The organism is Pseudomonas sp. 22085 (genome assembly GCF_052045815.1).
Taxonomy (GTDB): Bacteria; Pseudomonadota; Gammaproteobacteria; order Pseudomonadales; family Pseudomonadaceae; genus Aquipseudomonas; species Aquipseudomonas glycinae.
Genome location: NZ_JBQEQA010000014.1, coordinates 55,836 through 170,905 on the forward strand (window position 1 = coordinate 55,836; position 115,070 = coordinate 170,905).

The window sequence follows — 115,070 nt, forward strand, 5'->3', positions numbered from 1 at the left end:
GCCGGGCAACTGGAAACCCGGGGCATCGAACCGGTGCCGGAAGGTGAGTGCAACGGTCATCCGCTGCAACTGTTCTGGGTCTGGTTCGCTGCCAACATTTCCATCCTCGGCCTGCCGCTGGGCGCCACGCTGGTTGCGTTTCGCGGCCTGGCGATCTGGCAGGCGATCATCGTCGCGATCCTCGGCGCTGCCGGTTCGTTCGCGGTGGTGGGGATCATCTCGATTGCCGGCCGTCGCGGTCGTGCGCCGAGCCTGACTTTATCGCGGGCAATCTTCGGTGTACGCGGCAATATCGGCCCGACGCTGGTGTCGCTGATGTCGCGCCTGGGCTGGGAAACCGTCAACACCACCACCGCCGCGTTCGTGCTGCTGTCGTTGTGCTCGATCCTGTTCGGCTCGCCGGTGGAAGCCAAAAGCGCGCCGGTGCTGACCCTGATTTTCATCGCGATTTTCGTGCTGCTGACCCTGTCGGTGTCCGGCCTCGGCCACGCCACCTTGCTGGTGATCCAGAAGTGGGCGACCTACGTGTTCGGTGCGCTGAACATTCTGGTCGGCGGCTTCCTCTGCGCGACCATCGACTGGAGCGCGGTGTTCAACGCCACGCCGGCGCCGATGAGCGCGATGATCATCGGTATCGGCACCATGGCGGCCGGCACCGGGATCGGCTGGGCCAACGCCGGCGCCGACATGTCGCGCTATCAGCATCGCAGCGTCAAAGCCGTGCGCCTGGTGGCTTCGGCGGCGTTCGGTGCGGGGATTCCGCTGGTGCTGCTGATCACCCTCGGCGGCTTGCTGTCGGTGGGCAACAATGACCTGGCGTCGGCGACTGATCCGATCGTGGCGATCCGCGACATGCTGCCGACCTGGATGGCCGTGCCGTACTTGATCACCGCATTCGGTGGCCTGCTGCTGTCGAACAACCTGTCGGTGTACTCCGCCGGTTTGACCACGCTGACCCTCGGCTTGAAGGTCAAGCGCGTGTACGCGGTGGTGGTCGACATCGTGGCGATCTTCGCCGGTTCGATCTACTTCATGCTGATCGCCGACAGCTTCTACGGGCCGTTCATTACCTTCATTTCCCTGCTGGCGGTGCCGATCACCGCGTGGGTCGGGATCTTCGTGGTCGACCTGATTCACCGTCACTACTACAGCCCCAAAGACCTGCTCGACGTCAGTCCGAGCAGCGCCTACTGGTACAGCGGCGGCATCGAGTGGCGCGCGTTCGGCGCGTGGGCGATTGCGATCGTGCTGGGCTTCAGTTTCAGCACCATCGGCACCACGGCTGAAAATGTCTGGTTCAAGGGCTTCCTGTCCGACTCGTGGCTGGGCCACAACGGCCTCGGCTGGATCGTGACGTTTGTGGTCGCTGGCGGCATTTACTTCGTACTCGGCGGGGCGAGAGATCGCCGCGCTGCGCAATCCGAGAATGCTCATGCCTAAGATGTTGCACACCGGCCAGGTCATCATTGACCTGGTCATGGCCGTGGATGCGCTGCCGCAAATTGGCGGTGACGTGCTGGCGCAGTCCGCCAGTTTCGAAGCCGGCGGCGGCTTCAATGTGATGGCTGCCGCCGCGCGCAATGGCTTACCGGTGGTCTATCTCGGCCGCCACGGCAACGGTCGGTTCGGCGATCTGGCGCGGCAGGCGATGAATGCCGAAGGCATCCGCATCGGCATCCAAAGGCCTGCAGAACGCGACACCGGGATCTGCGTGGCGCTGACCGATGCGTCGGCCGAGCGCAGCTTCATTTCCTACATCGGCGCCGAAGGCGAGGTCACGACGGCGGAGCTGAACAGCGTCACCGCCGAGGAGGGGGACTACGTCTACGTCAGCGGCTACAGCCTGCTGCACAGTGGCAAGGCCCAGGCGTTGCTGGACTGGACGCTGGCGTTGCCGAGGACGATTAACGTGGTGTTCGATCCGGGCCCGCTGGTGGAATCGCCGGACTCACCGATGATGCAGGCGTTGCTGCCGCGCATCGATGTGTGGACCAGCAACAGCGTCGAGGCGCTGCGTTTCACTGGCGCGGCGGATATCGAAACCGCGCTGGACCGCCTGGCCGTGCACCTGCCACAGGAGGTGCTGATGGTCGTGCGCGACGGTCCGCAGGGTTGCTGGATTCATCAGTGCGGCGAGCGCCAGCATGTGCCGGGTTTCAAGGTGCAGGCAGTGGACAGCAACGGCGCGGGCGATGCGCATGCCGGCGTATTCGTCGCCGGGCTGGCACAAGGACTGGCCGCTCACGAAGCCGCAAGGCGCGCCAACGCTGCGGCTGCGTTGGCAGTCACCCGCTGGGGCCCGGCGACCGCTCCTGGCTCTGCCGAGGTTGATGTGCTGATCAGCAAAAATTGCACTGACTGAACGATCGCAATCGCTGGCAAGCCAGCTCCCACAGGTTTCAGTAGGGGGCGCAGTTTTTGCCAGCCCTTTGATTTCCGTGGGAGCTGGCTTGCCAGCGATAAGGCCTTCAGCCGTTACATCCAGTCTGGACCTAGCCGGCTCTGCGCAACGCCGCAATCAACTCATCTTTTCGCATCGACGAACGCCCGGGGATTTTCCGCTCCCGGGCCTCCTTGCGCAGGCTATCGACCGTCTGCACTTCGCGTGAAGCCTTGCTATCGCGCGAATGTCCCTCACGGCTTACTGTCGCGCGCCGCGCCGACTCCTTGCGATCTGAAGCTTTGGCGCTGGCCGGTTTCCGGCGCCCGGAACCTCCGGCCTTCTCGCCGCCGCCGGACTGTTTGTTCACTGTCGCCCAGGCGCGGGCTTCAGCTTCGTCCTTGGACATCCCTTTGTTCTGATAGCTGTCTTCGATGTGTTCGGCTTTGCGCTTCTGTTCTTCAGTGTATTTGGCTTTGCTTCCACGAGGCATGGCGAGTCTCCTGGTGGTTGGATGAATCTCGGTATGAACCGGCGCAGGCAATGCATTCGAACACTGCTTGCGCCAGTGACCGGAAGCGTCAGGTATCGAGCTTACGCGCCGCTTCCACACCCGCAGCGCTGAGCTTGATCGGCAGATTCAGCGAATGCTCTCCCGCTTCATTGCAAGTGATGTGTCCGTGGTGAATCAGTCCACGCTCCTGCAGGGCGGCGAGGGCACTGGCCACAACTTTCTCGCCGCGATAATTGTCCAGCACCTCTTTACCGAGGCCGCTTGGGTGGGCATGCAGCAGGCGGGTGAGGACTTCTTTTTCCAGGTTTTTATCGACGTTCATGGTTACCTCTTCAGGGAAGTGGATAAGACACGTTGCGTGGATGAAGCATGGATCACTGTCCTGCGCCTTCAGAGCCCGAACCACCCGTGGTGGTTTTCGAGCCGACGCCGGGACCGGCGTTGTCGGGGGCGGCCGGAGCGTCGGGGGTGTTCATGCCGCCCTGACGACCAGGATCGCTGCCCTGGGTGCGAGGATCGGTTCCTGTGGCGGGAGGCTGATTGATCAGCGGTACACCCGAACCGTCGGTATTCATACCGGGGGCACTGTTGATGGCAGGTGCTCTGGGCTGGGTGACCGGATCGGTCGGCCCGGTGCCGGCGGCGGTGGTCGAGGCAGCGAATACCGCCGGACTAAGGAGGGTTGCGAATACGAGCGCAGTCAACCTTGACGGGATCATAGGGGGTCTCCAGTGATTGAAATCCTTACCTCACGTTGGTCTGCCCTCGTGAAAGATTGGTGCCTGATGAGCGACGAACGGTTCAGACGGGCTGAGCGCTTTCGAGGCCGATCTCGTCCTTGAACTGCTCCATGAAGCCTTTCAGGCGTTGATGGCGGAGCTGTGCCAGACGTTGGCCTGCAGTGGTCTGGAACCCGTCGGCGAGGTGCAGCAGTTTGGTCTGGAAATGATCGAGGCAGAATCGCTTGTCGTCGTACTCCCTGTCCTGGGCCTCGGGATCGTGTGGGTCATACAGCGCGCTGCCCATCCGTCCGGCGGTGTAGAAGGTGCGGGCGACGCCGAGCATGCCGAGGGAATCGAGACGGTCGGCGTCCTGCATCAGCCGCGCTTCGAGGGTAAGCGGGGTGATGTTGGCGGAAAAGCTGTGGGCTTCGATGGCGTGGGTGACGGCGTCTATTTTGGCCTCGGGCCAGTTCAGTTTTGTCAGCACCTTTGAAGCTTTTTCCGCTGCCAGACGCGATGCCTGTGAGCGCAGTGGCGAGTTCTTTTCCACCGCCACGCAATCGTGCAGCAGCACGGCCGCGAGCAGTACTTCAAGGTCGCCACCTTCCTCGATCTGCAAGGTGCGCGCGTTGTGCCAGACCCGTTGCAGGTGCGACAGATCGTGGGCGCCGTCCTCCGACGGCTCCAGCGCGTGGGGCAGCAGTTGGGCGGCGAGTTCCGTGAGAGGCGAAAAAGCGAGATTGTTCATGGGAGTCCTTGTGATCGTCGGCCGCGCTAGCCTAATCCGCGGATTGCCATGTGACGAGCGCCGCGCGGCGCCTTAGTATGGCGTTTTCCTTTTTCCTACAAGGCCCGTCCATGACGATCGAAATCCGCCCGGCGACCCCCAGCGATGCACCGCAAATCCTCGCGTTCATCACTGAACTTGCAGACTTCGAAAAGGCCCGTCACGAAGTCATCGCCAGCGTCGCGGACATTGAACGCAGCCTGTTCAGCGAAGGCGCCACGGCACATGGCCTGATCTGCCTGCGCGACGGCTTGCCGATCGGTTTTGCGGTGTTCTTCTTCAGCTATTCAACCTGGCTGGGCAGCAACTGCCTGTACCTCGAAGACCTCTACATCACCCCGGAACAACGGGGCGGCGGCGCCGGAAAAACCCTGCTGCGCCACCTCGCAAAAATCGCCTGCGCCAACGACTGCGGCCGCTTCGAATGGAGCGTGCTGGACTGGAACACCCCGGCCATTGAATTCTACAAATCCCTCGGCGCCCAGCCGCAGGAAGAGTGGGTGAGGTATCGCATGGATGGCAAGGTGTTGCGCGAGTTTGCCGAGGGCTGAACAAATAGTGGCAATCTGACTGTTGATTCGATTGTCCAAACCGCTCTAGTCCGGCATCCTGTGCGCCATTTTTGCGCGCTCACGGACGACACCTGCAATGCTCTGGCACTCTTTCTCCACGCCCGTGGAGCCTGCGCTGCGTCAACGAGTGACCGGCGATGAGCGGACTTCGGGCGTCGATCCGCCTCTACGGTCTGGTCAAAAACCTCGGCTCCAGCGACAACCCGAACCACCAACCGGTAGACATCCTCTGCACCGTCAACCGCATGGGCTGCAAAGCTATCCGTGCGTTTGTCTCGCGGCTCGATGCCGAGCTGATGGCGCGTAGCGCGGGCTACGATGACTACCGGGTGATACCGCTGCGAACGTTTGATCCGAACGGATTCATCGATGTTCATCAAGGCTGGCTGAGCCTGCACGTGTGCTGCGGATTTGTCGCGCCGGCCGGGCAATCGATGTTCCACCAAGGCGTGCTGTCGCCGATGGGCTGGTACGTCTACTCGGAAACTGGCCGCTGGACGGCCGAGCGCTACGCGTCACCGACCCCATGCCAAATCACCCTTACGCGATTCAACGCGCTGATGGGAGCGTGGAGCACGGCGTAACCAATGACGCGGGGTTTACCCATACCGTGAGTTCGCATTTGCCTGAGTCGATCAAGCTGTTCGTGGAGTAGGAAGATATGACTACTGAAAATCCTGCTCTGAAAGGCTGTAAAAGACTGGTCGTGACCCACGACCTGACCTGCAAAACGGACGGAACAGTCAAGCAGGCCACGATCACTCCCAAAAAGATTGTTCTGTTTTTTGTGGGTGGTGCGGGTGATAAAGAAAGTTATTACGGCACAGGCCCCAATAATAACGTTGCTGACGTCATGAAGGTGTTCGTCAGGGATATGGAGGCTGAGGGTATTTGTTCTGATAATTATGATGTCCACCATATTGGTTATAACTATTTTATTAGTGAAGATGATCTGAAAAAGAATGTGCTGGAGAAGATTGCTGATGTGACCACGCCTGTATATATCATTGGGCATAGCTTGGGCGGATGGAATGGTGCGCACCTGTCAGCTGTATTGACTGATAAGGGATATCGAATTCCGTGTCTGGTTACACTCGATCCGGTTGGCGAAGGAAAAATTGTGTGGGGAGTTTCTAACATCTACCGTCAGGAGCCGAAGCCGAAGGCGGAATATTGGGTTAACGTCAGAGCCGATGCCAAAGACTGGAATTTTTCCGATCTCGTAGCCGATTTTGGAGAGCAATGGGATATGAAAAGTGGGCCCAATATGAACGGGCGAGTGAATGTGAATCACGCCGATGCCTGGGTTATCTACACATCAGTCCTGCAAAGTGGCATCTCGGCCAGAGACGCTTTGATGCAGGTTGTTGTTACTCATTTCAAAGGACGGAAATGTGCGTAATATAATTTTATGTATGGCTTTCTTGCTTTGCACTTCCTGTGCGATGAATCATGGTAAGCCCACTGCTCATTTACAATACGCTGGTGTTGAACGTTATTTGGATAGGAATATTTATCAGGTGCGTTTTTCGTCTGATGTTGATGTTGTCAATCTTTTCAAATCAAAAATAAGCCAGACGCTGCTGTGTTCTTTTGAGGACGATTTTGATTTTTCGGCACCTCACTCTGCGGGTAGATATGGAGAGGGTTTTGTCGAGGCTGAAATTTCAAGTGCCGGGCCGGTTTTCAGGGCGGATGTTTTATTTTTCAAAAGAAAAAACGATACCAGTGAAAAAATCATTGAAGGTGAGGCATTGAGGTCTTTATTAGTGGGCCGAGAGTCTATTGTCTGTAAGGTCAGAATTAATTCCTACTCCTATAAAATATATTTGTCGGAGGACATGAAAGTTCCAACGGCAGATCTGTTAAGAGAGATCGATAAGTTTTAAACGGGATGCGATCCGTGCGGACAGGCGGTGCTCGTTGCTCAATTCGCTGTCCGGGCTTTTAAGAAAGGCAAATCCCAAAATATGGGATGAAAAATTACATATTGAGATTTCCCGCCTGAGAGGTCTATAGTCCAGCTCACTCACTGCCAATAACAAAACAGGTGAAGCGATGCTGGCGCAATTGATCGCGCTCGATTGGGGGACGACCTCACTACGTGCTTACAAAATCGCGGCGGGCGGGCAGGTGCTGGCGCAGCGGTCGCTGTCGTTCGGGATCATGCAGTTGCCGAAGACGCCGAGGGTCATCAACGGTCGTGAATGCTCCGACGGTTTTGAACTGGCGTTCGACGAGGCGTGCGGCGACTGGCTCGACGCGCAGCCCGACTTGCCGGTGATTGCCTGCGGCATGGTCGGCAGCGCCCAGGGCTGGCGCGAAGCGTCCTACCGCGATACGCCGGCCAACGTGGCCGATCTCGGAAAATCCCTGCAAACCGTTCGCAGTCTTCGCGGTGTTGATGTGCACATCGTGCCGGGTGTGATTCAGCGCTCGACGCTGCCGAACGTGATGCGCGGCGAAGAAACCCAGGTACTCGGCGTCCTGCAGAATCTGCCGGTCGAGGCGGGCAATGATCTGCTGATTGGCCTGCCGGGCAGTCATTCGAAATGGGTGGAAGTGGCCGACGGCTGCATCACCCGTTTCGACACCTTCATGACCGGCGAAGTGTTCGCCGTGCTCAGCGAGCACAGCATTCTCGGCCGTACCCAACAGCACAGCGCGACGTTCGACGCCGAGGCATTTGATCGCGGCGTGCAGGTGGCGTTGTCGGCAGAGGGTGAGATCGGCGTGCTGTCGACCCTGTTCAGCGCCCGCAGCCTGGGGCTGACCGGTGAGCTCAGTGCCACCGCGCAACCGGACTATCTGTCCGGGCTGCTGATCGGCCACGAGCTGACAGCGTTGGCCGCCGTGCAACGGCGCCGACGCAACAGCACAGACCTTCCATCGATCATCCTCATCGGCAACGCGCAATTGTGCGCCCGCTACAGCCGGGCCCTCGACGCCTGCGGTTTCGCCCGGGTGACATTGGCCGAGCAGGCGACCGAGCGTGGTCTGTGGCAACTGGCGCTTGCCGCCGGACTGATTGATTCCTCATCCCGTTAACCCTGACTGGAGGCCTGACATGCTCAAGCAAGCACTGGCACAAAACGGTCTGATCGCGATCCTGCGCGGCCTGCATCCGCAGGAAGCCGCCGCTGTCGGAGAAGTCCTGTATGCGGCCGGATTTCGCGTTATTGAAGTACCGCTCAATTCCCCCTCGCCGTACGAAAGCATCCGTATTCTGCGTAAGGCCTTGCCCGCCGATTGTCTGATCGGTGCCGGCACGGTGCTGACCCCGGAACAAGTCGAATTGGTGAAGGAGGCCGGCGGCCAGGTGATCGTCATGCCCCACAGCGATGCCAAGGTGTTGCGGGCGGCAAAGGCAGCCGGGCTGTACCTGTCGCCGGGCGTCGCCACGCCGACCGAAGCCTTTGCGGCGCTTGAGGAGGGCGCGGACATTCTCAAGCTGTTCCCGGCCGAACAGATGGGCCCTGCGGTGGTGAAAGCCTGGCTGGCGGTGTTGCCGGCCGGGACGGTTCTGGCGCCGGTCGGTGGCATCACGCCGGACAACATGCAGGCGTTCATCGACGCTGGCGTCAAAGGCTTCGGCCTCGGTTCCGGGCTGTTCAAACCGGGCATGACGATTGAGCAAGTGGCGGCCAATGCCAAGGCCTACGTGGCGGCCTGGAAGGCCCTTCGCTAAGACTTTTCCGGCGCTGCGTGCGCTGCATCTAACAAGAGAGACAAGCAGATGAAAATCACCAAACTCACCACCTTCATCGTCCCGCCGCGCTGGTGCTTCCTGAAAGTCGAAACCGATGAGGGCGTGACCGGTTGGGGTGAGCCCGTGGTCGAGGGCCGCGCCCACACGGTTGCTGCTGCGGTCGAGGAATTGTCCGATTACCTGATCGGCAAAGACCCACGCAATATCGAAGACATCTGGACCGTGCTGTATCGCGGTGGCTTCTATCGAGGCGGCGCGATCCACATGAGCGCACTGGCCGGTATCGATCAGGCGCTGTGGGACATCAAGGGCAAGGCCCTCGGTGTATCGGTCAGCGATCTGCTCGGCGGTCAGGTGCGCGACAAGATCCGCGTGTATTCGTGGATCGGCGGTGACCGTCCGGCGGACACCGCGCGGGCCGCTAAAGAGGCGGTGGACCGGGGTTTTACGGCGGTGAAAATGAACGGCACCGAGGAGCTGCAATTTCTCGACACCTTCGAAAAAGTCGATCTGGCGCTGGCCAACGTTGCCGCCGTGCGCGATGCGGTGGGGCCGAACGTCGGTATCGGCGTCGACTTCCATGGCCGGGTGCACAAGCCGATGGCCAAGGTGCTGATGAAGGAGCTCGATCCTTACAAATTGATGTTCATCGAAGAGCCGGTGCTCAGCGAAAACTACGAAGCGCTGAAAGAACTGGCACCGCTGACCAGCACGCCGATTGCCCTCGGCGAGCGGCTGTTTTCGCGCTGGGACTTTAAACGGGTGTTGAGCGAAGGCTACGTCGACATCATCCAGCCGGATGCCTCCCACGCCGGCGGCATCACCGAGACCCGCAAGATCGCCAACATGGCCGAAGCCTACGACGTGGCGCTGGCACTGCATTGCCCGCTGGGGCCGATTGCACTGGCGGCGTGTCTGCAACTGGACGCCGCTTGTTACAACGCGTTTATCCAGGAGCAGAGCCTGGGCATCCATTACAACGAGAGCAATGACCTGCTCGATTATGTGAAGGATCCACGGGTGTTCGACTACGACAAGGGCTTCGTGAAAATCCCCAACGGCCCGGGCCTGGGAATCGAGATCAACGAGGAATACGTGATCGAACGCGCGGCGGTCGGCCACCGCTGGCGCAACCCGATCTGGCGGCATGCCGATGGCAGTTTTGCCGAGTGGTGAGTCGCTGATTCCCTTCTAAGCGATCGTTCCCACGCTCCGCGTGGGAATGCCTCAATGGACGCTCTGCGTCCGCTCTTGGGACGCAGAGCGTCCCGGGCTGCATTCCCACGCAGAGCGTGGGAACGATCTCGCCTGCTAAATCCGACCTCAATAAACATAAGAAGAGGCGCTCCCCATGCAACCGCAAACCCTTATTGGGCAAGCGACGTTAGTCGCGCCCAGCCGCAAGCGATTTTTCATCATGGTGTTGCTGTTCATCACCGTGGTCATCAACTACCTCGACCGCAGCAACCTGTCGATTGCCGCCCCGGCACTGACGACGGATCTGGGCATCGATCCGGTGCACGTCGGGCTGATCTTCTCGGCGTTCGGCTGGACCTACGCCGCCATGCAGATCCCCGGCGGCTGGCTGGTGGATCGGGTGCCACCGCGCATCCTTTACAGCGTCGCGCTGCTGTTGTGGTCGCTGGCCACGGTGATGCTCGGGTTCGCCGCCAGTTTCATCGCGCTGTTCGTGCTGCGCATGGCGGTCGGTGCGCTGGAAGCGCCGGCGTATCCGATCAACAGCCGCGTGGTGACGACCTGGTTCCCCGAGCGTGAGCGGGCCACGGCCATCGGCTTCTACACCTCCGGGCAATTTGTCGGGCTGGCGTTTCTGACCCCGGTGCTGGCGTGGCTGCAACATGAATTCGGCTGGCACATGGTGTTTGTTGTGACCGGCGCGGTAGGCATCATCTGGGCGGCGATCTGGTACGCGGTGTATCGCGAGCCGCGTGATTTCAAAGGCGCCAACCAAGGTGAAATCGACCTGATCCGCGAGGGCGGCGGGTTGGTGGACATCGCCGCCGAAACCGCCAAGGTGAAGGCGAAATTCAGCTGGACCGATCTCGGCATTGTCCTGAGCAAACGCAAGTTGTGGGGGATCTACCTCGGCCAGTTCTGCCTGAACTCGACGTTGTGGTTTTTCCTGACCTGGTTCCCGACCTACCTGGTGAAGTATCGCGGCATGGACTTCATCAAGTCCGGTCTGCTGGCGTCGCTGCCGTTTCTCGCCGCGTTCATCGGCGTGCTGTGCTCCGGGTTCTTTTCCGACTTCCTGATTCGCCGTGGTTGCACCGTCGGGTTTGCGCGCAAGTTGCCGATCATTGGCGGGCTGCTGATTTCCACCTCGATCATCGGGGCCAACTTCGTCGAATCGACGTCGTTGGTGATTGCCTTCCTGGCCCTGGCGTTTTTCGGCAACGGGCTGGCGTCGATCACCTGGTCGCTGGTCTCGACACTGGCGCCGGCGCGGTTGCTGGGCTTGACCGGTGGGGTATTCAACTTCATCGGCAACCTGTCGGCGATTGCCACGCCGATTGTCATCGGCTTCCTGGCTAGCGGCGATTCGTTCGCCCCGGCGATCACCTACATCGCGGTTCTGGCATTGATCGGTGCTTTGTCCTACGTGCTGCTGGTGGGCAAGGTCGAGCGCATCGAGTTGTAGTCGTCCCTGTCGGGCGACCATAATGCCGCCCGTTCCCTCGCTCAACGCTAAAGGCTGGATATGCAGGAAGACGCCCCGAAAACCGCCAAGGACGCCGCGCCGACCGGCACCCAGACCCTGCTTCGCGGGTTGGGTGTGGTGCAGGCCGTCGCCAGTGGCGCCCGCGATCTCAAAGAGATTGCCCGCCTGATCGGTACCACGCGCAGCACCACTCATCGTCTGGCCAGTTGTCTGGTGGACGAGCGCTACCTGCGCGTCGTGCCGCAAGTCGGTTATCTGTTGGGGCCGAAGCTGATCGAACTGGGTTTCCAGGCGCGTGAGGAATTGCCGCTGGTGACCCTGGCCGGGCCTTATCTGGACGAGTTGTCGGCGCTGACCGGCGACACCGTTCACCTGGGCATTCGTGAAGGCGACGAGGTGCTTTATTTGCTGAAGAATCCGGGACGCAACGGCCCGGAAATGCGCTCGCGGGTCGGCCATCGCATGCCGCTGGCGCGGACCGGGATCGGCAAGGCGCTGATGCTGGATGACGCGCCGCAGGACTGGCAGCGTCTGTACGACATCAGTCTGCCGGCGGGTGGGAAAAGTCAGTTCTGGCCGCAGCATCCCCAGCAGTCGTGGGAGCAGCTGGAGCAGCGGATGACCGAGTACGTGGCCGGTGGCTATGCGTTCGATCTGGAAGACAACGAGCCGTCGATCCGCTGCGTGGCGGCGCCGATCCGCGACGCGAGCAAGCGCATCGTCGCGGCCATCAGCATCGCCAGCACCGTGCCGTACATGCCGCTGGAAAAAATGGCCGAGCTGATTCCCCTGATCAAAGGGGTCACGGCCCGGCTCTCGGCGGAGCTTGGCTTGAAGGTCTGAGGAATCAGAGCTTCAGAGTCGCCATGTCGATCACGAAGCGGTACTTCACATCGCCGGCGATCATACGGGCGTAGGCTTCGTTGATCTGGCGGATGTCGAGCATTTCGATGTCGCAGCTGATGTTGTGTTCGGCGCAGAAATCCAGCACTTCCTGGGTTTCTGCGACGCCACCGATCAACGAACCGGCCAATATGCGACGACCCAGCACCAGTTTCGCGGCGTGGACCGGCGGATCGATCGGTTCGATCAGGCCCACTAGAATGTGCACGCCATCGAAGCGCAGGGTGTCGAGGTACGGGTTCAGATCGTGCTGCACCGGAATGGTGTCCAGCAGGAAGTCGAAACGGCCGGCAGCGGCTTTCATCTGCTCTTCGTCGGTGGAGACGATGACGTGATCGGCGCCCTGACGACGACCTTCCTCGGCCTTGCTTGCCGAACGGGTGAACAGCGTCACTTCGGCGCCCATGGCCTTGGCGAACTTGATGCCCATGTGGCCGAGGCCGCCCATGCCGAGAATCCCGACCTTGTCGCCGGCCTTAACGCCGTAATGCTTGAGCGGCGAGTAGGTGGTGATGCCGGCGCAGAGAATCGGCGCGGCGGCTGCCAGATCCAGCTTCTCGGGAATGCGCACCACGAAGTGTTCGCTGACCACAATGCTGTCCGAATAACCGCCCATGGTGTTGCTGCCATCGACCCGGTCTGGAGTGGCATAGGTCATGGTCGGGCCTTCGAGGCAGTATTGCTCGAGGTTCGACTGGCAGGCTTCGCAGGTGCGGCAGGAGTCGACCATGCAGCCGACGCCGACCAGATCGCCGACCTTGTGCTTGGTGACATTCGCACCGACGGCGGTGACTTTTCCGACGATCTCGTGGCCGGGCATCAACGGGTAAACGGCGATGCCCCATTCGTTGCGCGCCTGGTGGATGTCGGAGTGGCAGACGCCGCAGTACAGAATTTCGATGGCGACGTCGTCGGCCCGTGGGCTGCGGCGTTCGAACTTCATCGGGGCGAGGGGAGTGGTGGCCGTTTGAGCGGCATAGCCGATGGCGGTGTACATGTGAAACCTCGCAAAAGCAGTGACAAGTGAGGCGGCGCATTCTGGGCGCCGTCCGGTCGTCCGGCCATGGCGATTCCTCCGGGTGTCATGCCTAATCCTCCGGCATGCGGGGTTGATCGGTCGCATTGGCAAAAGGATCTGCGATGATGCTTTCATCCCTTTTTCCGTGATTTTTTCTGAAGAGCCACCCGATGCAATTGACCCGTCACCTTGATGCCAACGCCACCCTGGTTTCGCTGATCGAACCGCTGGCGCTGCGCGATGGTTACAGCCAGACCGGGCTGCCGGGCGTGCAGGTGTTGCGCGCCAGTTGCGACGTCGCCCGTGGCCCGCACATTTATGAACCGAGCCTGATGATCATCGCCCAGGGCAGCAAACTGGCGTATCTGGGGCCGCGCACTATGGAGTACGGCGCCGGGCATTACCTGATTCAGGCGTTGCCGGTGCCGTTCGAGTGTGAGACCTACGCGTTGCCGGACGCGCCGTTGCTCGGCGTGTCGGTGGCGATCGATCGGGTGCTGCTCGGTGAACTGGTGCTGGCCATGGGGCTGGCGCCGGGGCGACATATTCCGGCGCAGACACCGGAGTCGATGACGTCGGTGGTGCTCGACGATGACATGCGTGGTTGTGTCGAACGCTTGCTGCGTTGTCTGCACGATCCGCTGGAATGCCAGATTCTCGGACCGGCGCGGGTGCGGGAGTTGTTGTTCGTCGCGTTGCGCGGTCCCCAGGCCGATGTGCTGCGGGCGCTGGTCGAGCAGCAGGGGCAGTTCGCCCGGGTGGCGGCTTCGATCAGTCATCTGCATGCGCATTACACCGAGCCATTGAATGTCGAGACATTAGCCAGTTGCGCGAACATGAGTGTTTCGACCTTTCATGAGCATTTCAAACGCAGCACGTTGCTGTCGCCGGTGCAGTATCTGAAGCGTTTACGTTTGTTGAAGGCGCAGACGTTGTTGATCGCCGAGGGGTTAGGCGTGGCGCAGGTGGCGCATCGGGTGGGGTATCAGAGCACGTCGCAGTTCAGTCGCGAATACAAACGCTATTTCGAGCGTAGCCCCGGGGAGGAGCGCGCTGCCTGATCTGCCTCAATCCTGTGGGAGCTGGCTTGCCAGCGATCGCGGTGCTTCAGCCTGCAGCAATGTTGTCTGACACGGCCCCATCGCTGGCAAGCCAGCTCCCACCGGTATTGATGTGATGCACTGAATCGCGGGCAACAAAAAGGCCCCCATACAGGGAGCCTTGATGTTCAGCGGTTCGACTTATATGTTCCGTTTACATATTTGGATAGGTCGGGCCGCCGGCGCCTTCCGGCGTCACCCAGGTGATGTTCTGCGAAGGGTCCTTGATGTCACAGGTCTTGCAGTGCACGCAGTTCTGGGCGTTGATCTGGAAGCGCTTCTCGCCGTCTTCCTTGGTGATCACTTCATACACACCGGCCGGGCAGTAGCGCTGTGCCGGCTCGTCGTACAGCGGCAGGTTCTTGCTCAGCGGGATAGTCGGGTCGGTCAGTTTCAGGTGGCACGGCTGTTCTTCTTCATGGTTGGTACCGGAGATGAACACCGAGCTCAGCTTGTCGAAGCTGATCTTGCCGTCGGGTTTCGGGTAGTCGATCTTCTTGCAGTCGGCCGCGAGCTTGAGGCAGGCGTAGTCAGGCTTGGTGTCGTGCAGGGTGAACGGCAGTTTGCCGCCGAAGATGTTCTGATCCAGCCAGTTGAAACCGCCGCCGACGATGGCGCCGAACTTGTGGATCGCCGGGCCGAAGTTGCGGCTGGCGAACAGTTCTTCGTAGAGCCAGCTCTTCTTGAAGGCGTCAACGTAAGTGGTCAGCTCTTCGGTGCCGTCCTTTTCAGCGAACAGCGCATCAGCCACGGATTCAGCGGCGAGCATGCCGGACTTCATCGCGGTGTGGCTGCCCTTGATCTTGGCGAAGTTCAGGGTGCCGAGGTCGCAACCGATCAGCGCGCCGCCCTTGAACACCATCTTCGGCAGCGAGTTCAGGCCACCTTTGCAGATTGCACGTGCGCCGTAGCTGATGCGCTTGCCGCCTTCCAGGTACTGCTTGAGTACCGGGTGATGCTTGAGGCGCTGGAATTCGTCGAACGGCGACAGGTAGGTGTTGCTGTAGGAAAGATCGACGATCAGACCGACCACCACCTGGTTGTTTTCCAGGTGATAGAGGAAGGAACCGCCGGTGTTCTCGGTGCCCATGATGTCCATCGGCCAACCGGCGGTGTGCACCACCAGGCCTGGCTGGTGTTTGGCCGGGTCGATTTCCCAGATTTCCTTCAGGCCGATGCCGTAGTGCTGGGCGTCGGCGTCGCTGTCGAGGTTGTAGCGCTTGATCAGTTGCTTGCCGATGTGGCCACGGCAGCCTTCGGCGAACAGCGTGTACTTGCCACGCAGTTCCATGCCCGGGGTGTACAGGCCTTCTTTCGGATGGCCTTCGCGGTCGACGCCGAGGTCGCCGGTGATGATCCCGCGCACCACGCCGTTTTCATCGATCAGCGCTTCCTGAGCGGCGAAGCCCGGGTAGATTTCCACGCCCAGGTTCTCGGCCTGCTGAGCGAGCCAGCGGCACAGGTTGCCGAGGGAGATAATGTAGTTGCCTTCGTTGTGCATGGTCTTGGGCACAAAGAAGTCAGGAATTTTCTGCGCGCTTTCGGCGTTTTTCAGCACGAAGATGTCATCGCGGGTGACTGGCGTGTTCAGCGGGGCGCCGAGTTCTTTCCAGTCCGGGAACAGTTCGTTCAGGGCCCGTGGTTCGAATACGGCACCGGACAGGATGTGCGCGCCGACTTCGGAGCCTTTTTCGACCACGCAGACGCTGATTTCCTTACCGGCTTCGGCGGCCTTCTGCTTCAGACGGCAGGCGGCGGACAGGCCAGCGGGGCCGGCACCGACGATGACCACGTCGAATTCCATGTATTCGCGTTCCACAGGCTATCTCCTACTCAAGGCTCAACAGTTTTTTTTCTAATTTGGAGGTTCGGTGTCGTATCCGTTATTGCCTTTACGTTAACGTCAAGGGTAATAATGGGCAAACCACCTTTCTCTCTAGGCGGCGCATTATATCTACACCACTCCTAGCGTCCAATACAAACGTTTGTTTGAATCGGCTCCAGCCCAGAGAAATCAAAGAAGCGCGGCTTATGACAGGGCATTTTGGCGTATTGACCAGAATGGGCGTTCCGGTCAAGATACGGGCGGTTTTGCGCTCGCCGTAGGCTGAATGGTGGTTTCAAGAGCACCTCTAAAGACAGGGCGTAGGCGGTAACCGGTGATGCGCAGCGCAGGTTCGGCGCGCAGTTTACACACCGCGAAGCGGCATGACTCGTCGGTCACGACTGACGAACGGTCATCCCGTTCAGCCGGCGTTTTTAGAGGTGCCCTTGTGCCCGATGAGCATCAACCGCCAGGTTCGCCTAGGCGACTTTCTTTTCACCGGAGAGTAACGAGGAATCCATGAAGGTTCTTGTAGCTGTCAAACGCGTTGTGGATTACAACGTCAAGGTTCGCGTCAAGGCGGACAATTCCGGCGTAGACCTCGCCAACGTCAAGATGTCGATGAACCCGTTCTGCGAAATCGCAGTGGAAGAAGCCGTACGCCTGAAAGAAAAAGGCGTTGCGACTGAAATCGTCGTCGTCTCCATCGGCCCGTCCACCGCTCAGGAACAGCTGCGTACCGCACTGGCTCTGGGTGCCGATCGCGCCATCCTCGTCGAATCCGCTGAAGACCTGACTTCCCTGGCCGTGGCCAAGCTGCTCAAGGCCGTGGTCGACAAGGAACAGCCTCAGCTGGTGATCCTGGGCAAACAGGCCATCGACAGCGACAACAACCAGACCGGCCAGATGCTCGCTGCACTGAGCGGCTACGGTCAGGGCACTTTCGCGTCGAAAGTCGAAGTCTCCGGCGACAGCGTTGCCGTGACCCGCGAAATCGACGGCGGCGCGCAGACCGTTTCCCTGAAACTGCCAGCGATCGTCACCACCGACCTGCGTTTGAACGAGCCGCGCTACGCGTCCCTGCCAAACATCATGAAAGCCAAGAAGAAGCCTCTCGAGACGCTGACTCCGGACGCTTTGGGCGTTTCCACCGCCTCCACCAACAAGACCCTGAAAGTCGAAGCGCCGGCTGCACGCAGCGCGGGCATCAAGGTCAAGTCGGTGGCTGAACTGGTCGAGAAACTGAAAAACGAAGCGAAGGTAATCTGATCATGACTATCTTGGTAATCGCCGAACACGACAACAAGGTGCTGGCTCCGGCCACCCTGAACACCGTGGCTGCCGCTGCCAAAATCGGCGGCGACATCCACGTTCTGGTTGCCGGCCAGGGTGCTGGCGCCGTGGCTGAAGCCGCTGCGAAAATCGCTGGCGTGAGCAAAGTCCTGAACGCTGACAATGCTGCCTACGCGCATCAGCTGCCGGAAAACGTTGCTCCTCTGGTTGCAGAGCTGGGCGCTGGCTACAGCCACATCCTGGCTGCCGCCACTTCCAATGGCAAAAACATCCTGCCGCGCGTTGCCGCTCAGCTGGACGTTGACCAGATCTCCGAAATCATCTCGGTAGAAAGCGCTGACACCTTCAAGCGTCCGATCTACGCCGGTAACGCCATCGCTACCGTGCAATCGACCGCAGCGATCAAAGTGATCACCGTGCGTGCCACCGGTTTCAACCCGGTTGCTGCTGAAGGTGGTTCGGCTGCCGTTGAAGCGGTTGCGGCTGCTCACAACGCCGGTACTTCCAGCTTCGTCAGCGAAGAGCTGGCCAAGTCCGATCGTCCTGAGCTGACCGCTGCCAAAATCGTCGTTTCCGGCGGCCGCGGCATGCAGAACGGCGACAACTTCAAACACCTCTACGCTCTGGCCGACAAGCTGGGCGCGGCTGTTGGTGCTTCCCGCGCTGCGGTCGACGCAGGTTTCGTACCGAACGACATGCAGGTCGGTCAGACCGGCAAGATCGTTGCGCCACAGCTGTACATCGCCGTTGGTATCTCCGGCGCAATCCAGCATCTGGCCGGTATGAAAGACTCCAAAGTGATCGTCGCGATCAACAAGGACGAAGAAGCGCCGATCTTCCAGGTGGCCGATTACGGCCTGGTGGCGGACTTGTTCGAAGCCGTACCTGAGCTGGAGAAGCTGGTCTAATCCGGCTGCTTCACTTATAAAGAGCCCGACCTTTTGGTCGGGCTTTTTTTTGTCTCGGATTTGAGTGGGAGCGTTTCGCCATGGATCTGCATCATCGGTTGAGCTGCTCGTGGTTGCTGGCGCTGGCATTGTTGCCGGGCCTGTCGGTGGCGGCGGGCAAATGCGAGCGGCTGGTCGTCACCGGCAGCCCGGATGCGCCGCCGTACCTTTGGCAGGATCCGCAGAACCCCAAGCAACTGATCGGTGCCAGTGCGGACCTGTTGCGACAGGTGGCCAAGGAGCTGGGGATCAAAGTCGATCTGCTGTACGCCGGCAAGCGTTCCCAGGCCCTCGACGAAGTGCGCAGCGGGCGCATGGACATGCTGGCCGACGCGCCAATGAACCTCAATGAGCTGGAAAACCTTGACTACATTCACCCGCCGTTGCTGGAAAACGATTATCTGGTGTGGACGCGCAAGGGCTCGACCCTCGTTTATAGCGAAGCCAGGGACCTGCACGGGCATACCGGCGGTTTGTCGGAAAAGTCTCGAATGACCCCGGCATTTGGCACTTTTGCCGAGCAGCAATTGACCCTGACCCGTACGGCAAACCTGACCCAGGCGTTTCAGAAACTTCTGCTGGGCGAGGTGGAATATGTACTCGCCGGTCGCTACTCGGGCATGGCGGCCGCGCAGGCATTGGGCATGGCCAATGATCTGCTGGCCTTTGAACAACCCATCGACCGCCCCGGTCTGTTCCTCGCGGTTTCGCACAACTCGGCCTGCAACGATCCGTGGTTGCGCGGACAGCTGGCCAAAAAGATGACAGAATTGCCCGCGTCCGGCCTGACGGAAGCCGCGCTGCAACGCAACATCGAGCGCTGGAAGGCGCAGCAGCAACAGCCGCCGCAACCACCTGTCAGCGCCCCAAAACAGTAGGGATTCTTAGTGAGTAATCGACTTCTTTTCGCGGCCATGGCCGTCCTGGCCCTGGCCGGTTGCGCCAGCGATCCGGCACCCAACGAACAAATGCGTCTGACCGAGCAGGCCCTTGAGCAAGCCAAGGCCGTCGGCGCCACCGCCGAAGACGTGCCGGAAATGAAACTGGCCGAGGACAAGTTCAACCGGGCCAAAGGCAGCATGGCGGGTGAGTCTTACAAGAATGCGCGGATGCGCTTCGAACAGGCCGAACTCGACGCACGCCTGGCGGAGGCCAAAGTCCTGACCCAGAAGAGCGAGGAGCAAGTGAACGTGCTCAACACCCGCATCGTCCGACTGCGCAAGCAACTGGGGAATGCCCAATGAGCCTGAAGTCCAAAACTCTCGGCGCTCTGATCCTCGCCGGTTGCGCCAGCCTGTACGGCTGCGCCGGTCAGCACAGCGAAACCGCATTGCAGCAGGCCAGCAGCGACTTCCAGAAGGTCAAGGAAGATTCCAACGTGCTGCGTATCGCGCCGAAAGATGTGATCCGCGCCGGTGAGTCCCTGGCCCGCGCCGATCGTCTGTCGACGTACTGGGGCAGCGGCTCGGACGTGGTGCATTACGCCTACCTGAGTCAGCGCTACAGCGAAATCGCCCGTGAGCACACCAATCAGGTGCTCAACGAAGAACGTGTGGCGAAGCTGGAACTTGAACGCCAGCGCCTGCAACTGGCCCTGCGCGAGTCCAAACTGTTGAGCGTGCAACAGCAGGGCAAATGGCTGGAAGAGCAGATCGTTGCGCTGGCCACCACCCAGACCGATCGTGGTCTGGTGATGACCCTCGGTGACGTGCTGTTCGATACCGGCGAAGCTGAACTGAAAAACTCGGCCAACCGCGTGGTGCTGAAGATCGTGCAGTTTCTGCAACTGAACCCGAAACGCATCGTGCGCATCGAGGGCTACACCGACAGCACCGGCGGCAAGCAGGAAAACCTCAAGCTTTCCCGCGACCGCGCACAGTCGGTGGCCGACGTGTTGACGGACCTGGGCATCGACGAAAAACGCATTCAGGTCGAAGGCTACGGCGATGAATACCCGGTGGACGCGAACGCTTCCGAGCGTGGACGTGCGCAGAACCGTCGGGTGGAAATCGTGTTCTCCGACGAAAAAGGCCAGCTCGGCGCCGCCCGCTGAGGGGGGCGTTACTGGAAAGCCCGGGCTGTCAGGCAGCGCCGGGCTTTTTTACGTCTGTCGATTACCTCACAAAGCAGTACAGATTTAACCGACACAGCACTGTATGGTTGACTAATATGGCAACTGTCCCAGTACACTTCCAAACTGTTCCGGTATTGTTTCACACAAGAATAAAACGCCCGTGAAATCGAGTGCTGCGTCATGACCAATCTCTTGCTCTACCAACGTATTGCTCAACAGCTGGCCGAAGATATCCGCCGTGGCGTCTATCAACCGGGCGAGCGCGTACCTTCGGTGCGCAAGATGAGTTCGCAGCTCAACGTCAGCCATGCCACGGTGTTGCAGGCTTACGCCAATCTCGAGGATCAGGGCCTGATCCGTGCGCGGCCGCAGTCCGGTTACTATGTCCACCAGACTCCTGCACTGACGGCGCCCACGCCGGACATTGCCCGGGTCGAACGGCCAGGCCTGGTCACCCGCAGCAGCATCATTCAGCAAGTGCTGGTCGAATCCCGTCGTGAAGGCGTGTTCCCGCTGGGGGCGGCGGTGCCGAGTGTCGATTATTTGCCGGTGCGCGCCCTGCATCAGCAGTTGGCCAAGGTCACCCGGTTTCACAGCCCTCGGGCGTTCAGCTACATGTTCAGCCCGGGTTTCGAGCCGCTGCGCCGGCAGGTGGCGATCCGCATGCGCGATGCAGGCGTGGTCGTTGACCCTTCGGAAGTGGTGATCACCCACGGCTGCGTCGACGCATTGCAGATGTCATTGCGAGTGCTGACCCGCCCCGGCGACCTGATCGCCGCCGAATCCCCCACCTATTACGGCCTGTTGCAACTGGCGGATCTGCTGGGCCTGAAAGTCATCGAGATCCCCAGCGACCCCGCCACCGGCATGAGCCTCGAAGCCCTGCAACTGGCGGCCAATCAATGGTCGATCAAAGCGCTGGTACTGACCACTCGCCTGAGCAATCCACTCGGCGGCACCATGCCCGAAGAGCGGCAGAAACAGCTGCTGCGACTGGCCTCGGATTTCGATATCCAGATCGTCGAAGACGACATCTACGGCGAGTTGATGTTCGAGCAGGGGCGCACCAAGTCGCTCAAGGCTTACGACCGGCTAGACCGGGTGATTTATTGCTCGAGCTTTTCCAAGACCTTATCGCCCGGTGTGCGCATCGGCTGGATGATCGCCGGCAAGTACCAGCAGGAAATCCAGCGCTTGCAGACCTTCAGCACTCATTCGGCGTGCAGCGTCACGCAAATGGCCATCGCGGCGTACCTGGAAAACGGCGGCTATGACCGGCATTTAAGGTACATCCGCCAGGAATACCGAAAAAATCTCAGCGCATTCCAGCTGGCGGTTCAGCAGTATTTTCCCGAAGGCACGCAGATGACCCGGCCCACCGGCGGATTCATTCTGTGGGTCAGTCTGCCGGGGCGGGTCAACACCCAGGAGTTGCACGTGCGGGCGCTGCAACAGGGCATCAGCATTGCGCCGGGTCTGATCTTCAGCAACACCGAGCAGTTCAACCACTGCATCCGGTTGAACTGCGGCATCCCGTGGAATCGCGAGGCGGAACGGGCGCTGATGACCCTCGGCATGTTGGCGACACAGCTCTGCCAGGAGATGGTCGGCGGATTCTGAAACAATGGCGGAGCTTGTCATGTGGCGTCCAACAGGCGAGCATATGGCCCTCTGCCGTCAGCTTCGTTGGGTTCATGAAAGCGAAATTTTCTGCCGCCTGGGTTGTGCTATGCCTGCTGTTGATGGGTCATGTACCCGGTGTTTTGGCGGCTGCAGCGCAGGAAAAGGCGCCGGCCACTGCCAACGCGAAGAAACCGGCGACGACCAAAAAAATCGCTCCAGCGAAAACCACGCAGCAGAAAAAGGCTGCTCCGGTCAAGAAGCGCGCACCAGTGGCTACCAAGTCAAAGTCGGCGAAAGAAGTGGCCAAGACGCCATTGCCGTCTGCGAAGCTCGACTTGAGTCTGCCCAGAGACATGGTTCAGGAATTGAAACCCCCCGGCTCCGTGACGCTGCCCAAGCGCGAAGCGATCCTGCCGCAGATGTTCGGTGACAAGAACAGCGGGTTCCAGCTCAATGGACGCTTGCTCAGCAACGAAATGCAGCTGCAACTGCGCAATGAAGAGCGCCGTGAAGTCGAAGGCGCGGCGCTGGATTTCGAGTTCAAGCAATAAATCGTCCCCGTCGGTGACCCGCAGACCAGACGCTTTGTCGGAGACTGGTCAGTCATTTTCGTTTCTGCGTAAAAACCCCGGCTCAGGGAATTTAAAACAGCCGTTTAAGCGGTTACCCTGTCCCGCGTCCCTTTAACACATTGCCCGCTGCGAGGAACGCGTCGTCATGAAATGCCGTGAAGGCTGTGGCGCCTGCTGTATTGCCCCTTCCATCAGTTCGCCGATTCCAGGCATGCCCGATGGCAAACCTGCCGGTGAACGCTGCGTTCAGTTGTCGGTCGATAACCTGTGCAACATTTTCGGCCGACCGGAGCGTCCGGCGGTCTGTTCAGGATTCAAGGCCGATCCGGAAGTCTGCGGCAGCAGCCAGGAAGATGCGATCAGACTGCTCGGCTGGTGGGAGCAGATGACGGCGGCGTGATGTGTCAAACGAACGGAACTTCAACAATAAGGAATAAGACTATGGGTTCGCTGCATCGTATCGCTGTGTTGTGTGGTTTGACTGCCGTGCTGGCCACCTCGGCCGCCCAGGCTGAAGACTGGAAAGTCGCCAAGAACGAAGACGGCATCAAAGTCTCCCTGAGCGAAGTGCCGGGTTCGGACTACAAGTCTTATCAGGGCGTGACCGTGATGAAGACCACCATCGCCAAATTGCGCGCCCTGCAGGAAGACGTCTCCGGTGCCTGCGCCTGGATTCACGAGTGCAAGACCCAGAAACTGCTCAAGCACGAAGGTGACCAGAGCTGGACCTACACTCAGTTCAACACGCCATGGCCAGTGACCCCGCGCGATTCCATCCTGCATGTCACCACCGTTGAAGGCGCCGATGGCAGCCTGACCCGTAATCTCGAAGGTGTGCCGAAGTATCTTCCTGAAGAAAAAGGCTTTGTGCGGGTTGCGCAGGTCAAAGGCTTCTGGAAGTTCGTGCCAAAAGGCGATCAGGTTGAAGTGACCTATCAGGTACACACCGAGCCAGGTGGCAGCGTGCCGTCGATGATCGCCAACAAGTTTGTGGTCGACGCACCGTTCAATACCCTGAAAGCCTTGAGAGAACGCGCCGAGAAGTAACTGTCGCGTTCATCTGTAAACGCCCCGAAGAACTCGGGGCGTTTTGTTTTCCAGGTTTATTGTGTTTCCGGATATGCGTTGAACGAAATTTTCACAAACGCTTCAAGACAATTCGCCCGCACTGTTCGCACCTGTATCGATGCGCCATGCCTTGAATGAAAGCGTCCGGCGGCGGGCACTAATCAATGGCAATGCCGTCGGTGATCGTGCAACATTTGCGCTCCGCGCAAGCCCCGGGGCCTGGAATGGCCAACAGAGGGCAGGGCGCAGCCGTATTTTTTGCAACTTCAACTTCCAATGGGTCCTAAAACGACATGGCAAACCCGGACGCCCTGAGTCAGCAGCGATCTTCCAGTCGCCTGCTGCAACCGACCGTCAAATCGCATCTGGCCTACACGCTTCTGTGCGCGCTGGTCATGATGGTGATGTTTTCCGTGCTGCGCCTCGCGCTGCTGGTCTACAACCGCGAGATGATCCTCGACACCCCGGCCTCGACTTTCCTCGAAGCCTTCGCCAACGGCCTGCGTTTCGATGTGCGCCTGGTGGTGTATGTCTGCATTCCGCTGGTGCTGGCGCTGTTCAGTGCCCGTGCCATGGCGGCGCGCGGGTTTTTCCGTTTGTGGCTGACCATCGCTTCGAGCATCGCGCTGTTCCTCGGCCTGATGGAGATGGACTTCTACCGCGAATTCCACCAGCGCCTCAACGGTCTGGTGTTCCAGTACGTGAAGGAAGACCCGAAAACCGTGATGAGCATGCTCTGGTACGGTTTCCCGGTGGTGCGTTACCTGCTGGCGTGGGCCGTGGGCACGCTGATCCTGACCCTGGCGTTCAAGGGCGCCGACCGTCTGACTCGGCCGCGTGGCCCGTTCAGCGGTGGCAATGTCGGCACCCGTCAGGTGGCACCGTGGTATGCGCGTCTGGCGGTATTCGTGGTGTGCCTGCTGATCTGCGTGGTGGCCGCTCGCGGCACTCTGCGCCAAGGCCCGCCGCTGCGTTGGGGTGACGTGTACACCACTGAATCGAACTTCGCCAATCAGCTCGGCCTCAACGGCACGCTGTCGCTGATCGCGGCGGCCAAGGACCGCATGGGCGAGGATCGCGATAACATCTGGAAAGCCACGCTGCCGCAGGATCAGGCACAGAAAGTGGTCCGCGACATGCTGGTGATGCCGGACGACAAACTGGTGGATACCGATATCGCCGCCGTGCGTCGCGAATACACACCGCCTGCCGACAAGACCCTGCCGATCAAGAACGTCGTCGTGATCCTGATGGAAAGCATGGCCGGTCACTCGGTGGGCGCACTGGGCGCGCCGGGCAACATCACGCCGTACCTCGACAAGCTGTCGAAGGAAGGCCTGCTGTTCGACCGTTTCTTCTCCAACGGCACCCACACCCACCAGGGGATGTTTGCCACCATGGCGTGCTTCCCGAACCTGCCGGGTTTCGAATACCTGATGCAGACCCCGGAAGGCAGCCACAAACTGTCCGGTCTGCCGCAGTTGCTCAGTGCTCGCAACTATGACGACGTCTACGTCTACAACGGTGATTTTGCCTGGGACAACCAGTCCGGTTTCTTCAGCAACCAGGGCATGACCAACTTCGTTGGCCGCAACGATTTCGTCAACCCGGTGTTCTCTGATCCGACCTGGGGCGTGTCCGATCAGGACATGTTCGACCGTGGTCTGGTGGAGCTCAAGGCGCGGGAAAACGGCAAGCCGTTTTATGCGCTGCTGCAGACCTTGTCCAACCACACGCCGTACGCCTTGCCGACGCCGTTGCCGGTCGAGCGTGTCACCGACCGTGGCCCGCTCAACGAGCACCTGACCGCCATGCGTTATGCGGACTGGGCGCTGGGTCAGTTCTTCGAGAAGGCCCGTAAAGAGCCGTACTTCAAGGAAACCCTGTTCGTCATCGTCGGCGACCACGGTTTCGGCAACGAGCGTCAGATCACCGAAATGGATCTGGGCCGCTTCAACGTACCGATGCTGATGATCGCACCGGGCATCCAGGAAAAATTCGGTACCCGTGACCACACCGTCGGCACTCAGATCGACATCGTGCCGACCATCATGGGTCGCCTCGGTGGCGAAGTGCGCCATCAGTGCTGGGGCCGCGATCTGCTGAATCTGCCGCAGGGTGACACTGGTTTCGGTGTGATCAAACCGTCGGGCAGCGAGCAGACCACCGCCATCGTCACTGCCGACCAGATCCTGGTACTGCCGAAAGACAAGGAAATGGCGCCGAAGATCTATCAATACGAGCTGGGCGCGAACCCGCACGCCGAAGTGGTGCCGGATGCACCGCGCACTGCCGAGCTGAAACTCAAGCTTGAAGCGTTCCTGCAAACAGCGACCAAGAGCCTGATCGACAACACCGCCGGTGTGGTTAACGGCAAGCCGGACTGATCAGTCGGCACAATAAAAAAGAGGCCCTTGCAAGGGCCTCTTTTTTTGTCGGTCAAACAGTCATATCCGACCGAGTAACAGCAGCACCAACAGGACTACCAGCACTACACCGATAATGCCCGAAGGGCCGTAACCCCAACTTCTGGAGTGCGGAAAGACCGGCAGACCACCGATCAGCAACAGGATCAGGATAATGATAAGAATTGTGCCCATGTCGAATTCCTTGTTGATAGTGTCTGAGAAGTCTTGATGTTCAAGGGCAGCTGAAAGTTGAACTAAATCCAGCCGGCTTACAAATTCCGACCGGTGCGCGTAAAAGAAAATTCAATGTTTTTTTAAGTTATTTGGCTCGCGCACTTATTTCGTTTGTTGCTGCGGTTTGCTCTCGCCATTCAGCAATCTGATGGAGCGTGGGTCGCCCGGTATCCTTCGCTACACTCCGCGCATCTTCCCCGGAACAACAAGGCTGTCTGCTATGCAAAATCGCATGATGATCACTGGCGCGGGCTCAGGCCTGGGTCGCGAAATCGCGCTGCGCTGGGCGCGTGAAGGCTGGCAACTGGCCTTGTCTGATGTCAGCGAGCCCGGTTTGCAAGAGACCCTCAAACTCGTTCGCGAGGCCGGCGGCGATGGCTTCATCCAGCGCTGCGACGTGCGCGATTACAGCCAGCTCACTGCGTTTGCCCAAGCCTGCGAAGTGAAACTTGGCGGCATCGACATCATCGTTAACAACGCCGGTGTGGCCTCGGGCGGTTTCTTCAGCGAGTTGTCGCTGGAAGACTGGGACTGGCAGATCGCGATCAATCTGATGGGCGTGGTCAAGGGCTGCAAGGCGTTCTTGCCGTTGCTGGAGCAGAGCAAGGGCAAGATCATCAACATCGCCTCTATGGCTGCGCTGATGCAGGGCCCGGCGATGAGCAACTACAACGTGGCCAAGGCCGGAGTGGTGGCGCTGTCGGAAAGCCTGTTGATCGAACTGGCCCAGCAGGAAGTCGGGGTTCATGTAGTTTGCCCGTCGTTCTTCCAGACCAACCTGCTGGATTCTTTCCGGGGCCCGACGCCGGCGATGAAAGCCCAGGTCGGCAAGTTGCTGGAAAGTTCGCCGATCACCGCCAGCGATATTGCCGACTACATCTACAAGCAGGTCGCGGCCGGCGAGTTCATGATCCTGCCCCACGAACAAGGGCGCATGGCCTGGGCGCTCAAACAGAAGAATCCGCAGCTGCTGTACAACGAAATGACCGCAATGGCCGAAAAGATGCGCGCCAAGGCCAAACAGAACAACGGCTGAACTTGCCCGGGGTTCGCCGCATCGTTAGGGTGGCCGCAACAGTCACCCTGACGAGATGTCTTGCATGCTCAATTACCTGTGGTTTTTCCTCGCCGCGCTGTTCGAAATCGCTGGCTGTTTCGCGTTCTGGATGTGGTTGCGCCAGGGCAAGAGCGCCTTGTGGGTGATTCCGGCACTGCTCAGCCTGACCCTGTTCGCGCTGCTGTTGACACGTGTCGAAGCGACCTACGCCGGTCGCGCCTACGCCGCTTATGGCGGCATCTACATCATTGCTTCGATTGGCTGGCTGGCGGTGGTCGAACGCATCCGCCCGTTGGGGTCGGACTGGATCGGTGTGGCGCTGTGTGTGATCGGGGCGAGTGTGATCCTGTTCGGTCCACGATTCACCGCGACTTGAATGGCTGGCTTGAAGGAAATGTCTGAAGGCTTGCGCGCCTTGCTGTGTAGGGAATGACTGAATTGCCCACAGCGCATTGTAGGGCGGTCGAAACCCGCGCATCTTCAAGGCTCGCAAACCTTGAAGGACAACCCCCATGCTTGTACTCAGCCGTGTTGTCGGTGAACTGATTTCCATCGGCGACAACATCACTCTGCGCGTTCTGGCGGTCAACGGCTCCAGCGTGCGGTTCGGCGTCGAAGCGCCGGAGCAGGTCGGCGTACACCGCGCCGAGGTCTACGAACGGATCCAGCGCAAACAGGCCAGCGGCAAGGGCCGCTGACCGTTTTCAGTCGAACAGGTGCTTGGGCACGTCGTGCTTGAGCATCAACTGGCATTGCTCGCTTTCGGGATCGAAGACAATCAGCGCCTGACCTTTGGTCAATGCCTGGCGAACCCGCAGTACGCGAGTTTCCAGCGGCGTATCGTCACCGTTATCGGTACCGTCGCGGGTGACGAAATCCTCGATCAGGCGGGTGAGGGTGTCGACTTCGAGCGCGTCGTGGGGAATCAGCATGGGCACCTCGGCTAAATCAATGTCGGGATGCTACGGCGAATGATCGCCGAGGGCCAGACTCAACTGTCCGCGCGTTGCCCCACCAGGCTGTCCACCGACGGCACGCGGGTGTCGCTCTCCATCTGCGTTTCGTGTTCGATCTGATGACTGAAGCGATCCAGTGACCCGGTGGCCGGTTGTGCGTCGCTGGCGAACACCGGCGGACTCAGAATGTACGCCCCCAGCAAGCGACTGAGCGCCGCGAGGCTGTCGATGTGCGTGCGCTCGTAGCCGTGAGTCGCGTCGCAGCCGAAGGCGAGCAGGGCGGTGCGGATGTCGTGACCGGCGGTGACCGCCGAATGGGCATCGCTGAAGTAATAGCGGAACAGATCTCGGCGCACCGGCAGTTCGTGCTCACCGGCCAGGCGCAACAGGTGTCGCGACAGATGATAGTCGTAAGGCCCGCCGGAATCCTGCATCGCCACGCTCACCGCATGTTCGCTGGAATGCTGGCCCGGCGCGACCGGAGCAATGTCGATGCCGACGAATTCGCTGACGTCCCACGGGAGGGCCGCCGCCGCGCCGCTGCCCGTTTCCTCGGTGATGGTGAACAGCGGATGGCAGTCGATCATCAGCTCCTGACCACTGTCGACGATGGCTTTCAACGCTGCCAGCAGTGCCGCAACACCGGCCTTGTCGTCCAGATGGCGGGCGCTGATGTGGCCGCTTTCGGTGAACTCCGGCAGGGGGTCGAAAGCCACGACATCGCCGACGCTGATGCCCAGCGAATCACAATCGGCGCGGGTCGCGCAGTAGGCGTCCAGTCGCAGCTCGACGTGATCCCAGCTGATCGGCATCTCATCCACAGCGGTATTGAAGGCATGCCCGGACGCCATCAACGGCAACACACTGCCGCGAATCACGCCGTTGTCGGTGAACAGGCTGACGCGGCTGCCCTCGGCGAACCGGCTCGACCAGCAGCCGACCGGCGCGAGGGTCAGGCGCCCGTTGTCTTTCACCGCGCGCACGGCAGCACCGATGGTGTCCAGGTGCGCCGAGACCGCACGGTCGGGGCTGTTTTTCTTGCCTTTAAGGGTGGCGCGGATTGTGCCGCGACGGGTCATCTCGAAGGGAATGCCGAGTTCTTCCAGACGCTCGGCGACGTAACGCACGATGGTGTCGGTGAACCCGGTCGGGCTGGGAATGGCGAGCATTTCCAGCAGGACTTTCTGCAGGTAGTTCAGATCCGGTTCGGGAATTTGGGTGGTCATGGAAACTCCTGTTGCGGGGCGTCATTCGCGCGTTGAACGCGGGAATGACGCTGAAGAGAGATCAAACGGCCGGCTGACTGTGCGGAAACAACAGATCGACAAACCGTTCCGCCGTCGGTTGCGGCTCATGGTTGGCGAGACCCGCTCGCTCGTTGGCTTCGATGAAGACGTACTCTGGTTGATCCGCCGCCGGCACCATCAGGTCGAGGCCGACCATCGGGATTTCCAGCGCCCGAGCCGCGCGCACGGCGGCCTCGGCCAAGGTCGGGTGCAGAATCGCCGTGACGTCTTCCAGCGTGCCGCCGGTGTGCAGGTTCGCCGTGCGCCGCACGAACAGATGCTCACCGGCCGGCAGGATGCTGCTGTAGTCGTAACCGGCGGCGTGCAAGGTGCGTTGGGTTTCGTGGTCCAGCGGGATTTTGCTCTCGCCGCTGGTAGCCGCTTGCCTGCGCCGGCTCTGCGCTTCGATCAGTGCGCCGATGGAATGATGGCCGTCGCCGACCACTTCCGCCGGCCGGCGGATCGCCGCTGCAACCACCTCGAAACCGATTACCAGAATCCGCAGGTCGAAACCTTCATGGAAGCTTTCGAGCAGCACGCGAGCATCAAACTGCCTGGCTGCTTCGATGGCCTGCTGCACTTCCTCAATGGTCTGCAGATCCACCGCCACGCCTTGACCCTGTTCGCCGTCCAGCGGTTTGACCACCACACGCTGGTGTTCATCAAGGAACGCCAGATTGTCGTCCGCATTCCCGGCCAATTGCTGCGACGGCACATTCAACCCGGCGGCTTTCAAAACCTTATGAGTCAGGCTCTTGTCCTGGCACAGGTTCATGCTGATAGCGCTGGTCAGGTCGCTCAGGGATTCGCGGCAACGCACCCGTCGCCCGCCATGACTGAGCGTGAACAGACCGGCGTCGGCGTCATCCACTTGCACGTCGATGCCGCGCCGATGCGCTTCCTCGACGATGATTCGCGCGTAAGGGTTGAACGGCGCCTCCGGGCCAGGGCCGAGAAACAGCGGCTGATTGATGCCGTTCTTGCGCTTGATGGCGAACGTCGGCAGGTTGCGAAAGCCGAGTTTGGCGTAGAGGTTTTTCGCCTGGCGGTTATCGTGCAGTACCGACAGATCGAGATAGCTCAGACCCCGGCTCATAAAGTGTTCGATCAGATGCCGTACCAGCACTTCGCCGACACCGGGACGCGAACATTGCGGATCGACCGCCAGGCACCACAGGCTGCTGCCGTTTTCCGGGTCGTTGTAGGCTTTCTGGTGATTGAGCCCCATGACGCTGCCGATCACCGCGCCGCTGTCATCGTCTTCCGCCAGCCAGTACACCGGGCCGCCCTGATGGTGCGGGGTGAGCAGGGTGGCGTCGATCGGCAGCATGCCGCGCGCCTGATACAGCTGATTGATCCCCTGCCAGTCCGCGTCACTTTGTGCGCGGCGAATGCGAAAGCCACGAAACACGCGGGTGGCCTGGCGGTAATCGCTGAACCACAAACGTAGAGTGTCGGACGGGTCGAGAAACAGTTGGGTCGGTTCCAGCCCGAGAATCTGCTGCGGCGCGGCGACGTACAAGGCGATATCGCGTTCGCCCGGCTGCTCGTTAAGCAGTTCCTGAGCAAGGCTGGCCGGATCGGGGAATGTGTGGCCGATCAGCAGCCGGCCCCAGCCGCAGTGCACTGCAATCGGCTCGGCAGCCGGCTCGCTGCCATCTTCGGCCAGACGCGCCTGCAAGCGTTCGTAGGACGGCGTCTGGCCGCGCAGCAGGCGTTGGCTGTAAGCCGTGGCGTGAGGTTTCATCAATCAGATTCCTTGTTCGCTGAGCCACAGGTTCAGGGCCGCCAGTTGCCACAGCTTGGAGCCGCGCAGCGGGGTCAACTGGCCTTGTGGATCGGTCAGCAATTGGTCGAGCATGGCCGGGTTGAACAGGCCGCGATCCTGACTCGGATCCAGCAGCAGTTCGCGGACCCAGCTCAGGGTATCGCCCTGTAAATGCTTGAGGCCCGGTACCGGGAAGTAACCTTTTTTGCGGTCGATCACTTCGCTCGGGATGACCAGTCGCGCAGCTTCTTTCAACACCTGCTTGCCGCCGTCCGGCAGTTTGAACCGGCCCGGAATTCGGGCCGACAACTCCACCAGCCGATAGTCGAGAAACGGCGTGCGCGCCTCCAGTCCCCAGGCCATGGTCATGTTGTCGACACGTTTGACCGGGTCATCCACCAGCATCACCGTGCTGTCCAGACGCAGGGCCTTGTCGACTGCCGCATCGGCGCCGGGCTGTGCGAAATGTTCCTTCACGAAGTCACCGGCAGCGTCATTGGCGGTCAGCCATTTCGGCTGCACCGTCGCCGCGTAATCGTCGTAGCTGCGGTCGAAAAACGCCTGGCGATAGGCCGCATACGGATCGGCCGCGCCGTCGACTTGCGGATACCAGTGATAACCGGCGAACAACTCGTCGGCGCCCTGGCCGCTCTGCACCACTTTGCAATGCTTGGCCACTTCGCGGGACAGCAGATAAAAGGCGATGCAATCGTGGCTGACCATCGGCTCGCTCATCGCGCGGAACGCGGCGGGCAGTTGTTCGATGATCTCTTTTTCGTCGATGCGCAGTTGATGGTGCTGGGTGCCGTAGTGCTTGGCGATCAGATCGGAGTACTGGAATTCGTCGCCGCGCTCGCCCCCGGCATCCTGGAAACCGATGGAGAAGGTCGACAGATTCTCCACGCCGACTTCGCGCAGCAGGCCGACGAGCATGCTCGAATCGACGCCGCCGGAAAGCAGTACGCCGACATCCACCGCCGCCCGTTGGCGGATGGCTACGGCTTCGCGGGTGCTGTCGAGTACGCGGTCACGCCAGTCTTCCAGGGTCAGGTTTTTCTCGTCGGCGTGTGGGCCGTAGGGCAGGGTCCACCAGGTTTTCTGCTCGGTGGTGCCGTCCGCTTCAATGCGCATCCAGCTTGCTGGCGGCAGTTTTTCGATACCGGCCAGCAAGGTGCGCGGCGCAGGCACCACGGCGTGGAAATTCAGGTAATGGTTGAGCGCCACCGGATCGAGGATCGGGTTGATGTCACCGCCCTTGAGCAGCGCCGGCAGCGCCGAGGCAAAGCGCAGGCGCTGGCCGGTGCGCGACAGGTACAGCGGCTTCACGCCGAGACGGTCGCGAGCAATGAACAGACGCTGGGCATCGCGCTCCCAGATGGCGAAGGCGAACATGCCGTTGAGTTTCGGCAGCAGCGCTTCGCCCCAGGCGTGATAACCCTTGAGCAGCACTTCGGTGTCGCCGCCGGAGTAAAACGCATAACCGAGCGCTTCGAGTTCGGCGCGCAGTTCCGGGAAGTTGTAGATCGCGCCATTGAAGGCCAGGGACAGCCCCAGTTGGCTGTCGATCATCGGCTGCGCCGAACCGTCCGACAGGTCCATGATTTTCAGGCGTCGATGGCCCAGGGCAATCGGCCCTTGGGCATGGAAGCCCCACGCATCAGGGCCGCGAGGCGCCAGGTGATGGGTGATTCGCTCGATGGCTGCAAGGTCTGCAGGTTGTTGATCAAAACGTAACTCGCCAGCTAATCCGCACATAAAGTCCTTACCGGTTTTTCCGTTGGGGAAGGTGTCGCTGTACCGCGCCGAAATGGCCGATACCCAGAAACTGACCCGGCTCGGATGTGGGAGTTTTAGAACGATCAGTTATAAGTACATCGATCTGACCGGTGGGCCGTTAACATCTGGGTTGAGGTTGCGGGTGGTAGATATGTATTCAAAACATACGGATTGCTGCTGGTTTTCCGCCTCGAACATGCAGGTTTTCGTGTTTTTTATTCGCCCTCGGGATCGCTAGGGTGGGGGTACTCAATAGCAATAAAGGAATATTGCCCATGACCACTCCACCGCTATCGGGGACACCGGCCACCCTCACGGAAGAACAGACACTGAGCATTTTGCTGGAGGCCACCGGCGATCTGGACACGGCCCAGGCCTTGCAGAAAAACCTGCCTCCCGCGCTGCTCAAAACCAGTGCCGACACACTGGCCGCGCTGGATAAGGCTGCGCGTGATCTGCAGGCCATTCAGTGGAAAGTCGAGACGCATCTTGACCGGCTGCAACCGCTGAACAGTTTTTGCATTGATGTGTTGAACCGCGCGCTGAGCGCCCGATGGCACGCAGTGTTCAATGTCGAGAAAGATCATCTGCAATTGCCCGGCAATTACTGTGGATGCGAGCCCGTGGTCCCGCCGGGGGGCGGTCCGGCGATCATTCCGTTCGCCACGCCCACGCTGCTCGAGGCCGCGATGCAGAACTTCACGGAGGACGAGGCGCAGCCCGATTATTTCCCCGAGGGCAGTGTGATACGGATCTCCAGCGCGCCTGCCGGGGTTCCGGGCCTGACGCCCACATCGTTCGCCGCCTTTTGTCGAGAGCTGAACCTGGGGCAGCGGTATCAGCAACACTTCCTGCAGGTGTTCGGTGTCAAGGAAGTGGATGGAAACCTGGCGGCCACCGGTCCCGTGGTTCTCGACATCACCGCTATGAAAAAACAACTGCTGCAACTGGACCTGCATCTGGCGATGTTGAGGGAACACGTCTCTCGGGAGGGGGGGCAGACGATACAGCGCTTGATTGATGCCGGTGGCGTCGCCACTGCCAGAAGCCTTCAGTTCAAGGGGCGTGCGCTGATCATGCAAGGGATCGAATTGCTCGGCAGTTGTATCTGGGGTGTGGTGGTGTTCTCTGAGTCTTCGGTCGAGCTGGACCCGGATCAATGGTGCCTGGTGTACATGCCGGGAGAGCCGGATCAACCCCTTTACGAGTACGCCCGTTTCACGGCGTTCATGGCGTATCTTGAGTTCAGGCTGAGGGTGGGCAGCTACAGAAGCTATTTCACGCATTGCATCGGCGAAGGCGACAGGCTCGACTTTTTCAAGACTTTCGCGGATACCGGCAGCCTGGGGCACGTCAGGCAATTGGAGATGCCTGGTCCTCTGTTCGAGTTCATGCTCAAGAGTCATGTCGGCAAGCTGCAACTCGATGCCCGTGTGCTCGCTGTACCGACTGAAGATGTCGACGAGGAGGCGCGCAGGACACGCCTGCTGCATTACCTGGACGCCGGCATGACGGTGGCTAACGTAGCGGGTTTTGTCGTACCGGTGCTGGGAGAGTTGATGATGGGCGTTGCCATCGGACAGATGCTCGCGCAGGTATATGAAGGCGTCGATGACTGGAGCCGGGGAGATCGTCAGGAAGCGTTTTCACACCTGCTGAGCGTCGCCGAGAACCTTGTCCTGATGGCCGTCGTGGGGGCCGGCATCAAAGGCTTGAAATCCCTGGCGATCAGAACAATTCGAAAACATCCTGATTTCTTCCAGCCATTCACTGCAATTCTCGATGGGAAGGGGCAGTCACGGTTGTGGAAGCCGGACCTGCAAGCATATGAACAATCCTTACCGGTGGGGGCTGCCCCCGATTCTGAAGTCATGGACTTGTACCGGGGCGACGACAGGTTTTTTGCCCGTGTCGACCAACGCTTCTATGAGGTGGTGCATGATCCGGCTTCCGATACCTGGAGTATCCGGCATCCTGTCCGTCCCGATGCTTACGCTCCGCCACTCAAGCCCCATCGACATGGAGGCTGGCGCCATGCCTGGGAGGAAAGCGAGCAGTGGAGCGGTGCCTACACCCTCAGGCGCATCGACCCGAGCCTGGGCAGGTTCGAGGACAGTCGCCTGGAGATGATCCGGCGGTTGACCGACACTCGATTCGATGAGTTGCATCGTCTGAGTGACGACAATCTGTCTTGGCCCCCGCGTTTGCGCGACATGATCGAGCGCTTTGGCATCGAACGCAGATTGCGTGATTTCGTTTCCGCCATGGAACGGGGCGAGGCAACCGATGCCCGTCATGTTCAGGAGCAATTGCACGCGTTGCCCGAACTCGCCAACTGGCCGACCGATCGCTACATCAAGGTCGTGGACGAAAAAGGCCGTCTCACCGCGACCTATCCTCCTGTGTCAATTGACGATGACACTCTGAGCATTGTCGTGAGCCATGAGCAACTGGAAAAAGGCGAGTTGCTGCAAACCGTTCTGGACGGCATCTACCCTAGGGAAGCCGAAGCATTGGTGGGTGCGAACATTGCCCCGGCTGATGCAAGCGTCAAGCTGGCGCAAGTGATCGGGGCGGCGGTCAAGGCTGATCGTCGCTCGGTTTTCGACCACCTGTACCGGCAGTTCGATCGTGGTCTCGCCGGTGAGTCGGTCAAGCTGCACAGCGCTTTTCCCGGGCTGCCGGTACGGTATGCGCGAGAATTGCTCAGGCGCACGCCGACTGTCGAGCGGATGCACCTGCGCAGCACCGGGCGAGTGCCCATGGGCCTGGCACAGAGGGCCCGTCAGGCCTTGAGCGATGTCCGTGTGGATCGGGCGCTGGCCGGCTTTTACCTGGCTGACATCGCCAGTGCCGATACCAGGAAACTGGCGCTGCGCCTGTTACCCCGGCTCGCTGGCTGGAATACCGAGTTCTACCTTGAACTGCGGGCCAACACACTCAACGGTGAGGTACTGGAGACGTCAGGCGAGAAACCGTTTTTGACTTCGAATTCATGCACGCTGGTCCGACTCGACAATGGTTACGAAGTGTTCGGCAGCGACAGGAAGTCGCTCGGCAAAGTGGTGCCCGGACCGGAGGACGTCTATCTCGCGATCCTCAAAGGCCTTCCAATGCGGCAGCGCAAGGCCATCGGATTTGCGCAGCCGAAGCCGGAAGATGGCTGGCGCCTGCGCCATAAACTGTTGGCAAGCGCTCTGGATGAGCGTGAAGGCTGTGCCCGGGTGTTGGCAGGCGGTCGGATGCCACCGGCCATTTCCGAGCCTGCGTGTACGCTCGCCAATTCGCCCGTCGGGCCGGCAAGGCATTCGCAGCGTCTGCTGCGCAAAGTGAAGAAACTCTATCCCTTGATGACTGACGTACAAGCCAATGAGTTTCTTGACCAGGCGGGTAGCGACCCAGTGACCAGGGCGATCCGGGTTCGGCAGTTGCAGGAGGATCTGCGCCGGCTGCAGGAAGTTCTGGACATCTGGAGCGAGGATGAAACGGCCATGAAGGCCTTGGGCGGCGATCTGAATGAGGTACACGAGTGTCGACAGATCGTGGCGTTCGAAATCGAAGACTGTTTTCGACGTCTGGTTTTCCTGCCCGATGACTTTCAGCGTCCCGTCTACGGTCTGAAACTCGACGGCATGCAATTCGGCAAGTTTCCGACCTTGCCGACCGGCCTGAATTTCGATCATGTCAGGCAATTGTCGCTGCGGGACATGCAGCTGGACAACGACGCCGCTTACTTTCTCAAGGCCTTCAGGCAAGTCGAATCGCTGGAACTGGACCGTAATCAACTGACCTTGTTGCCCGAGGTCATTTCGCATATGCCCAACCTCAAACGACTGAGCCTGGCCAACAACAGGATTCAATTGACCGAGCATTCGCTGGTGAAACTGGCCAGGTTGTACTCCCTGCAAAGCCTGAATCTGAGTGGCAATCCCCTGGGGGCGACAGTGGATGTCAGTCGTCTGTTCGAGTTGACTCACCTCTCCTTGCGCAATACCCGCACCACAGAACTGCCCGAAGGCCTGCAGTTTCTACCCAACCTGGATTGGGTGGACCTGCGTGACAATGAAATACGCGATCTGCCTGCCTGGCTTTTTGAAACGCCCCGCCGTTTCAGTGAAACCATCAATCTGCGTCACAACCCGATTTCCGCTGCCAGCAGAATTCACCTCGATGACTACCGGAAGACCTTCGGAGTCGGCATGGGCTACCTGGATAACGATATCGCGCGCCTGGACGAAAACCAGGCCCGCTCGATCTGGCTGACTGAAACGGGAGGGGAGGAGGGCTCCCGGCATCTGCAGACGTGGAACGCGATCAAGGATGATACGAGGGCCGAAGGGCTGTTCAGTCTGCTGGCGGAACTGGGCAATTCCGCCGAATCCGCCAGCGTACGCGAGGATATGACCCGGCGGGTCTGGACGGTGCTGGACGCGACACAGGCCGATACCGAACTGAGGGAGCAGATTTTCGATCTGGCGGCCAATCCGATCAATTGCACGGACAATGCGGCGTTGAACTTCAGCCACCTGGAAGTGGCGGTGCAAGTGCACCATGTGACCCGTGTCTCAAGGGGGCAACGGTCTTCTGCGGCGGCGCTCATGAAACTGGCGCGAGGGTTGTTCCGGCTTGAGCAGATTGACCGGATCGCAGCCGAACATACGCAGGCACATGGGGCCGCTGATCCTCTGGAAGTGACGCTGGCTTACCGCTCCGGTCTGGCGCAGGCACTTGAACTGCCCGGGCAACCTTCGCACATGCGTTATGCCTCGCTTGCGCAGGTGACAGGAGCGGATCTGGTGGCGGCGATCAATCGAGTCCAGACCGCGGAGCTGTCTTCCGAGTGGTTGGCGTTTCTGGTTCGCCAGCCCTTCTGGAGTGAATACGTGAAAAGCAGTTTTAGCCGGCAGTTCGACGATGCGCGCGCACCTCACCAACAGGAAGCACTGGCGTTATTCGAGAAGGCTGAAACACTCAGCTCGGCCGACTACCTGAGTGAGATGAACCTGTGTGCCGCCCGACAGGAGCGAACGGAAAGCGCCTTGCTCGAGCAACTGACCGACCAGGTGTTGCGGCTGCTGGAGGGCAACCTCTGCGTGTTGCCCGCTGGTTGATCATTCTCCCGATGATCCGCTCATTTGCCCCGGATCAGTCGCCGCAAGGCAAACCGGTTCGGATGACACGCCTCTGCGACACTTCTGGGCAGGGGCAGCGGTTCGTTGTCCAGCCAGGCCGCAAGCAGTTCACCGGACAATGGTGCGGTGATCAGACCTCGGGAGCCATGACCGCTGTTGACGTACAGTCCGTCGAGCCAGGGACAAGGCACGTCCGGCACCTGCCGTGCATCCTTGCTCAACGCGGTGTAGACCCGGGTAAACGCTTCGCGGTCGGCGAGCGGGCCGACCATCGGCAGGTAATCGGGGCTGGTGCAACGAAAGGCTGCCCGGCCCTGAAGACTTTCGGCGTCGAGCTCGCTGACGTGCAGGCGCGCGACCAGATCGGTGGAGATCTCTTCGAGCATCGCCAGATTGCCCAGGTGTTCGGCGGTGGTCGGGGTCAGGTCGTCGCTGTTGAAGTCGAAACTGGCGCCGAGGGTGTGCTCGCCCCACCGTGCCGGTGCGACATAACCTTCGGCACACACGACGGTGGCCAGCGCCTGACTTTGCGCAGTCTGCGTCAGGCGGGTGATCTGCCCGCGAATGCGCTTGAGGGGCAGCTCGCCGCTCTGGGCAAAACGCTTGATTTCGGCGGCACCGGCCAGCACCACGACGGGCGCTGTTGCAATCAATCGTTTACCGTCGAAGGCTTGCCATTGATCGCCCACTTTGCGCAGCTCGACGGCTTCCTGATGGGGGAGCAGTGTGACGCCCGGCTGTGCCGATTGCGCCTGACACAACGCCGGCGGATGTACCCAGCCACCCTCGGGGTAATACAAGCCGCCATGGGCCAGACCGATTCCGGCGCGGGCCTGTGCCTCGGGTTGATCGAGCCATTGCAGCAGGTCTTCGGGAAACGCGGCTGCCAGTTGTGCCTGACGCTCGCGCTCCTTCTCATTGAACGCCAGTTGCAGCACCCCGCAATCATCCCAGTCGGTGCCACGCTGCAAGGTTTCCAGCACGCGCCTTGTGTAGCCGAAACCGCTGACGATCAACTGCGAAAGTGCCGTGCCATGGGCGGACAGTTTCAGATACAGCACGCCCTGCGGATTGCCCGACGCTTCCTGTGCCACCGCGTCATGCCGTTCCAGCAGACTGACCTGCCAGCCCCGCGCCGCGAGGCTGGCCGCCGTGGCACAACCGGCCAGACCGGCGCCGATCACCAGGGCTCGACGGTCACCTGTCAACGGTGTCGGGCGGGCGAACCACGGTTTTGCCGCCGCAGGTGGCGCAACACCCTCGGGCCAGCCGAGATATTCGCCGCGCAGGATTTCCCATTTGTGGCCGATGCCCGGCGTGCGTTTCATCTTGAAGCCGGCGGCGTTGAGCAGGCGTCGCACCCAACCGGTGCTGGTAAACGTGCTGATGGTCGAGCCGGGGGCCGCCAGCCGGGCCAGCTCGGCGAACAGTTCTGCAGTCCACATCTCCGGGTTTTTCGCCGGGGCGAAACCGTCGAGAAACCACGCGTCGATCTGGCCATCCAGTTGCGGCAACTGCTCCAGCGCGTCACCGATCAACAGGGTCAGGGTTACGCGACCGTTATCCAGAACAATGCGCTGAAAGCCCTGATGGATTGCCACGTAATGCTTGAGCAACTGATCGGAGAATGGCTTCAGGTCGGGCCACAACGCCAGCGCCCGTTGCAGGTCGGCAGGGCTCAACGGAAATTTTTCGACGCTGACAAAATGCAGTCGCGCACCGGCCACCGCGTGCTGTTCGAACAACTGCCAGGCGCAGAGAAAATTCAGCCCGGTGCCGAAGCCGGTTTCACCGATCACCAGTCGCCCACCCGCCGACAACGCGGCAAAACGCTCGGCCAGACGGTTCTGTTCAAGGAACACGTAGCGGGTTTCATCCAGCCCCGACTGGTCGGAAAAATACACATCGTCGAACACTCGCGAACGCGGGCGTCCCTGGTCATCCCAGTCGAGTTGGGCGTGGGGCATTACAGGTTTCATGGCAGGCTCGGCAACGGCAAGGCGGCCATTCTAGCCGATCACGCGGGCGGCGCTTGATCCATGGCAAACCTTGCCGCAGATGACTCAAGGACAATCCGCCGCCGGCGGGAATTTCTGTGCCGCGTCAGAGCCCAATCCGCTAGTCTTGCTGAATCCTGGAAGGAGCCGTCCCATGTTCGAATCCGCTGAAATCGGTCACGCCATCGACAAAGACACCTACGAAGCCGCCGTGCCCGCCCTGCGTGAAGCCTTGCTTGAAGCCCAGTTCGAGTTGCAGCAGCAAAAGCGTTTCCCGGTGATCATTTTGATCAACGGCATCGAAGGCGCCGGCAAGGGCGAGACGGTGAAGTTGCTCAACGAGTGGATGGATCCGCGCCTGATCGAAGTACGCACCTTCGATCAACAGACCGATGAAGAGCTGGCGCGGCCACCGGCCTGGCGCTACTGGCGGATGCTGCCGGCCAAGGGGCGGATGGGGATTTTCTTCGGCAACTGGTACAGCCAGATGCTGCAGGGCAGGGTACACGGCCTGTTCAAGGATCCGCGTCTGGATCAGGCGATTGCCGGCGCCGAGCGCATGGAAAAGATGTTCTGCGATGAAGGCGCGCTGATCTTCAAGTTCTGGTTCCACCTGTCCAAGAAGCAGATGAAGGCGCGGCTCAAGGCGCTGGCCGACGATCCGCTGCACAGCTGGCGCATCAGTCCGCTGGACTGGCAGCAGTCGCAAACCTACGACAAGTTCGTCAAGTACGGCGAGCGCGTGTTGCGCCGCACCAGTCGCGATTACGCGCCGTGGCATGTCATCGAGGGTGTCGACCCGTATTACCGCAGCCTGACAGTCGGCAAGATCCTGCTCGAAGGTCTGCAAAATGCGCTGAAGCGTCCCGATGTGCATCCCCATGAGGTCAACGCTGCACCGCTGGGGACTTCCGTCGACCAGTTGAACCTGCTCGACAGCCTAGACCTGACCCAGCGTCTTGAGAAGAAAGACTACGAAGAACAACTGATCACCGAACAGGCGCGGCTGTCGGGTTTGATGCGTGACAAACGCATGCGTCGGCATGCACTGGTGGCGGTGTTCGAAGGTAACGATGCGGCGGGCAAGGGCGGTTCGATTCGTCGGGTGGCGGCGGCACTCGATCCGCGTCAGTACAACATCGTGCCGATTGCCGCGCCGACCGAAGAAGAGCGGGCGCAGCCTTATCTGTGGCGGTTCTGGCGGCACATTCCGGCGCGGGGCAAGTTCACCGTGTTTGATCGTTCCTGGTACGGACGGGTGCTGGTGGAGCGGGTCGAGGGCTTTTGCAGCACGGCGGACTGGATGCGCGCCTACGGCGAAATCAACGATTTCGAAGAGCAACTGGCTGACGCCGGAGTGATCGTGGTCAAGTTCTGGCTGGCGATCGACAAGGACACGCAGATGGAGCGTTTTCAGGAGCGTGAAGAAATCCCGTTCAAGCGCTTCAAGATCACCGAAGACGACTGGCGCAACCGTGACAAGTGGGACGCTTATCGCGCCGCCGTGGGCGACATGGTCGATCGCACCAGCACCGAAATTGCCCCGTGGACGCTGGTCGAGGCCAATGACAAGCGCTGGGCCCGGGTCAAGGTGTTGCGCACGATCAATCGTGCCCTGGAAGAGGCTTTCGAAAAATCCGACAAGCGAGCCAAGAAGCACAAGGACTGAACCGATGGGCCCGCATACGCGAGGTGAATGATTGTCGCGGTCGGCGATTGGGTGGACTTATGCTCGGTCCACTCTCAACCGACTGCAACAATGAGGTATGCCATGCGTGAAGTGGTGATCGTCGACAGCGTACGGACCGGCCTGGCCAAGTCCTTTCGCGGCAAGTTCAACCAGACCCGTCCCGATGACATGGCGGCCCATTGCGTCAATGCGTTGCTCTCGCGCAACGACATCGACCCGGCCAGCGTCGAGGATTGCATCGTCGGCGCCGGCTCTAACGAAGGCGCTCAGGGCTACAACATCGGCCGCAACGTGGCGGTGCTCTCGCAACTGGGCACCGGCACCGCCGGCATGACTCTCAATCGTTTCTGTTCGTCGGGCTTGCAGGCGATTGCGATTGCCGCCAACCAGATCGCGTCGGGTTGCAGCGACATCATCGTCGCCGGCGGCGTCGAGTCGATCAGCCTGACCCTGAAAAGCGTCAACACCGATCACCTGATCAACCCGTTGCTCAAGCAGCAGACGCCGGGCATCTACTACACCATGGGCCAGACTGCCGAAGTGGTGGCGCGCCGTTATGGCGTCAGCCGCGAGGCTCAGGATCGTTACTCGCTGCAAAGTCAGATCCGCACCGCCCAAGCGCAGGCAGCCGGCCTGTTCAACGATGAAATCGTGCCGATGGCGGTGAAGTACCGCGTTGAAGACAAGAACAGCGGTGACGTGCAGATCCTCGACGGCATGGTCGATCGCGACGACTGCAACCGCCCGGACACCACCTATGAAAGTCTCGCCGGGTTGAAACCGGTGTTCGCCGAGGACGGGTCGGTGACCGCCGGCAACTCGTCGCAGTTGTCCGACGGCGCCTCGATGACGCTGGTGATGAGCCTGGAAAAAGCCCTGCAACTGGGGCTCAAGCCGAAAGCGTTTTTCCGTGGGTTTACCGTGGCCGGGTGCGAGCCGGACGAAATGGGCATCGGCCCGGTGTTCTCGGTGCCGAAGTTGCTCAAGGCCAAGGGTTTGCAGGTAGCAGACATCGATCTGTGGGAATTGAACGAAGCGTTCGCCTCGCAGTGCCTGTACGCCCGTGACCGGCTGGAAATCGACAACGAGAAGTACAACGTCAACGGCGGCTCGATTTCCATCGGTCACCCGTTCGGCATGACCGGGTCACGGCAGGTCGGGCATCTGGTGCGCGAGTTGCAGCGGCGCAATCTGCGCTACGGAATCGTGACCATGTGTGTGGGCGGGGGGATGGGCGCGACCGGGTTGTTTGAGGCCGTACGCTAGGCCTTGAATGATACGTTGACCGGCAAATCGTAATCGCGGCTTACCTGCTGGCATCCATCAATTGCATCCGCGCGATGTACGCGCGGATTTCCTGCTCGGCTTTCTCGTGGCTGTCGAACGGCCCTTCGAGGGTGTTTTCCCGGGTGCTGAAATACAGTTCGCCGTTGACCCGGCACACGCGGTCGCTGCGAAAGTGCGTGGCGGGGGCGGTGTCCTGGGCGCGCATGCCTAACATGTCGGGGTCTCCTTGGTGAGTGATGTCCCGGGCTGGATCCAAGAAGCTTATGCCTGAACCACTTACCTCGCCCGGCTGGCCGATCAACGGCCCATCGTCAATTTTCTGCTGCGACCTGCACAGTTTCATTTGCGGCCGGAGCGCAACTGTCCCTGTGTCGCGCAGGGTCTGTGCGCCTAGAATGAGCGCTCCTGTCTCTGGCGCTTGGGGTTCTCATGCACGTTTCATCGGGTCGTTGGGTGTACGGCATGTTCCTGGCGTTATTGACGGCGTTTCTGTGGGGAATCCTGCCGATCAAGCTCAAACAGGTGCTGGTAGTGATGGATCCGGTCACGGTGACCTGGTTTCGTTTGCTGGTGTCCGGCGGCTGTCTGTTCGTTTATCTGGCGGCGACCAAACGCTTGCCGAGTCGCAAGGTGCTCGGGCCGAAGGGCGGCTGGCTGGTGCTGATGGCGGTGCTCGGGCTGGTGGGCAACTACGTGCTTTACCTGATGGGCCTGAACCGGCTCAGCCCCGGCACCGCGCAACTGGTGGTGCAGATGGGGCCGATCATGCTGCTGATCGCCAGCCTGTTCGTGTTCAAGGAACGCTTCAGTATTGGTCAGGGCATTGGCCTGGCAGTGCTGCTGATCGGTTTTGCGTTGTTCTTCAATCAGCGTCTGGCGGAATTGCTCACGTCGTTGTCTGACTACACCGCTGGCGTATTGCTGGTGCTGCTGGCGTCGACCGTCTGGACCTTTTACGCACTGGGCCAGAAGCAATTGCTGACGGTGTGGAATTCGCTGCAGGTGATGATGGTGATCTACCTGTTCTGCGCCCTGTTGCTGACGCCTTGGGTGCGTCCGCTCGAAGCGCTGTCGCTGAGCCCGTTGCAGGGCTGGCTGCTGCTGGCGTGCTGCATGAACACCCTGATCGCCTACGGCGCGTTTGCCGAAGCGCTGGCGCATTGGGAGGCTTCGCGGGTCAGTGCGACGCTGGCGATCACGCCGTTGGTGACGTTCGGTGCGGTGGCCGTGGCGGCCAGAGTGTGGCCTGAATATGTGCATGCCGAGCAAATCAATCTGCTGGGGTATGGCGGGGCGGTGCTGGTGGTGCTGGGTTCGGCGCTGGTGGCGCTCGGGCCTTCGTTGATTGCCGGGCTCAAGGCCCGGCGGATGCGCATGGCAGCAGGTTAACCGAGTCATCGTTCTTCGCGAGCAAGCCCGCTCCCACACTTGACCGCAATCCCATGTGAGGAATGCGGTTAAAAGTGGGAGCGCGCTTGCTCGCGAAGACTGACTTACAGACGCTGAAAATCTCAGCCCTTGGCGCCGGCTTCGATCATGTTCTCCGGCCGCACCCAGGCATCGAACTCCTCATCGGTCAGATAACCCAGCTCCAGCGCGGCTTCGCGCAGGGTCTTGCCTTCGCTGTAGGCTTTCTTGGCGATTTCCGCCGACTTGTCGTAGCCGATGTGCGGGTTGAGCGCCGTCACCAGCATCAGGCCGCGTTCCAGATGTTTCGCCATGACGTCGGCATCCGGCTCAAGACCGGCGATGCAATGCTGCTGGAAGTTGCTGCAGCCATCAGCCAGCAGGCGGATCGATTGCAGCAGGTTGTGGATGATCACCGGTTTGAACACGTTCAGTTGCAGGTGACCCTGGCTGGCGGCGAAACCGATCGCCACGTCGTTGCCCAGCACCTGACAGGCCAGCATCGACAACGCCTCGCACTGGGTCGGGTTGACCTTGCCGGGCATGATCGAGCTGCCCGGTTCGTTGGCCGGCAGGCGCACTTCGGCGAACCCGGCTCGTGGGCCGGAGCCCAGCAGGCGCAGATCGTTTGCAATTTTCATCAGCGCCACGGCGAGGGTTTTCAGGGCGCCGGAAAGGGTGGTCAATGGTTCATGACCGGCAAGGGCGGCAAACTTGTTCGGCGCGGTGACGAACGGCAGGCCGGACAACGCCGCCAGCTCGGCGGCAATCGCTTCGCCGAAGCCGTGGGGCGAGTTGAGTCCGGTGCCGACGGCAGTGCCGCCCTGCGCCAGTTCGCAGACCGCCGGCAACGCCGCGCGAATCGCCCGTTCGGCGTAATCCAGCTGCGCTATGAATCCGGAGAGCTCCTGACCAAAGGTGATCGGCGTGGCGTCCATCATGTGGGTGCGGCCGGTCTTCACCAGCTTCATGTGCCGCGCCGAAAGTTCGGCCAGTCCGCCCGACAGCTCGGCGATCGCTGGCAGCAGTTGGCCCTGCACCGCTTGCGCGGTGGCGATGCTCATGGCGGTGGGGAAGCAGTCGTTGGAGCTCTGCGAGCGGTTGACGTGATCGTTGGGGTGCACCGGCGTCTTGCCGCCGCGCGGGTTGCCGGCCAGTTCGTTGGCGCGCCCGGCAATCACTTCGTTGACGTTCATGTTGCTTTGGGTGCCGCTGCCGGTCTGCCAGACCACCAGCGGGAACTGGTCGTCGTGCTGGCCGTCGAGCACTTCGTCGGCGGCCTGTTCGATCAGGCGGGCAATGTCGGCGGGCAGGTCGCCGTTGCGGTCGTTGACCCGGGCCGCGGCTTTCTTGATCAGGGCCAGCGCGTGCAGTACCGGCAATGGCATGCGTTCCTGACCGATGGCGAAGTTGATCAGCGAGCGTTGCGTCTGAGCGCCCCAGTAAGCGTCGTCCGGGACCTCGATCTGGCCCAGGCTGTCGGTTTCGATACGGCTCATCGTGCACACTCCTGTTGGTCTGTTTGCGCAGTTTAGGCCCGGCTCACGCCGGGTGGTTCCATCCCTTCGATTGTTGACCCGCCGGCCCCCGCCAATCAAGCACGGCAAGGGCCAGGGGTTGAGCCGCAGCGTTATTCAGGCGCAGAATGGTCGCCCTTGGGGTTTTACCTCGCCTAGCTGAAAAGGAAACTCGATGACTCGTCTTCGTGCCATCTGCACCGCGGTTGCCCTGGTCTGCGCCAGCGGCCAGGTGCTTGCCGATACCGCCAGCCACAACGCCAGTGCCGAAACTTTCCTGACCCTGGCGCACGCTGACAAGCTGGGCACTCCGGTGTACATGCAGGTGCAGCAGATGTTCGCCCAGCGTTTTGAACAGACCAAGGCGCCGGAATCCAAGAAAGCCGTGCTGGATACCTACCAGGCCAAGGCCAACGCCGCTCTGGACCAGGCCATCGGCTGGAACAAGCTCAAACCGGACATGGTCAAGCTCTACACCAGCAACTTCAGCGAACAGGAACTGAAAGATCTGGTCGCGTTCTACCAGTCACCACTGGGCAAGAAAGTCCTGGAAAAAATGCCGCAACTGACCCAGCAGTCGGCCCAGATGACCCAGGCCAAACTGGAAAGCGCCGTACCGGTGGTCAACAAGTTGCTGGACGACATGACCAACGAGCTGGCACCGAAAGGCGCAGCTCCAGCCAAGAAGAAGTAAGCGGAGTTCGTGATGACCATGCAACAACGCATCGAATCGACGCTGGCGCTGCTTCAGCCTGAGCATCTGCAAGTGCTGGACGAAAGCCACATGCACAGTCGCGGGTTGCAGACCCACTTCAAGGCAGTGGTGGTCAGTGCGCAGTTCGAAGGCCTGAACCGGGTCAAGCGCCACCAGAAAGTCTACGGCACGCTCGGCGAGCTGATGGGCGAGTTCCATGCGTTGGCGCTGCACACCTACACCCCGCAGGAATGGGCAGAGACAGGCGTCGCTCCGGCGTCGCCGACCTGTGCCGGCGGCAGCAAGCATTGAGCCTTGCAGCAATGAACTGAGGTTTTTTGCTAGAATCCGCAACGCGCCGCTCACCCGGCGCGTTTTTTTTCGCATCCGGTTCACCCTTTACGAGGGTAGCCACCTGGAGAAATACCCATGACACAACCGATTGTCGTGGCGGCACTGTACAAGTTCGTCACCCTCGAAGATTACGTCAACCTGCGCGAGCCCCTGCTGCAAGCAATGGTCGATAACGGCATCAAAGGCACCTTGCTGATCGCCGAAGAAGGCATCAACGGCACGGTGTCCGGCAGCCGTGAAGGCATCGATGGCCTGCTGGCCTGGCTGCGCAACGATCCGCGCATGGTCGATATCGATCACAAGGAATCGTACTGCGACGAGCAGCCGTTCTATCGCACCAAGGTCAAGCTCAAGAAAGAGATCGTGACCCTGGGCGTCGAAGGCGTCGACCCGAACAAGAAGGTCGGCACCTACGTCGAGCCCAGGGACTGGAACGCACTGATCAGCGATCCGGAAGTGCTGCTGATCGACACCCGCAACGATTACGAGGTCTCGATCGGCACCTTCGAAGGCGCCATTGATCCGAAAACCACCAGTTTTCGCGAATTCCCCGACTACATCAAAGAACACTTCGATCCGGCCGTGCACAAGAAAGTCGCGATGTTCTGCACCGGCGGCATCCGCTGCGAGAAGGCCTCGAGCTACATGCTCGGCGAAGGCTTCGAAGAGGTTTATCACCTCAAGGGCGGCATCCTGAAGTACCTCGAAGAAGTACCGCAGGAAGAAACCAAATGGCAGGGCGACTGCTTTGTGTTCGACAACCGCGTGACCGTGCGCCATGACCTGAGCGAAGGCGACTACGATCAATGCCATGCCTGCCGTACCCCGGTCAGCGTTGAAGATCGCGCCTCCGAGCATTACGTGGCCGGCATCAGCTGCCCGCACTGCTGGAACTCCCTGAGCGAGAAGACCCGCCGCAGCGCCATCGACCGCCAGAAGCAGATCGAACTGGCAAAAGCGCGCAACATGCCGCACCCGATCGGCTACAACTATAAGCAAGCATCCACCGAGGCTTAATCATGTCTGCACGCCTGCTCTATGTGATGGATCCGATGTGTTCGTGGTGCTGGGGATTTGCCCCGGTGGCCAAGGCATTGGTGGAGCAGGCGCAGGCCGCCGGGGTGGAACTGCACCTGGTGGTCGGCGGGTTGCGCACCGGCAGCGGTTCGGCGCTGGAGCCAACCACCCGGCGCTACATTCTCGAACACTGGCAGGCGGTCACCGAGGCCACCGGCCAGCCGTTCAAGTTCGAAGGCGCGTTGCCCGACGGTTTTGTCTACGACACCGAGCCTGCCTGCCGGGCCATCGTTACGGCGCGCAGCCTGGCGCCGGATTGCGCGTGGAAACTGGTCGGGCTGATCCAGCACGCGTTTTACGCTGAAGGTCGCGATGTCACCCAGGCCAGCGTTCTGGTGGAGCTGGCAGAAAAGGCCGGCGTCCCGCGCATCGAATTTGCTGCCCTGTTCGATCATGCCGATCAACACAAGGCGACCCAGGCCGATTTTACTTGGGTCCAGGATCTGGGCATCGCCGGATTCCCGACCCTGCTCGCCGAACGCAACGGCCAACTGGCGTTGCTGACCAACGGCTACCAGCCGCTCAGTGAACTGTCACCGCTGCTCGGTCGATGGCTGGAGCGCGCGGCCTGTGTCTGACCCGGCCGATGACACGCCAGCCGTCAAGCGTGTCGACCGGCTGAGCTGGGCTGAAGTCCGGCGATTGGCACTTCATCACAAAAAATCCCTGTGGATCGCCAATGGCGTGGCCGTACTGGCGACGCTGTGCAGTGTGCCGATTCCGCTGCTGTTGCCGTTGCTGGTGGACGAAGTCCTGCTCGGCCATGGCGATGCTGCGCTGAAAGTCATGAACCACGTGCTGCCCTCAATGTGGCAGCAAGCGGCGGGCTACATCGGCCTGATGCTGGTGGTGACGCTGACCCTGCGCTGCAGCGCCCTGTGTTTTGGCGTGTTGCAGGCGCGGTTGTTTGCGCGGCTGGCCAAGGACATCGTTTATCGCATTCGCGTGCGTTTGATTGAACGACTCAAACGGATCTCCCTCGGCGAATACGAAAGCCTGGGCAGCGGCACGGTCACCACGCACCTGGTCACCGACCTCGACACCCTCGACAAGTTTGTCGGAGAAACCCTCAGTCGTTTTCTGGTGGCGATGCTGACGCTGGTCGGCACTGCCAGCATCCTGATGTGGATGCACTGGAAACTGGCGCTGCTGATCCTGCTGTTCAACCCCTTGGTGATTTACGCCACGGTGCAGTTGGGCAAACGGGTCAAACACCTGAAGAAACTGGAGAACGACAGCACCTCGCGTTTCACCCAGGCGCTGAGCGAAACCCTCGATGCGATCCAGGAAGTGCGGGCCGGCAACCGTCAGGGCTTCTTCCTGGGGCGCCTTGGCCTGCGGGCTCAGGAAGTGCGCAACTACGCGGTCAACTCGCAGTGGAAGACCGACGCTTCGAACCGCGCCAGCGGCCTGTTGTTTCAGTTCGGCATCGATATCTTTCGCGCGGCGGCCATGTTGACGGTGTTGTTCTCTGACCTGTCGATTGGCCAGATGCTCGCGGTGTTCAGCTACCTGTGGTTCATGATCGGCCCGGTCGAACAACTGCTGAACCTGCAATATGCCTACTACGCGGCGGGCGGTGCGCTGTCGCGGATCAACGAACTGCTGGCCCGCGCCGACGAGCCGCAATACCCCGGCGGCGTCGACCCGTTCAAGGGCCGCGATACCGTCGGGATTCAGGTGCAGGGTCTGAGCTTCGGTTACGGCGACGAACTGGTGCTGGATCAGTTGAACCTGTCCATCGCCCCCGGTGAAAAAGTGGCGATTGTCGGTGCCAGCGGTGGCGGCAAAAGTACCCTCGTGCAATTGCTGCTGGGCCTGTACACGCCACTGGCGGGGACGATCCGTTTCGGCGGCTCGAGCCAGCAGGAAATCGGCCTGGAAACGGTTCGGGAAAACGTCGCTGTGGTGTTGCAACATCCGGCGCTGTTCAACGACACCGTGCGCGCCAACCTGACCATGGGTCGTACCCGCAGCGATGAAGCCTGCTGGCAGGCACTGGAAATCGCCCAGCTCGAACCCACCATCCGCGCCTTGCCGGACGGCCTCGACAGCATCGTCGGCCGCTCCGGCGTGCGTCTGTCCGGGGGGCAGCGGCAACGGCTGGCTATCGCCCGGATGATCCTCGCCGAACCCAAAGTGGTGATCCTCGACGAAGCGACGTCAGCCCTCGATGCCGCCACCGAATACAACCTGCACCAGGCCATGGCGCGCTTCCTCCATGGCCGCACAACGCTGATCATCGCCCACCGCTTGTCGGCGGTGAAACAGGCAGACCGGGTGCTGGTGTTCGACGGCGGGCAAGTGGCCGAAGATGGCGACCATCAGCAACTGATTGCCGATGGTGGGTTGTACGCCAAGCTTTATGGGCATTTGCAGCGGTTGTAGGTCAGTTCCACAAGACCTTCAGTGCATCCGCACCACCGTTGTGGCCGAACTCCTTCATGACCACTGAACAGCTGGTGCATGGTGGCATGGTGGTCGCCACATCCACCGATGTGATCATCTTGTTGTCCGGGTACTTTTGCCGAAGCACACTGATCAGTTTGGATTCACTGTCCAGCGAGGTCGGTCGACTGGTCATCTCCGGTTTGTAGTTGTGTACATCCTTGATCGAATGGGGAATAGCCAATATTTTTCCCCGTGGGGAGACGTTCAAAGAAGTTCTGGCAAATGTCTGGCCGAAGTCGATGTTGAAGTAAGTCGTATCGCCGACGATGACCTTGTCCGGGGCGAATGGAGGTTTGAACAGTGGCAGTTCCCCTGTGTGTCCCTTTGCGCCGGAGACACTGACGTAAACCTCACGCTTGCCGGTCGAGGTTACGATGTCGGCGTAAGCGATGTTTCTCGCGTTCTCGGTTTGCAGGCGACGCGGGAGCAGATTCTGGAGTTTTTCCATCGTTTGATTGATCCGCAAGTCGGCGCCTGACTCAACCTTGATGGTTTTCTCAACAAACAGTGTGTCGAATATGTTCGCAGCCCTTTGGCGTAGGGGCTCTGGTGCGGTGCTGCTGCGAGACCAGGACGCTGTTCCGGTCGGGCGTTGGCTGACAATCATCCGCGTGGAGTGGTCGAACAGCACCGCCTCACCGGGACTGGTGTCGACCTTGAGCAGCTTGAGCGTATTGGGTGGATACCGGTGGCCACCAATCGGAATGGCAATCTGGTCCATACTTTTCAGTGCGCGCTCTACTGCCGGCACACCGTGGATTCTCGCCATGTTGTTGGCATTGAGTGAGCCGGTATAGACGGTCATCAGTTCTTTTCGCAAATCGGCGGGCAGAGTTTTGGCCTGGCGCAGTTTCAGGGGGCCGGAAATGTTTTGCCCCTTGGAAAGTTCGGCGACGTAGAAGGCACCGGCATCCAGCCGGGTAAATATATAGTGCTTCGATCCGTCCAGAGCCGGAACAATGGTGGCGCCGGCCTGGAAGGTGTCGAATTCACCTCGGGTTCCGTAGGGCGTTTTTACGTTGATTCTGCCGTATATCCCTTTCTGAAACTCCATCGTTGCGTCGAGCTGGTTTCTTCTTTTCAGGTGTTTGAGAAGCTTCGCTCGCCCATCAACAGCGGGCGTGTAGATGCTGTCTCCGAACCAGGGGGCCCAGCCTTTGCTTTCGTCGAAACTGCCGGTACCCGGGGTCGGCGCGGGATCACCGGTGACAAAGCGTGTTTTGCAGACATTGTTACCAGCGCGCCGTACCCGACAGGGCATCGCTTTGAACATCGACAGATCATCAATCAGATCGGCCCGACGCAATTGATCGCCATCCAGACGATAGGGGATGTCATCAATCAACAGCGTGGTTCGGCCATCGACCTCCAGCATTTCACGAACGTGGGCGTGTTCCGGGACTTCGGCCAGAGCGTGGGATTCGGTGGGCGGCAGCTTCCTGAAAGTGGATCTGCCCTGGATGAGATCCCGGCTGTTGTTGCGCAGGCGCGGGCCATAGGGCAGGGATGTCAACGGGTCGACCAGATGCAGTTGTTCCAGATCCAACGCATTTGTGTGACGCACAATGACGTCATCGATGCCGTTGACCGTTGCCAGCTCGTCAGTATTGGCCAGCGGCTTCCAGTTCCCCGGATCGATGGCCTGGGGCAGGTTATGAACCAGTCGGTAGCCGTCAGCATGTCCCGTGAGTTTTCTGATGCCGCCGATACTCGCCCGACCGATGAACAGCAGTCCTCTGCCGGCACCGCTTCCCAGACTTTTAAGCAGTGTGGGAATGCCATCGAGCGGGTTGAGATTTGCCAGTGAATTGGTCAGAAGCTTGCGAGTCAGCGTCGAGAAGGACGGCAGGCTCGCTTTGATAGCCATGCGACTGCTGCCGACAGTGGCACGAAGCAGGCGCACCGAGCCCGAGATGAATTTGCCGATAGGGCAAAGGAACGATGCGAGATCAAACAGGAGTCCGACCCCGCCCATGATTTTGCCTGAGGTGCTGTCCGACAGAAGATCATCGATGCTGCCCCAGAAAGGCACGAATCCCTTGACGATGGACACGAACGTTTCCAGGCGCTTCTCGGTTTTCGCCCGAGCGGCGTCGAAGGACGTCATGCCGCGGGCCTGTATGTGCAGTTGCTGTTCATCTACATAGAGAAAGTTCGTTGCGATATAACCCGCCAGTTCATTCAGTCGGGATGTCGTCAGGAGGGCTTCACCCTCGGCATCCGTCGAGCCGGATGATACCGCTGCCGGCATGAACCCCATGATATCGAGGTATCCCGGACACGATGCCCGCTCTGCCGGCACTCTGCCGTGGAAGTGGGCGGACCAGTCGAGCAGGAGGGAAGTGCTCAGATTGCGCTCGGGCGAATAGCTTTGTCCCGGGATCGAGGCGTGCAGTGGAAACTCTGTTCGAACGCCATCGATTGTGGAAAACCTCAAACCGGTTCGCTGACGAACGACGCCCGCGCTCGGGATGAGCTCGTAGTAAGTGATGTCTGTGTTGTAAATCACTTTCAGAACGAATCCCTTCCTTGCCCGGATCTGCTCCGACTTCTCGTTCGGCGCGGTTTTCTGCCGCAGGCTCAGCACCTGGACTTCACCTTGAGCCAGCGCCCGGCGATCTGCCGCTGGCAGTGATCTCAGCAAACTGGCAATCAGCGATTGATAAGCCTGTCTGATGGTTGTCAGGTAGTCGTTGAACGCAGTTTCGAACCGGGCGTTGATGTCAGGCAAGAAATTGCCGGCCCAACTGTAGACGCCGTCTTCGACCCGGTCATAACCGCCGCGCCAGTTTTCCCGCTCGGCATGGAGCACTCGCTGTCCATCGAGCCTCAGTGCGGTGGTCGAACGCGTTGTACCATCGGGCATGGAGACGATCCATCGCTTGCTGCCATCAAGCTGACCGTCTGCATAGACGTCGAGAAAGTCCTGGCCCTGCTGCTTGTTCAGATCCAGTGGTGCCCTGGAATGGCTGTGACTAGGATCCGCCGACAGCAATTTGCGCCCGTCCCGTGCGAACGTGACGCCTCTGAAAACGTTCGTCATGACCTGCCTGGCCATCTGCAGTCGCTCAGGTGGACGCAAGTCCAGTGTCTTCACGGCGTTGTTCAGGCGCTCGGTGTGTTCTTCCAGAGTCGACAGTGCGCGGTTGATATCTTCCTGGTCGTAAGCGGTTGTCGTTCGCTGCGCAATGGCGCCCGTGCAGACGGCCCATTCCAGGGCAGGAGCCATACGCAGTCGTGCAATCGCCTCGAGTTGTTCGGCCGATGCGCCGGCGCTGCGTTGCAGCGGCAGATCAACCAGTTGCTGGAAGGACAAGGGCGCTGATTGATCCAGACCGGTTTCCTCGGCCAGCAGTACGCCGTGCATGAAGTTCACCCAGACCACGGACGTCTTGTAACGAAGCTCCGGTGGTACATCGCGCACGCTGAAGTCTTTCGAAAGGCGGGTCTGGAATACCCGAGCCAGAAGGATCGCCTCTTTGGTGTTGGCAACCCGGCCGCTGCGCAGCAAATGCTGTTCGAATTCGTGGCGCAAGGTCTGGTAGCTCTTGCCCCAGTGGGCCGGGTCTTGCCAGTGAAAACCGGCGAGCGCTTGCGGCTCGTCAGCTGAGGGGGTGTGCAGATAGAGGCAGATGGCTTTGCAGATCAATTGATAACGCACCGACGCCGGCGTCTGTTCGCCTGGGGAAGCGCCGTACCATTTGAGCTTTTTCAGTAGCCGTTCTGTCAGATCCAGTGATTCCGGGGTATTGAGTATTCGCTGGAGGAAAACCGAAGGTGTTGCGCGCAGCGCTTCCGGGGCTGCGAGGCGCAGGATATCGCCGCTCAAATGACGAATCAGCGAGGGCTTGCCGATCAGAAAGGATTTGACCGTTTCGATCATTCGTTCATTGATGCTTTTCGCCGTGTACTGTTCAAGGGTCATGGAGGGCGCAGGGGCTGGTGTCGCAAGCTGCGCGGCCTTGAACTTTTTCCGGTCCCTGGCGGTCGGTCGGGGAACCAGGGATTCGATATCCGGGCCGGCATCCAGACCCAGCGTCTTGCGAGCGCTCGATTCTGCAATTGCCGATGGATCGATTGAAGCTGGAGACGTCGAGGTCATGTCACACTCCTTGTGAAAGCATTCCCGCCAAAAAGGGAGAATGCCTGGAGTGCCCAGTTAATCGGTCCCGCCTGCGAGTGTGGCCGTATATATGTCTATCCGGCTTCTGTCCTGAACTGAGGCGGATCCGTCGCTTGCCGGAACCGGGAAGGCCTCCTAGTCTTGGGGGGATGTTCGCAGGACGATCAGGCAGTGCTCATGCAAGGAATACCATGAAGCAAAAGCGGACTCTCGGAACGCCTCGGTTGTTGGGCATCGTCTGGCCATTCATCGCCGTCGTGTTGTTTCAGGCGTTGCTGGGGGGCGTGAGTCTTTATGTCCTGTCGGCCGTTCGCGGTTATGTGGCGGGCGAGAGCCTGTGGTCCAAGGGTCAGAAAGACGCCATCTATTACCTCAACCTGTACGCCGACAGCCGTGATGATGCGATCTACCTCAAGTACCAGAACGCCATTGCCGTGCCTCAGGGCGGTCATCAGTTGCGTCTGGCACTGGACAAGCAACCGCCCGACCTGCAGGCGGCACGCGAGGGCATTCTCAAGGGCGGCAACCACCCGGACGATGTCTCCAGCCTGATCTGGCTGTACCTGAATTTCCGTCACTTCAGTTATCTGGAAATTGCCATCGACCGCTGGACCCTGGGCGATGCCTATCTGGTAGAGCTCGACGGCGTGGCGCAGGAGATGCATCAGCGCATCACCGCCAATGCCGCCACCGAGGCCGATATCCGCCGCTGGAAGGACCGGATCTTTGCGATCAACGACGGCGTGACCCCGGCCGCCAAGGCGTTCAGCGATGCCCTGGGTGAAGGCTCGCGGATGATTCTGCGCCTGCTGTTGTTTACCAACCTGGCCACCGCACTGGGCCTGATCGTGCTGGCGCTGCTGCGCACCCGCAAACTGCTCAAGCAGCGTCATGCTTTCGCCGAAGCGTTGCAACTGGAAAAAGATCGCGCGCATGTCACCCTGCATTCGATTGGCGACGGTGTGATCACCACCGACGTGAGCGGGGCGATCGACTACATGAATCCGGCCGCCGAGGCGTTGACCCACTGGAAGGCCGAGCAGGCGTCCGGTCTGCCGCTGGCGGCGTTGTTCAATTTGCTGGATGACAACGCCCAGACGGAAGGGCTGACCCTGATCGAGCACATTCTCAGTGGCCAGCTGACCGGCGGCAGCGAACACTCGAAGCTGATCCAGCGACTGGACGGCAGCACCGTGTCGGTGACCCTGGTCGGCGCGCCGATCCGCAATGCCGGCAAGGTCAGTGGGGCGGTGCTGGTGCTGCATGACATGACCCAGGAGCGGCAATACATCGCCAATCTGTCATGGCAGGCCACCCACGATGCACTGACCGGGCTGGCCAACCGTCGCGAATTCGAATACCGGCTCGAACAGGCACTGCACAACCTGACGCGCCAGGCCGGGCGGCATGCGCTGATGTTCCTCGATCTGGATCAATTCAAACTGGTCAATGACACCTGCGGGCATGCGGCCGGCGATGAGTTGCTGCGGCATATCTGTGCGTTGCTGCAATCGGGTCTGCGCGAAGGCGACACCCTGGCGCGGCTTGGCGGCGACGAGTTCGGCATCCTGCTGGAGAACTGCGCACCGGAGGCGGCTGAGAAGATCGCCGAGGGGCTGCGTCAGACCGTGCAAAATCTGCATTTTGTCTGGAAGGGGCGGCCATTCCTGACCACCGTCAGCATTGGTCTGGTGCACGTCGCACAGAACCCGACCACTCTCGAGGCCTCGTTGCGGGCCGCCGATATGGCTTGCTACATGGCCAAGGAAAAGGGTCGCAACCGGGTGCAGGTCTACCATGCCGACGACTCGGAATTGTCCCTGCGCTTTGGCGAGATGGCTTGGGTGCAACGCCTGCACATGGCCCTGGAAGAAAACCGCTTCTGCCTCTACGCCCAGGAAATCGCCCCGCTGGGTTCGGTTGCCGGTGGCACTCGCGGACATATCGAAATTCTGCTGCGTCTGCATGACGAAGCGGGCCGGATGATTCTGCCGGACAGTTTCATACCGGCGGCGGAACGTTACGGTTTGATGACCTCGCTGGATCGATGGGTTGTTCAGAATGTATTTAAGGTTATTGCTCAATGTATTAACGATAAGTGCGAAGGCCCTCTGGCAATGTGTGCGATTAATCTTTCAGGCATTACTATCGGAGATGACGCGTTCTTGCACTTTCTGCGGGAACAGTTTGATAACTACGGCATACCGCCTGAAATGATTTGTTTTGAAATTACAGAAACCAGTGCCATTGCAAATCTCGGGAGCGCAATCAGATTTATTAATGAACTCAAAGGCTTGGGATGTTATTTTTCGCTGGATGACTTTTGCGCCGGAATGTCTTCATTCGCTTATCTGAAACATTTGCCTGTAGACTTCCTGAAGATCGACGGGAGTTTCGTAAAGGATATGCTGGACGACCCGATTAACCGTGCAATGGTCGAAGTGATCAATCACATCGGGCATGTCATGGGTAAGCAGACAATTGCCGAGTTTGTCGAAACAGCGCAGATCGAGCAGGCATTGCTTGAAATCGGCGTGGATTACGCTCAGGGTTATGTAGTGGAGCGTCCGCAGTTGTTTACCTGTGACAGTTTGCAAAGTCGGCCCGCCAGACCGCAGCCGTTGTTATTCAAGGCGCCTGGCACGTTCCGTTGAAATCTCTTGCCGATCCTTACAATCACAAATCAAAAGGAGCCGAACAGTGATCGACACATTCAACCGAACCGGACCACTCATGGAAGCTGCAAGTTATCCCGCCTGGGCGCAACAACTGATCCAGGATTGCAGCGAGAGCAAACGCCGGGTTGTCGAACATGAACTTTATCTGCGTATGCGTGATAACAAGCTCAGCGCCAGAACCATGCGCCAGTACCTGATCGGGGGCTGGCCCGTCGTTGAGCAATTCGCGTTGTACATGGCGCAGAATCTCACCAAGACCAAATTCGCCCGTCATCCGGGTGAAGACATGGCGCGGCGCTGGTTGATGCGCAATATTCGCGTCGAACTCAACCACGCCGATTATTGGCTGCATTGGAGCCGGGCCCATGGGGTGAGCCTGGAAGATCTGCAGGCGCAGCAAGTGCCGCCGGAATTGCACGCCCTGAGCCACTGGTGCTGGCACACCAGTTCGGCGGATTCACTGATCGTGGCCATCGCGGCCACCAACTACGCCATCGAAGGCGCGACCGGGGAGTGGTCGGCGCTGGTGTGTTCGACGGGTGTCTATGCCGCCGCTTTTCCTGAAGAGGATCGCAAGCGGGCCATGAAGTGGCTGAAGATGCACGCCCAGTACGACGATGCCCATCCGTGGGAAGCGCTGGAGATCATCTGCACCCTCGCCGGGATGAACCCGAGCAAAGCCCTGCAGGCGGAGCTGCGACAGGCGATCTGCAAGAGTTATGACTACATGTACCTGTTCCTCGAGCGCTGCATGCAGCTCGAACTGTCGGAGCGGGTGATGGTCGGGCGTGAGCGTCGGGCACTGGTCGAGAGCTAGTTTCGGCGACATCAATAAAAAAACGGGAGCCCTGGCTCCCGTTTTTTGTTGGCAGCGAATATCTAGCCCGCCATGGTCAGGCGATTGCGGCCCTCGCGCTTGGCCACATACAGCGCGCTGTCGGCACGGCGCAGCAGGCTTTCGGCGGATTCGCCCGGCAACAGGGTCGAGCAGCCGAGACTCACGGTCAGTTCGATCAATCGATTATTGGCATAGTAATCCTGGGCCTGGGCTGCCTGACGCAGGCGCTCACCGACCATGGCGGCCGCATCACGCCCGGTGTTGGACAGCAGAATCAGAAACTCTTCCCCGCCATAACGGAACACCATATCGACATTGCGCAACTGGCCCTTGATCGATGCCGCCACGGCTTTGAGCACGTCGTCGCCGGCGCTGTGACCATGAAGGTCGTTGACCTGTTTGAAATGGTCGATGTCCAGCATCAGCAACGACAACGGTTGCAGGTGCCGGCGGGACATCTCGATTTCACGTTGCAGTGTCTGCTCCATGGCAATACGGTTGCCGGCACCGGTCAATGGATCACGCAGGGCGCTTTGCGTGGCGGCGCGGTAGAGCAGGGCATTGCGCATCGGGTACAGCAGGGCGGACAGCAGCGATTCGAGATTGCCCAGTTCCTGTTCGCTGAAGCGCTGGTTGCGGCGGAACACCAGCTCACCCATGTGCTCGCCTTCGTGGCTGAGGCGGTAGCTGGCCGAGTGGTGGCCGCGGGCACCGAACTCCAGGCGCAGGTCGCTGCCGTTGTGCACGTAGGTCAAGGCGTCCAGCGGCACCAGACGCTGAACTTCGCGGAAAAACAGACCGAGGATGCGTTGAGGTTCAAGGCTGGTTTGCAGTTGCAGGCTCATTTGCTGGCGCAGTTGCGCCAGGCTGACAGGTCGCGCCAGGAGAGGCGGCTGCTGACCAAAGCCCAGGCGTTGCAATTTGGCACTGTCGAAGTCAATTGCAGTGGTCTGGGAGGGTGATTTCATATGGCGTGAGCCCCTAAGCAGTAAGTCTGTCTTACAGGCTGGGTGAGAGCGGCTATGGGCTGCGCGTCATACTGATCCATCAGTCCCGTAGGACATTTGGCGTAAGTTTAGTCTGCCCGATTACGATTAGTCAGCTATCGAATCAGGCCTTGCCCGACTGCCTTCACTCGGCGTGCTTTGAGGAAATGTAGAGCGAAAGTCATGCCATACGGTTCATATTTTATTAAAACCGTTCTTAATCAATGGCTTGGGATTTTAGCTGGAGAAGGGGCGGTGGTTATTTGACTGAATTTGCTGCGCTCAAAGCGGCAATTGCATGCCGCGACGGTATTCCGCCACGGCAACAAATGCGACGTATGGCATTACTGGGCGTTGAAGGCCTGACCATTGATACCGGTGCTGTCCGGGCCCATCAGGTAGAGGTAGACCGGCATGATCTCTTCCGGCGTCGGATTGTTCAGCGGGTTTTCACCTGGATACGCCTGGGCACGCATGCTGGTGCGGGTTCCCCCGGGGTTGATGCTGTTGGAGCGCACCGGCGCCACGCCGTCGACTTCGTCGGCCAGGGTTTGCATCAGACCTTCGGTAGCGAACTTCGATACGCCATAGGCGCCCCAGTAAGCACGGCCCTTGCGGCCGACACTGCTGGAGGTGAAGACCACCGAGGCATCCTGCGACAGTTTCAGCAGCGGCAGCAGGGTGCTGGTGAGCATGAACATCGCGTTGACGTTGACCTGCATGACACGCATGAAGTTTTCACCGGACAACTGCTCGATCGGCGTGCGCGGGCCAATGATAGAGGCGTTGTGCAGCAGGCCGTCAAGGTGGCCGAACTCGGTCTCGATCATTGCCGCCAGCTCATCGTATTGATGGGGCAGGGCGGTTTCGAGGTTGAACGGGATCACTGCCGGCTGCGGATGCCCGGCGGCTTCGATCTCGTCGTAGACCTGGGTCAGGTTGGCTTCGGTCTTGCCCAGCAGCAGCACGGTCGCACCGTGGGCGGCGTAGGTCTTGGCGGCAGCCGCGCCGATGCCGCGACCGGCACCGGTGACCAGAATGACCCGATCCTTGAGCAATTCGGGGCGAGCGGAGTAATCAAACATAAGAAACCTCTAATCCATTAACTTCTGATCGTTCCCGCGTCTTGCGCGGGAATGCAGCGATGGTCGCTTTGCAGCACCACTCAGCAACTGCACAGAGCGTTATCCAGCACCTTGCGCAACTCCAGCGGATGATCCACCACCACGTCCGCGCCCCAATGACGAGGGTTGTCGTCGGGGTGAATGTAGCCATAGGTCACGGCAGCGGTTTTGGTGCCGGCGTCACGGCCGGATTCGATATCGCGCAGATCATCGCCGATAAACAGAACGCTCGACGGATCCAGATCAAGCATCTTGCAGGCAAGAGTCAGCATCTCGGGATCCGGCTTGCTGTTCTTCACGTGATCCGGGCAGATCAGCAGCGCAGAGCGCTCGGCCAGTCCCAGTTGCTGCATGATCGGCTCGGCGAAGCGCAGCGGCTTGTTGGTGACTACACCCCAGACCAGATTGGCTTTCTCGATGTCGGCCAGTAATTCGCCCATGCCGTCGAACAGCTTGCTGTGCACGGCGCAACCCACCAGATAGCGCTCGAGGAACTCCAGACGCAACTCCTCGAAGCCCGGCGACTCCGGATCCATCGAGAACGTCACCGCGACCATGGCCTTGGCGCCGCCGGAGATTTCATCGCGGATGTGTTTGTCGTTCATCGGCGGCAAGCCACGATCCGCGCGCATCGCCTGGCAGATGGCGATGAAGTCCGGCGCGGTGTCGAGCAGAGTGCCGTCCATGTCGAAAAGGACTGCTCTGATGGCCATCGGCTTACTCCTCGCGCAGGGTCTGGATCATGTAGTTGACGTCAACGTCCGCCGCCAGCTTGTAGTGCTTGGTCAGCGGGTTGTAGGTCAGACCGATGATGTCCTTGACGGTCAGGCCGGCCATGCGGCTCCAGGCACCCAGCTCGGACGGACGGATGAATTTCTTGAAGTCGTGGGTGCCGCGCGGCAGCAGCTTCATGATGTATTCGGCGCCGACGATGGCGAACAGGTACGCCTTCGGATTGCGGTTGATGGTGGAGAAGAACACCTGGCCGCCGGGCTTGACCATGCGGAAGCAGGCACGGATCACCGAGGACGGGTCCGGTACGTGTTCGAGCATTTCCAGGCAGGTGACGACGTCGAACTGCTCGGGCATTTCTTCAGCCAGGGCTTCGGCGGTGATCTGGCGGTACTCGACGTTCACCCCGGATTCCAGCTGATGCAGTTGCGCGACTGCCAACGGTGCTTCGCCCATGTCGATGCCAGTCACGGTCGCGCCGCGCTGGGCCATGGCTTCGCTGAGAATGCCGCCGCCGCAACCGACGTCGAGGACCTTTTTGCCGGCCAGGTTGACGCGCTCGTCAATCCAGTTGACCCGCAGCGGGTTGATGTCGTGCAGCGGTTTGAACTCGCTTTCGCGATCCCACCAACGATGGGCCAGGGCTTCGAATTTGGCGATTTCGGCGTGGTCGACGTTGCTCATGATTCAATCCTCTAAAACTTGAAAAAGTCTGTAGCCCCGGCGTTTGCCCCGGAGTGTTTACGATTCGGTGTGGCCGCTGATGCGTCGGCCCCAGGCCCGGGCGGTTTCGCCGAGCAGTTGTTCGTCAAGTCGGGTCAGACGCCGGTCGTCAAGCAACTGCTTGCCGGCAACCCACAGGTGTTTCACGCAGTCGCGACCGGTGGCGTATATAAGCTGCGAGACCGGGTCATAGACCGGTTGTTGCGCCAGGCCGGACAGGTCGAAGGCGACGATGTCTGCGGCCTTGCCGAGCTCCAGCGAGCCGGTCTCGGCTTCGATTCCCAAGGCACGCGCGCCGTTCAGCGTGGCCATGCGCAAGGCCCGATGGGCGTCCAGCGCGGTGGCCGAGCCGGCGACCGCTTTGGCCAGCAGGGCGGCGGTGCGGGTTTCGCCCAGCAGATCCAGGTCATTGTTGCTCGCGGCGCCATCGGTGCCGACCGCGACGTTGACCCCGGCCTGCCACAGGCGCTCCACCGGGCAGAAGCCGCTGGCCAGTTTCAGATTCGACTCCGGGCAGTGGATCACGCTGGTGTTGCTTTCTACCAGCAACGCCAGGTCGTCATCGCTGATCTGGGTCATGTGCACGGCCTGGAAACGCGGGCCGAGCAGGCCGAGGCGACCGAGACGTGCCAGCGGGCGTTCGCCGCGCTGTTCGACCGCTTGCTGTACTTCGAACGCGGTTTCGTGAACGTGCATGTGGATCGAGGCATCCAGCTCTTCGGCGATCACGCGGATTTTTTCCAGGTTCTCGTCGCCCACGGTGTAGGGTGCATGAGGGCCGAAGGTGATCTTGATGCGTTCGTGATGCTTCAGGTCGCCGAACAGTTCGACGCCCTGACGAATGGCTTCATCGGCGCTGGCGGCACCCGGAATCGGGAAATCGAGGATCGGAATCGCGATCTGCGCACGGATTCCACTGTTGTGCACGCGCTCGCTCGCAACCTTCGGGAAGAAGTACATGTCCGAGAAACAGGTGATGCCACCTTTTATCTGCTCGGCGATGGCCAGGTCGGTGCCGTCACGCACAAAATCTTCATCGACCCATTTGCCCTCGGCCGGCCAGATGTGGTTTTCCAGCCAGGTCATCAGCGGCAGATCGTCGGCCAGGCCACGGAACAGGGTCATGGCAGCATGGCCGTGGGCGTTGATCAGGCCGGGGCTGAGCAGAACGTCCGGCAGTTCGCGGACTTCGGCAGCGTTACACTTCAGCGCTTCGGCACGCGGGCCGATAAACACGATGCGCCCGTCGCGGATGCCCAGGCCATGCTCCTTGAGCACAACGCCTGCAGGTTCGACGGGTACCAGCCAGGTCGGCAGCAATAATAAGTCGAGCACAATGGCAGGTTTCGGCATCGAGGGTCGGTTCCAGTGCTTTTGTAAAGGATGGCGAAGTATACCCGAGCGTCTTCGCGGGGGGATCGCTATAATCGCCGGCTTTTGTTCATGAGTGCGGGGTGAGGGATGCGCGATCGACTGTTGGCTGCGGAGAAAGTAAAGGCCATCGATTGGCGTGATGGCGCGCTCCACCTGCTGGATCAGCGCGTTTTGCCGTTCGAGGAAAACTGGATCGCCTACACCAGCGCCGCCGGCGTGGCCGAGGCAATCCGCTCGATGGTGGTGCGCGGTGCGCCGGCCATCGGCATCAGTGCCGCCTACGGCATCGTGCTGGCGGCCCGTACCCGGATTGCCGAAGGTGGCGACTGGTACGCGGCACTGGAGGAGGATTTCATGCTGCTGGCCGACTCTCGTCCGACAGCGGTCAACCTGTTCTGGGCGTTGAACCGCATGCACGACCGGCTGGATCGCTTGAAGGAAAACGCCGATCCGTTGGCGGCGCTGGAAGCCGAAGCCATCGCCATTCATGAAAGTGATCGCGAAGCCAACCTGACCATGGCTCAACTTGGCGTCGACCTGATCCGCAAGCATCAGGGCAATGCCCAGGCGATTCTGACGCACTGCAACACCGGCGCCCTGGCCACTGGCGGTTTCGGCACGGCGCTCGGAGTGATTCGCGCAGCGTTCATCGAGGGCATGGTCGAGCGTGTCTACGCCGACGAAACCCGGCCGTGGCTGCAAGGCTCGCGGCTGACCGCGTGGGAGCTGGCCAACGAAGGCATTCCGGTGACCCTGAATGCCGACTCCGCCGCTGCGCACATCATGAAGACCAAAGGCGTGACCTGGGTGATCGTCGGCGCCGATCGGATCACCGCCAACGGCGACGTGGCGAACAAGATCGGCACCTATCAACTGGCGGTCAACGCCATGCATCACGGCGTGCGTTTCATGGTGGTGGCGCCGAGTTCGACCATCGACATGAATCTGGCCAGCGGGGATGACATCCCTATCGAAGAGCGCGACGGCGCCGAGTTGCTGGAGGTTGGCGGCAAGCGTGTCGGGGCGGATGTCGAGGCGTTCAATCCGGTATTTGACGTAACGCCGGCGGACCTGATCGATGCAATCGTCACCGAGAAAGGCATCGTCGAGCGCCCGGACACCGCGAAAATGGCCCAGTTGATGTGCCGCAAGCGCCTGCATTGATTGACGCTGGCGTCTGTTCGGACTCTATCGCTGGCAAGCCAGCTCCCACAGGTTTTGTGCACGCCGCCGATCTTGTGGGAGCTGCGGTGCGACGACTCGACTTGCCAGCGATGAGGCCATTATTGTCAATAAACATCCCCAAACCTGACCTCAAATTCGCATTCAGGGAAGCTCTGAGCCTCTCTCGTCCCCGTTAAGCCTGTCATCGGTCAACTAACTATGCTCCATGCGCATCTGGGGGATAGGTGCGTGGCGGCTCTTGTGATAACATCCGGCGTTTTCCGAGGCAGTCCCACGGGGTTGTCTTCACTGCGCAAATCCAGGGTCAACTTGTCGATTTGTCGTAAGTCGGCGCATGGCACTCGGCCTGCATCGACGAGCTTCGTGCGTCCCCTATGGATATGGCGAAGTTTCACCAGAAAAAGGAATCAGGCTTCTCATGGGCGAACTGGCCAAAGAAATCCTCCCGGTCAATATCGAAGACGAGCTGAAACAGTCCTACCTCGACTACGCGATGAGCGTGATCGTCGGCCGTGCACTGCCGGATGCGCGCGATGGCTTGAAGCCCGTGCACCGTCGCGTGCTGTTCGCGATGAGCGAGCTGGGCAACGACTTCAACAAGCCGTACAAGAAATCTGCCCGTGTCGTCGGTGACGTGATCGGTAAGTATCACCCGCACGGTGATACCGCGGTGTACGACACCATCGTCCGCATGGCGCAGCCTTTCTCCCTGCGTTACCTGCTGGTCGACGGCCAGGGCAACTTCGGTTCGGTGGACGGCGACAACGCCGCGGCCATGCGATACACCGAAGTGCGCATGACCAAGCTGGCGCACGAGCTGCTGGCGGACCTGCACAAGGAAACCGTGGACTGGGTGCCGAACTACGACGGCACCGAACTGATCCCGGCGGTCATGCCGACCCGCGTACCGAACCTGCTGGTCAACGGTTCCAGCGGTATCGCCGTGGGCATGGCGACCAACATTCCGCCGCACAACCTCGGTGAAGTCATCGACGGTTGCCTGGCCCTCATCGACAATCCCGAGCTGACCGTCGATGAGCTGATGCAATACATTCCCGGTCCGGACTTCCCGACTGCCGCGATCATCAACGGTCGCGCCGGCATCATCGAAGCCTATCGCACCGGCCGTGGCCGCATTTACATGCGCGCCCGCTCGATCATCGAAGACATCGACAAGGTCGGTGGCCGTCAGCAGATCGTCATCACCGAACTCCCTTACCAGCTGAACAAGGCGCGTCTGATCGAGAAGATCGCCGAGCTGGTAAAAGAGAAGAAACTCGAAGGCATCACCGAGCTGCGTGACGAGTCCGACAAGGACGGTATGCGCGTCGTGATCGAACTGCGTCGCGGCGAAGTGCCTGAGGTGATCCTCAACAACCTCTATGCCCAGACCCAGCTGCAATCGGTATTCGGCATCAACATCGTTGCGCTGATCGACGGCCGTCCGCGGATCCTGAACCTCAAGGACCTGCTGGAAGCCTTCGTCCGTCACCGTCGCGAAGTGGTGACCCGCCGTACCGTGTTCGAACTGCGCAAGGCGCGCGAGCGTGGTCACATCCTCGAAGGTCAGGCCGTTGCCCTGTCGAACATCGATCCGGTGATCGCCCTGATCAAGGCTTCGCCGACTCCGTCGGAAGCCAAGGAAGCGCTGGTCAGCACGCCGTGGGAATCCACTGCCGTGGTGGCGATGGTGGAGCGTGCCGGTGCCGATTCGTGCCGTCCGGAAAACCTCGATCCGCAATACGGTCTGCGCGACGGCAAGTACTTCCTGTCGCCAGAGCAGGCGCAAGCCATTCTGGAGCTGCGTCTGCACCGCCTGACCGGTCTGGAACACGAAAAGCTGCTGGCCGAGTATCAAGAGATCCTCAACCAGATCGGCGAGCTGATCCGCATCCTCAACAGCGCCGTGCGCCTGATGGAAGTGATCCGCGAAGAGCTGGAAGTGATCCGCGCCGAATACGGCGACGTGCGCCGCACCGAAATCCTCGATGCCCGTCTCGACCTGACCCTGGGCGACATGATCCCGGAAGAAGAGCGCGTCGTGACCATCTCCCACGGTGGCTATGCCAAGACCCAGCCGCTGGCTGCGTACCAGGCCCAGCGTCGTGGCGGTAAAGGCAAATCGGCTACCGGCGTGAAGGATGAGGACTACATCGCTCACCTGCTGGTCGCCAACAGCCACACCACGCTGCTGCTGTTCTCCAGCAAGGGCAAGGTGTACTGGCTGAAAACCTACGAAATTCCGGAAGCGTCCCGCGCCGCCCGTGGTCGTCCGCTGGTCAACCTGCTGCCGCTGGATGACGGTGAATACATCACCACCATGCTGCCGGTCGAGGAATACACCGAAGGTCACTACATCTTCATGGCCACCGCCAACGGCACCGTGAAGAAGACTCCGCTGGAATCCTTCAGTCGTCAGCGCAGCGTCGGTCTGATCGCGCTGGAGCTGGACGAAGGCGACGTGTTGATCTCCGCAGCGATTACCGATGGCGAGCGTGAAGTGATGCTGTTCTCCGACGGCGGCAAGGTGACCCGCTTCAAGGAATCCGACGTTCGTGCCATGGGCCGTACCGCCCGTGGTGTGCGCGGCATGCGTCTGCCGGAAGGGCAGAAGCTGATTTCGATGCTGATCCCGGAAGAAGGCAGCCAGATCCTCACCGCTTCCGAGCGTGGTTATGGCAAGCGCACCGCGATCACCGAGTTCCCTGAGTACAAGCGTGGCGGCCAGGGCGTGATCGCCATGGTCAGCAACGAGCGTAACGGCCGTCTGGTCGGTGCGGTTCAGGTGCTCGACGGCGAGGAGATCATGCTGATTTCCGACCAGGGCACGCTGGTGCGTACCCGTGTCGACGAAGTCTCCAGCCTGGGTCGTAACACCCAGGGCGTGACCCTGATCAAACTGGCCAAGGATGAAACCCTGGTCGGTCTGGAGCGGGTTCAGGAGCCGTCGGAAGTCGAGGGTGAAGCGCTTGAAGGTGAAGAAGGTGTCGAACTGGAAGATGGCGTGATCGGCGCCGAACCGGACGATGCGGTCGACAACCTGCAGGCGGACGCCGCAGACGAAGAAGAGTCGCAAGACTAACCAAATCGTAGCAGGGCAGAGTGTTTGCTCTGTCCGCTACCGTGATTGCATAGCGAGAGTGGATGTGAGCAAACGAGCCTATAACTTCTGCGCAGGTCCCGCTGCGCTGCCTGAAGCTGTCCTGTTGCGTGCCCAGTCCGAGATGCTCGACTGGCACGGCAAGGGTCTGTCGGTCATGGAAATGAGCCATCGCAGCGATGACTACGTGGCCATCGCCGAGAAGGCCGAACAAGACCTGCGCGACCTGCTGTCCATCCCCTCCAATTACAAAGTGCTGTTCCTGCAGGGCGGTGCGAGCCAGCAGTTCGCCGAGATTCCGCTGAACCTGCTGCCCGAGAACGGTACTGCCGACTATGTCGAAACCGGCATCTGGTCGAAGAAAGCCATCGAGGAAGCGCGTCGCTTCGGCAACATCAACGTTGCTGCCAGCGCCAAGCCTTATGACTACCTGGCCATCCCTGGCCAGAACGAGTGGAAGCTGACCCCGGGTGCGGCCTATCTGCACTACGCATCCAACGAAACCATCGGCGGCCTGCAGTTCGACTGGGTTCCCGAGGCCGGTGACGTTCCGCTGGTGGTCGACATGTCCTCCGATATCCTCTCGCGTCCGATCGATGTGTCGCAGTACGGCCTGATCTATGCCGGTGCGCAGAAGAACATCGGCCCGAGCGGTCTGGTGGTAGTGATCGTCCGTGAAGACCTGCTCGGTCGTGCCCGCAGTTCGTGCCCGACCATGCTTGACTACAAGATTTCGGCCGATAACGGTTCGATGTACAACACCCCGGCCACCTATTCCTGGTACCTCTCGGGTCTCGTCTTCGAGTGGCTGAAGGAGCAGGGCGGCGTTGCCGCGATGGAGCAGCGCAACAAGGCGAAGAAAGATCGCCTGTACGGCTTCATCGACAACAGCGACTTCTATACCAATCCGATCAGCACCAACGCCCGCTCGTGGATGAACGTGCCGTTCCGTCTGGCTGACGAGCGTCTGGACAAGGCGTTCCTGGCCGGCGCCGACGCCCGTGGCCTGCTCAACCTCAAGGGTCATCGTTCCGTCGGCGGCATGCGTGCCTCGATCTACAACGCCCTGGGTCTGGACGCCGTCGAAGCGCTGGTTGGCTACATGGCTGAATTCGAGAAGGAGCATTCCTGATGTCCGAGCAGGAGCTCAAGGCGCTGCGCGTTCGCATTGATAACCTGGATGAGAAGATTCTCCAGCTGATCAGCGATCGCGCGCGCTGCGCCGAAGAAGTTGCCCGGGTCAAGATGGCCAGTCTGGCCGAAGGCGAGCAGCCGGTGTTCTACCGTCCCGAGCGTGAGGCGCAGGTCCTCAAGCGCGTGATGGAGCGCAACAAGGGGCCGCTGGGCAACGAAGAGATGGCGCGCTTGTTCCGCGAAATCATGTCTTCGTGTCTGGCCCTCGAGAACCCGCTGAAAGTGGCTTATCTCGGTCCGGAAGGCACCTTCACCCAGGCGGCGGCCATGAAGCACTTCGGTCACGCGGTGATCAGCAAGCCGATGGCGGCGATCGACGAAGTGTTCCGTGAAGTGGCAGCCGGTGCGGTGAATTTTGGCGTGGTGCCGGTGGAAAACTCCACTGAAGGCGCGGTCAACCACACCCTCGACAGCTTCCTCGAGCACGACATGGTGATCTGTGGCGAAGTCGAGCTGCGCATTCACCACCACCTGCTGGTCGGTGAAAACACCAAGACCGACAGCATCAGCCGCATCTATTCCCACGCCCAGTCGCTGGCCCAGTGCCGCAAATGGCTGGACGCCCATTATCCGAATGTCGAGCGCGTGGCGGTGTCCAGCAACGCCGAGGCGGCCAAGCGGGTCAAGGGCGAGTGGAACTCGGCGGCGATCGCCGGTGACATGGCGGCCGGGCTTTATGGCCTGACCCGTCTGGCCGAGAAGATCGAGGATCGCCCGGACAACTCCACGCGCTTCCTGATGATCGGTAACCAGGAAGTGCCGCCGACCGGCGACGACAAGACTTCGATCATCGTGTCCATGAGCAACAAGCCCGGCGCGCTCCACGAGCTGCTGGTACCGTTCCATGACAACGGGATCGACCTCACCCGGATCGAAACCCGTCCGTCGCGCAGCGGCAAATGGACCTACGTGTTCTTCATCGACTTCGTCGGTCATCACCGTGATCCGCTGATCAAAGGTGTACTGGAAAAGATCAGTCAGGAAGCAGTAGCACTCAAGGTGCTGGGTTCCTACCCGAAAGCAGTTCTTTAAGGGGTGGTAGCAATGAGTGGCAACTTCCTCGCTCTGGCACAGCCGGGCGTGCAGCAACTTTCGCCATACGTTCCGGGCAAGCCTGTGGACGAACTGGCCCGCGAGCTGGACCTGGATCCGGCAAGTATCGTCAAACTGGCGAGCAACGAAAACCCGCTGGGCGCGAGCCCGAAAGCGCTGGTCGCAATCCGCGAAGCGCTGGATGAGCTGACCCGTTATCCGGACGGCAACGGCTTTGCCCTGAAATCCCTGCTGGCCGAGCAGTGCCGTGTCGAGCTGAACCAGGTGACCCTGGGCAACGGCTCCAACGACATTCTCGAGCTGGTGGCGCGCGCCTATCTGGCGCCGGGCCTGAATGCGGTGTTCAGCGAGCACGCGTTCGCGGTTTACCCGATCGCGACCCAGGCGGTCGGTGCGCAGGCCAAAGTCGTTCCGGCCAAGGATTGGGGGCATGACCTGCCGGCGATGCTGGCCGCCATCGATGCGAACACCCGTGTCGTGTTCATCGCCAACCCGAACAACCCGACCGGTACCTGGTTCGGCGCCGAAGCGCTGGACGAGTTTCTGCAGGACGTGCCGGAGCATGTGCTGGTAGTGCTGGACGAGGCCTACATCGAATACGCCGAAGGCAGCGATCTGCCGGACGGTCTGGATTTCCTCGCGGCTTATCCGAACCTGCTGGTTTCGCGCACCTTCTCCAAGGCTTATGGTCTGGCGTCGCTGCGTGTTGGCTACGGCTTGTCCACGCCAGTGGTGGCGGACGTGCTGAACCGCGTACGCCAGCCGTTCAACGTCAACAGCCTGGCCTTGGCCGCGGCGTGTGCGGCGCTGAAGGACGAGGAATATCTGGCGCAGAGCCGTCAGCTCAACGAGTCCGGCATGCAACAGCTGGAAGCGGGTTTTCGCGAGTTGGGTCTGAGCTGGATTCCGTCCAAGGGCAATTTTATCTGCGTCGACCTCGGTCAGGTGGCGGCTCCGGTGTTCCAGGGCCTGCTGCGCGAAGGCGTGATCGTGCGTCCGGTGGCCAACTACGGCATGCCGAACCATCTGCGGGTGACCATCGGTCTGCCGGCGGAAAACAGCCGCTTCCTCGAAGCGCTGCGCAAGGTTCTGGCTCGTGGGTGATGTCACTGCGCTGCAATCTGCTGCACCTATGATCGGGCGCCTGGTGGTGGTCGGTCTGGGGTTGATCGGTGGTTCGTTTGCCAAAGGCTTGCGTGAAAGCGGTGTGTGCCGCGAGGTGGTCGGGGTTGATCTCGATCCGCAATCGCGCAAGCTGGCGGTCGAGTTGGGCGTGGTGGATCGTTGCGAAGACGACCTGGTGGCGGCTTGCCAGGGCGCGGACGTGATCCAGTTGGCGGTGCCGATCCTGGCCATGGAAAAAGTGCTGGCCCGTCTGGCCGGCATGGATCTGGGGCAGGCGATCCTGACGGATGTCGGCAGCGCCAAGGGCAATGTGGTGCGTGCGGCGACCGAGGCGTTCGGCGGCATGCCGGCGCGTTTCGTGCCTGGGCATCCGATTGCCGGCTCCGAGCAGAGCGGGGTGGAAGCCTCCAATTCGGAGCTGTTCCGTCGTCATAAAGTGATTCTGACCCCGCTGGAGCAGACCGATCCGGCCGCCCTGGCCGTGGTCGATCGCTTGTGGCGCGAGCTGGGCGCCGACGTCGAGCACATGCAGGTCGAGCGTCACGATGAAGTGCTGGCCGCGACCAGTCATCTGCCGCACCTGCTGGCCTTCGGTCTGGTCGATTCGCTGGCCAAGCGCAATGAAAACCTTGAGATCTTCCGTTACGCTGCGGGCGGTTTCCGTGATTTCACAAGAATCGCCGGAAGCGACCCGGTCATGTGGCATGACATCTTTCTCGCCAACCGCGAGGCTGTCCTGCGCACACTCGATACATTTCGCAGCGACCTCGACGCTTTGCGCGACGCGGTCGATGCAGGGGATGGGCACCAATTGTTGGGCGTCTTCACGCGCGCCCGGGTTGCCCGCGAGCATTTCAGTAAAATCCTGGCCCGCAGGGCCTATGTGGACGCTATGAATTCCAACGATCTGATTTTCCTGGCTCAACCTGGTGGCCGCCTGTCCGGTCGGATTCGCGTACCGGGTGACAAATCGATTTCCCACCGTTCGATCATGCTCGGTTCTCTGGCTGAAGGCGTCACCGAAGTCGAAGGCTTCCTCGAGGGCGAAGACGCCCTGGCGACCTTGCAGGCGTTCCGTGACATGGGCGTGGTCATAGAAGGCCCGCATCACGGCCGTGTGACCATCCATGGTGTCGGCCTGCACGGCCTGAAGCCTGCGCCGGGCCCGATCTATCTGGGCAACTCCGGTACTTCGATGCGCCTGCTGTCCGGCCTGCTGGCCGCGCAGGACTTCGACAGCGCCCTGACCGGTGATGCGTCGCTGTCCAAGCGCCCGATGAATCGCGTCGCCAACCCGCTGCGGGAAATGGGCGCCGTGATCGAAACCGCTGCCGACGGTCGTCCACCGATGACCATTCGTGGCGGTCACAAGCTCAAAGGCCTGACCTACACCATGCCGATGGCCAGCGCCCAGGTTAAATCCTGCCTGCTGCTGGCGGGCCTGTACGCCGAAGGCAAGACCACCGTCACCGAGCCGGCACCGACCCGTGACCACACCGAGCGCATGCTGCGCGGCTTCGGCTATCCGGTGAGCGTTGACGGTGCCACGGCATCGGTTGAGTCCGGTGGCAAGCTGACCGCGACCCACATCGAAGTGCCGGGCGACATCTCGTCGTCGGCGTTTTTCCTGGTGGCTGCGTCGATCGCCGAAGGTTCGGAGCTGGTGCTCGAACACGTCGGCATCAACCCGACCCGTACCGGCGTGATCGACATCCTGCGTCTGATGGGCGCCGACATCACTCTGGAAAACCAGCGTGAAGTGGGTGGCGAGCCGGTAGCGGATCTTCGTGTACGGGCAGCTAAACTCAAAGGTATCGAGATTCCGGAAGCGCTGGTTCCGCTAGCCATCGACGAGTTCCCGGTGCTGTTCGTGGCGGCAGCCTGTGCCGAAGGCCGCACCGTGCTGACCGGCGCCGAAGAGCTGCGGGTCAAGGAGTCGGACCGTATCCAGGTCATGGCGGACGGTTTGCTGGCGCTGGGCGTCAAGTGCGAACCGACCCCGGACGGCATCATCATCGACGGCGGCCAGATCGGCGGCGGCGAAGTGCATGGTCATGGCGATCACCGTATCGCGATGGCTTTCAGCGTGGCCTCGCTGCGCGCCACGGCACCGATCCGCATCCATGACTGCGCCAACGTCGCGACATCGTTCCCGAACTTCCTGGCGCTGTGCGCGCAGGTCGGTATTCGTGTGGCGCAAGAGGCTCAGTCGTGAACAACATTGCACCGGTCATCACCATCGACGGGCCAAGCGGCTCGGGCAAAGGCACCGTAGCCGGGATTCTGGCCAAGCGTCTTGGCTGGAACCTGCTGGACTCCGGTGCGTTGTATCGCCTGCTGGCGTTCGCGGCGCACAACCATGGTGTGGACCTGACCAATGAAGAGTTACTGAAGAAACTGGCCGCTCATCTGGATGTGCAGTTCATCGCGGCGACCGACGGTCAGTTGCAACGCATCATTCTGGAAGGTGACGAAGTCAGCGATGTCATCCGCACTGAAAGCGTCGGTTCCGGCGCTTCGCAGGTGGCTGCATTGCCCGCCGTGCGCGAGGCGCTGCTTCAGCGTCAGCGTGCATTTCAGGAAGCGCCGGGTCTGGTGGCCGATGGTCGCGACATGGGCACGGTGGTGTTTCCCGATGCGCCACTGAAGATTTTCCTGACCGCCAGTGCCGAGGAGCGGGCGCGCCGCCGATATTTGCAGTTGAAGGGCAAAGTCGAGGGTGTTAGTCTGTCGAGTCTGCTAGATGAGATCCGTGCGCGCGACGAGCGTGACACCCAGCGAGCTGTGGCCCCGCTCAAGCCGGCGGCCGACGCGATACAGCTGGATTCCACGGAGTTGTCCATCGATCAGGTGCTTGAACGCATCATGAGTGAGATCGCCATTCGCGATATCGCCGGGTGACCAAGAAGGCCGCAGGGGACCAGTCATAGTCCTGTGACGCTTCTTTTAAATGAAACTAACCCACATTGTCTGGGATGTGGAGATGGGCGTATTTTTCGCCCTAATCAACAGGAATTAAAATGAGCGAAAGCTTTGCGGAACTCTTTGAAGAAAGCCTAAAGACCCTGAACCTTCAGGCAGGCTCCATCATCACCGGTGTTATCGTTGATATCGATTACCAGGCTCGCTGGGTAACCGTTCACGCTGGCCTGAAGTCCGAAGCACTGATCCCGCTGGAGCAGTTCTACAACGACGCTGGCGAACTGAACATCAACGTCGGTGACGAAGTTCACGTTGCGCTGGACTCGGTTGAAGACGGTTTCGGTGAAACCAAGCTGTCCCGTGAAAAAGCCAAGCGCGCTGAATGCTGGATCGTTCTGGAAGCAGCCTTCGCAGCCGAGGAAGTGGTCAAGGGCGTTATCAACGGTAAGGTTAAAGGCGGCTTCACTGTCGACGTTAACGGCATCCGTGCGTTCCTGCCAGGTTCCCTGGTTGACGTCCGTCCAGTGCGCGACACCACGCACCTGGAAGGCAAAGAGCTGGAATTCAAGGTCATCAAGCTGGACCAGAAGCGCAACAACGTTGTCGTTTCCCGTCGCAGCGTCCTGGAAGCCGAGAACTCCGCCGAGCGTGAAGCTCTGCTGGAATCCCTGCAGGAAGGCCAGCAAGTCAAAGGTATCGTCAAAAACCTCACCGATTACGGCGCATTCGTCGATCTGGGTGGCGTGGACGGCCTGCTGCACATCACCGACATGGCCTGGAAGCGCATCAAGCATCCTTCCGAGATCGTCAACGTTGGTGACGAAATCGATGTCAAGGTTCTGAAATACGATCGCGAACGCAACCGTGTTTCCCTGGGCCTGAAACAACTGGGCGAAGATCCATGGGTTGCTATCAAAGCCCGTTACCCAGAAGGCACTCGTGTTACCGCTCGTGTAACCAACCTGACCGACTACGGCTGCTTCGCTGAGCTGGAAGAAGGCGTTGAAGGTCTGGTACACGTTTCGGAAATGGACTGGACCAACAAGAACATCCACCCTTCGAAAGTCGTACAAGTCGGCGACGAAGTGGAAGTCATGGTTCTGGACATCGACGAAGAGCGTCGTCGTATCTCCCTGGGCATCAAGCAGTGCAAGTCGAACCCATGGGAAGACTTCTCTGGCCAGTTCAACAAGGGCGACAAGATCTCCGGCACCATCAAGTCGATCACCGATTTCGGTATCTTCATTGGTCTGGACGGCGGCATCGACGGTCTGGTTCACCTGTCCGACATCTCCTGGAACGAAGTGGGCGAAGAAGCCGTACGTCGTTTCAAGAAGGGCGACGAGCTGGACACCGTTATCCTGTCGGTTGACCCGGAGCGTGAGCGTATCTCCCTGGGTATCAAGCAACTGGAAAGCGATCCGTTCTCCGAGTACGTCTCGGTTAACGACAAAGGCGCAATCGTTACTGGCACCGTGAAAGAAGTTGACGCCAAAGGCGCCATCATCGTTCTGGCCGACGACATCGAAGCGACTCTGAAAGCCTCCGAAATCAGCCGTGACCGCGTTGAAGACGCGCGCAACGTTCTGAAAGAAGGCCAGCAAGTAGAAGCCAAGATCATCAGCGTTGATCGTAAGAGCCGCGTAATTCAGCTGTCGATCAAATCGAAAGACGATGCTGAAGAGAAAGAAGCCATCCAGAGCCTGAAAGCAGCTCCGGAAGGCGAAGCAGCTGACACCACTATGGCGGCACTGCTGCGTCAAGCAATGGCCAAACAGAACTGAGTTCTGTCTGATCATGAAAAAGGGCGACTTCGGTCGCCCTTTTTTGTGCCTGCGATTTGGTGGGGCTGCTTTCTGGTCAATCGGTGAAACCATTTCCTTGGCCGGGAGGTCTGTTTCTTTAATCGGATCAATCGTCTATTCGCGTCTAGGCTTAGGCTGAAGATCGCAGTAGTCGGGCAGGCGCCTGGCATAAGGATGTGAATGAACAAGTTTATAGTTCTGGTGGGTATGTTGGTCTTGGCGGGATGTACTACCAGCGCCAAGACCCATGCGGTGCGCGGAGTGAGTGGCATTGAGGTTGACTGCTCCGGCTTGGGTTCCGGTTGGGAGAGGTGTCAGAAGCGCGCCGCCAAGGAATGCAAGGGGGCAGGTTACAAGGTGATCACGCGTTCTGATGATGCTCGGGATGACGATGAGTTTCCCTTCGGCTTCAATCCTGCCGGCTACGTGACTCGCACCATGTTGGTGATTTGTCGGTGAGCGCTGGCCAGGCTGTAATTCGATGCCCTGAAAACGGGCGTTGTGGCGAGTTGGAAGATATGTCAAGCCCTGGGCTGTTCAAAATCTTCCGGGCGTGCTAAAACCTTTCAAGCGCTGACCTAGCTGCTTGAAAAAGAAGGGAAAAATATGACGAAGTCGGAGTTGATCGAACGAATTGTCACCCATCAAGGGCTGCTCTCATCCAAAGATGTGGAGTTGGCCATCAAGACTATGCTTGAGCAAATGTCCCAGTGTCTGGCCACGGGGGATCGTATCGAGATCCGTGGTTTTGGCAGCTTTTCCTTGCATTATCGCGCGCCGCGAGTCGGTCGTAACCCAAAGACCGGCCAGTCTGTCAGTCTTGACGGCAAGTTTGTTCCGCATTTCAAGCCAGGCAAAGAGTTGCGTGATCGCGTGAATGAAGAAGAGGAGGAGGGGGTTTGACGGTCACCGTTACGCGAGGAGCCGCTCATGAGTAATCTCAAGCGCATTTTGCTTTCCGTATTAATTTTATTGCTTGTATTGGCGATCCTTGCGTTCGTTCTCGAAAACCAGCAATCGGTCTCCCTGTTGTTTCTTGGTTGGGCGGGGCCGCAACTTCCGGTATCAGTGTTTACGGTTGGTGCATTGCTGGTGGGTATGCTGATCGGGCCGTTTTTTGGCTGGTTTCTGAGACGTTCGTCCAGAGCTTCACGCAAGCGTCTGGTCTGATTGCGACCTTGAAGGAAAGGCGAACTAAACTTTAGCCACAGCTTGTCTATATCCATTAGTAAAACGTTCATTAAGCTGTAAAATGCTGCGCTTGTTCGATAGTGGCATATTCCCACGTCGGTACAAACTGACTCTGGTCAGAAGCCCCGGCTGGATTGATGGCTTTTGCGTTCATGGATTAGACAGTGCTCGGTTGGCAGCCCTGTCAGCAACTCAAGGGTATGGTTTCGCGTGAAAATTCTAGTAACCGGCGGCGCCGGGTTTATCGGCTCGGCAGTCATCCGTCATATCATTTCCAATACTACCGACGCAGTGATCAACGTCGATAAGCTGACGTATGCGGGTAACCTTGAGTCGCTGGCTGAAGTCAGCGGTAATTCGCGCTATGCATTCGAACGCGTCGATATCTGCGATCGTGAGCAGATCGACCGTGTTTTGCGTGAGCATCAACCAGATGCCATCATGCACTTGGCTGCGGAATCTCATGTCGATCGCTCGATCAGTGGTCCGTCCGAGTTCATTCAGACCAACATCATCGGTACTTACACTCTGCTGGAAGCTGCTCGCCACTATTGGGCGGCACTGGATGATGTGCGTAAAGCCAACTTCCGTTTCCATCATATTTCGACCGACGAAGTTTACGGTGATCTTGAAGGCCCGGAAGACCTTTTCACCGAAACGACGCCTTATCAGCCAAGCTCGCCTTATTCGGCCAGCAAGGCCAGCTCCGATCACCTCGTTCGCGCCTGGGCTCGCACTTACGGTCTGCCGACATTGGTGACCAACTGCTCGAACAACTACGGCCCTTGCCACTTCCCGGAGAAATTGATTCCGCTGATCATTCTCAATGCACTGGAAGGCAAACCTCTGCCGGTTTACGGAAAAGGCAATCAGGTTCGCGACTGGCTGTATGTCGAAGACCACGCCCGTGCGTTGTACAAAGTCGTGACCGAAGGCGTCGTCGGCGAGACATACAACATTGGCGGCCATAACGAAAAACAGAACATTGAAGTAGTGAACACGCTGTGCGCACTGCTCGATGAGCTGCGTCCAGACTCGGCGCATCGTCCTCATGCAAGCCTGATCACTTACGTGCAGGACCGCCCTGGTCACGACCAGCGCTATGCGATCGATGCAAGCAAGATTCAGCGCGAGCTGGGCTGGACTCCGGAAGAAACATTCGAAACCGGCATTCGCAAGACTGTTGAATGGTACTTGAACAATACTGACTGGGTCGCTCACGTGAAGAGCGGCAGTTACCAGCAGTGGATTGATCAAAATTATGCGGATCGCTCAAACAAGGCATGAAAATCCTCCTGCTGGGTAAGAACGGCCAGGTCGGCTGGGAGTTGCAACGCTCTCTGGCACCACTGGGCGAGCTGATTGCACTGGATCGTCATTCAGTCGATGGATTGAGTGGTGATTTATCGAATCTTGAGGGTTTGCGTTCGACGATCCGCCAGATAAAGCCTGATGTCATTGTCAACGCAGCGGCTTACACCGCCGTTGACAAGGCCGAGACTGAAGTCGAGCAGGCAGCGCGCGTCAATGCTCAGGCGAGCGGTGTCCTGGCTGAAGAGGCTGCGGTCCTTGGCGCCTGGCTGGTTCACTACTCGACCGACTATGTCTTCAGTGGGCAAGGTGTCACGCCTTGGCAGGAAACGGATAGCGTAGCGCCGGTCAACGCATACGGTGCGAGCAAGCTGGCCGGCGAACAGCTCATCACCGCGTCGGGTTGCAAGCATCTGATTTTCCGCACGAGCTGGGTATATGGTGCGCGCGGCAGCAATTTTGCCAAGACCATGTTGCGTCTTGCCGCTGATCGCGAAAGCTTGAACGTGATCGCCGATCAGATCGGTGCGCCAACCGGTGCGGACCTGATTGCGGACGTCACCGCGTTGGCCATTCGCCAGGCCTTTCAGCGCCCTGAACTGTCGGGGTTGTATCACCTGGCAGCCAGCGGTGAAGTGTCCTGGCATGGCTATGCCAGCCACGTGATCGCATTTGCCAAGGCCAATGGCGAACAGCTTGCCGTACAGGCCGTGAACCCGATCGATACCACTGCTTATCCGACCCCCGCGCGCCGGCCGCTGAATTCACGTTTGAATACTCAGAAGCTACGCGACAATTTTTCTCTACACTTGCCGGATTGGCAAAGTGGTGTAACCCGAATGCTTAGGGAAGTTCTGAACAAATGACCACGATTAATCGCAAAGGGATCATTCTCGCCGGTGGTTCGGGCACGCGTCTGCACCCGTTGACCCTCGGTGTGTCCAAGCAGATGCTGCCGATCTACGATAAACCGATGATCTTTTATCCGTTGTCGGTGCTGATGCTTGCAGGGATGCGTGAGATCCTGATCATCTCCACGCCACAGGACCTGCCATGCTTCCAGAAGCTGCTCGGTGATGGCAGCCTTTATGGCATTCAGCTGACGTACGCAGAGCAACCAAGCCCGGATGGTCTGGCGCAGGCCTTCATCATCGGTGAAGAGTTCATCGGCAAGGATCCATGCTGTCTGATTCTGGGCGACAACATCTTTTACGGTCAGCACTTCTCGGACAATCTGCGTTCGGCCAGCTCACGGCAGCAGGGCGCTACCGTATTCGGTTATCACGTTTCCGATCCGGAGCGTTTCGGTGTCGTCGAGTTCGACGAAAGCGGCCGTGCGCTGAGCATCGAAGAAAAGCCGCTGAAACCGAAATCCAACTATGCCGTTACCGGCCTGTACTTCTACGACAACGATGTCGTGGAAATTGCCAAGGGCATCAAGCCTTCCGTACGTGGTGAGCTGGAAATTACCGACGTCAACCGTGCTTATCTCGACAAGAAGACGCTGAAAGTCGAAATGCTGGGTCGTGGTTTCGCTTGGCTGGATACGGGGACTCACGAATCGCTGCTGGAAGCCAGTCACTTCGTTCACACCATCGAGCACCGTCAGGGCTTGAAAGTCGCTTGCCTGGAAGAGATTGCCTACAACAATGGCTGGATTACCTCTCAGCAATTGGCGGCCCAGGCGAATGCCCTGAAAAAGACCGGTTACGGTCAGTACCTACAGAAGTTGCTGGATTCGCCGTCCCGCTGAGCTGAGCGTCATTCGCTCGAACAGTCGCGTTTAACAGTGCAAGCGGGAACGGCATGCCAGTAAAACATCCGAAGGTCGCGGTTTTGCTGGCTGCCTACAATGGCATGCAGTGGATCGAAGAGCAGTTGGCTTCGATCCTTGCGCAGTTAGCCGTCGACGTCACCATTTATATCAGCATTGATCCATCCGACGATGGCACCAAAGCCTGGTGCGCGGCTTATGCTGCTGTGCACCCCAATATCGTTTTGCTCCCCGATGCCGGCAGGTTCGGCGGTGCATCCCGCAATTTCTTCCGCCTGATTCGTGACGTCGATATTGACGCTTACGAATTCGTGGCATTCGCCGATCAGGACGATCGCTGGCATGCAGACAAATTGCAGCGCGCAACGAGCACGTTGTTGCGTGAAGGGTGCGACGCCTACTCCAGCAATGTGCTGGCCTTCTGGCCGGACGGCAAGACTCATGTACTGAACAAGGCCCAACCTCAGGTTCAATGGGATTTCCTGTTCGAAGCCGCAGGTCCCGGCTGTACCTATGTGATGAGCAAGCCTCTTGTCCGCTCCCTGAAAGCTTCCATGCTCGCGCAATGGGATGCATTGCAGCATGTCAGCCTCCATGACTGGTACTGCTATGCCTTCGCTCGCAGTCATGGTTTTCGTTGGTACATCGACCCGCTGCCTTCAATGGACTATCGCCAGCATGAGCGTAACCAGGTAGGTGCCAACAAAGGTTTGAGTCCGCTGATTGCGCGCTATAAAACCATTCATGATGGATGGTGGTTCAGTCAGGTGCGGATGATTGCAACCCTGGTTGGCCAGGATCAGACAACGTTTGTCCAAAGCTGGCTGCCGTTGCGACGTCTGCAGTTGATCGGGTTGTCGTTCAGCGCCTGGCGATGCCGTCGGCGCTTGCGAGACAAGGTCTTTTTCTTTTGTATTTGCTGGGCTACGGCGCTGATAGGAAACCATGTGAAATGAAAGTCCCCAAGGTGATGATAACCGGGGCAAATGGTCTGGTCGGCGAGGCGCTGGTTTTCAGGCTGCTCCTGGACAAGCGGTTCGAACCTGTTGCAACAGCCAGGGCAGCTACCCGTTTGCATGGCTTGTGTTCGGTCGTTCCTTTTGATCTGACAGCTGAACAGGCATTGCCAGTGCTTGATCAGATCCAGGTTCTAGTGCATGCCGCAGCCCGTGTGCATGTCATGCACGAGATGGCTGACGATGCGCTGCTGGAGTTTCGCAAGGCCAACGTACAGGGCACCTTGCGTCTCGCTCGTGGCGCGGCAGAGGCGGGGGTCAAGCGCTTTGTCTTTATCAGCTCGATCAAAGTTAACGGCGAGAGCACGCCTGCGGGTAAGCCCTTCAAGGCTGATGATGTCCCTGATCCTCAGGATCCTTACGGCGTTTCGAAGCATGAGGCTGAAGAGGCGCTCAGACAACTGAGTCGCGAGACGGGCATGGAAGTGGTCATCATCCGTCCGCCGCTGGTCTACGGGCCGGGTGTCAAGGCCAACTTTCTGAGCATGATGAACTGGCTCGACAAGGGCGTTCCCCTGCCGCTGGGGGCGATCAGGAATCAGCGCAGCCTGGTTGCCATCGGCAACCTGGTGGATCTGCTGGTTACGTGCATCGACCACCCTGCGGCTGCCGGTCAGGTGTTTCTGGCCAGCGATGCCGACGACGTTTCGACAACTCGCCTGCTCGAGTGTCTGGGACAGGCCCTGGGAAGGCAGCCCCGCTTGTTGCCCGTCCCCCAATGGTTGCTGATTGCCGGTGCATCACTCCTGGGCAAGCAGGCTGTCGCAAAAAGAGTCCTCGGCTCACTGCAGGTGGATATAAGCAAAAACCGTGAACTGCTGGGCTGGACCCCTCCAGTCAGTTTGCACAAGGCAATGCGTCAGACCGCTGACCACTTTCTGGATAATCTGAAGAAATGATGCTTTCCGGGCTGCTACTGGCAGCATTTCTCGTCTCGTGGACGATGACGCTGATTTTGCGGCGATATGCGTTGGCAAAGAGCCTGATCGATATTCCCAATGAGCGCAGTTCGCATTCGATCCCTACTCCCCGTGGCGGCGGAGTGGCGATCGTGCTGACGTTTGCGTTGACCTTGCCGGTTCTGTCGAGCATCGGTCTCATTGCTACGCAGGCACTGTTTGGATTGCTGGGGGCCGGGCTGCTGGTCGCGCTCATCGGTTTTGCCGATGACCATGGGCATATTGCGGCTCGCTGGCGTCTGCTCGGGCATTTCATTTCAGCAGCATGTGCCTTGTTCGGGCTGCATGGCCTGGGGCCGGTAGATGTGTTCGGGAACACGATCGATCTGGGCTGGATCGGCAATATACTCGCGGCGTTTTACCTTGTGTGGATGCTCAATCTGTACAACTTCATGGACGGTATTGATGGTCTGGCCAGTGTGCAGGCGATCTTCGTCTGCCTTGCAGGCAGTCTTGTCGGGTGGATGAGCGGGAATGTTTCGTTGATCGGCGCACCCTTGCTGCTGGCCGCGGCGGTGGCCGGATTTCTGGTCTGGAATTTTCCACCTGCGCGTATTTTCATGGGCGACGCCGGCAGTGGATTCCTCGGGCTCATCCTCGGTGTTCTATCGCTTGAAGCAGGTCGACAGGCCCCGGATCTCTTGTGGAGCTGGCTGATCCTGCTTGGCGTTTTTGTCGTTGACGCTACGGTGACGCTGTTCGCGCGATTGTCTCGTCGAGAAAAGATCTACCAGGCCCATCGCAGTCACGCCTATCAGTATGCTTCCCGCCATTATGCAAGCCATAAGACAGTGACGCTGGGTGTGCTGGGGATCAATCTGGCGTGGTTGCTGCCTATGGCGGTGCTGGTGGCTGGAGGCTTGCTTGATGGCTTGAGCGGCCTGATCATCGCCTACATTCCTCTGGTTGTCCTGGCCATGCGCTTTAAAGCAGGGAGGCGAGAGCAGGCTCAGGAGAAAGGCTGAAAAGATTGCCGCCGGGTCGGCTTTGCTCCTCCCGGTGAACCATGCAAAGCATGTAAACTGCGCGAAAAATCTGCCACATAAAAATTCAGCATCAGGTGAAGGAATGTCTCCAAAGTTATCGGGGCGAATAGTTTATCTCGACTATATGCGCGTCTTTGCGTTCATGAGCGTATTGATCGGCCACAAGTTGGAAGCGCCGTTGCAAGCATTTATTGCTGACGGAACACGACATGTAACGCTCAGGTTTTTTGCAGAAATGCTCTATCCGCTGTGTGTGGGAGGCGCAGCGGGGGTGGTTGTATTCTTTCTGACATCCGGTTACATCATTACGCATGTACTGCAGATGGAAGCGCCACTGGAATTCATGATCAAGCGCTTCTTTCGTATTTATCCGCTTTATATGGTTGCCGTCATTCTGGAGTGGTGCATGTGGCACCACTTGAACGGGGCTCCGTTCCCTTCCTTGTCGGTACTGGTTCCTCAATTACTGTTGATCGGAGATTTCTTTCAGACGCCACATACACTCTCTGGCGTTGAGTGGACATTGCGCATTGAGGTGATGTTCTATGTGTTCATGGCGATACTGAAGGCTTTGGGTCTTTTCAAAAACCAGAAATGGATGCCCTGGGTGCTCGTAGGAAGTGCATGCGTACTGTATCTGTTGCCTCAGATACCGGGTAAAGAGGTATGGGTGCACGGTTACTTCACTCTCTACGCACCGTTCCTCTTCATGGGGGGCTTGGTTTACCTGATTCAGACAGGCAGTGCAAATAAATATGCCTGTGTCATGTCGATTGGTTTTATGTTTGTGGTCTTCCTGGTTCTTATTTCCCGCTTTCACCCTGCCTGGAGTCAGAATCACTATGCATTGTTGGCGCTGATTATATTTCTGGCAGGATGGGCGTTTGGGGCAAAGTTGCCGGATGGGAAAGTTTTGCGCACGACGTCGGATCTGACGTACTCCGTTTATCTTTTCCATAACTGGCTTTGGACCTATCTGGCGATCCTTGTGGAAAGTCACGGATTGAAGTCCATCTCCGTCAATTTGCAGGTATTTATACTTCTTATTGTTTTCTGTTTTATGATGCATAAGCTCGTTGAGCTGCAAGCTATAAAGATTGGTCGAAAAGTGCTGGGTGTCTACAAGCGCCGCGCGCAGTTGAAGACACCCGATAACGTTCTCGTGGTGTCGCAGTCAGCTTGATTTAGCGGAATAGAAAAAGCCCAGTCACTGACTGGGCTTTTTTGTTCTCTTGTCAGAGGTCGAAACAATCAGGATTTCGTTTTGCAGATCCGGGATCAACGAGGCTGGCTATTGATCAGGTCCGCTGAATCAAATCGAGCTTCCCAGCTGTTTTCGTCTCTGAAGCGATCCGTGAAGTCACTGGAAGTCCTGTACGCCAGAGCCTTGTCGATCATCGGCGCAAGTTCTTCCGCGTTATCGCACAGATAGACACCGTCCTGCCCGCCCCGAAATGCCATTTCGCCAAAACCTGTCGAGATGATCGGTAAGCCCAGTGCGCGATACTCGTAGTATTTGATCGGATCCACGGATGAGGTCAGTTCATTCCTGAGAAACGGAATGACCGCGACATCGAAAGACAGCATGGTCTTCAGCGCATCCTGGTGACTGCACGGAGGAAACAGTTTCAGATTGGATGGAAGTTTTGTACTGCAGGGATTGAAGACCGGGCCGACGATATGAACATCGTTGTGAGGCCGGGATTGCGCCAGTTGAATGATCCAGTCCCAGTCAAACCAGGCGCCGACCGTACCCAGGTAACCAAAGGTTGCTGGCGATACTTCCGAATACTGGCTTTTCGCGGTAGGCAACAGAGCGACATCGAGCCCGTTTGGCACAAACCTGACATTCGGGTTGATGTGTTGCCACTTTTTGCGAAGTTTTGTGGAGGACGCCAGTACGATATCGGCGGCGCTGCCGATCTGGCGTTCACGGCGTGCCATCGCCGCTCTGGAGATCCCGGAAAAGAACGTTGGAAAGTCATCCATCGCATCGTAAATGCACGGGTGATTCTTCAGTCGTTTCAGCACTCGCAAGGCGAGTGTCGTCGGTTTGCCGAAAACCACCAGCACGTCAGGAGACTGGCCGAACTCCTCCACGGTCTTGAGGATGCCGGACCAGTAAAGCGTCTCGTTGATCAGGCCGGAGCCTGGCAGCGGTTCGATTGGCAAGGCCCGGGGCTTGACCACGGTCAGCCAGGGTTCCTGGTTGTCGCTTTCGGTTTTGTCGCTGACACCGATTTTCTTGAAGTCGGCCAGGCACGGAAAGCGACCAGGATATGGTTCCAGCCACAATACTTCGCCGCCGGTCTTTTCATGAAACCAGCGGGCGAACTTCTGGGGCCGCTGGGCAAAGCTTGCCCAGGGCACCGGAGACAGGTAAATCAGACGCATCAAGCACAGAACTCTTTGAGCACCGCCACAATGCGCTCGGCACCTTTGCCGTCACCGTAAGGGGAAACGCCGCGGGCCATGGCTTTGTAGGCCTCTTCGCTGTCCAGCAGCGTCTGTGCTTCCTGGAGAATGCGCTCGCGGTTCGGACCGACCAATTTGACGACGCCCATTTCCACGGCTTCCGGACGTTCGGTTTCGTCGCGCAGAACCAGTACCGGAATGGCCAGCGCCGGCGCTTCTTCCTGTACGCCACCGGAGTCACTGATGATCAGGTAAGCCTTTTTCATTGCGGCGATGAACGGCGCGTAATCGAGCGGCTCGCACAGAATGATGTTGGGAACGTCACCCAGCACTTTGTAGGCCGTGTCCTTGACGTTCGGATTCGGGTGCACCGGGTAGAGAATCTGTACGTCCGAATTGCGCTCGGCCAGGGTCTTGAGGGCCTCGCAAATCTCTTCGAAAGGCTTGCCGAAGTTCTCGCGGCGATGCGACGTCACCAGGATCAGGCGTTTGCTGTCATCAAGCTCGATGCCCAGGTTCAGATCCTTGGCGGCTGTCATCAGCAAAGCGTCGATGACGGTGTTGCCGGTGACCGTGATGTCTTTTTCCGCAAACCCTTCCTTCAGCAGGTTCGCCTTCGAGCTTTCGGTCGGAGCAAAGTGCCAACGGGTCAGGCTGCCAGCCAGTACGCGGTTGGCTTCTTCCGGGAACGGGTTCTGCATGTCCCAGGTACGCAGGCCGGCTTCAACGTGGCCAAACGGAATCTTGTGATAGAAGCATGCCAGGGCCATCGCGAACACCGTGGTGGTGTCACCTTGAGCGAGCACGACGTCGGGTTTTTCTTCCAGCAGCACCTTGTCCAGTTCCAGCAACAAGCGTGCGGTCAGCTCTGTCAGGTTCTGGTTGGGCTTCATGATGTTCAGATCGATATCCGGCTTGATACCGAAGAAGTCCATGACCTGATCAAGCATTTGTCGATGCTGGGCCGTTGCCAGAACGCGGACGTCAGCCCACGGCTCTTGCTGGAGTGCCAGAATGACGGGGGCCATCTTGATGGCTTCTGGGCGGGTGCCGACCGTACAAATGATTTTCATCGGGGTCTTTCCTTTGCGAATTGGGGCGAATTGACAAGCGGCTCAGGTGCGACGCAAAAACCAGCGGGTCAAAACGAAAGTAACAGGGATGGTCACGACAATGACGACCAGTGGTGCAACGCCCTGGGGGATCTCAAGGCGTTCGACGAAGACACTCAGCAGCACTGCCGACAACAGATATTGGGCCAGGTACACCAGCGGAAAGGCAAAAAAGCCTTTCCAGCTGACGGGTGTCCTGAACACGATCGTTGCGTTGAACCAGTACGAAAAAACGATACCGGTGGCAAATGCGAGGGCATACGCCACCTGGTAGGGCAGCACGATCTGCAAGCCGTAATACAAGGCGAAGGTAAAGGCCGTGTTGATGCCGCCGCCGATTACAAACTTGATCAGGTCGGTCAATGTCTTCTGTTTCGACATCCGGTCAGGCCTGCTGCGACTTGATCAGGCTGACGAATTCGCCGTAGTCGCGGATGTAGTCGGCAGAGTCGTAATAGTCGGATGCGAAGACCAGCAGCATGGCGTCCTGGGAGTACTTGTACTGGATGCCCCAGGTCATGGGTGGCAGATACAGGCCCATGTTGGGTTTGTCCAGGGTGATTTCTTCGCGGGTCCTGCCATCGTCCACAACCACGCGGATGCTGCCCCGGACTGCAATCAGGAACTGGTGGCATTGATGGTGTGCGTGCTCGCCGCGGGTGTCGGCGGTCGGTACGTCATAAACCAGGAAATAGCGTTTGGGCGTGAACGGGATTTCTCGCTCGAACTCACCCACCGACAGGCTGCCCCGCAAGTCGGGAACGGCCTTGAACGTATGCAGAGTCACTCCGGCGACGTTGGTGCCGGTGACCGCCGGTTTCGACGAAGCACTGACTTTCATGCTTTCGCTGGTGTTGTCGACAGCGTCCGCATAGCCAATGATTTTGGCGGGGTTACCGACCACGATGGCAAACGGCGGTACCGAGCGGGTCACGACTGCGCCGGCCCCGACCATGGCGTTTTCGCCGATGGTCAGTCCTGGAAGAATGGTTGCGTTGGCACCGATGCTCGCCCGGGTTTTCACCACGGTGCGCAAGAACTCGTCCGGGTACTGCTTGCTGCGTGGCATCCGATCGTTGGTGAAGGTGGCATTGGGGCCGATGAACACGTCATTCTCTATATTGATGCCGTCCCATACCTGGACTCCGCACTTGATCGTGACGCGGTCACCGATGACCACATCGTTCTCGATGAAGACGTTGTCGCAGATATTGCATTCGGCGCCCAGGCGCGCTTGCGGCAGCACATGTGCAAAGGCCCAGATCTTGGTGTCTTTGCCGATATGAGGCGATTCGCACAACCCGTTCGGGTGGACGAAGTATTCAGTGTTTTCATTTGTCATGATTGAAACTCTCGGTCCTCATCGGGATGGCCAACGGCCGTGCCTTGGTGTTTTCGTAGGTTCGCCATGCGTACGAACCCACGATGCCCAGGCCCAGCAGATTGGCAGCCCCGAGGAAGACGATGGCGTTGATGGTCATTGCATAGCCCGAAACCGTGATCAGCCCAAGCAAGCGTGCAATGGTGACGACGATACCGAAACCGGCCGCGAGCAGGGTGGTCACGCCCCCCAGCCGGGTCAGCAGGCGGATGGGCAGGTCCGTGAAGGCGAAAATGCTGTCCATCATGTAATTCACCTTCTTGGAGAATGTCCATGCCGACTTGCCGTGCTCGCGTTTCAGGCGGCTGTAGGAAATAGTCTTGCGGCGATATCCCAGCCAGAAAATCTGCGCGATCAGCGAGCTGTGCCGTTCATCGAGGGTCAGCAGCGTATCGCGAAAGGCCTTGTTGCAGCCGAACACATCTACACCGCCTTCCGGAATTTCCGATACCACATAGCGGCGGTAGAGATTCCAGAACGTCTTGGAGGCGATGCGCGACAGCAATGGATCGTCGCGGCCCTCGCGCACACCCAGTACCACGTCGTACTCGCCTGTCAGCAATTGCGTGTTCATCTCGAGCACCAGTTCCGGTGGCTCTTGCAGGTCGGCGGCCATGACCGCGAAGCGATCGCCCCGACCGGCTTCAAGACCTACCCGAATGGCCGGGAACGAGCCGAAGTTACGCGACAGCAGCACCAGGCGCGATTCGAAGCGCTGTTTGGGCAGTTCATTGCGCAAGATCTCGTAGCAGCGATCAGGGCTGCCATCGATCACAAAAACGGCTTCGAAATCGCCTGCCAGCTTGCTGTTCAGTCCATCGATGGCGACCAACAAGTCTGGCAAGGAGCCTTCGTTTTTGTAGACAGGGATGACTAACGTTAGCAAGCGATGGCGCTCCTTATCCGAAGTATTTCTGAACGGCTGCAATCACGGTTGCCACCTGTTCATCGGTCATGCCCGGGAAGCAAGGCAAGGTCACCAGATCCTTGCAGGTGCGCTCGGTCACTTCCAGGGAGCCGGCGATGCGAGGTTCGGTATAGGCGGCTTGCTGGTGATCCGGAACCGGATAGTGAACGTCCGTGGTCACTCCCTGAGCCTTGAGGAAGTCACGCAAGGCATCACGGTTCTCGATGCGTGCCACGTACAAGTGCGCGGCGTAGGAGTCATTGACCGACGGCAGGGCCTTGAAACCCAGGCCGGAAAAAGCTGCGTTGTAGCGAGCCGCGATGCTGCGTCGAGACTCGTTCCAGCCTTCAAGCTGCGGCAGCTTGACGCGCAGGATCGCTGCCTGCATTTCATCCAGACGGCTGTTTTTACCGCCCGCATGACCGATGTGATACTTGGACGACCAGCCATACTGGCGCAAGGTCTTGAGCTGTGCAGCGATCTTCTCGTCGCTGGTCACGACCGCACCGCCATCACCCATGGCGCCGAGGTTCTTGGTCGGATAGAAGCTGAAGCAGGCCGCATCGCCGAAGCTGCCCGCCTGACGACCGTCACGCTTGGCACCGTGGGACTGAGCGCAGTCCTCGATCAGCTTGATGCCGGCGGCGTGGGTCAGGGCCAGCAATTCTTTGACATTTGCCAGTTGCCCGTAGAGGTGAGTGACGATCACGCACTTTGGCTTCTCCTCCAGGGCCTTGGCCAAGGCTGCTGGCGACATGGTCATGGTGGCTTCGTCGATGTCGACATACAGCGGCGTTGCACCAATGCCGTGAATCGCAGTGCTGCTGTAAAAGCCTGCGTTGGCAACAGTCACAACCAGATCGCCGCGCTCTACACCGACACTGCGCAGCGCAATTTCAATGGCGTCGGTACCGTTGGCCATGGAGACGCAGTGGCTGACACCTACGTACTCAGCGAATTCCTTCTCGAATCCGGTGACCTCTTCGCCCAGGACATACCAGTTCCGGTCGAGAACTTTCTTGACCGCGCCAAGGAAGTCGAGGTTCTGGTTCATTGCCTTGTCGGAATAGAGAGGGATCATATCGATGCTCCTTGGGTGTTCAAGCCGGAATTGATTGCAGAAGACTTGGTTTTTTTAAAAAAATGCTTTTTGAGCCGCAAGGCCCGTTTTTCGATCAGATGCCAGGATGCGATCCCGCATGCCAGTGCGATGATGCTCGCGGCCAGGCAGTTCTGGTTCCCGGTGAAGTCAGGGAAGGCCCAGGCGACGAACTGCTGTGCGGGCCAGCCATAGAGATAGACGCCGTAGGAGTAATCCCCCCATTTGTCCATCCAGGCAAATTGTTTCAGGAAGCTGACAGTGCAGAAGAAGGTCACCAACAACAGAATGTAGCCGAAGACGAATTTGTCAGTGCCCAGTGTGATACCGGCCAGGAACAAGGCGATCAGCAGGAAATACGGGCTGACGGGAATGCTGTCGCGGTTGATGTAAAGGAAGGAGCCAATATAGAACAGCAGGCAGACGTGCAACATGGTCGCGCCGCTGATCGATGCGGGCAGGAAGGTCTTGTCGTTCCAGATCACGACGATCAGGACAAAAAACACCGTGTTGAACACTGCACGGCTGCGCATCACGCCGAAGACGTAGAAGAACAGCACCACGATGTACAGCCAGACTTCAATCAGCACCGACCAAATCGAGCCGTTCACTGCCTGGTCGTGGTTCTGGGTGAACACGCCGGGCAGGAAGAAACCACCCTGATAGGTGAAAGCGAGGCCCTTGAAGTAGGTCCAGACTTCCCGGCTCGTGAGGTAGTCGGACAATGACAGGGTGGTCACAATCCCGCCCAGCACGAAGGTCACCAGTATCAGGTTGACCCACAGTGCCGGATAGATTCTCAGGACGCGGGAAATCACATAGTTCTTCACGCCGCTGTTAAGAATGCTGGCGGTGACCAGAAAACCGCTGATCAGGAAAAACAGATCGACCGCTACGCCGCCCAGGAATGCATAGCCGGTGGTGACGGCGACCCAGTCTGCCGGTGCTCCGGCGACAATCGCCGACGTATGGCCGTAAATGACCGAAAGTGCAGCAACCAGGCGGATAAACGTCAGGTTGTTGTTCTTGCCAACGAACAGATCTGCAAGCGTACGCATCATTGAGCTCCTGCAATGGTCAGTTTCAGGCAGCTCGCTTCAGCGGCGGGGGCGTCGGTCACGACCACTCGACCCTTGGAAGAGGCAGCGCCCTGCTGGATGCCCGCAAAGAGCGGATTGGTCTTGTCCATGACGATGTTCCAGACGGTGTGCAGGTCCATCACGGTTTCCAGATACTGACCGCTGTGCATGTACCACGGAGAAAACGCGTTGGCGCCATAAATGCAAACCGAAGGAGCGGCATTGATGGCCACCTTGTTGTCTTCCAGTTGCTTGAGCACCTTGGCATTGTCGGAACCGACGGCATCGTACCAATGGGCGACGCTGGTGCGTCCCGGTGTGTCGTTGATATACAGGGGCACGGCAAGTGCGGCCAGCAAAACACTGGCCAAACAGGCACGCAGCGGTGCCGGCGTCGCAGTTTTCAGCAGTTCGGCCAGCGCGACGTAGACGGAACCGACGATGAAAGGCAGCCAGATCAGTTCGTAATAGGCGTTGACGTGGTTCGGCAACACCGAATACGGCGCGATCAGGGTCAGAACGGCACCGACGACGTAAAGCGTCTTGGGGATTTTCCTGTCCCGTAGCAGCACAATCAGCGCCACAACCGCAGAAAAGACCATCGCGGCCGCGATGATGTTGCCGTGTACGAGCATTGCCGGATGGCCAGCGCCGGTCAGGTAGCGCCACACGGTATTCGCGACGCCGGTCACGGAGGTGTCGATGAAGTACGAAGACTGTGCATCGCTGGCACCCAGGAAGCTGGACGCAGCGAGAAACTTCGCCCCGGCAACCATCAGCAGTGACGCTCCCAGACCGATCAGCCCGGTCACAATCCGTTTCTTGAGCGGTTTGTCCGATTTCACCAGGACATAGGTAAAAGAAAACACGTAGAAGAGGATGAAGTCTTCCTTGGCCAGCGTGGACAACAGCAGCAGGGTCACGGACACATACAGCCAGGTATCACCGGTTTCTCGATCGTCCTTGAACAGGAAGTAAACGGCCGCGAGCCCCAGGCATCCGGACATCATGTGCGTCACCATGCCGGTGTAGCGGGCATATTCGGCAACGATCGGCGTGGAGAGGGACGCTGCGGCGAACAACACCAGCGTGATCCAGTACTGACGCGGTTGTACGACTTCGATCAGGATTTTCCAGCAAAGGAAGACATAGGTCGCGGTGAATATCCGTACCGCCCAGATCAGATAATCCGGCCCCAGCGAGGAGAACACGAAGATCAGCCAGGTCGACAGGGGGCGAATCCAGGACAGGGCCAGGCCGCCGGCGGCAGACGAATAGTTGGTGTAGTCGTCATGGTGAACGGGGATGGACGTCGGCAAAAAGCCTGAGACGGAGTAGTACGCCATCAAATAAAAGACAGCCGAAATCAACGCAAACGAAAGAATATTCAAATGCTTTGATAAAAACGGTGGTGGCATCGAGTTCATGGATCCGCTCATTTCTTTTCTGCGTCTTTATAAGTGTGTGGAGTCCATTTGCCCCATTTGGCCTCGTAGGTCGCTTTGTTTTGCTCGAACAGCGCCTGACGGTCGGCGCTTCGAAGCTTATTGAACGAAGCCGACAAGTGATGGTGGATGAAAACGTCCTCAGCGCAGCAAATGGTCTTGCCCAATAGCTCGACGCGACGGCAGTAGTCGTCATCTTCAAAGAAACCGCGACCGAAGGCTTCGTCCAGCGGGCCCACCGCTTCGTAGACTTCGCGGGAAAACATGACGCAGAAAAACGCGGCGGTCTGGATGTGCTGCAGCTTGCCGATATGGCTGTGGGTGTACTTCGCTGCTTCAACCAGCATTTCGTCCATGTTCTGGTAGCTGATCTGGATCTTGGCTTCGTTACCGATGTTGTTGGTCACCGGGCCGATGATGCCGATCGAAGGGTTGCGCTCCAGATGGCGATACAGCGTACGGATCCAGCCTGGTGTGACAAACGTGTCGTTATTGAGCAGAACCAGGTATTCACCATCGGCAATGGCCAGGCCCTGGTTGTTGCCCGCTGCGAACCCTCGGTTATCCTCGTTGAGGATGATCCTGCGGTTCTCGCCTTGAGTGACCCAATCGTTGAGCAGTGCCGGTGTGCCATCCACCGACGCGTTGTCGACAACGATGATTTCGAGGTTTTCGTGGTTGGTGTTCGCATCCAGGCTGGACAGGCAAGCCTTGGTCAGTTCGATGTTGTTGTAGGTCACCACGATCACACTGACTCGGGGCACGCTTCGCGCGTTTTCGATCCGTTGGATCATCTGTTCGGCGCGGTGGCCCCAGGTCTGGTTTCTGGCGAATGCCTGACGGGCCGGCACACGGGCGGCAGCATCGGGTGCATCAAGTTCTTCGCTGATCGCACGGATGAACTCTTCCGTGGTCGGCGCGGCATGCACCAGGTTTTCGAATTGCTTGATTTCCGGCAGGTCGACGGACACGACCGGTTTGCCGGCACTGAGGTATTCATAGACCTTGACCGGGTTGGTGGCCAGGGTCAGCGGAATCACCTGGAACGGCAACAGGCAGACGTCGAAGGCATGCAGGTACTTCGGCAGTTCGCTGTATGGCATTTCCCCGGTGAACGTGACGTTGTTCAAATGTGCCAGTCTGGCCCGGGCGCCTGCGGTGTCGGCACCGATCATCAGAATGCAGTGCTGAGGGAATGCCTTGGCAACGCTTTCCAGCAAATCAAGGTCGAACCAACCGGCGATTGCACCGTAATAGCCAATGATCTTGCGTTGCTGAGGGTCGACATATACGTCGGCCGGGCGTGCCGCGAAGTGTTCGAATTCGCCGGCATTGCGAATCAGGATCCGGTTTTGCGTGTGCTGCGATACGATTTCATCCAGCCAGGTGGAGGTGGTGATCGTGATATCGGCGTTGCGCATGAGCGCTCGCTCGATCGCCAGCACTTCTTCGGAAACGTCGCCGAATCCCTCGTGGTGATCCATGCAGTCATAGACCACTTCGCTGTCCGGCAGCATGGAGCAGGTTTCATACCAGAACGGATGCTGAACCATCGAAACGATCTGACGGCTTGCCGCCCAGTCCAGCACATGACCGATCGAACCTTTGAGCTGCTCGGCGATGTCGACACCCGGCGCGGTGGTGTAGATCACCGGGGCGCCTTTGGCGTACAGGTTGATCTGGAACAGCCGGCCATGTTCGTCCAGTTGCTCGACTTTGAAACCCGGGCGTGGGTCGTCAACCAGGTTGACGGACACATAGAACACCCGCCGACCCGCACCGGCCAGCGCTTGTGCCAGTTGTTGCGGGCGCTGGTGACGGAAGTGCCAGTCGATGACGCCCCAGAAGATGTAGTCGGCGAGGCCTTGCTGTTGCGGCGCAGGGCGCAGCGTCGGCAGATCGAACGAGTTGCCGCTCAACACCTGATTCTTCATGGCGGACAACGGCGTTTCGACGACCGTCGAATAGGATTGTCGTACGGCTTTTCTGACGGCGGCCGGCAAGGGGAGACGGTGGTAGACGCTGCGGAGCTTGTTTTTCAGGGCGCGCTTGTCCGCCGTCGAAAAGCCGTGACGGGCCATGCGCAGGGCCAGGCGCAAGGGTTTGGTCAATTTCCAGGAATGACTGTCGATGACTTGTTTGTATTGCGCTTCGACGCGCTTGAGCTGTTCGAAAACGACTCTGTGCGCTTCCACTGTCGCTTGATTCGCCGCTTCGCTGGCCTCCAGTGCGGCCAGTGTTTCGGCCTGTGTGGCGATCAGTTCAGCCTGTCGGTCTTCCAGATTGCGCAAAGCTTCCTCGAACTCGCCATGTTGGGATTCGAGTTGTTGACGTTGCGCCGCCACGCGATCTTTCAGATCGGTCCAACGTGAGTTGTCGGACTCGATATCGAGATCGTGCAAGTGCAGTTGCGTGCTCTGGGCATTGTCCAGGTTCGAATACACCAGCAGGATCTGCTCGCCACGCCAGTAGTTGGGTTCGTCCTGCGAGGTGTCGATGATGCTGCTGTGGGTCAATACCCATTTGCCGAAGCTTGCGGGGACGTTTTTAAAGTCGAAGGAGTAGAAGTGCTCATCGATCAGCTCTTGCTCCAGCTCTTGCTCTCTGAATGGCAGGAGCAGCACGATGAATTTTCCGGCCTTGGTACTGACCTGCTTGAGCACATTCCACGGCGCAGTGAAGTGTTCGAGCGTGTTGGATGAAAACACGACGTCCCAAGTCTCGCTGGTTCTTTCGCCCAGAAAGTCCTCGCAAAGAAATTTGTAGGCCGGGTAGGCTGCGGAGGCTTTCTCGATCGCTTCGGAGGAAAAATCCACGCCGACGAGGCCCGGCAGTTCCAGGCGCTTGGCCAGAGCCTGCGTGCCGTCGCCCTGCGCGCAGCCCCAATCGCACATCGTCAGGTTTTGATCCTTGATTTGTGCGATGAGCCAGTTCGGGATGTTTTTAGCCGCCACATCACTGAAGAAGATACTTTGTTCGCGACCGAAGTTTTCTTCCCAGTCGTTGGCAAAGCGATGATCCCAGTAAGCTTTGGAGTTGACTTCACCAGTCTCAATTGAATCGTCGGCAGGTTTTTTCATGGTGTAAGTGCTCCTTTACTCACTGCATCGTTTTCGATAGCGATGGATATTCTCGGCATGAACAATCCCGAGGCATTGCTGATAAATGACGAAGAAAAATACTGCGCGCCTTCCACATACTCATAGTAATGAATGGCGGCCGAAGTTCTGTTTTCGATGGCGGCAACTAACAGGTAGTCACCGGAGCACAGGAAGTTGTCCACTTCGAAGCACACTTCCTGGCCTTCACCATTGTCAGGTTCGAAAGTCAGCTTTTCATTCCAGGTCGTGCCGACGATAAGGTCACTGCCCGATAGATTCTTCAAAGAGAACGACACCGACAATCCTTCAGTCGACTTCAAGGCGCGAGTGCTGAACCTGATCTTGATGATCATTTTTTCGTGATCGTTGTACAGGTTCTTGCGCACCCCTTGGGCATCGAAGATGCCGGCACTTTCGATCACCCCGATGTGTGATCCCCAGTGATTGATGGGCTGCTCCACGTGGCGCGGTTGTACTGTGGCTTCGGGCGATGAAATGTCCGGACTTTTTTCCGGAGCTCGATCAAACAGGTGTTCGGTGTACTGGGCTGTGACCGGGAAAACATCACCGATCGCGCGAACGGTACCCTTGTCCAGCCACAATGCGCGGTCGCAGAGAGTGCGGACAGCCGCTACGTCATGGGAGACGAAAAGGATGCTGACGCCCGAGTCCTTCATCTGCTTGATACGATCCAGGCACTTGGCCTGGAAGCGTGCGTCGCCCACCGACAGTGCTTCGTCAACCACCAGGATGCTCGGATCGGTATGCACGGCCACGGAGAACGCCAGGCGCACGTACATGCCCGAAGAGTAGGTCTTGACCGGTTGATTGATGAAGTCGCCGATTTCCGCGAACGCTTCTATATCGGCATATCTTTCGTTGATCTCATCGAGCGACAAACCGAGAATCGCTGCGTTCAGATAGACGTTTTCCTTGCCGGTGAACTCCGGGTTGAAACCGGCTCCAAGCTCCAGCAGTGCGGCGATACGGCCGCGTACATTGATCTCGCCGGAGCTCGGGTTCAGGGTGCCGCAGAGCATCTGCAGAAGGGTTGACTTGCCCGACCCGTTGCTGCCGATGATACCGACGGTTTCACCGGTCCTGACTTCGAACGAAGCGCTTTTGAGTGCCCAGAACTCGTTGAAATATTTGCGCTTGCCGCGAAACAGCATCTGCAGCAGTCGCTTGTGCGGCTTGTCGTAGATTTCGTAGCATTTGCTCAGGTTTTCGACGCTGATGGCCGGCTCAGAGTACATCGGCAAACCCCTTGCGAGTCTTTTGGAACCAGGCAAAGCCACACCAGGCCATGATGGCCCCGAAAATCAGCATGATGCCCCAGGTCATGAAGTTCGGAACCTGGCCGAATATCAGCACGTTGCGGCTCTGCTCGATGATGTAGGCCAGTGGATTGATGCGGATCCAGAATTGATATTTTTCCGGCAATGCAGTGATCGGAAAAAACACGGCAGACATGAACAGCATCACGGTAGTGAACATCACTGTGATCTGGCCGATGTCGCGCAGATAAACGCCGAGCGAGGCGAACAGCCAGCTCATGCCCATGATGCCGAGAAACAGCGGCAGCATGACAAATGGAAGCAGCAATGCTGTCCATGGAACGCTGTGATTGATGATGATTTGCGCAAGCAACAATACACACAGGCTGATGGCGGCGTGAAACAGTGCCGACATGAATGTGACCCATGAAAGTACTTCAAGCGGGAACACGACCTTTTTCACGTAGCTGACATTGGACGTTATCAGGGCCGGTGCGCGATTGATGCATTCAGCGAACAGGCCATGGATCAGAAGTCCGACAAAAAGAATGATCGCAAAGTCAGTCTTGCTTTCATCGGCCGATACACCCCAGCGCGCTTTGAAGACAACTGAAAAAACGAATGTGTAAATAACCAGCATCAAGATCGGGTTGAAAAAAGACCACGACAAACCCAATGTCGAGCCACGATAACGTCCCAGTACTTCGCGTTTGCTCAACTGCATTATCAAGCGTTTGTTACGCCAGAAACTGCTAATCATCTCTACAGGGTTTGCTGAATAATTTTGCATCAGGGGTTTGACTCGACTTCTTGTGCAGGTGGCCTATTGACGTTCAATTTTTATAGCGAGGAGTGACTGTCCATTTTTCCGGTAAGCCTGGGCGGTGCCTTATGGTTTTACCGGTACGAATCCATGAATTTCGCCTCAACCAGAGGGAACGGAAGGCTGCTAGATCGGTTTGGCCAGCGTTGACAGCCCAGCGTCTCGACCGCGCCGCGCATGGTATCGTATTGGGCCCTGCCATTTCACCCTGTAATCTCCGTTTTCCCGCGTCTTTGCCGGCTTGCACGCGTGCCAGTGCCCGTCTTGACACGGAGCTGACGCTTTCCATTCATCGATTCGGGTGCAGGGAGTACGACGGCATGTCGGGACTGACGTTTCACTTCAACGCTGACGCCATTAGTGGCGTTACATGGATGAAACAGCAAAGGCGAGGGGCAAGGCGCAATTTCTCGACGTGGATTGTCATGCTGACCATGAAGTTTGCGGCCCGGATGGCTATACATGAAAGAGCCAGATCCGGGGCAACATTGACAGCTTCGAATTGTCTCACTACAAGAAACTCGGGTAGGCGGTTGCGGATGACAACGGTTTGCAACGAGATATTGCCAATATTTCACAACGCGCTGTGTTTCCATTTACGTACAATGGCGCGCAGGTTTTGTGAGCAGGCATCGTCGGGAGAGCGACTGGATATTTATGGATAAATTTAGGGTTTTCTTACTGAGTCTGCCCCGGCGGCAAAAGCGGCTGTTGCAAGTGGCAACTGACTGCATGCTGGTCTGGCTGGCGCTCTGGTTGGCATTCATCGTGCGTCTGGGCATTGATGACATGTATAACCCTTTGCGCGTTCATTTCTGGTTGTTCACTTGCGCGCCTCTGATCGCGATCCCGCTGTTCGTCCGTTTCGGCATGTACCGTGCCGTGATGCGTTATTTCGGCAATGATGCCCTGGTTGCAATCATCAAGGCTGTCAGCCTTTCGTCGTTGATTCTGGCGCTCGTGGTTTACTGGTACAGCAACCACGAGGCGGTCATACCCCGCTCGATCATCTTCAATTACTGGTGGCTGAGCCTTGTCATCATTGGCGGATTGCGTCTGTGCATGCGTCAATATTTCATGGGTGACTGGTTCAATACGGTGCAGCATGTACCCTTTACCAACCGGGATGACGGGCTGACCAAGGTCGCGATCTATGGTGCGGGTGTGGCGGGCAATCAATTGGTCGCGGCGCTGCGTATGGGCCGGGTCATGCGCCCGGTTGCTTTCATCGATGATGACGCCAGCATTGCCGACCGCTCCATTTCCGGACTCCAGGTCTACAAGCCCAAGCATATCCAGCAAATGATCGATGTGACGGGGGCTCAGGAAATCCTGCTGGCACTGCCATCGTCGACTCGCGCGCGTCGCCGCGAAATTCTAAATGTGCTGGAAGGTTTCCCGCTGCATGTGCGCAGTGTTCCGAACTTTACCGATTTGGCCAGCGGACGGGTAAAAGTCGAAGACATTCAGGAAGTCGACATCGCAGACCTGCTCGGGCGTGACGCAGTTCCAGCGCAACCGGATCTGCTCGAACGTTGCATCAAGGGCAAGACGGTGATGGTCACGGGGGCTGGGGGCTCGATCGGGTCGGAGTTGTGCCGGCAGATCTTTGCGCATGCACCCACTACTCTTCTATTGTTCGAACATAGTGAGTTCAATCTGTACAGCATCCTTTCGGAGCTGGAGCAGCGTGGTGTCCGCGAGTCGGTGCCGGTTCGCCTCTTGCCGATCCTGGGCTCCATCCGCCATCAGGACAAACTCCTCGATGTCATGCGAACCTGGAAAGTCGACACGGTCTACCATGCGGCAGCTTACAAGCACGTGCCGATGGTCGAGCACAATATTGCCGAAGGGGTGCTCAATAACGTCATCGGAACCCTCAACACAGCGCAGGCGGCGTTGCAGTCGGGGGTTTCGAACTTCGTTCTCATATCGACCGACAAGGCCGTGCGTCCGACCAACGTCATGGGCAGCACCAAGCGTCTGGCCGAGATGACGCTCCAGGCGTTGAGCCGTGAAGTGGCCCCTGTGCTGTTCGGCGACAAGGCCAACGTGTCTCGTGTCAACAAGACCCGCTTTACCATGGTTCGCTTTGGCAACGTGCTGGGTTCGTCCGGGTCTGTTATTCCTCTGTTTCACAGCCAGATCAAGTCAGGCGGTCCGCTGACGGTCACCCATCCGAAAATCACCCGTTACTTCATGACCATTCCCGAAGCGGCCCAGCTTGTCATCCAGGCGGGTTCGATGGGGCAGGGGGGTGATGTCTTCGTGTTGGACATGGGTGAGCCGGTCAGAATCGTCGAGCTGGCCGAAAAAATGATTCATCTTTCGGGTCTGAGCATTCGTTCCGAGCGTAATCCGCAAGGTGACATTTCCATCGAATTCACCGGGCTGCGGCCAGGAGAGAAGCTCTATGAAGAGCTGTTGATCGGCGATAATGTCGCCGCCACGCCTCATCCGATGATCATGACCGCCAATGAAGATCACTTGCCTTGGGATGTGCTGAAAGGCAAGCTGGCCGAGCTCCTCACTGCCGTCGAAAAAGATGATTATTCGCGCGTCCGTCAGTTGCTGCGAGAGACTGTCAGCGGGTATTCCCCTGACGGTGAGATCGTGGACTGGATTTACCAGCAGCGGCGCTTGGAGCCCTGATTGTTTCACATCCTGTAACGGACACGTTTTTGACAGGCTCCCATCATCGCCTAAGTTTGGAGAGCAGCTTCGGAAAAGCTGCTTTCTCAATTGATGATGGAGCGTCACTTATGCGTACCGGATATTTCTACTCCCTGATTTTTGCCTTGCTGACCAGCGCCTCGATTGCCGCCATTGCTGCGCCTTCGGCTTCTTCTGATGCGAGCAAGGCGCCTTTGGTGATGGGCGTATCAGCCACTTCTGAAAATCATAAGGTCGATCTGAACGGTGCCGACGCGGCCACTCTGCAAAAGGAATTGGCAGGCGTGGGCGAGGCCAAGGCGAAAGCGATTGTTGCTTATCGTGAAACAAACGGGCCATTTGCGTCCGTGGATGAACTGCTGGAAGTGAAAGGCATCGGCAAGGCGATCCTGGATCGCAATCGCGACAAGCTGGAAGTGAACTAAGCTGATTGTTCAACGCCAAGGGGCCGGTCATTGACCGGCCCTTTTTGCTTGCCGGTTCCTGAGTACACCGCAAGAGGGTTACAGCCTTTCCGTCGGAAAATAGAAAATTACGGCTATCATATTGGTTTCAGATTATGCCTATAATAATTTCAGTCGCCACTGAAGCCTTCTGCTTTTCAGCGGTCGTTCATTCCTCACGCATCCCAGGAGTATCGTCATGAATTCCCCGAAATCCCAAGGTACGGCGCTGGTCACGGGCGCTTCTTCCGGTATTGGTGCGGTGTACGCCGAGAGACTGGCGGCGCGTGGTTTCGATCTGCTGCTGGTCGCTCGTGACAAGGCGCGTCTGGAATCGGCTGCGAGCAAACTGCGAGACGTCCATGGCGTTGAGGTTGAAGTGCTCAAGGCTGATCTGACGCAAAAGGATGATGTGATCAAGCTTGAGCAGCGTCTGCGCAGCGATTCCAGCATTACGCTACTGGTCAACAATGCTGGCGTAGCATCCAACGGATTGCTGGCCAACGCCGATCCCGATGAACTGGAGAAGCTGATCCAGCTGAATGTCACGACCCTGACCCGACTGGCTTCGGCCGCCGCCGCTGCTTTCACCAGCGCCGGGCGCGGCACGATCATCAACATTGCATCGGTGGTTGCCCTGTTTCCTGAGCGTTTCAATGCCACCTACAGTGCCAGCAAGGCTTATGTATTGAGCCTCTCCCAAACGCTGAATGCGGAACTCGAAGGCACAGGTGTCAAGGTGCAAGCGGTTCTGCCTGGAGTGACGCGCACCGAAATCTGGGAGCGCTCCGGTTTTGATGCCAGCGGTATTCCTGCGGAGATGGTCATGGAGGCCGGCGAGATGGTCGATGCCGCGTTGTCCGGTCTGGATCAGGGCGAGCTCGTCACGATTCCTTCGCTGCCCGATGCCGGGGAATGGCAAGCCTTCGTCGCTGCCCGTCATGTGATGGCGCCCAATCTGTCCCATAGCTCGGCCGCCAGCCGTTACAAGTAAATCAAGTCGAGAGAGGTCAACCCGATATGGATCAGCGTCGAGTAGTTGTCACGGGTATGGGCCTGGTTTCGCCCTTGGGAAGCGGTGTCGAAGTCGTCTGGCAGCGCCTGCTGGCCGGGCGTTCGGGGTTGCGAAACTTGCCGGAAGCGGTAATTGCCGATCTGCCGACCCGGGTCGGCGGTGTGGTGCCGACGATGGAGGAGGACGCCGATGCGGGTTTCGATCCGGATCGCGCCACGCCACCCAAAGAACAGAAGAAAATGGACCGTTTCATTCTGTTCGCGATGGAGGCTGCACGGCAGGCGCTTGAGCAAGCGGGCTGGCATCCCACCGAACCCCGCGCTCAGGAGCGCACGGCCACGATCATAGGCTCCGGTGTCGGCGGCTTCGGCGCGATCGCCGATGCGGTGCGCACCACCGACAGCCGTGGCCCGCGACGCTTGTCGCCGTTCACCATCCCGTCGTTTCTGGTCAACCTTGCGGCGGGACATGTCTCGATCCAGCACGGTCTCAAGGGCCCGCTCGGTGCGCCGGTCACCGCGTGTGCCGCCGGCGTGCAGGCGATCGGTGATGCGGCCCGGCTGATTCGTGCCGGTGAGGCCGACATCGCGGTGTGCGGCGGTGCGGAAGCCTGCATCGATCGCGTCAGTCTTGCCGGTTTTGCGGCAGCGCGGGCTTTGTCCAGTGGCTACAACGACACGCCCAAACGCGCCTCGCGCCCGTTCGACAGCGGACGTGACGGGTTCGTGATGGGCGAGGGCGCCGGGCTGCTGGTGATCGAGTCGCTGGAGCACGCACTGGCGCGCGGCGCACAGCCGCTGGTCGAACTGGTCGGATATGGCACCAGCGCCGATGCCTATCACCTGACCGCCGGGCCGGAAGATGGCAGCGGCGCTCGCCGGGCGATGACACTGGCGCTGGCCCAGGCCGGCATAACGCCGGATCAGGTGCAGCATCTGAACGCGCATGCGACTTCGACGCCGGTGGGCGACCTCGGTGAGTTGGCCGCAATCAAGTCGGTGTTTGGTGCGCAAAACGCAATCGCCGTGACCTCGACCAAATCCGCGACGGGGCATTTGCTGGGCGCGGCGGGAGGTCTGGAAGCAATCTTCACGCTGTTGGCGATCCGCGATCAAATCGTTCCGCCGACCCTCAACCTGGAAAATCCCGATCCGGCCAGCGAAGGCGTGGATATCGTCCACGGTCAGGCGCGGTCAATACCGATCGAATATGCGTTGTCCAACGGTTTCGGATTTGGCGGGGTCAATGCCAGCGTATTGTTCAAGCGCTGGCAGGCTTAGTCTTCCGTTCGTTTTAGATGTTCGCGGGTGACGTCGAGGATGCGTTGCGCAAACCCGGCATCCGCGACACTGCGCGACAGCAGCAGCGCTCCGGCCAGCGTCGCCATGATAACGATGCTGCGCTCGGGGGCGTTCTCGCCTTCAAGGGTGCCTTCGATCTGGTCCAGGCGCGCCTTGAGCACTTCATCGCTGGTCGGGCTCGGCTGGCCGCGCAACCCCAGCTCCGATGAAATGGTAACCAGCGGGCAGCCTTCATGCGGCGTGGTCTGATGCCACTCGGACAGGTAGGTGTCGATGAACAGCTCCAGCGGGTTTTCCTGGGCGAAGATCTCCGCGCACAAGCAGGCCACTTGATCGCCGGCCGCTTGCAGGGCTTTTTCAACGAGTTCGTCCTTGGACTTGAAGTGCGAGTAGAAACCGCCGTGCGTCAGGCCCAGCGCTTTCATCAATGGCTGCAGACCGGTCGCACCAATGCCGTCCTTGCGAAACCGCTCGGACGCTTCCTTGATAATGCGCTGATGGGTCTGGGCTTTATGATCCTGCGAGTAACGCATTTAAACTCTCCGCAACAAGACCGCCATCTTAACCAATGCAAATTGAATGGTGACTGTACTTCTACTTCTAAAAAAACGGCCGGTGACTCCGACATGTTCGTAACAGCCATCAGCGGTTGGCACGGATAGTGGTTGCAGCTTGCAAAGTTGCCATCGCTTGAGGAGCAGGAGAATCATGTACAAAGACTACCCGGCCGCCTATCAGGTCAGCAAAGGCTCGGCGTTACAGGTCAATACACCTTTCTACGAACGGATTCGCGACCGCAAGGACGGGCGCACGCTGATCGAACAATTCGAAGTGCCGATCCGCACCGGCCGTGCCTGGCACGTGCCGGCGGGGCATGTGTTTCGTGTCACCACACCGGTCGGGCCCCAGGTGGGCGATTTCAATGTGTGGAACGCACACGATCCACGCGAACGGATGTGGGCTGCGCGCACCCGGCAACTGCAGGGCGCGCATGTCAGCACCCACGACCGGTTGTGGTCGAACCTGCCTTTCCTGCGACCTCTGGTGACCATCACCGATGACAGCCTGGCCGACTATGGCATCGACGAGCACGGCGGGCGCCTGCACGATTTGCTCGGCACGCGCTGCGATCCTTATGTGAACAAAATGCTCACCGGCGAGGACTTCCATCATCACTGCCATTCCAACCTGACCCGCGCCGTGTTGCCCCATGGCCTGACCGAGTTCGATGTGCATGACGTGCTGAACATCTTTCAGTGCACCGGCCTGAATCACGATGACCTGTATTTCATGAAGGCCTGTCCGGCGCAGAAGGGCGATTACCTGGAGTTTTTCGCCGAAATCGACTTGCTGTGCGCGTTGTCGACCTGTCCGGGTGGAGATCTGTCATTGGCGATGTGGGGGCCGGATGCACAGGACCCGCTGACCGTGTGCCGCCCGCTCGGGGTGGAAATCTATCGTCTGGACGACGCGCTGCTCGAAGGCTGGAGCCAGCCGGAACGTGCAGCGTACAAAGGCCTGCATGGCTTGCACATTGCCAAGGCCGAGTGGGAAAAGTAACCGCGACAAAAAACAAACCCCGCCGATTCAGGCGGGGTTTTTCGTTCAGCGGTCCTGCGCGTCCTTGATGTCCGCTTCGGCATTGCGTTCAGCGACACGCTTGCGTTGTTCATCGGTCAATTCGACCTTGTTGGCGGTGTCACGCAACATCATCAGACCGCCGACGATCGAGCCGATTGCAACGACCAGAATCAACCAGGCATACCAGGGCATAACGGCTCTCCTTAAGGGCAGGTCGACGGGCGAGGGTTTCGTCGTGCAACGCTGCATACCACTTTGAGCGAAGTGCATTCGCAGTGGTTCCATTCTAGGCCGGTTATGCCCGTCGCGGTTTACAGTCCGGTGAGCATGGCGTCTGCCGGGGCGTTGGCGCGCAACTGGCCGGTCAACAGGAAGTAGCCGAAACCGACCGCCATGAAACCGAGGAAGATCAGTCCGATCAACGCATTGAACCAGGCCATCGCCACCAGACAGACTACGGCCAGCACCAGTGCGATCATAGGAATCAGCGGATAGCACGGCGCGCGGAAGGTGCGCTCCAGATTCGGTTCGGATTTACGCAGTTTGAACAGGCTGAGCATGCTCATGATGTACATCACGATCGCGCCGAACACCGCCATGGTGATCATCGCGGCGGTGAGGGTCATGCCGCCGAGGTTGATCAGGCCGTCGCTGTAGATCGCCGCGATGCCGATCACGCCGCCGGCGATGATGGCGCGGTGCGGGGTCTGAAAGCGCGACAGCTTCGCCAGCGAGGCGGGCAGGTAACCGGCGCGGGCGAGGGCGAAGAACTGCCGCGAGTAGCCAAGAATGATCCCGTGGAAACTCGCCACCAGCCCGAACAGGCCGATCCAGACCAGCATGTGCAGCCAGCCGGAGTTGTCGCCGACCACTGTTTTCATCGCCTGAGGCAGCGGGTCGTTGATGTTCGACAGGGTGCGCCAGTCACCGACGCCACCGGCGAAGAACATCACGCCCATGGCCAGCAACACCAAGGTCAGAATGCCGCTGATGTAGGCCTTGGGAATCGTGCGTTTCGGGTCCTTGGCTTCTTCGGCGGCCATGGCGGCGCCTTCGATGGCGAGGAAGAACCAGATCGCGAACGGAATCGCCGCGAACATCCCGGCAACCGCCGGAGCACCGAAGATGTCCGAGCCGGCCCAGCCATTCAGCGCGAAGTTGCTAAAGCTGAAGGCTGGCGCGACTACGCCCATGAACACCAACAACTCGGCGACGGCCAGTACGCAGACGATCAACTCGAAGGTCGCGGCCAGTTTCACACCGAGAATGTTCAAACCCATGAAGACGATGTACGCGCCGACCGCCGCGTGTTTCGGATCGAGGGCCGGAAACTGCACGTTCAGGTAGGCACCGATCGCCAAGGCAATCGCCGGCGGGGCGAAGACGAATTCGATCAGTGTCGCCAGTCCGGCAAACAGCCCGCCTTTTTCACCGAAGGCGCGGCGACTGTAGGCGAACGGCCCGCCCGCGTGGGGGATCGCCGTGGTCAGTTCGGTAAAGCTGAAGATGAAGCAGGTGTACATGGTCGCGACCATGAACGAGGTCACCAGAAAACCCAGGGTTCCCGCGACGCCCCAGCCGTAACTCCAGCCGAAGTACTCCCCGGAAATCACCAGCCCCACCGCAATGCCCCACAGGTGCAAGGTGCCCAGCGTGGGTTTGAGTTGTGTGTTCATGTGTTTGCTCCCTGAACGGTTTGGAAAGCTCGGGGAAGGGCGTGTGCAGTGGGCGTGCCATTTTGTATTGGCGGGTCGTAAAGAGCTGAAAGCTGTCGTATCGGGGATGTTCGCGGCTTGATGGCTGCATTGTTGTGCGCCAGTTGGGTGCGATGTTGTCAGTGCTGCCGTCTTCGCGGGCAAGCCCGCTCCCACAGGTGTCAGCGGTGTCTGGACGCGCGCATTTCAAATTGTGTGAGCGAGCCTGCTCGCGAAGAGGCCCGTCCACACGACGCAAAACTCACCTGTAACGCCCGCGTAAACCCACTCTTTACGCTTTCTTTATGCCCCGCGCGCACCCTCGCTCTCGTTCCTTTACAGCCTCCTTTCCGACAATGCCTCCACACGCGGCAATACGCCGTAACACGGAGATCTTCCATGAGCGTTCTGGACGGGGTGTCACTGCTATTGGCAGTGGGGCTGTTCATTTATCTGTTGGTTGCGCTGTTGCGCGCGGATCGGACTTAGGAGCGGCTATGCACAGTTATGACTATTGGCTGATCCTCGCTTTCTTCGCGGTGGTCTTGCTGCCGGCGCCGTTCCTCGGGCGCTTCTACTACAAGGTGATGGAGGGCCAGCGCACCTGGCTGACGCCGATTCTCGGCCCGGTCGAGCGCGGCTGTTACCGCATCGCCGGGGTCAATCCGCAGGACGAACAGAGCTGGCAGAAGTACACGCTGGCGCTGCTGGCGTTCAACCTCGCCGGTTTTCTGCTGCTGTTCGCGATCCTGCTGTTCCAGGATCACCTGCCGCTGAACCCGCAAAACCTGCCGGGTCAGGAGTGGACCCTCGCGTTCAACACCGCCGTCAGTTTCATGACCAACACCAACTGGCAGGCCTACAGCGGCGAAGCGTCGCTCAGCTACCTGAGCCAGATGGTCGGCCTCACCGTGCAGAACTTCGTCAGCGCCGCCACCGGCCTCGCCGTGCTGGTTGCGCTGTGCCGTGGCATCGGGCGCAAATCCACCAAAACCCTCGGCAACTTCTGGGTCGACATGACCCGCGCCACCCTCTACGGCTTGCTACCGCTGTGCCTGCTGCTGGCGCTGTACCTGGTGTGGCAGGGCGTGCCGCAAACCTTCGCCCAATATGTGAATGCAGTGACGATGCAGGGCGTTGATCAGGTGATCCCGCTCGGCCCGGCCGCCAGCCAGATTGCGATCAAACAACTGGGGACCAACGGTGGTGGCTTCTTCGGCGTCAACTCGGCGCATCCGTTCGAGAACCCGACCGCCTGGAGCAACCTGTTCGAAGTCGCGTCGATCATCCTGATCCCGGTCGCGCTGGTGTTCACCTTCGGCCACTACGTGAAGGACCTGCGTCAGAGCCGCGCCATCATCGGTTGCATGCTCGCGCTGTTCATCATCGGCGGCGCCACTTCGCTGTGGGCCGAATATCAGCCGAACCCGGCGCTGAACAACGTTGCCGTCGAACAGACCGCACCGCTGGAAGGCAAGGAAGCACGCTTCGGCACCACCGCCACGGTGCTCTGGTCGGTGACCACTACTGCCGCGTCGAACGGCTCGGTCAACGGTATGCATGACAGCCTCAACCCGCTCAGCGGCATGGTCGCGCTGGTCAACATGATGGTCGGCGAAGTGATCTTCGGCGGCGTCGGCGCGGGGCTCTACGGCATGTTGCTGAACGTGCTGATCGCGGTCTTCCTCGCCGGTCTGATGATTGGTCGCACCCCGGAATACCTCGGCAAGAAACTCCAGGCCCGCGAAGTGCAACTGTTGGTGGTGACCCTGCTGGTGATGCCGGTCGGCGTGCTGGTGCTGGGCGCGATTGCCGCCAGCCTGCCGGGTCCGGTGGCGGCGGTGAGCAACCCCGGTCCGCACGGTTTCAGTCAGTTGCTCTACGCCTACACCTCGGCCAGCGCGAACAACGGTTCGGCGTTCGGCGGTTTCGGTGCCAACACTGCGTTCCACAACCTGATGCTCGGTCTGGGCATGTTGATTGGTCGCTTCGGTTACATCCTCCCGGTACTGTCCCTGGCCGGCAGCCTGGCGATGAAGAAAACCGCACCGATCGGCCAGAACAGCTTCCCGACCCACGGCCCGCTGTTCGTGACCCTGTTGACCGTGACCATTTTGCTGGTGGGCGGCCTGACCTTCTTGCCGACCCTGGCGCTCGGCCCGATTGCCGAACACCTGAGCATGGGCTTCTAAGGAATCCATCATGAATATGCATGTTCCAGCTTCAAAACCAGCGGCAGCTGCCAAGTCGGCTGAAGCTCCGAAAACCGCGATCAGCGCCCTGTGGCGCCCGGCGCTGGTGCAAGCGTTCGTCAAGCTCGACCCGCGCCAGTTGCAGCGCTCGCCAGTGATGCTGGTGGTCGAACTGACAGCGATCCTGACCACCGTGCTGTGCTTCATTCCCGACAGCAGCGTGCCGACCTTCGTTGCTGCGCAAATCGCCCTGTGGCTGTGGTTCACCGTGCTGTTCGCCAACTTCGCCGAAGCGCTGGCCGAAGGTCGCGGCAAGGCCCGCGCCGACAGCCTCAAGGCCGGCAGCGAAGGCCTCAGCGCCCGACGCAAACTCGCCAACGGCAGCTTCCAGGTCGTACCGGCCACCAGCCTGCGCAAGGGCGATGTGGTGCGCGTCGAAGCGGGGGAGATGATCCCCGGTGACGGCGAGGTCATCGAAGGCATCGCGGCGGTCAACGAAGCGGCGATCACCGGTGAATCGGCGCCAGTGATTCGCGAGTCCGGTGGCGACCGTTCCGCCGTCACCGGCAACACCCGGCTGGTGTCCGACTGGCTGCTGGTGAAGATCACCGCCAATCCTGGCGAATCGACACTGGATCGGATGATCGCGCTGGTCGAAGGCGCCAAACGCCAGAAGACCCCGAACGAAGTGGCGCTGGACATCCTGCTGATCGGCCTGACCCTGATCTTCCTGCTGGTGGTCGTGACCCTGCAACCGTTCGCCCACTTCGCCAACGGCAGCCTGCCGCTGGTGTTCCTGGTGGCGTTATTGGTCACGCTGATTCCGACCACCATTGGTGGTCTGCTGTCGGCGATCGGGATTGCCGGGATGGATCGTCTGGTGCGCCTGAACGTGATCGCCAAGTCCGGTCGCGCGGTGGAAGCGGCGGGTGACGTGCACGTGTTGCTGCTGGACAAGACCGGCACCATCACGTTCGGTAACCGTCGTTGCAGTGCGGTATATGCCGCGCCGGGTGTGAACGCCCGTGAACTGGCCGAAGGCGCGCTGTTCGCCTCGCTGGCTGACGAAACCGCTGAAGGCAAGTCCATCGTCGAGTACCTGCGCGGCTCCAATCCGCAGCCGGAACCTTCGCCGGAAACCCTGAATGCCGTGCCGTTCAGCGCGGAAACCCGCTTGTCCGGTGTCGACTACCAGGGCCGTGTATTCCGCAAGGGCGCGGTGGATTCGCTGCTGGCCTTCCTTGGTCAGCAACGCAAGGATCTGGCCCCGGCGCTGTCCCGGGAAATCGACAAGATCGCCCAGAGCGGCGGCACCCCGTTGCTGGTTTGTGCCGACGGCAAATTGCTCGGTGCGATTCATCTGAAAGACGTGGTCAAGCCAGGCATCCGCGAGCGTTTCGCCGAGCTGCGCAAACTGGGGATTCGCACGGTGATGGTGACTGGCGACAACCCGCTGACCGCTGCCGCGATTGCCGCTGAAGCGGGCGTCGACGACGTACTGGCCGAAGCCACACCGGAGAAGAAACTGGCGCGCATCCGTCACGAGCAGAACGACGGTCGTCTGGTCGCGATGTGTGGTGACGGCGCCAACGACGCCCCGGCGCTGGCCCAGGCTGACGTCGGCATGGCGATGAACGACGGCACGCAGGCCGCGCGCGAAGCAGCCAACATGGTCGACCTCGACAGCGATCCGACCAAGCTGCTGGACGTGGTGCAGATCGGCAAGGAATTGCTGGTGACCCGTGGCGCGCTGACGACCTTTTCCATCGCCAACGACGTGGCCAAGTATTTCGCGATCCTGCCGGCCCTGTTTGCCGCGATCTACCCGCAGCTCGGCGTGCTGAACATCATGCAGTTGAGCAGTCCGCAGAGCGCAATCCTGTCGGCCATCGTCTTTAACGCTTTGATCATCGTGGTGCTGATTCCGTTGGCCCTGCGTGGTGTGCGGGTGCAGGCAGCGAGCGCGGCGGCGCTGCTGCGTCGCAATCTGCTGATCTATGGCCTGGGCGGGATTCTGGTGCCGTTCGTGGGGATCAAGGCGATCGACATGCTGTTGACGGCGTTGCATCTGGTTTGAACCTGAACAGCGGTGTGCCGGGCACACCGCTTCAAGCATGAATTCGAGGATTTTGAAATGTCCACAATGTTACGTCCGGCCCTGAGCTTGCTGGTGCTGATGACCTTGGTCACCGGCGTTGCCTATCCGCTGGTAGTTACGGGCGTCGCGCAAGTTGCCTTCCCCGAGCAGGCCAACGGCAGTCTGGTGCGCGACGCCGAAGGCAAGGTGCGTGGCTCGTCGCTGATCGCTCAGGATTTTGTCGGCGATGCCTGGTTCCATCCGCGTCCATCGGCCGGTGCCTTTGCCACCGTGTCGAGCAGTGCGAGCAACCTGTCGCCGAGCAACCCGGCGCTGGCCACTCGGGTGATCGACGACGCCAACAAGCAGCAGGTGCCCGGTCAGGGTCCGGTGCCGCTGGCGCTGGTGACCACCTCCGGCAGTGGCCTCGATCCGCACTTGCCACCGGCGGCGATTGCCTATCAACTGGCGCGTGTTGCGGCAGCGCGCAATCTGCCGGTGGCGACCTTGCAGCAGTTGCTCGACGCGCACATCGAACAGCCGCTGGTGGGTCCGCCGGTGGTGAATGTGCTGGCGCTGAACATGGCGCTGGAAAAGCTCTGAGTCGGTGGCGCTGCCAATCGCTGGCCAGCCAGCTCCCACAGGAGCACGCATTCCCCATGTGGGAGCTGGCTTGCCAGCGATGACGGCAGTCCAGGCAATACACAAACATCAGGAAGAGAGCTTCAAGCATGAGTGACTCCGGCCGCGCCGACGCGCTGTTAGCAGAACTGCCCCGCGACGGACGCGGCCGGCTCAAGGTTTTTCTCGGCGCAGCGCCAGGCGTGGGCAAGACCTACGCGATGCTGCAGGCCGCCCACAGCCAGCTGCGCCAAGGCGTGAAAGTCATCGCCGGGGTGGTCGAAACCCACGGCCGCGCTGAAACCGAAGCGCTGCTCGGCGGCCTGCCGCAACTGCCGCTGGTGCGCTCGGAATATCGCGGCGTGACGCTCGAAGAAATGGACCTCGACGGCCTGCTCGCCGCCAGGCCGAAACTGGTGCTGGTCGACGAACTCGCCCACAGCAACGCCCCCGGCAGCCGTCACGCCAAACGCTGGCAGGATATTCAGGAACTGCTCGCCGCCGGCATCGACGTCTACACCACGGTCAACGTCCAGCACCTGGAAAGTCTCAACGATCAGGTGCGCGGCATTACCGGCGTGCAGGTGCGCGAAACCCTGCCGGACTGGGTGCTGCAGGAAGCCTACGAACTGCTGCTGATCGACCTGCCGCCCCGCGAACTGCTCGAGCGCCTGCGCGAAGGCAAGGTCTACGTGCCGGAACAGGCGCGGGCGGCGATCGATGCATTTTTCACCCAGACCAACCTCACTGCGCTGCGCGAACTGGCGATGCAGACCGCTGCCGCGCAGGTCGATAACGATCTCGCTCAGGGCTATCGTCAGCTCGGCCAGGCCGCGCCAGCGGTGCGCGGGCGCTTGCTGGTCGGGGTCGACGGCGATGCCCAGGCCGAACGGCTGGTGCGCCATGCCAGCCGGGTCGCCCAGCGTCGGCATTTGCCGTGGAGTCTGGTGCACGTCGACAACGGCAGCGTGCGCGACGAGCAATCGCGCCTGCGCCTGCAAAGCGCCCAGCAACTGGCCGAACGCCTCGGCGGCGAAGTGGTGCTGCTGCGGGCCGGCGAAGTGGCGAAAACCCTGATCCAGCATGCCGCTGAACGGCGGGCGAGTCTGGTGCTGGTCGGCCAGTCGCGACCGCGCCTGCGCAGGCGTCTGTTCGGGGGTGGGCTGGCGGCGCGTCTGCTGCGTCAGGCCCACGGTCTGGAAATCAACGTGCTGGACAGCGATCAGCAACAGCATCAACCGCGCCCGCGTTCAGCACCGACGCTGGTGTGGTTCGACTATGCGCTGGCGCTGGTCGCCACGGTATTGGCCAGTGCGCTGGCGTGGGCGGTGTCCAGCGTGCTGCCGCTGCCGAACATCTCGCTGGTGTTTCTGGCGGCGGTGTTGCTGGTGGCGGTGCGCAGCAGTCTCGGCCCGGCGCTGGCCTGTGCGGCGTTGTCGTTTCTGACCTATGACTTTCTGTTCATCCCGCCGAATTTCTCCTTCAGCATCCAGCGCGAAGAAGACGTGCTGACCTTGCTGTTCTTCCTGCTGATGGCGGCGCTCACCGGCAACCTCGCGGCCCGCCAGCGCCGGCAATTGCAGGCGTTGCGCGACACCCAGGAAGAGACCACCGAACTGCTCGACCTGTCGCGCAAACTCACTGCCGCCACTGACCGTCAGGCCGTGGTCAGCGCCGCCGCGCAGCACCTCAATGGCTGGAGCGATCTGCAACTGTGCCTGCTCAATCGCGACGGGCAGGGCGGCTGGAAAGTCGAAACCGGCGGGCCGCTGCAATTCACTGAATCCGAACGCGCCGCCGCCGACTGGGCCTGGCAGCACGATCAACCGGCGGGCATGGGCACCGGCACGCTGCCGTTCGGCCGCTGGTGGTGGTGGCCGCTGTCGGTGGAAGACGGACCGCTGGCGCTGCTCGGTGTGTGTGCCAAAGAGGGCCAGACCTTGAGCGGCCAGCGTCGTCGTTTGCTCACCGCGTTGAGCCAGCCGCTGGCTCAAGCTTTGGCCCGAGCACAACTGGCCGATGATCTGGAAGCCGCGCGCCTGCACGGCGAAACCGAGCAACTGCGCAGCGCCTTGCTGGCCTCGGTGTCCCACGATCTGCGCACGCCGCTGACCTCGATGCGCGGCAGCATCGACAGCCTGCTGGCCCTCGGCGAAGCGATCCCGCTGGAGGATCGCCGCGAATTGCTCGAAGGCACTCGCGATGAAGCCGAACGTCTCGATCGCTACATCCAGAACCTGCTGGACATGACCCGTCTCGGCCACGGCGCCCTGAAGCTGGCGCGGGACTGGGTGTCGCCGGCGGACATCGTCGGCAGTGCGCTCAATCGTCTGCGGGCGGTGTTGTCGTCGTTGCAAGTGAGCACCGATGTACCGGCCGAGTTGCCGCTGTTGTACGTGCATGCCGCGTTGATCGAACAGGCGCTGGTCAACGTGCTGGAAAACGCCGCACGATTCTCGCCGTCCCACGGCCGTCTGCAACTGCGCGCCGGGGCGGATGACAGCGAGGTGTTTTTCTCGGTGAGCGATGAAGGGCCGGGGATTCCGGTGGATGAGCGGGCGAAGATTTTCGACATGTTCTACACCGCCGCCCGAGGTGATCGGGGCGGGCAGGGGACGGGGTTGGGGCTGGCGATCTGTCAGGGCATGGTCGGTGCCCACGGCGGGCGGATCAGTGTCGGCGACGGCATCGACGGGCGTGGCACCTGCATCACCCTGCACCTGCCGTTGCAGACGCAACCGGGGATGGACGGTGAAGCCTGATCCGCGCTGCGCTACTCTCTTGCCACTCTTTTGTGTTGATGTGAACTCATGAGCCAGACCGCGACCATTTTGGTCATCGATGACGAACCGCAGATCCGCAAGTTTCTGCGCATCAGCCTCGCTTCCCAGGGCTACAAAGTGCTGGAGGCCGGCACCGGCGCCGAGGGCCTGGCCCAGGCGGCGCTGAACAAACCGGACCTGCTGGTACTCGACCTCGGCCTGCCGGACATGGACGGCCAGCAAGTGCTGCGCGAGTTTCGCGAATGGGCCACGGCGCCGGTGCTGGTGCTGTCGGTGCGCGCCAGCGAAGGGCAGAAAGTCCAGGCACTGGATGGCGGCGCCAATGACTACGTGACCAAGCCGTTCGGCATTCAGGAATTTCTTGCCCGGGTGCGCGCGTTGCTGCGTCAGGCACCGGCAGGCGAGGCGCAGCAGGCCGCGTTGAATTTCGGCCCGCTGACCGTGGACCTGGCGTATCGCCGGGTACTGCTCGACGGCGTCGAGGTCGCTCTGACCCGCAAGGAATACGCAGTGCTGGCGCAACTGGCGCGGCATCCGGGGCGGGTGATCACCCAGCAGCAATTGCTCAAGGACATCTGGGGCCCGACCCACACCGAGGACAGCCACTACTTGCGGATCGTGGTCGGGCATCTGCGGCAGAAACTGGCAGACGATCCAACCCGGCCCCGGTTTATCGTGACCGAGGCTGGCGTCGGTTATCGCTTGTTGAGCGAGAGCAGCCTTTAGTTCTGTTCGCTCTCATAGCGGTCGAGGGTATCCCGGGCAATCTCGCGACCCAGCGCGATCAGTTCCGGCGCCTTGTAGAACTCGAAGAACCGGCACACTCGTTTCGGCACGTTGATCAGGATGTCCGGCGGATACCCGGCGATCTTGTACTGCGCCAGCGAGGTCTGCATCACCTCGAAACTCTGGTTGATCAGATCAAGCAATGAAGCCGGCCCGACGTTATCGACGATGAATGATCCGGTGGC

At 59.7% G+C, this 115,070-nt stretch carries 100 protein-coding genes and 1 pseudogene (2 of these 101 cut by a window edge); 66 read left to right on the plus strand and 35 right to left on the minus strand.

Annotated elements, in window-relative coordinates:
- Both ACTJK7_RS18320 and ACTJK7_RS18325 read left to right on the plus strand, forming a co-directional pair.
- Nucleotides 1-1,440, plus strand: partial view of a purine-cytosine permease family protein gene (locus ACTJK7_RS18320; RefSeq protein WP_440780205.1) — the 3' portion only. It extends 27 nt beyond the left edge of the window; the window shows 1,440 of its 1,467 coding nt (coding positions 28-1,467); the start codon falls outside the window, past its left edge; it ends in the stop codon at nt 1,438-1,440.
- The gene (locus ACTJK7_RS18325; protein WP_440780203.1) at nt 1,433-2,362 is read left to right on the plus strand and encodes a PfkB family carbohydrate kinase; all 930 of its coding nucleotides are present in this window, start codon (nt 1,433-1,435) and stop codon (nt 2,360-2,362) included. Before ACTJK7_RS18320 ends, ACTJK7_RS18325 begins: the two co-directional genes overlap by 8 nt.
- 130 nt (nt 2,363-2,492) lie before the next feature.
- Here ACTJK7_RS18325 and ACTJK7_RS18330 read toward each other — a convergent pair whose 3' ends face one another.
- From ACTJK7_RS18330 to ACTJK7_RS18345, 4 genes are all read right to left on the minus strand, one after another.
- On the minus strand, nt 2,493-2,873 hold the full coding sequence (locus ACTJK7_RS18330) for a Rho termination factor N-terminal domain-containing protein (RefSeq protein ID WP_064383457.1): 381 nt from the start codon (nt 2,871-2,873) through the stop codon (nt 2,493-2,495).
- A gap of 88 nt (nt 2,874-2,961) precedes the next feature.
- On the minus strand, nt 2,962-3,216 hold the full coding sequence (locus tag ACTJK7_RS18335; protein ID WP_011335416.1) for a hypothetical protein: 255 nt from the start codon (nt 3,214-3,216) through the stop codon (nt 2,962-2,964).
- Between the two features lie 52 nt (nt 3,217-3,268).
- Nucleotides 3,269-3,613 (minus strand): hypothetical protein, encoded by a 345-nt coding sequence (locus tag ACTJK7_RS18340; RefSeq protein WP_011335415.1) that lies wholly within the window; start codon nt 3,611-3,613, stop codon nt 3,269-3,271.
- A gap of 82 nt (nt 3,614-3,695) precedes the next feature.
- A complete protein-coding gene (locus ACTJK7_RS18345) occupies nt 3,696-4,364 on the minus strand; it encodes an HD domain-containing protein (RefSeq protein WP_108562960.1) in 669 nt (222 codons plus the stop codon).
- A 110-nt stretch (nt 4,365-4,474) separates the two neighbouring features.
- Here ACTJK7_RS18345 and ACTJK7_RS18350 point away from each other — a divergent pair, with 110 nt between their 5' ends.
- The 10 genes and pseudogenes from ACTJK7_RS18350 to ACTJK7_RS18395 all read left to right on the plus strand — a co-directional run bounded on the left by ACTJK7_RS18350 (nt 4,475) and on the right by ACTJK7_RS18395 (nt 12,210).
- A complete protein-coding gene (locus ACTJK7_RS18350) occupies nt 4,475-4,954 on the plus strand; it encodes a GNAT family N-acetyltransferase (RefSeq protein WP_041475599.1) in 480 nt (159 codons plus the stop codon).
- A gap of 158 nt (nt 4,955-5,112) precedes the next feature.
- A complete protein-coding gene (locus ACTJK7_RS18355; protein ID WP_223290668.1) occupies nt 5,113-5,559 on the plus strand; it encodes a hypothetical protein in 447 nt (148 codons plus the stop codon).
- Nucleotides 5,496-5,630, plus strand: a pseudogene (locus ACTJK7_RS18360) (PAAR domain-containing protein); the annotation flags it as partial. The gene ACTJK7_RS18355 and the pseudogene ACTJK7_RS18360, both read left to right, overlap by 64 nt.
- A 6-nt stretch (nt 5,631-5,636) precedes the next feature.
- Nucleotides 5,637-6,377, plus strand: a complete 741-nt coding sequence (locus ACTJK7_RS18365; RefSeq protein WP_440780200.1) for an alpha/beta hydrolase — start codon at nt 5,637-5,639, stop codon at nt 6,375-6,377.
- Nucleotides 6,370-6,864 carry a hypothetical protein gene (locus ACTJK7_RS18370; RefSeq protein ID WP_440780198.1) on the plus strand — a complete coding sequence of 165 codons (495 nt, stop codon included), beginning with the start codon at nt 6,370-6,372 and terminating at the stop codon, nt 6,862-6,864. The genes ACTJK7_RS18365 and ACTJK7_RS18370 overlap by 8 nt, the downstream gene beginning before the upstream one ends.
- 169 nt (nt 6,865-7,033) lie before the next feature.
- Nucleotides 7,034-8,023 carry a 2-dehydro-3-deoxygalactonokinase gene (locus ACTJK7_RS18375; RefSeq protein ID WP_323151208.1) on the plus strand — a complete coding sequence of 330 codons (990 nt, stop codon included), beginning with the start codon at nt 7,034-7,036 and terminating at the stop codon, nt 8,021-8,023.
- A gap of 19 nt (nt 8,024-8,042) precedes the next feature.
- Complete coding sequence (locus tag ACTJK7_RS18380) at nt 8,043-8,663, plus strand: 2-dehydro-3-deoxy-6-phosphogalactonate aldolase (protein WP_108562958.1); 621 nt, start codon at nt 8,043-8,045, stop codon at nt 8,661-8,663.
- Between the two features lie 48 nt (nt 8,664-8,711).
- Entirely contained in the window at nt 8,712-9,860 is a 1,149-nt protein-coding gene (gene dgoD, locus ACTJK7_RS18385) for a galactonate dehydratase (protein WP_108562957.1), read from the plus strand.
- Between the two features lie 175 nt (nt 9,861-10,035).
- The gene (locus tag ACTJK7_RS18390) at nt 10,036-11,346 is read left to right on the plus strand and encodes an MFS transporter (protein ID WP_108562956.1); all 1,311 of its coding nucleotides are present in this window, start codon (nt 10,036-10,038) and stop codon (nt 11,344-11,346) included.
- 60 nt (nt 11,347-11,406) lie between these two features.
- On the plus strand, nt 11,407-12,210 hold the full coding sequence (locus tag ACTJK7_RS18395) for an IclR family transcriptional regulator (protein WP_007950852.1): 804 nt from the start codon (nt 11,407-11,409) through the stop codon (nt 12,208-12,210).
- A 4-nt stretch (nt 12,211-12,214) separates the two neighbouring features.
- On the opposite strand, the gene ACTJK7_RS18400 is transcribed toward ACTJK7_RS18395, so the two are convergent.
- Nucleotides 12,215-13,267: an NAD(P)-dependent alcohol dehydrogenase gene (locus ACTJK7_RS18400; RefSeq protein ID WP_108562955.1), complete on the minus strand. Its 1,053-nt coding sequence runs from the start codon at nt 13,265-13,267 to the stop codon at nt 12,215-12,217.
- A 191-nt stretch (nt 13,268-13,458) separates the two neighbouring features.
- On the opposite strand from ACTJK7_RS18400, the gene ACTJK7_RS18405 reads away from it, so the two are divergent.
- Nucleotides 13,459-14,349 carry an AraC family transcriptional regulator gene (locus ACTJK7_RS18405; RefSeq protein WP_064383443.1) on the plus strand — a complete coding sequence of 297 codons (891 nt, stop codon included), beginning with the start codon at nt 13,459-13,461 and terminating at the stop codon, nt 14,347-14,349.
- A 193-nt stretch (nt 14,350-14,542) separates the two neighbouring features.
- Here ACTJK7_RS18405 and ACTJK7_RS18410 read toward each other — a convergent pair whose 3' ends face one another.
- Nucleotides 14,543-16,207 carry an electron transfer flavoprotein-ubiquinone oxidoreductase gene (locus tag ACTJK7_RS18410; protein WP_007950858.1) on the minus strand — a complete coding sequence of 555 codons (1,665 nt, stop codon included), beginning with the start codon at nt 16,205-16,207 and terminating at the stop codon, nt 14,543-14,545.
- 525 nt (nt 16,208-16,732) lie between these two features.
- On the opposite strand from ACTJK7_RS18410, the gene ACTJK7_RS18415 reads away from it, so the two are divergent.
- From ACTJK7_RS18415 to ACTJK7_RS18460, 10 genes are all read left to right on the plus strand, one after another.
- Nucleotides 16,733-17,482, plus strand: a complete 750-nt coding sequence (locus tag ACTJK7_RS18415) for an electron transfer flavoprotein subunit beta/FixA family protein (protein WP_007950859.1) — start codon at nt 16,733-16,735, stop codon at nt 17,480-17,482.
- A 2-nt stretch (nt 17,483-17,484) separates the two neighbouring features.
- Complete coding sequence (locus ACTJK7_RS18420; RefSeq protein ID WP_440780197.1) at nt 17,485-18,414, plus strand: electron transfer flavoprotein subunit alpha/FixB family protein; 930 nt, start codon at nt 17,485-17,487, stop codon at nt 18,412-18,414.
- 80 nt (nt 18,415-18,494) lie between these two features.
- Nucleotides 18,495-19,331, plus strand: a complete 837-nt coding sequence (locus ACTJK7_RS18425) for a substrate-binding periplasmic protein (RefSeq protein ID WP_108562953.1) — start codon at nt 18,495-18,497, stop codon at nt 19,329-19,331.
- A 9-nt stretch (nt 19,332-19,340) separates the two neighbouring features.
- Complete coding sequence (locus ACTJK7_RS18430; RefSeq protein ID WP_170928976.1) at nt 19,341-19,697, plus strand: DUF4398 domain-containing protein; 357 nt, start codon at nt 19,341-19,343, stop codon at nt 19,695-19,697.
- The gene (locus ACTJK7_RS18435) at nt 19,694-20,506 is read left to right on the plus strand and encodes an OmpA family protein (RefSeq protein WP_064383437.1); all 813 of its coding nucleotides are present in this window, start codon (nt 19,694-19,696) and stop codon (nt 20,504-20,506) included. Before ACTJK7_RS18430 ends, ACTJK7_RS18435 begins: the two co-directional genes overlap by 4 nt.
- Nucleotides 20,507-20,707: 201 nt before the next feature.
- Complete coding sequence (locus tag ACTJK7_RS18440) at nt 20,708-22,147, plus strand: aminotransferase-like domain-containing protein (RefSeq protein WP_108562952.1); 1,440 nt, start codon at nt 20,708-20,710, stop codon at nt 22,145-22,147.
- A 74-nt stretch (nt 22,148-22,221) separates the two neighbouring features.
- Entirely contained in the window at nt 22,222-22,701 is a 480-nt protein-coding gene (locus tag ACTJK7_RS18445) for a translation initiation factor 2 (RefSeq protein WP_108562951.1), read from the plus strand.
- A gap of 166 nt (nt 22,702-22,867) precedes the next feature.
- Nucleotides 22,868-23,122 (plus strand): YkgJ family cysteine cluster protein, encoded by a 255-nt coding sequence (locus ACTJK7_RS18450; protein ID WP_007950870.1) that lies wholly within the window; start codon nt 22,868-22,870, stop codon nt 23,120-23,122.
- A 41-nt stretch (nt 23,123-23,163) separates the two neighbouring features.
- Complete coding sequence (locus tag ACTJK7_RS18455; protein ID WP_085655150.1) at nt 23,164-23,769, plus strand: START domain-containing protein; 606 nt, start codon at nt 23,164-23,166, stop codon at nt 23,767-23,769.
- Nucleotides 23,770-24,083: 314 nt separating this feature from the next.
- Nucleotides 24,084-26,177 carry an LTA synthase family protein gene (locus ACTJK7_RS18460; RefSeq protein WP_108562950.1) on the plus strand — a complete coding sequence of 698 codons (2,094 nt, stop codon included), beginning with the start codon at nt 24,084-24,086 and terminating at the stop codon, nt 26,175-26,177.
- Between the two features lie 60 nt (nt 26,178-26,237).
- Here ACTJK7_RS18460 and ACTJK7_RS18465 read toward each other — a convergent pair whose 3' ends face one another.
- Nucleotides 26,238-26,390, minus strand: coding sequence for a DUF3309 family protein (locus ACTJK7_RS18465; protein ID WP_003226960.1), 153 nt, complete (start codon nt 26,388-26,390; stop codon nt 26,238-26,240).
- A gap of 262 nt (nt 26,391-26,652) precedes the next feature.
- On the opposite strand from ACTJK7_RS18465, the gene ACTJK7_RS18470 reads away from it, so the two are divergent.
- From ACTJK7_RS18470 to csrA, 3 genes are all read left to right on the plus strand, one after another.
- A complete protein-coding gene (locus tag ACTJK7_RS18470) occupies nt 26,653-27,468 on the plus strand; it encodes an SDR family oxidoreductase (RefSeq protein WP_007950873.1) in 816 nt (271 codons plus the stop codon).
- Between the two features lie 64 nt (nt 27,469-27,532).
- Nucleotides 27,533-27,865 carry a YnfA family protein gene (locus tag ACTJK7_RS18475; protein WP_064383429.1) on the plus strand — a complete coding sequence of 111 codons (333 nt, stop codon included), beginning with the start codon at nt 27,533-27,535 and terminating at the stop codon, nt 27,863-27,865.
- A gap of 136 nt (nt 27,866-28,001) precedes the next feature.
- Nucleotides 28,002-28,187, plus strand: coding sequence for a carbon storage regulator CsrA (gene csrA / locus ACTJK7_RS18480; RefSeq protein WP_007950875.1), 186 nt, complete (start codon nt 28,002-28,004; stop codon nt 28,185-28,187).
- Between the two features lie 6 nt (nt 28,188-28,193).
- Here csrA and ACTJK7_RS18485 read toward each other — a convergent pair whose 3' ends face one another.
- The 4 genes from ACTJK7_RS18485 to ACTJK7_RS18500 form a co-directional block, all read right to left on the minus strand.
- On the minus strand, nt 28,194-28,421 hold the full coding sequence (locus ACTJK7_RS18485) for a YheU family protein (RefSeq protein WP_003172962.1): 228 nt from the start codon (nt 28,419-28,421) through the stop codon (nt 28,194-28,196).
- Between the two features lie 59 nt (nt 28,422-28,480).
- A complete protein-coding gene (locus ACTJK7_RS18490) occupies nt 28,481-29,671 on the minus strand; it encodes an osmoprotectant NAGGN system M42 family peptidase (RefSeq protein WP_064383427.1) in 1,191 nt (396 codons plus the stop codon).
- 61 nt (nt 29,672-29,732) lie between these two features.
- Nucleotides 29,733-31,478, minus strand: coding sequence for an N-acetylglutaminylglutamine synthetase (gene ngg / locus ACTJK7_RS18495; RefSeq protein WP_108562949.1), 1,746 nt, complete (start codon nt 31,476-31,478; stop codon nt 29,733-29,735).
- Between the two features lie 3 nt (nt 31,479-31,481).
- Entirely contained in the window at nt 31,482-33,254 is a 1,773-nt protein-coding gene (locus ACTJK7_RS18500) for an N-acetylglutaminylglutamine amidotransferase (protein WP_108562948.1), read from the minus strand.
- Between the two features lie 296 nt (nt 33,255-33,550).
- On the opposite strand from ACTJK7_RS18500, the gene ACTJK7_RS18505 reads away from it, so the two are divergent.
- Nucleotides 33,551-38,386, plus strand: a complete 4,836-nt coding sequence (locus ACTJK7_RS18505; RefSeq protein ID WP_440780193.1) for an NEL-type E3 ubiquitin ligase domain-containing protein — start codon at nt 33,551-33,553, stop codon at nt 38,384-38,386.
- 20 nt (nt 38,387-38,406) lie between these two features.
- Here ACTJK7_RS18505 and mnmC read toward each other — a convergent pair whose 3' ends face one another.
- The gene (mnmC, locus tag ACTJK7_RS18510) at nt 38,407-40,386 is read right to left on the minus strand and encodes a bifunctional tRNA (5-methylaminomethyl-2-thiouridine)(34)-methyltransferase MnmD/FAD-dependent 5-carboxymethylaminomethyl-2-thiouridine(34) oxidoreductase MnmC (protein WP_108562946.1); all 1,980 of its coding nucleotides are present in this window, start codon (nt 40,384-40,386) and stop codon (nt 38,407-38,409) included.
- Between the two features lie 172 nt (nt 40,387-40,558).
- Between mnmC and pap the strand changes: the two genes are divergently transcribed.
- Nucleotides 40,559-42,073 carry a polyphosphate:AMP phosphotransferase gene (pap, locus tag ACTJK7_RS18515; RefSeq protein WP_064383418.1) on the plus strand — a complete coding sequence of 505 codons (1,515 nt, stop codon included), beginning with the start codon at nt 40,559-40,561 and terminating at the stop codon, nt 42,071-42,073.
- A 102-nt stretch (nt 42,074-42,175) separates the two neighbouring features.
- Complete coding sequence (locus ACTJK7_RS18520; protein WP_108562945.1) at nt 42,176-43,360, plus strand: thiolase family protein; 1,185 nt, start codon at nt 42,176-42,178, stop codon at nt 43,358-43,360.
- A gap of 40 nt (nt 43,361-43,400) precedes the next feature.
- Here ACTJK7_RS18520 and ACTJK7_RS18525 read toward each other — a convergent pair whose 3' ends face one another.
- On the minus strand, nt 43,401-43,595 hold the full coding sequence (locus tag ACTJK7_RS18525; protein WP_064383415.1) for a DUF6316 family protein: 195 nt from the start codon (nt 43,593-43,595) through the stop codon (nt 43,401-43,403).
- 215 nt (nt 43,596-43,810) lie between these two features.
- Here ACTJK7_RS18525 and ACTJK7_RS18530 point away from each other — a divergent pair, with 215 nt between their 5' ends.
- Entirely contained in the window at nt 43,811-44,770 is a 960-nt protein-coding gene (locus ACTJK7_RS18530) for a DMT family transporter (RefSeq protein WP_064383413.1), read from the plus strand.
- Nucleotides 44,771-44,892: 122 nt separating this feature from the next.
- On the opposite strand, the gene ACTJK7_RS18535 is transcribed toward ACTJK7_RS18530, so the two are convergent.
- On the minus strand, nt 44,893-46,287 hold the full coding sequence (locus ACTJK7_RS18535; RefSeq protein ID WP_440780191.1) for a class II fumarate hydratase: 1,395 nt from the start codon (nt 46,285-46,287) through the stop codon (nt 44,893-44,895).
- A 193-nt stretch (nt 46,288-46,480) separates the two neighbouring features.
- Between ACTJK7_RS18535 and ACTJK7_RS18540 the strand changes: the two genes are divergently transcribed.
- The 5 genes from ACTJK7_RS18540 to ACTJK7_RS18560 all read left to right on the plus strand — a co-directional run bounded on the left by ACTJK7_RS18540 (nt 46,481) and on the right by ACTJK7_RS18560 (nt 50,818).
- A complete protein-coding gene (locus ACTJK7_RS18540) occupies nt 46,481-46,999 on the plus strand; it encodes a DUF2059 domain-containing protein (RefSeq protein ID WP_011335385.1) in 519 nt (172 codons plus the stop codon).
- 12 nt (nt 47,000-47,011) lie between these two features.
- Complete coding sequence (locus tag ACTJK7_RS18545) at nt 47,012-47,311, plus strand: BolA family protein (RefSeq protein WP_007950896.1); 300 nt, start codon at nt 47,012-47,014, stop codon at nt 47,309-47,311.
- 117 nt (nt 47,312-47,428) lie between these two features.
- Complete coding sequence (trhO, locus tag ACTJK7_RS18550; RefSeq protein WP_323150853.1) at nt 47,429-48,370, plus strand: oxygen-dependent tRNA uridine(34) hydroxylase TrhO; 942 nt, start codon at nt 47,429-47,431, stop codon at nt 48,368-48,370.
- 35 nt (nt 48,371-48,405) lie between these two features.
- On the plus strand, nt 48,406-49,008 hold the full coding sequence (locus ACTJK7_RS18555; protein WP_170928299.1) for a DsbA family protein: 603 nt from the start codon (nt 48,406-48,408) through the stop codon (nt 49,006-49,008).
- Nucleotides 49,001-50,818 carry an ABC transporter ATP-binding protein gene (locus tag ACTJK7_RS18560; RefSeq protein ID WP_108562942.1) on the plus strand — a complete coding sequence of 606 codons (1,818 nt, stop codon included), beginning with the start codon at nt 49,001-49,003 and terminating at the stop codon, nt 50,816-50,818. Before ACTJK7_RS18555 ends, ACTJK7_RS18560 begins: the two co-directional genes overlap by 8 nt.
- A gap of 1 nt (nt 50,819) precedes the next feature.
- Here ACTJK7_RS18560 and ACTJK7_RS18565 read toward each other — a convergent pair whose 3' ends face one another.
- Complete coding sequence (locus ACTJK7_RS18565; protein ID WP_440780190.1) at nt 50,820-54,983, minus strand: hypothetical protein; 4,164 nt, start codon at nt 54,981-54,983, stop codon at nt 50,820-50,822.
- Nucleotides 54,984-55,195: 212 nt separating this feature from the next.
- On the opposite strand from ACTJK7_RS18565, the gene ACTJK7_RS18570 reads away from it, so the two are divergent.
- Both ACTJK7_RS18570 and ACTJK7_RS18575 read left to right on the plus strand, forming a co-directional pair.
- A complete protein-coding gene (locus ACTJK7_RS18570; protein ID WP_064383405.1) occupies nt 55,196-57,658 on the plus strand; it encodes an EAL domain-containing protein in 2,463 nt (820 codons plus the stop codon).
- A gap of 46 nt (nt 57,659-57,704) precedes the next feature.
- Nucleotides 57,705-58,499: a TenA family transcriptional regulator gene (locus ACTJK7_RS18575; RefSeq protein ID WP_064383403.1), complete on the plus strand. Its 795-nt coding sequence runs from the start codon at nt 57,705-57,707 to the stop codon at nt 58,497-58,499.
- A gap of 62 nt (nt 58,500-58,561) precedes the next feature.
- Here the strand turns inward: ACTJK7_RS18575 and ACTJK7_RS18580 are convergent, their stop codons facing one another.
- From ACTJK7_RS18580 to ACTJK7_RS18600, 5 genes are all read right to left on the minus strand, one after another.
- Nucleotides 58,562-59,488: a GGDEF domain-containing protein gene (locus ACTJK7_RS18580; protein ID WP_085655148.1), complete on the minus strand. Its 927-nt coding sequence runs from the start codon at nt 59,486-59,488 to the stop codon at nt 58,562-58,564.
- 362 nt (nt 59,489-59,850) lie between these two features.
- Complete coding sequence (locus ACTJK7_RS18585; RefSeq protein ID WP_025113079.1) at nt 59,851-60,591, minus strand: YciK family oxidoreductase; 741 nt, start codon at nt 60,589-60,591, stop codon at nt 59,851-59,853.
- A gap of 80 nt (nt 60,592-60,671) precedes the next feature.
- The gene (gene mupP / locus ACTJK7_RS18590) at nt 60,672-61,343 is read right to left on the minus strand and encodes an N-acetylmuramic acid 6-phosphate phosphatase MupP (RefSeq protein ID WP_323150852.1); all 672 of its coding nucleotides are present in this window, start codon (nt 61,341-61,343) and stop codon (nt 60,672-60,674) included.
- A 4-nt stretch (nt 61,344-61,347) separates the two neighbouring features.
- Nucleotides 61,348-62,046 carry a bifunctional 2-polyprenyl-6-hydroxyphenol methylase/3-demethylubiquinol 3-O-methyltransferase UbiG gene (gene ubiG, locus ACTJK7_RS18595; protein ID WP_007950906.1) on the minus strand — a complete coding sequence of 233 codons (699 nt, stop codon included), beginning with the start codon at nt 62,044-62,046 and terminating at the stop codon, nt 61,348-61,350.
- A 57-nt stretch (nt 62,047-62,103) separates the two neighbouring features.
- Complete coding sequence (locus tag ACTJK7_RS18600; protein WP_064383399.1) at nt 62,104-63,438, minus strand: TRZ/ATZ family hydrolase; 1,335 nt, start codon at nt 63,436-63,438, stop codon at nt 62,104-62,106.
- A gap of 108 nt (nt 63,439-63,546) precedes the next feature.
- On the opposite strand from ACTJK7_RS18600, the gene mtnA reads away from it, so the two are divergent.
- From mtnA to ACTJK7_RS18690, 18 genes are all read left to right on the plus strand, one after another.
- Nucleotides 63,547-64,623 (plus strand): S-methyl-5-thioribose-1-phosphate isomerase, encoded by a 1,077-nt coding sequence (gene mtnA / locus ACTJK7_RS18605; protein ID WP_108562939.1) that lies wholly within the window; start codon nt 63,547-63,549, stop codon nt 64,621-64,623.
- Nucleotides 64,624-65,062: 439 nt separating this feature from the next.
- Complete coding sequence (gene gyrA / locus ACTJK7_RS18610) at nt 65,063-67,726, plus strand: DNA gyrase subunit A (RefSeq protein WP_108562937.1); 2,664 nt, start codon at nt 65,063-65,065, stop codon at nt 67,724-67,726.
- Between the two features lie 64 nt (nt 67,727-67,790).
- Nucleotides 67,791-68,876 (plus strand): 3-phosphoserine/phosphohydroxythreonine transaminase, encoded by a 1,086-nt coding sequence (gene serC / locus ACTJK7_RS18615; RefSeq protein WP_108562936.1) that lies wholly within the window; start codon nt 67,791-67,793, stop codon nt 68,874-68,876.
- Nucleotides 68,876-69,970 carry a prephenate dehydratase gene (gene pheA / locus ACTJK7_RS18620; RefSeq protein WP_007950913.1) on the plus strand — a complete coding sequence of 365 codons (1,095 nt, stop codon included), beginning with the start codon at nt 68,876-68,878 and terminating at the stop codon, nt 69,968-69,970. Before serC ends, pheA begins: the two co-directional genes overlap by 1 nt.
- Nucleotides 69,971-69,982: 12 nt before the next feature.
- The gene (hisC, locus tag ACTJK7_RS18625; protein WP_064383393.1) at nt 69,983-71,095 is read left to right on the plus strand and encodes a histidinol-phosphate transaminase; all 1,113 of its coding nucleotides are present in this window, start codon (nt 69,983-69,985) and stop codon (nt 71,093-71,095) included.
- Between the two features lie 28 nt (nt 71,096-71,123).
- A complete protein-coding gene (locus tag ACTJK7_RS18630) occupies nt 71,124-73,331 on the plus strand; it encodes a bifunctional prephenate dehydrogenase/3-phosphoshikimate 1-carboxyvinyltransferase (protein ID WP_234420634.1) in 2,208 nt (735 codons plus the stop codon).
- Nucleotides 73,328-74,017: a (d)CMP kinase gene (gene cmk / locus ACTJK7_RS18635; protein WP_007973641.1), complete on the plus strand. Its 690-nt coding sequence runs from the start codon at nt 73,328-73,330 to the stop codon at nt 74,015-74,017. Before ACTJK7_RS18630 ends, cmk begins: the two co-directional genes overlap by 4 nt.
- 119 nt (nt 74,018-74,136) lie before the next feature.
- On the plus strand, nt 74,137-75,822 hold the full coding sequence (gene rpsA / locus ACTJK7_RS18640) for a 30S ribosomal protein S1 (protein WP_039770554.1): 1,686 nt from the start codon (nt 74,137-74,139) through the stop codon (nt 75,820-75,822).
- 201 nt (nt 75,823-76,023) lie between these two features.
- Complete coding sequence (locus ACTJK7_RS18645) at nt 76,024-76,302, plus strand: hypothetical protein (RefSeq protein ID WP_064383392.1); 279 nt, start codon at nt 76,024-76,026, stop codon at nt 76,300-76,302.
- 147 nt (nt 76,303-76,449) lie between these two features.
- Nucleotides 76,450-76,746 (plus strand): integration host factor subunit beta, encoded by a 297-nt coding sequence (ihfB, locus tag ACTJK7_RS18650; RefSeq protein WP_003189779.1) that lies wholly within the window; start codon nt 76,450-76,452, stop codon nt 76,744-76,746.
- Between the two features lie 27 nt (nt 76,747-76,773).
- Nucleotides 76,774-77,013 carry a lipopolysaccharide assembly protein LapA domain-containing protein gene (locus ACTJK7_RS18655; RefSeq protein WP_323150850.1) on the plus strand — a complete coding sequence of 80 codons (240 nt, stop codon included), beginning with the start codon at nt 76,774-76,776 and terminating at the stop codon, nt 77,011-77,013.
- A 231-nt stretch (nt 77,014-77,244) separates the two neighbouring features.
- A complete protein-coding gene (rfbB, locus tag ACTJK7_RS18660; protein ID WP_064383388.1) occupies nt 77,245-78,321 on the plus strand; it encodes a dTDP-glucose 4,6-dehydratase in 1,077 nt (358 codons plus the stop codon).
- On the plus strand, nt 78,318-79,211 hold the full coding sequence (rfbD, locus tag ACTJK7_RS18665) for a dTDP-4-dehydrorhamnose reductase (protein WP_108562932.1): 894 nt from the start codon (nt 78,318-78,320) through the stop codon (nt 79,209-79,211). The genes rfbB and rfbD overlap by 4 nt, the downstream gene beginning before the upstream one ends.
- On the plus strand, nt 79,208-80,098 hold the full coding sequence (gene rfbA, locus ACTJK7_RS18670) for a glucose-1-phosphate thymidylyltransferase RfbA (protein WP_064383382.1): 891 nt from the start codon (nt 79,208-79,210) through the stop codon (nt 80,096-80,098). The genes rfbD and rfbA overlap by 4 nt, the downstream gene beginning before the upstream one ends.
- 53 nt (nt 80,099-80,151) lie before the next feature.
- Complete coding sequence (locus tag ACTJK7_RS18675; protein ID WP_108562931.1) at nt 80,152-81,075, plus strand: glycosyltransferase; 924 nt, start codon at nt 80,152-80,154, stop codon at nt 81,073-81,075.
- Entirely contained in the window at nt 81,072-82,034 is a 963-nt protein-coding gene (locus ACTJK7_RS18680) for a UDP-glucose 4-epimerase family protein (protein WP_064383380.1), read from the plus strand. Before ACTJK7_RS18675 ends, ACTJK7_RS18680 begins: the two co-directional genes overlap by 4 nt.
- Nucleotides 82,031-83,059: an MraY family glycosyltransferase gene (locus tag ACTJK7_RS18685; protein ID WP_323150849.1), complete on the plus strand. Its 1,029-nt coding sequence runs from the start codon at nt 82,031-82,033 to the stop codon at nt 83,057-83,059. The genes ACTJK7_RS18680 and ACTJK7_RS18685 overlap by 4 nt, the downstream gene beginning before the upstream one ends.
- Nucleotides 83,060-83,162: 103 nt before the next feature.
- Nucleotides 83,163-84,263 (plus strand): acyltransferase family protein, encoded by a 1,101-nt coding sequence (locus ACTJK7_RS18690; protein ID WP_108562929.1) that lies wholly within the window; start codon nt 83,163-83,165, stop codon nt 84,261-84,263.
- A gap of 95 nt (nt 84,264-84,358) precedes the next feature.
- On the opposite strand, the gene ACTJK7_RS18695 is transcribed toward ACTJK7_RS18690, so the two are convergent.
- The 11 genes from ACTJK7_RS18695 to ACTJK7_RS18745 are packed head-to-tail and all read right to left on the minus strand — an operon-like array spanning nt 84,359 to nt 97,686.
- Nucleotides 84,359-85,474 carry a glycosyl transferase gene (locus ACTJK7_RS18695; RefSeq protein ID WP_108562928.1) on the minus strand — a complete coding sequence of 372 codons (1,116 nt, stop codon included), beginning with the start codon at nt 85,472-85,474 and terminating at the stop codon, nt 84,359-84,361.
- Nucleotides 85,474-86,568, minus strand: a complete 1,095-nt coding sequence (gene wecB, locus ACTJK7_RS18700; RefSeq protein ID WP_108562927.1) for a non-hydrolyzing UDP-N-acetylglucosamine 2-epimerase — start codon at nt 86,566-86,568, stop codon at nt 85,474-85,476. Before wecB ends, ACTJK7_RS18695 begins: the two co-directional genes overlap by 1 nt.
- Nucleotides 86,569-86,610: 42 nt before the next feature.
- Nucleotides 86,611-86,970: a GtrA family protein gene (locus ACTJK7_RS18705; protein ID WP_223290667.1), complete on the minus strand. Its 360-nt coding sequence runs from the start codon at nt 86,968-86,970 to the stop codon at nt 86,611-86,613.
- Between the two features lie 22 nt (nt 86,971-86,992).
- On the minus strand, nt 86,993-87,949 hold the full coding sequence (locus ACTJK7_RS18710) for a WxcM-like domain-containing protein (RefSeq protein ID WP_064383370.1): 957 nt from the start codon (nt 87,947-87,949) through the stop codon (nt 86,993-86,995).
- Complete coding sequence (locus tag ACTJK7_RS18715; RefSeq protein ID WP_064383368.1) at nt 87,939-88,874, minus strand: glycosyltransferase family 2 protein; 936 nt, start codon at nt 88,872-88,874, stop codon at nt 87,939-87,941. Before ACTJK7_RS18715 ends, ACTJK7_RS18710 begins: the two co-directional genes overlap by 11 nt.
- 13 nt (nt 88,875-88,887) lie before the next feature.
- Nucleotides 88,888-89,976: a DegT/DnrJ/EryC1/StrS family aminotransferase gene (locus tag ACTJK7_RS18720; RefSeq protein WP_323150848.1), complete on the minus strand. Its 1,089-nt coding sequence runs from the start codon at nt 89,974-89,976 to the stop codon at nt 88,888-88,890.
- Nucleotides 89,973-91,052, minus strand: coding sequence for an acyltransferase family protein (locus ACTJK7_RS18725; RefSeq protein WP_064383364.1), 1,080 nt, complete (start codon nt 91,050-91,052; stop codon nt 89,973-89,975). Before ACTJK7_RS18725 ends, ACTJK7_RS18720 begins: the two co-directional genes overlap by 4 nt.
- Nucleotides 91,052-92,500, minus strand: coding sequence for a hypothetical protein (locus tag ACTJK7_RS18730; RefSeq protein WP_440780188.1), 1,449 nt, complete (start codon nt 92,498-92,500; stop codon nt 91,052-91,054). The genes ACTJK7_RS18725 and ACTJK7_RS18730 overlap by 1 nt, the downstream gene beginning before the upstream one ends.
- Before the next feature lie 8 nt (nt 92,501-92,508).
- Complete coding sequence (locus ACTJK7_RS18735) at nt 92,509-95,598, minus strand: glycosyltransferase (protein ID WP_084777058.1); 3,090 nt, start codon at nt 95,596-95,598, stop codon at nt 92,509-92,511.
- Nucleotides 95,595-96,875, minus strand: a complete 1,281-nt coding sequence (locus ACTJK7_RS18740) for an ABC transporter ATP-binding protein (RefSeq protein WP_064383359.1) — start codon at nt 96,873-96,875, stop codon at nt 95,595-95,597. Before ACTJK7_RS18740 ends, ACTJK7_RS18735 begins: the two co-directional genes overlap by 4 nt.
- A complete protein-coding gene (locus ACTJK7_RS18745; RefSeq protein WP_440780187.1) occupies nt 96,865-97,686 on the minus strand; it encodes an ABC transporter permease in 822 nt (273 codons plus the stop codon). Before ACTJK7_RS18745 ends, ACTJK7_RS18740 begins: the two co-directional genes overlap by 11 nt.
- 690 nt (nt 97,687-98,376) lie before the next feature.
- On the opposite strand from ACTJK7_RS18745, the gene ACTJK7_RS18750 reads away from it, so the two are divergent.
- The 4 genes from ACTJK7_RS18750 to fabF all read left to right on the plus strand — a co-directional run bounded on the left by ACTJK7_RS18750 (nt 98,377) and on the right by fabF (nt 103,130).
- A complete protein-coding gene (locus tag ACTJK7_RS18750) occupies nt 98,377-100,371 on the plus strand; it encodes a polysaccharide biosynthesis protein (RefSeq protein WP_108562924.1) in 1,995 nt (664 codons plus the stop codon).
- 110 nt (nt 100,372-100,481) lie between these two features.
- A complete protein-coding gene (locus tag ACTJK7_RS18755) occupies nt 100,482-100,817 on the plus strand; it encodes a ComEA family DNA-binding protein (RefSeq protein WP_108562923.1) in 336 nt (111 codons plus the stop codon).
- A gap of 217 nt (nt 100,818-101,034) precedes the next feature.
- Nucleotides 101,035-101,829, plus strand: coding sequence for an SDR family NAD(P)-dependent oxidoreductase (locus ACTJK7_RS18760; RefSeq protein WP_108562922.1), 795 nt, complete (start codon nt 101,035-101,037; stop codon nt 101,827-101,829).
- A gap of 26 nt (nt 101,830-101,855) precedes the next feature.
- A complete protein-coding gene (fabF, locus tag ACTJK7_RS18765) occupies nt 101,856-103,130 on the plus strand; it encodes a beta-ketoacyl-ACP synthase II (protein WP_108562921.1) in 1,275 nt (424 codons plus the stop codon).
- Here fabF and ACTJK7_RS18770 read toward each other — a convergent pair.
- Nucleotides 103,127-103,684 carry a TetR/AcrR family transcriptional regulator gene (locus tag ACTJK7_RS18770; RefSeq protein ID WP_108562920.1) on the minus strand — a complete coding sequence of 186 codons (558 nt, stop codon included), beginning with the start codon at nt 103,682-103,684 and terminating at the stop codon, nt 103,127-103,129. The two genes, fabF and ACTJK7_RS18770, sit on opposite strands and share 4 nt — an antisense overlap.
- 175 nt (nt 103,685-103,859) lie before the next feature.
- Here ACTJK7_RS18770 and ACTJK7_RS18775 point away from each other — a divergent pair, with 175 nt between their 5' ends.
- Nucleotides 103,860-104,711, plus strand: a complete 852-nt coding sequence (locus ACTJK7_RS18775; protein ID WP_085607190.1) for an urea carboxylase-associated family protein — start codon at nt 103,860-103,862, stop codon at nt 104,709-104,711.
- A 45-nt stretch (nt 104,712-104,756) separates the two neighbouring features.
- Here the strand turns inward: ACTJK7_RS18775 and ACTJK7_RS18780 are convergent, their stop codons facing one another.
- Together ACTJK7_RS18780 and eat are read right to left on the minus strand one after the other, a co-directional pair.
- The gene (locus ACTJK7_RS18780; protein WP_007950938.1) at nt 104,757-104,924 is read right to left on the minus strand and encodes a DUF2897 family protein; all 168 of its coding nucleotides are present in this window, start codon (nt 104,922-104,924) and stop codon (nt 104,757-104,759) included.
- Nucleotides 104,925-105,043: 119 nt separating this feature from the next.
- The gene (eat, locus tag ACTJK7_RS18785) at nt 105,044-106,408 is read right to left on the minus strand and encodes an ethanolamine permease (protein WP_108562919.1); all 1,365 of its coding nucleotides are present in this window, start codon (nt 106,406-106,408) and stop codon (nt 105,044-105,046) included.
- A 417-nt stretch (nt 106,409-106,825) separates the two neighbouring features.
- On the opposite strand from eat, the gene kdpF reads away from it, so the two are divergent.
- The 6 genes from kdpF (at nt 106,826) to ACTJK7_RS18815 (ending at nt 114,825) form a co-directional block, all read left to right on the plus strand.
- Nucleotides 106,826-106,915: a K(+)-transporting ATPase subunit F gene (gene kdpF / locus ACTJK7_RS18790; RefSeq protein WP_007950940.1), complete on the plus strand. Its 90-nt coding sequence runs from the start codon at nt 106,826-106,828 to the stop codon at nt 106,913-106,915.
- Between the two features lie 8 nt (nt 106,916-106,923).
- Complete coding sequence (gene kdpA / locus ACTJK7_RS18795; protein ID WP_440780185.1) at nt 106,924-108,618, plus strand: potassium-transporting ATPase subunit KdpA; 1,695 nt, start codon at nt 106,924-106,926, stop codon at nt 108,616-108,618.
- A gap of 10 nt (nt 108,619-108,628) precedes the next feature.
- Nucleotides 108,629-110,695, plus strand: a complete 2,067-nt coding sequence (gene kdpB / locus ACTJK7_RS18800; RefSeq protein ID WP_440780184.1) for a potassium-transporting ATPase subunit KdpB — start codon at nt 108,629-108,631, stop codon at nt 110,693-110,695.
- A gap of 57 nt (nt 110,696-110,752) precedes the next feature.
- On the plus strand, nt 110,753-111,298 hold the full coding sequence (kdpC, locus tag ACTJK7_RS18805; protein ID WP_323150846.1) for a potassium-transporting ATPase subunit KdpC: 546 nt from the start codon (nt 110,753-110,755) through the stop codon (nt 111,296-111,298).
- A 128-nt stretch (nt 111,299-111,426) separates the two neighbouring features.
- On the plus strand, nt 111,427-114,078 hold the full coding sequence (locus ACTJK7_RS18810; RefSeq protein WP_108562917.1) for a sensor histidine kinase: 2,652 nt from the start codon (nt 111,427-111,429) through the stop codon (nt 114,076-114,078).
- 48 nt (nt 114,079-114,126) lie between these two features.
- Nucleotides 114,127-114,825 carry a response regulator gene (locus ACTJK7_RS18815; RefSeq protein WP_039770498.1) on the plus strand — a complete coding sequence of 233 codons (699 nt, stop codon included), beginning with the start codon at nt 114,127-114,129 and terminating at the stop codon, nt 114,823-114,825.
- On the opposite strand, the gene ACTJK7_RS18820 is transcribed toward ACTJK7_RS18815, so the two are convergent.
- Nucleotides 114,822-115,070, minus strand: partial view of a patatin-like phospholipase family protein gene (locus tag ACTJK7_RS18820; protein WP_323150970.1) — the end only. The gene runs 789 nt beyond the window's last position; only the last 249 of its 1,038 coding nucleotides appear in the window; its start codon lies off the right edge, out of view; it ends in the stop codon at nt 114,822-114,824. The genes ACTJK7_RS18815 and ACTJK7_RS18820 overlap by 4 nt on opposite strands.

Bases quoted from the DNA above. Each gene is read 5' to 3' on its own strand.
- ACTJK7_RS18325 (WP_440780203.1), top strand. From the start codon at position 1,433: ATGCCTAAGATGTTGCACACCGGCCAGGTCATCATTGACCTGGTCATG.
- ACTJK7_RS18330 (WP_064383457.1), bottom strand. From the start codon at position 2,873: ATGCCTCGTGGAAGCAAAGCCAAATACACTGAAGAACAGAAGCGCAAA.
- ACTJK7_RS18335 (WP_011335416.1), bottom strand. From the start codon at position 3,216: ATGAACGTCGATAAAAACCTGGAAAAAGAAGTCCTCACCCGCCTGCTG.
- ACTJK7_RS18340 (WP_011335415.1), bottom strand. From the start codon at position 3,613: ATGATCCCGTCAAGGTTGACTGCGCTCGTATTCGCAACCCTCCTTAGT.
- ACTJK7_RS18345 (WP_108562960.1), bottom strand. From the start codon at position 4,364: ATGAACAATCTCGCTTTTTCGCCTCTCACGGAACTCGCCGCCCAACTG.
- ACTJK7_RS18350 (WP_041475599.1), top strand. From the start codon at position 4,475: ATGACGATCGAAATCCGCCCGGCGACCCCCAGCGATGCACCGCAAATC.
- ACTJK7_RS18355 (WP_223290668.1), top strand. From the start codon at position 5,113: ATGAGCGGACTTCGGGCGTCGATCCGCCTCTACGGTCTGGTCAAAAAC.
- ACTJK7_RS18365 (WP_440780200.1), top strand. From the start codon at position 5,637: ATGACTACTGAAAATCCTGCTCTGAAAGGCTGTAAAAGACTGGTCGTG.
- ACTJK7_RS18375 (WP_323151208.1), top strand. From the start codon at position 7,034: ATGCTGGCGCAATTGATCGCGCTCGATTGGGGGACGACCTCACTACGT.
- ACTJK7_RS18380 (WP_108562958.1), top strand. From the start codon at position 8,043: ATGCTCAAGCAAGCACTGGCACAAAACGGTCTGATCGCGATCCTGCGC.
- dgoD (WP_108562957.1), top strand. From the start codon at position 8,712: ATGAAAATCACCAAACTCACCACCTTCATCGTCCCGCCGCGCTGGTGC.
- ACTJK7_RS18390 (WP_108562956.1), top strand. From the start codon at position 10,036: ATGCAACCGCAAACCCTTATTGGGCAAGCGACGTTAGTCGCGCCCAGC.
- ACTJK7_RS18395 (WP_007950852.1), top strand. From the start codon at position 11,407: ATGCAGGAAGACGCCCCGAAAACCGCCAAGGACGCCGCGCCGACCGGC.
- ACTJK7_RS18400 (WP_108562955.1), bottom strand. From the start codon at position 13,267: ATGTACACCGCCATCGGCTATGCCGCTCAAACGGCCACCACTCCCCTC.
- ACTJK7_RS18405 (WP_064383443.1), top strand. From the start codon at position 13,459: ATGCAATTGACCCGTCACCTTGATGCCAACGCCACCCTGGTTTCGCTG.
- ACTJK7_RS18415 (WP_007950859.1), top strand. From the start codon at position 16,733: ATGAAGGTTCTTGTAGCTGTCAAACGCGTTGTGGATTACAACGTCAAG.
- ACTJK7_RS18420 (WP_440780197.1), top strand. From the start codon at position 17,485: ATGACTATCTTGGTAATCGCCGAACACGACAACAAGGTGCTGGCTCCG.
- ACTJK7_RS18425 (WP_108562953.1), top strand. From the start codon at position 18,495: ATGGATCTGCATCATCGGTTGAGCTGCTCGTGGTTGCTGGCGCTGGCA.
- ACTJK7_RS18435 (WP_064383437.1), top strand. From the start codon at position 19,694: ATGAGCCTGAAGTCCAAAACTCTCGGCGCTCTGATCCTCGCCGGTTGC.
- ACTJK7_RS18440 (WP_108562952.1), top strand. From the start codon at position 20,708: ATGACCAATCTCTTGCTCTACCAACGTATTGCTCAACAGCTGGCCGAA.
- ACTJK7_RS18445 (WP_108562951.1), top strand. From the start codon at position 22,222: ATGAAAGCGAAATTTTCTGCCGCCTGGGTTGTGCTATGCCTGCTGTTG.
- ACTJK7_RS18450 (WP_007950870.1), top strand. From the start codon at position 22,868: ATGAAATGCCGTGAAGGCTGTGGCGCCTGCTGTATTGCCCCTTCCATC.
- ACTJK7_RS18455 (WP_085655150.1), top strand. From the start codon at position 23,164: ATGGGTTCGCTGCATCGTATCGCTGTGTTGTGTGGTTTGACTGCCGTG.
- ACTJK7_RS18460 (WP_108562950.1), top strand. From the start codon at position 24,084: ATGGCAAACCCGGACGCCCTGAGTCAGCAGCGATCTTCCAGTCGCCTG.
- ACTJK7_RS18465 (WP_003226960.1), bottom strand. From the start codon at position 26,390: ATGGGCACAATTCTTATCATTATCCTGATCCTGTTGCTGATCGGTGGT.
- ACTJK7_RS18470 (WP_007950873.1), top strand. From the start codon at position 26,653: ATGCAAAATCGCATGATGATCACTGGCGCGGGCTCAGGCCTGGGTCGC.
- ACTJK7_RS18475 (WP_064383429.1), top strand. From the start codon at position 27,533: ATGCTCAATTACCTGTGGTTTTTCCTCGCCGCGCTGTTCGAAATCGCT.
- csrA (WP_007950875.1), top strand. From the start codon at position 28,002: ATGCTTGTACTCAGCCGTGTTGTCGGTGAACTGATTTCCATCGGCGAC.
- ACTJK7_RS18485 (WP_003172962.1), bottom strand. From the start codon at position 28,421: ATGCTGATTCCCCACGACGCGCTCGAAGTCGACACCCTCACCCGCCTG.
- ACTJK7_RS18490 (WP_064383427.1), bottom strand. From the start codon at position 29,671: ATGACCACCCAAATTCCCGAACCGGATCTGAACTACCTGCAGAAAGTC.
- ngg (WP_108562949.1), bottom strand. From the start codon at position 31,478: ATGAAACCTCACGCCACGGCTTACAGCCAACGCCTGCTGCGCGGCCAG.
- ACTJK7_RS18500 (WP_108562948.1), bottom strand. From the start codon at position 33,254: ATGTGCGGATTAGCTGGCGAGTTACGTTTTGATCAACAACCTGCAGAC.
- ACTJK7_RS18505 (WP_440780193.1), top strand. From the start codon at position 33,551: ATGACCACTCCACCGCTATCGGGGACACCGGCCACCCTCACGGAAGAA.
- mnmC (WP_108562946.1), bottom strand. From the start codon at position 40,386: ATGAAACCTGTAATGCCCCACGCCCAACTCGACTGGGATGACCAGGGA.
- pap (WP_064383418.1), top strand. From the start codon at position 40,559: ATGTTCGAATCCGCTGAAATCGGTCACGCCATCGACAAAGACACCTAC.
- ACTJK7_RS18520 (WP_108562945.1), top strand. From the start codon at position 42,176: ATGCGTGAAGTGGTGATCGTCGACAGCGTACGGACCGGCCTGGCCAAG.
- ACTJK7_RS18525 (WP_064383415.1), bottom strand. From the start codon at position 43,595: ATGTTAGGCATGCGCGCCCAGGACACCGCCCCCGCCACGCACTTTCGC.
- ACTJK7_RS18530 (WP_064383413.1), top strand. From the start codon at position 43,811: ATGCACGTTTCATCGGGTCGTTGGGTGTACGGCATGTTCCTGGCGTTA.
- ACTJK7_RS18535 (WP_440780191.1), bottom strand. From the start codon at position 46,287: ATGAGCCGTATCGAAACCGACAGCCTGGGCCAGATCGAGGTCCCGGAC.
- ACTJK7_RS18540 (WP_011335385.1), top strand. From the start codon at position 46,481: ATGACTCGTCTTCGTGCCATCTGCACCGCGGTTGCCCTGGTCTGCGCC.
- ACTJK7_RS18545 (WP_007950896.1), top strand. From the start codon at position 47,012: ATGACCATGCAACAACGCATCGAATCGACGCTGGCGCTGCTTCAGCCT.
- trhO (WP_323150853.1), top strand. From the start codon at position 47,429: ATGACACAACCGATTGTCGTGGCGGCACTGTACAAGTTCGTCACCCTC.
- ACTJK7_RS18555 (WP_170928299.1), top strand. From the start codon at position 48,406: ATGTGTTCGTGGTGCTGGGGATTTGCCCCGGTGGCCAAGGCATTGGTG.
- ACTJK7_RS18565 (WP_440780190.1), bottom strand. From the start codon at position 54,983: ATGACCTCGACGTCTCCAGCTTCAATCGATCCATCGGCAATTGCAGAA.
- ACTJK7_RS18570 (WP_064383405.1), top strand. From the start codon at position 55,196: ATGAAGCAAAAGCGGACTCTCGGAACGCCTCGGTTGTTGGGCATCGTC.
- ACTJK7_RS18580 (WP_085655148.1), bottom strand. From the start codon at position 59,488: ATGAAATCACCCTCCCAGACCACTGCAATTGACTTCGACAGTGCCAAA.
- ACTJK7_RS18585 (WP_025113079.1), bottom strand. From the start codon at position 60,591: ATGTTTGATTACTCCGCTCGCCCCGAATTGCTCAAGGATCGGGTCATT.
- mupP (WP_323150852.1), bottom strand. From the start codon at position 61,343: ATGGCCATCAGAGCAGTCCTTTTCGACATGGACGGCACTCTGCTCGAC.
- ubiG (WP_007950906.1), bottom strand. From the start codon at position 62,046: ATGAGCAACGTCGACCACGCCGAAATCGCCAAATTCGAAGCCCTGGCC.
- ACTJK7_RS18600 (WP_064383399.1), bottom strand. From the start codon at position 63,438: ATGCCGAAACCTGCCATTGTGCTCGACTTATTATTGCTGCCGACCTGG.
- mtnA (WP_108562939.1), top strand. From the start codon at position 63,547: ATGCGCGATCGACTGTTGGCTGCGGAGAAAGTAAAGGCCATCGATTGG.
- gyrA (WP_108562937.1), top strand. From the start codon at position 65,063: ATGGGCGAACTGGCCAAAGAAATCCTCCCGGTCAATATCGAAGACGAG.
- pheA (WP_007950913.1), top strand. From the start codon at position 68,876: ATGTCCGAGCAGGAGCTCAAGGCGCTGCGCGTTCGCATTGATAACCTG.
- hisC (WP_064383393.1), top strand. From the start codon at position 69,983: ATGAGTGGCAACTTCCTCGCTCTGGCACAGCCGGGCGTGCAGCAACTT.
- ACTJK7_RS18630 (WP_234420634.1), top strand. From the start codon at position 71,124: ATGATCGGGCGCCTGGTGGTGGTCGGTCTGGGGTTGATCGGTGGTTCG.
- rpsA (WP_039770554.1), top strand. From the start codon at position 74,137: ATGAGCGAAAGCTTTGCGGAACTCTTTGAAGAAAGCCTAAAGACCCTG.
- ACTJK7_RS18645 (WP_064383392.1), top strand. From the start codon at position 76,024: ATGAACAAGTTTATAGTTCTGGTGGGTATGTTGGTCTTGGCGGGATGT.
- ihfB (WP_003189779.1), top strand. From the start codon at position 76,450: ATGACGAAGTCGGAGTTGATCGAACGAATTGTCACCCATCAAGGGCTG.
- ACTJK7_RS18655 (WP_323150850.1), top strand. From the start codon at position 76,774: ATGAGTAATCTCAAGCGCATTTTGCTTTCCGTATTAATTTTATTGCTT.
- rfbD (WP_108562932.1), top strand. From the start codon at position 78,318: ATGAAAATCCTCCTGCTGGGTAAGAACGGCCAGGTCGGCTGGGAGTTG.
- rfbA (WP_064383382.1), top strand. From the start codon at position 79,208: ATGACCACGATTAATCGCAAAGGGATCATTCTCGCCGGTGGTTCGGGC.
- ACTJK7_RS18675 (WP_108562931.1), top strand. From the start codon at position 80,152: ATGCCAGTAAAACATCCGAAGGTCGCGGTTTTGCTGGCTGCCTACAAT.
- ACTJK7_RS18680 (WP_064383380.1), top strand. From the start codon at position 81,072: ATGAAAGTCCCCAAGGTGATGATAACCGGGGCAAATGGTCTGGTCGGC.
- ACTJK7_RS18685 (WP_323150849.1), top strand. From the start codon at position 82,031: ATGATGCTTTCCGGGCTGCTACTGGCAGCATTTCTCGTCTCGTGGACG.
- ACTJK7_RS18690 (WP_108562929.1), top strand. From the start codon at position 83,163: ATGTCTCCAAAGTTATCGGGGCGAATAGTTTATCTCGACTATATGCGC.
- ACTJK7_RS18695 (WP_108562928.1), bottom strand. From the start codon at position 85,474: ATGCGTCTGATTTACCTGTCTCCGGTGCCCTGGGCAAGCTTTGCCCAG.
- wecB (WP_108562927.1), bottom strand. From the start codon at position 86,568: ATGAAAATCATTTGTACGGTCGGCACCCGCCCAGAAGCCATCAAGATG.
- ACTJK7_RS18710 (WP_064383370.1), bottom strand. From the start codon at position 87,949: ATGACAAATGAAAACACTGAATACTTCGTCCACCCGAACGGGTTGTGC.
- ACTJK7_RS18720 (WP_323150848.1), bottom strand. From the start codon at position 89,976: ATGATCCCTCTCTATTCCGACAAGGCAATGAACCAGAACCTCGACTTC.
- ACTJK7_RS18725 (WP_064383364.1), bottom strand. From the start codon at position 91,052: ATGCGTACGCTTGCAGATCTGTTCGTTGGCAAGAACAACAACCTGACG.
- ACTJK7_RS18730 (WP_440780188.1), bottom strand. From the start codon at position 92,500: ATGAACTCGATGCCACCACCGTTTTTATCAAAGCATTTGAATATTCTT.
- ACTJK7_RS18735 (WP_084777058.1), bottom strand. From the start codon at position 95,598: ATGAAAAAACCTGCCGACGATTCAATTGAGACTGGTGAAGTCAACTCC.
- ACTJK7_RS18740 (WP_064383359.1), bottom strand. From the start codon at position 96,875: ATGTACTCTGAGCCGGCCATCAGCGTCGAAAACCTGAGCAAATGCTAC.
- ACTJK7_RS18745 (WP_440780187.1), bottom strand. From the start codon at position 97,686: ATGCAAAATTATTCAGCAAACCCTGTAGAGATGATTAGCAGTTTCTGG.
- ACTJK7_RS18750 (WP_108562924.1), top strand. From the start codon at position 98,377: ATGGATAAATTTAGGGTTTTCTTACTGAGTCTGCCCCGGCGGCAAAAG.
- ACTJK7_RS18755 (WP_108562923.1), top strand. From the start codon at position 100,482: ATGCGTACCGGATATTTCTACTCCCTGATTTTTGCCTTGCTGACCAGC.
- ACTJK7_RS18760 (WP_108562922.1), top strand. From the start codon at position 101,035: ATGAATTCCCCGAAATCCCAAGGTACGGCGCTGGTCACGGGCGCTTCT.
- fabF (WP_108562921.1), top strand. From the start codon at position 101,856: ATGGATCAGCGTCGAGTAGTTGTCACGGGTATGGGCCTGGTTTCGCCC.
- ACTJK7_RS18770 (WP_108562920.1), bottom strand. From the start codon at position 103,684: ATGCGTTACTCGCAGGATCATAAAGCCCAGACCCATCAGCGCATTATC.
- ACTJK7_RS18775 (WP_085607190.1), top strand. From the start codon at position 103,860: ATGTACAAAGACTACCCGGCCGCCTATCAGGTCAGCAAAGGCTCGGCG.
- ACTJK7_RS18780 (WP_007950938.1), bottom strand. From the start codon at position 104,924: ATGCCCTGGTATGCCTGGTTGATTCTGGTCGTTGCAATCGGCTCGATC.
- eat (WP_108562919.1), bottom strand. From the start codon at position 106,408: ATGAACACACAACTCAAACCCACGCTGGGCACCTTGCACCTGTGGGGC.
- kdpF (WP_007950940.1), top strand. From the start codon at position 106,826: ATGAGCGTTCTGGACGGGGTGTCACTGCTATTGGCAGTGGGGCTGTTC.
- kdpA (WP_440780185.1), top strand. From the start codon at position 106,924: ATGCACAGTTATGACTATTGGCTGATCCTCGCTTTCTTCGCGGTGGTC.
- kdpB (WP_440780184.1), top strand. From the start codon at position 108,629: ATGAATATGCATGTTCCAGCTTCAAAACCAGCGGCAGCTGCCAAGTCG.
- kdpC (WP_323150846.1), top strand. From the start codon at position 110,753: ATGTCCACAATGTTACGTCCGGCCCTGAGCTTGCTGGTGCTGATGACC.
- ACTJK7_RS18810 (WP_108562917.1), top strand. From the start codon at position 111,427: ATGAGTGACTCCGGCCGCGCCGACGCGCTGTTAGCAGAACTGCCCCGC.
- ACTJK7_RS18815 (WP_039770498.1), top strand. From the start codon at position 114,127: ATGAGCCAGACCGCGACCATTTTGGTCATCGATGACGAACCGCAGATC.